Origin of the sequence: Spiroplasma endosymbiont of Phycita roborella (genome assembly GCF_964031195.1) — a bacterium.
Classification (GTDB): domain Bacteria; phylum Bacillota_I; class Bacilli_A; order Mycoplasmatales; family VBWQ01; genus Spiroplasma_E; species Spiroplasma_E ixodetis_A.
Genome location: NZ_CAXIQJ010000005.1, coordinates 1 through 115343 on the forward strand (window position 1 = coordinate 1; position 115343 = coordinate 115343).

Sequence of the window (115343 nt, forward strand, 5' to 3'; positions counted from 1 at the left end):
GAAATGCAAGAAACAACATTTACTAGTGAAAATGCAAGATTAATTAATGATGTTGTAGATAGAATATCACCAGTATATAGACCAACTACATATTATGACAGTTTATAAAGGAGGTGAGTAATTTATGAATAAAGAAAAATTAATTGAATATTATAATCACGAAATAAAAATACATAAAGAAAGGATGGAACAATTAAATAAAGAAATTTCTTTATTAGTAACTATTATAAGTAATTATCAGTCAATGGTTGAAAGAATTAATGGTGGTCAATTTGACGAATAATTAAAAAATAAATAATTGAAAGGAAAATATTGAAATGAAAGAATTATTGCATGAATTAATCATTATTGGAACAAGTGTAGGAACATTAATTTGCAGAGAATTAATTGTTTGATTTAAACGATTTATTACAACTCCAAAACATGTTCGAGCAAATAATAAAGTAATAAAACATCAAAAAAAATTAGCAAAATTAAATGAAAAAATTAATAAAGAAAATAAATAAAGGTGTAATGTAAATGTTAGAAAATGAAACTAATGTTCAAGAAACAACTGAACCTTTAACTGAAAATAATGATTTGCAAAAAGAACAAGAAACTAAGATTGTTGAATTAGAAAATAAGTTAAATAAACTTAATGAAGAAATTAAAGAAAAAGAAATGCTTAATATATTTAAAAAATATCAAGTTAAAAAAGAATTTTATGATTTTTTAAAATTTAAAACAAGTAATATAGAAAATTCAAAAGTAGAAGACACTATTAAAAAAATGATTAAAGAACAACCAGTATTTAAAGAACCAATTAATACAGGTGGTAAACAAGAAACAATATTAACAAATCAATCGAATTCAATAAAAAGTAGTTTATTGGATTATAAAAAGAAAAATAATTTATAACAGAAAGGAAAATAAAAATGGCAATTAATATTCAAACAAACTTAAATAATACAGAAAAACTAGTTGAAGCACCAGAATTTATTGAATTTTTCAAACAATCAAATAGTCCATGAGCAAACTTTTTTCCTATTGAAATAGTTAATTCTACTAAAATAGAATTTATTATTAAAGTTCCAAAAGACCCATCAATTAAAGTTATTGCATGAAATGATAAAAGTCAAAGAATAGATGTAACTTATGCACAAACTGATACTATTCCAAAAATAATTGAAAAATTATATGTTGCTGGTGAAACTATTGCAGCAATTGACTTAAATGCTGAAAATGGACAAAATTTATTAGAAAGTATGCAATATGAAGTCGCTAATGATTTAGCAGATAAATTAGCAACTGATGATATACAAGTAATTAGCGATAACGGAACTAAAGTAATAATTAGTGACACATCACCAACAGGGCATATACAGGCAATGTTATCTGCTTGAAATACTTTATTTCAATTAAGAAATAGTGCAAATTGTCGTTTCTTTATTACAAATAATCTTTATGATACTATTGTTTATTTGGCTAATAATAAAGGTTTAATTACAGATAACCAAATTGCTCAACAACTAAGATTAAATGGTAATGATTTATATATAAAAGGTGTATTATGTCAAATTGTAATGGATGATTATATGACATTTACTGATAGTGAAAATAAAAAACAAATTATACCTTTTATTTTAGCAACATCAAGAGCAATGAAAAGATATATGTTACAACAAACAATTGTTTATGTTCAAGAAATTGCTGATGGCAAACTTGGTAGAGCATATAAAGTTGGTGGTGAAGTACTAGGTCAATTAATTCCTTATATGTCAAAAAAAGAAACAACATCACGTTGAATGCTATGTGGAATTATTACTAAAACAGATTTAAGTAGTAAACTTACAATTTTAACAACTGATATTACTGCTAATACGAATAGAAAAAATCAATTACTAGATACAGCAATAAAAAATGCAAGAGAAATTACTGGTTTGAATCCAGCATTAGATTTAGTACATGCAAATATTAAATATTTTAGTGATGCACAAGGCAAAACTGATGTAAGTAATCAAAATCAAAAAGCAGGAGATTTATATGTAATTATTACTGCAGATATTAATGATGCAAATTATCAAGGTTCAACAAATCCTATAAAAATAACTCTTAAATAATAAGGACATTAATTATGCCTATTGGTACAGCAAATACAGCCACACTCTTAAAAATAAATAAACCCAAACATACTAGAATTAGTCAACAACAAGAACATAAAAGTTTATGATGAGAAATTTTAGAAATGATTGGTGTACAAGTTATAGCAGTAGCACTTGCTCCTTTTACTGGTGGTTTAAGTGAAGATTTAGCACTTGGATTAGGTGCAAGTGATTTAATTGCTAGTATTAGTGCTATTGGTGTAGAATTTTTAACTGATTTTACTATTAATCAAGTTTATGATTATTTAAAAGGAAATGTAACACCATTAAATACTTTTTTTAATATATTACCAGCATTTGCTGGACTTAATAAAATTAGTCGTGGTTATCGTACAACTAAATTTATTAAGTTAGCACAAAAAACTAAAACATTAGAACAAGTTGGTATTAAAGAAGCAAAAAACTTACAAGAAATTATTAGTCAAGTAAGTGGAAAAGAAATTTTAACAGATAAAATTATTGGTAATAAACGTTATTTAATGAAGTATAGTTTTACTCCTAATCGTGAAACAGTATTACGAGATTTAGGATATGTTGCTGAAAGACAATATAAGAATAATTTTCAAAAACTAGAAACAGAAAAATTAATGGAACACTTATTATTACAAAATACATTAATAAAATTAAGTCCACAATTAACTCCTAAATTTAAAATTAAAGATATTGAAAAAGCAAATAACTTTTTAAAAAAATTTAATACTGATTTAAAAGAAGTATTAAAAATGAATCAACATGATTGATTAAATTTAGTTCATACAATACATACAGAAAATAGATATGGAAAAACTTTAATTTTAGATTTACAAAAAATTCGTGCTAATGCTATTAAATTTAATTTTAAAAATAATGTTATTCATCAACTTGTTTTAAAAGCAAATCAAACTTTTAAATATTTTGATATTAGATTTTATTTAAAAAAAGGTTTAAATAAATTTTGAAAAGATACACCATATTTTGAAAAAATACGAGAAAGTATATATAAATTACAAGAAAAATTTGAAAAGTTAGAAAAACAAGTATTTGAAAAAATTCAGAAATTAAAAGAAAAAGCAACTGATTTATTTACTAGTGCAGAAAAAAGAGCAATTAAACATGCACAATTAATTCCATTAAATTCACCAGTATTTATGGGTTGTAAAATTCAACCTTTGTCATTAGATAAATGTGCAATTACTATTTATCATCGCAATCCTAAATATAAACCAATTACAGTTGTTGATAGTATTCTTAAAGCAAAAACTTTTGTTACTCAAATACATCCATTCCATTGATATCGTTGATATAGTGGTTGATACATTGGTTATGGAGTTAATCAAAATAAATGATTAAAAGCAATAGCATTTGCTCCACCAGTGGTGCAACAAGTAATTAGAGATAGTTTTAAAGTATATAGAGAAATATTTAGAACTATTAGAACTTATCATAAAGTAGTAAATGTTATTAATAATCCTATTGAAAATATTAACAAATCATTTAAAAATGTTGGTTTAAAATTTAGTGTTAATACTTTATTTGGTACTGGATTATTACATCATTTAGAAAAGTTTGCATATAGTCAAGTTGTAACAAAAAGTAAGAAAAAAATAAAAAAAGGTAAAAATAAAATACAAAAAGAAATTGAACATATAACACATAAAAAAACAAAAAAACATACTCATCATTATAAACAAGCATTTTTTAAGGAATGATAAATTATGATTAATAAACTTTGAACTGATGTCAGTCTTGAAAATTATAATAACTGATATCCATTAACTGGAAAAATTACAGAAACTCCACAACAATATATACAAACATGACCAAATATTAATGATTGATTTATAACTTTTGCTATTCGCGCGCAAAATGATATTAATGCTTATCTTGATTTTATTTTATCTAAATTTCCTTTTGATAGTTTTAAAGATGAATTAATTAAAGAAACATTAAGAGATATGGTTTATGTTATGGTTGAACATTGAGTATTTAATCGTACACCAATTGAATTTAATGTTGATGCTACTATTCAATTTAATAATGGTAATCAATTTAGTGCAAATAGTACTCCTACAATTAATGTTTGAGATTTAGCACCTAGTAGAATGAAAATATGAGCAAGATTAACAGAATTAAAACAAATATTTTCAAGTTATAATAATGATGAAATAGATGTTGAAAAAATTGACTTAAAAGCATTTTATACTAGAAATCAAGTTGATGAATTAATTAAAGAACAAAAAGAATTTACATTATTAAAACAAATTAAATTATATGATGATTTAGTTGATGATAATGAAAATGAAATATATAGAGGTCCTGTTAGTAAATTTGTTAATAAAGGTTATGTTGCAACTGGTTATGATAAAGAAACTGAAACAATGATTTTAGATTGACCAGATGAAATTGGAACATTACCACCAGAAGCATTACAAAATAATCCGCAAATTGGTGATTTTACTCATTCACCAACTTGTGATTTTTCTGCTAAACAACAAAAACGAATTACTACTAATGAAAATGAAATTACCAAATTAAATAGTGAATTAACTAAAACAAATGAAAACATTGATGATATCAAAAATAATTGATTTAATATTGAAACTAGTCCTTTATGAAAAAAAGTTGAAAATAATAATATAGAAATGTTGAAATGATATTTTATTAAAATCAGTTATCACTATTCAACAGAAAATAACTTTATGAAATTTTATAAAATAATTAAAATTTATTTAAATAATATTTTTCATGAATTTGAATTGTTAAATGTTGATTCCATGACTTATAAAGAACAAATACAAAATAAAAATATTTTAAATATTGGAACTATTTACTATGACAATAGAAATAAAAAATTTAGTGGTGGAGGTAATTCCTATCCTGAACGTGGAAAAATTAATTTAATTGGTGATATACAAGAAATATATCAATATCAAGGAATAGATACACCAACTGAATTTATAACAGAAGAAAGTACTGAACATGATTATTACACAAAACTAGAAACTAATAATTTATTAGATAAAAAGCAAAATATCAATGATGATGCTTTACAAACAGTTTCTAAACAAATCGTTCCTGCAATTAATGAAATCAATAATAAAATTCCTAATTTATCTGATTATTATAAAAAAGAAGAAGTAGATAAAAAATTAGAAGATGTAAAATCACAATTTCCTATTGCATTTCAAATAAATGCTATTAGTGCAGAAATTCCTAATTTAGAAACTACTGATAAAACTATTGCCGGTGCTATTAATGAATTAAAAGAAAAAATAAAAGATAAAAAATTTTCAAATGATTATTTTAAATATAAAACTGAAACAAATGAAATTGCATTAAATAATGAAGAAAATTCATTACTTTGTAAAGATTTATTAGAAAATAATGAATATAAATTATTAAAAACTCAAAATAAAAAATTATTACAAGCAATTAATGAAATATTAGAAAAACAACCACAACCCAGTCCAAGTGGTTCAAATTGAAAAGAAGTAGGTAAAGTCGTAGTAGATAAAAATAATATTACACATATAGAATATATATTTAAAGATAAAACACATTATAGAATATATTATAGTTTTGGTGATTATACTAGTAAAGAAAATAATAAAAATTATAGTTGACAAATAATTAATTTTTATTATCAATTAGATACAAATGTTTTAAAAAGTAGTTTATGAATATCAAATAATAATGTTAATGCGGATACTGAAATTAATATTTATAATAATAGAATAATGTGGGGTATGGGTAGAGATTATATTTTTAAAAAATTAGAAGAATTACAGGAATAATATTATGTTTTTTAAAATTATAAAAATTATTTTAGGTTTAATAGGAGTAATTTTATCATCAGCAACAGCAGGTTTAATTATATTTATTATTATAAAAATTGTATTAAAAATTAATCAAATATTTTAAAAAAAGGTGGTGAATATTATGTTAAGTCTATTTAAAAGAAAAGAAAAAAGTAATATTAGTGATAATCAAAATGAAAAAGTAAAATTTTTAACTAATAAAAATAAAAGTACTCATGCTTCAATTTTAAATTATTTTGGTTTTAATGATTTTAACCATGAAACTTATTTCACTGATTTTGTAGCAGAAAATAATGCTAATTTATATAATGCTCCATTAGATATTAATAATGAAACTATTAAACAATATTTAATTCAACAAGAATTTTACAGAAAAAATTGAAATTCAATTTTTAAATTAAGTAAATTAGGAATTAGTGCTTATTTAATTTATATTGCTAATGATGACTTATATTTTCAAGTAGTAGATATACAACAAAGAGTTTATGATATTACTGGTAAATTAATTGAATGTACTATTTTTTATGATAGTTATGAACAAAATGCACAAATGGTAAGATTATTTGAAGTTTATACATTAAATAATGAACAAATAACTATTAATCGTGCAATTTATAGTATTAGTGATAATAAAAAACAATTTCCATTAGATTTTAAATCATTCATTAATAACCCTAATTTAGCACAAGAACAAACACTAAATATTAACTATATACCAATAGCAATTATGAGAAATAAAGCAAATGAGCTAGCAGATTGTAATAAAGTAATGGATAAAATTAAAGCATTAGATGTTATTTATGAACAAATTGTTTTAGATACTATTTTAAACTCACCTAAATTTATATTTAGTCAAACTTATGGCAATGTTCAATCTTTAATAGAAGACGCAGTAAGAACATTAGTTACTAAAAATTACATATTTAAAAGCGGTGGAGATAATAATGAACAAAACGAAAATATCAATATGACAAATAGTAATTTTAAAGGTAAAAATTTAACTGATATATATGATTGAAATGTTAATGAAATATTTAAACGTTGTGGTATTCATATACCAAGTCAAAAGAAATCAGCACAACAATCAGTTCCCGAAAGTACAGCAGTAAATATTTCAACTATTAATTATATTGAACAAAAATTATGACAATTTAATATTGATATTCTTAAATTTATTCAAATATTAGTAAGTGTAGATAAAGATTTATTAAATAGTAAAACATTTAATATTAATGATGATCAAGAAATTAATAATTTAACAGTTAAATTAAAATTATTTAATCCCGAAAATAACCAATTAATAGGAGAGAACAATGGAAAACAACAACAAACCACAAACGAAATTTCCACAGAAACAAACTAAACTTAATCAAGCAGAAGTAGAAAATGATTATTTAATTGATAACATTCCTTATGACTTTACTAATATGATGCGTGCTACTAGTGACCCAGATATTAATAGAGCATATGATGAATTTAAAAAAAGAACGATATATATTTATGAAATTGAACGTTTATTTAAAAATAATGAAAATAATAGTTTAAAATTTTCAGCAAATACTATTAAAATAGGTTTTATTGATATTGATAAAGTATTAAAAACTACTGCTGTTGAAACATCTGATTTTACTATGCAATTAAATCAAAGAGCAAGTACTAATATTAATGATAATACAATTGAATATAGTATGACTGATATTAAAAATTTAATATTTCAAGAAATAAATTTATTAAATCAATTTAAGTTATATGCTGTATCTATTAATGAACCTTTAACTGAAAATAATATTGATAATTTATATATCATTAATAATTATTCACAACCTTATCAAAATCCAAAAACAAGAAGTACTAAAAGTATAACTATTATTAAAATTAAAGATTTTAAAACAAGAGATGGTTATCCAATTATTATTAAATTACAAAAACCATTAGATAAAGATACCAAAGTAACTGGTTTAAAAATTAAAGCACCTAGAAGCATGATTTTTGGCAATATAAAGGTACTTGGTGAAGTTGACAATATGGAAGTATACCCAAAGTTATTTGTTAAAGATAAGATAGCATTTCCGCTATTATCAATGCCTATTGAAACTCAACCAAAAGTTAGAATATTACAACAATGATTTAGTGAACAAATATTACCTTGAAACTTAGCAAAACAATTTATTGGAGAAGAAAAATCAGTTTTAGATTTAATTGCTATTGGTGGAGGGACTGAAACAAGAAAAGAAATTATTAATAATGCAAGAGTAACAAATGCTAAATTAGGTTATGATGTTTCTAAAAATTTAAAAGTATGACCATTATCAGATGAAATAGAATTAAAAGATAAAAAATTAGAGTCATGATTTTTAGTAGGTAACTATAATTTATTTATTTCTACAACAAATAAATTTTATGATGTAGAAATTGAAATAAATGATAAACCACCAATTGATAGTTTACAACAGTTATTATTAGATATGCTAAGTTACACATATAACTATAATAGAAATTTTGATGGCGCAGATTATGATGATAAAAATGAAATAGCAAAATTACGTAATAAATTCTTAGGTCAAAAACCTGATGAAGTTATTACTAATTTATTTAGAAAATGAGAACTTGATTATCCAAATTACATAAATTTGCAACAAGTTAAAATATTTAAACAAGTATTTATTATGTTATCAAAGTATATTTATTCAACATTATCAATAAATAAAGGTCTAAATGATGATAATAAAATTTTATTACCTTATTATTTTGAATTAAAATCAAATCCTATACATTCTAATAAGGATAATAGTTGAAAATATAAAGATGTAAAAGTAATACTAAAATCTGAATATTTTGATTTTACAGATATGAATAATATTAAATTAAAAAATAATGATATTAGTCAAAATGAATTATTTAAACTTGATGATAATCAATTTAATTGATTATCTATTACAAATGAATTAGAAAGCAATAATATTCCGTCATTAATTCCAGCAGATTGAACATTAGGAAATGGCGAATATGGAAAATACTTTACAAGAGTAATTATTAGTAACAATAAAATTGAGAATGCTTTAAATTTATATGGTTCAAATAAATCTCAATTATTTTCTAAATTAGAATTTTATGAAGAGATATTACAAATTGATAATAAAAATGAATTTGAATTGCAAATTAAAAATCCAATTAATAATTTAAATCGGATTGAAATTAGTGGAATATTTGGTGCTGGTAATTATTATTTAATTTTAATAACTGACAAACAAGAAATAAACTTAACTAATATTAATTTATTTGACAAATATAATGAAAATATTTCTTATATTAATTTAGAAATTTAAATGTTATTTATTAAAATAACCATATGGATAATTGCCATCTCATGGTATATCTATTCTTTCAATAGTATCTCCACCATTATAAAATTTTGTTTTTTTAGGATTATCAGCAAAGTATATTTTAAATTCACTTTTTATAGAAACTGAAATACCATGAATGTCAGACATTCATATTTTCTGAACACCCATTATAGGTTTTTTATATGAATTTAAATAATATTTAAGTCCACTAAGATTATGGGTAAGCACCCCCCCATGATTAATCCTATTGTTCCAGTTGTAGCACCAGTTAGTGCTAATGCTAATGTTATTTTACTTAAATTTGCTTTTATTCATGTTTTCATATTAAATTACTCCTTTTTTCCTTGATTTTACTTATAAATTGTACTATTTTTGATTATTTTTACAAGTACGTTTTTAAACGCAAAATAACGCCTAAATAAAAGGCGTTTATTTTGTGATACCTATACTATTAATGATATTGTAGTTGTTTATTATATGGCAAATGTGAAGATGCTTTTTTTCACAGTAGCATTATTTTTACCCCTAATTACATTTTTATATGGATACAATGCATAAAATAATCCATCATACGGGTCTTGATACATATTTTTATCAGGAATGTTAGTTTTGTTTTGGTCATAACGTAATTCTTCTAAACATTGAGTAGTCTTTGGTAAATCATCTTTATTTGCATAAAAGTTTCCATAACTCATAATGTTTCTCATTCAAACTACTCTATTAGTTAATCCTGCTTCTTGATTTAAATTTGAAGCATGTTTAATAGCAGTTTGTGTGATTAAAATAGTATTATGTTCATCTATTAATTTTTGATTTAATCAATCAATGGCAGTTCGTGCTTTATCATCATAAAAATAAATTGCTTGTTCAAAATTTTCAAAATTATCAATTAATCCTAAAATTTCATTAACATAAGCATTAATTTTTTCATTTTCATTTATAAAATCATTTGGAGTAACTACTAATTCACAAATAATATAAGCATCATAATAACCAGTATTATTATATTCTTTAAAACCCACTACTATAAATACAGTATGGTCTTTATGACCAGTTGCTCAATCCACACCAACTGAATAAAAATCAAATTTATACATATCTTTTTTTGAATTATAAAATTCTTTTAAATCATATCGTTGTCAGCACTTTACAGTTTTTTGAAATGGGAAAATTGTTACATCACTATCTAAAAATTCAAAACCATAAAAAACAGTATTAAATTCATCAGGATTACTTTTTTTCATTTCTAATAATGTTCTTTTTTGAATATCTGGTAATTTATTTCAAAATGGTTGAATAGTAAATCTTAAAACAAATAAACCTAAACCACTAAACATATCTTGATTTTCATAATAAATTTTGCCATTTTTTTTAAGATTTTCCATCACTTTATCATTTAATGGTAAAAATGGCGTACAGTATTTTAAATAAAATGGATGATATTTATCATAAGGATTACATGTAAAAGTAATAAAGAAACTTTTATAAAAATAGCGAGTAATTTTTTTTCCAAAATTAGGACTATATATATTTTTATCAATAAACGTTCAACTTCATTCTTTAATAGGTTCTTTTGATACTTTAATACGATTACTTCTAAACATAGAGTTTTGTAAACGTTCATATCGATATGTTAATTGCTTTTCTGTTAGTGTTTCTTTTTCTTCTGCCATAATAATTTCATCTGTTCTTGAACCTAAAAAACTTGAACCACCGGCTTCTTTTCCAAAAATCTTATTACCATTAGCATAACCAATAAAGTCAATTTGTTGATTATTAGGAAAAATAATACATCCACCATCCTTAGTTATTTTTCATTTAATACCATGTGGATTATTAGGTAATAAATTAATATTATATGTATCTAATAAAACTTGACAAACATTCATTAAAGCACCAATTGTAGTTTCACTATGAGTATTTTCATATCTTCTTACTTCTTGAACACTACTATCACTAAAATTACAACATATAAATAAATCAAATGCTAAACAATTTCAAGTTTTTCTTGTTCCACGTGCTGTTGGTACAAAACGATAAAAACAATTGGTAGTAAAATATTCTGCTCATTCATCACCAACAAATTCTTTAAAAATATCCCAACTAAAACCATAATTATTATCACTAAAATTAAGATTATATTTTTTATTTAATTGTACATAACTAGTGATAAAAGCCATATTTACTCCTTATTTTTAAAAAAAATTAAACTTAAATTATTAACAAATAAAATTTTGAAAGGAACATTAAAAATGTTTATATTACCATTTGTAAATCATTTTGATTGAGACAAACACAATTTTAATCAAGATGAATTAAATTTACAACAAACAGAAGAATTATTTAAAAAAATAGATGATTATTTATGAAATGCATGTGATAAATCTGTATATAAGTCATATAGATTTAGAAAAAGAAAATTAAAAACAAAAAAAGGTTTATTAACTTATAAACGACGTATTTGTACATATTATAACCCAAAAACACAAAAAATGGAATTTCTTTCATTGTTAGATAATTATCTTGGTGTTAAAAAATATAGTAAACTTGCACCTAATGTTATTAAACAAATTTTGAAATATTTTGCAGATGGTAAAAAGTATCATGATGTTTGTGATACTTTTATTGAAGGTTTAATAAGTAATAGTACAGTTTGTAGAACATATAAAAAGTTTCAATTACCAAAAGCCAATATCCTCAAAATACCATTACAACCATATCAAAATTTATATGTAAATATTGATGATGGACATAGAAAATTTAAGTTTAATGAAAAACATAATACTAAAAATTGTAAAAAATGTTCAATGAGATTATTAGTATTTTGTACTGGTAAAAAGAAGAATGGAAAATTAATTAATAAAAGAGCTGTATGTAAAATTAGAGTATCAAAAACAGAAATTGGTGCTGAAAAAACTGCCAAATTAATTGAAAAATATGGTAATTTATTTTTTGAAAATTTTGACCAAGCAAATTTAATAGTTTGTGGAGATAGTGCAAAATGAATTAGAAAAACTGCTACAATTTTAAATGCTAAATTTATTTTAGATAAATTCCATGCTTTTCATGTTTTATTTCTTGGCATAATGGCTGGAAGAAGAAAAAATAAAATTGCTAAATTACACTATCAAAATGCAATAAATTTATTTTCCAAAGGTCAATATTATGAATTAATTGATTTTTTACAATCATTGACTTTACAATATAAAAAATTAAAAGTTGGTTATTTTGTTAATGCAAAAGATGGCGTATTAAATCAAGCATTAGTTGAAAATATTGGTTGCTTTACTGAAACTAATATTAAACAAATTTTAAAGCATATGATTGGTGATAGAACTTATAACATTGATATGTATACCAAAATGGTTAATTTTAAATGTTATCAAATAAATACAGCAATACAATTATTATAAATTAACCATTTCAATTTAAAGATAACTAAAAATAAAATAAAACTTATTAAAGTAAAATTTAATAAGAATTTTTGAGTTATAAAAGTAAGTATTATTGTTGACTAATATTTTACAAGTGTTAAGATTAACATACAATTGCATATTGAAGTCTAAATTATTCTCGTCTAATCTTATAATTTAAAGACAAATTTGAATATTATTGACAACATCGGTACGCTCCCAAAAGATTAAATAATAATATTAATAAAACTAGTTTAAAAGAAATCAAAATAGAATTGGAAAAAATAACAAAAGAAATTGATCAAAAAAATGGTTGAGATATAGAAAAAGATAATAATTTTATTGATGAAATAAATAAAATAAGTTTATCAATCCAACATAAAACTAAAATTAATAATAAATTTATAGCAAAATAAAAATAGTTACCATTTTGGTAACTATTTTTCTAAATTAAAAAAGATGCTAAAATCAAAAACATAAACTTAATATAAGTTTAATACACTATTTATTTTAAAAAGGAAATATAAAATATGGATATAATGTTAGAGAATAACAATAACGAAAAAACAAAAGATGAATCTATTTTTGTGCCTTCTCCCGCTATTTTTGTAGAAATTTCATTTGAAAACATTAAAACTAAAAAACAAAAACATGCAGAAAGACAAAAACAATATTTAGAAAAAAATAAATCAAATCCTGAATTTATTAGAAAAAAAGAGAAGGAGAAAAAAGACGCAGAAAAAAATATATTGAAAAGAAAAAAAATAAAGAACTGCTTGATAAGCAAATTCAATTAATGATTAATGAAGTTAATAACTTTGCTAATTATGAAACAATACAGATAGAAGATATATTGCAAGAAAATCAAAAAATTCTGTCTTTAAATGATATTATTGATATTGAATCAGAATATTGAGTATCTACAGTTAACTGTGTAAATTATAATCCTTTTAATCTTTAAACAAAAAATCGTAAGTATTACTTACGATTTCTATTTTGTTTACGTTCATTTTCAGTCAAGAATTTTTTACGCATACGAATATTTTGTGGTGTTACTTCAACTAATTCATCGCTAGCAATAAATTCTAAAGATTCTTCTAAACTAAAAATAGTTGGTGGTGTTAATCTAACAGCTTCATCATTACCTGAACTTCTAGTATTTGTTAATTGTTTTGCTTTGCAAGGATTAACATCTAAATCTTTATCACGATTACTTAAACCAATAATCATTCCTTCATACACTTTAGTTTGTGGTTTAACAAATAAAGTACCACGTTCTTCTAAAGAATTTAAAGCATAAGGTAATGTTGTCCCTGTAATCATACTTACTAGAACGCCATTTCTATTATTATTAATTTCGCCTTTTAATGGTTCATATGTAAGGAAACTACGAACCATAACACCCGTTCCACGAGTAATATTAACGTATTGACGACCAAATCCAATTAATCCTCTTGTTGGAATATGAAAAATAATTTTATCACGAACATTATCAGAATCCATATTAGTCATAATACCTTTTCTTAGATTTAAATTATTAATAACAGTACTACTATATTCAGTAGGATGATTTAAAATAATTTCTTCGACTGGTTCAGTGGTGTGTCCTTTTTCATCTTTTTTAAATACTACTTCCGGTTTAGAAATACCTAATTCAAAGCCTTCGCGACGCATATTTTCAATTAAAACAGATAAATGTAATTCACCACGACCAAAAACTTTAAAACCATCAGCATTACTTCCGGATAATTGTTCTATTTTTAAACCAACATTAGTTTCTAATTCTCTTGTTAAACGTTCTTTAATTTTATTACTAGTTACTAGTTTACCTTCAGTTCCAGAAAATGGTGAATTATTGACAAGGAAATTCATTGACATTGTTGGAGCCTGTATTGTAATTGGTTCCATTGGCACAACATTATCTTTATCACAAATAGTATTACCAATTGTTATATTTTCAATACCCGCTATGCAAACAATATCACCAGCAACAGCGTTTTTAACAGCTACTCGTTTTAATCCTTGATAAACAAATAAATATTTTACTTTTGCTTTTCTTTTTAAATCATAATCATCAACAACAATTATTTCTTGTCCTTCAGAAATAGTACCTTGAAATAATCTACCAATTCCAATTCTGCCAATAAAACTATCATAATCTAATGAACTAATTTGCATTTGTAAAGGCTCATTATATTTTACTAATTTAGAAATTTTAGCATGTTTAATAATTGTTTCAAATAATGGTTCTAAATTTTCGCTTGGTTGATTCAATTCATATTGGGCAATACCTTGTTTAGTAATTCCATAAAGTGTTGGAAAGTCTAACTGTTCATCATTAGCATTTAATTCCATAAAAAGTTCTAATACTTCATCTTTTACTTCTTCAATTCTTTGGTCCTTTTTATCAATTTTGTTAATCATTAAAATTGGATTTAAGTTATGTTCTAGTGCTTTTTGCAATACAAAACGAGTTTGTGGCATTGGTCCTTCAACACTATCAACTAGTAAAATAACACAGTCTACTGTTTTCATAATTCTTTCAACTTCAGAGGAAAAGTCAGCATGACCAGGTGTATCAATAATATTAATTTTTGTATTACCATGCATGATTGAACAATTTTTAGAATAAATAGTAATTCCTCGTTGACGTTCTTGATCATTACTATCCATTATTTGTTCAACAATAACTTGGTTTTGATGAAAAATATTTGATTGCTTTAATAAAGCATCAACTAATGTTGACTTTCCAACATCGACGTGTGCTATCACTGCAATATTAATAATTTTTTGTTCAGCAGAAACTTTTTCTTGTTCAGACATTATTCATTCTCCGTTATTCTTAAATTTTGACATTATATAAATTATACGCAATATTTTTAAATTTAGTAAAATAATTAAAAAAATAATTTATTTAAAATGATTTTTTGACATATAATAATTATCTAAATCTTATGATTTGTGATTTTTTTTCATTTTCATCAGTTTTGTTTCTATATTTACTTTTATCATTATTATTTAAAAAATTATTTTGTTGTATTTGTTGGGTTAATAAATATGTTTGTATATCATTAAAATTATTTGTATATATAAAACTGCTACTAGGTTTTGATATTTTTATTTCAATAAATAAACTGTCTTTAGTGTGTGTTTCTAATGTATTAGTATAATGTTTTTTATTAATTAAAGATGTGTTAATTTTTGTTGTTAATTTTCATATTTGATTTTTATTTGGTAATGATAAATCTAATGGTTTTTCATTTTTTAATTGTTCTGAAAATTGATGAGATATTGTAAATAAATATTGTAATTCTTCATCTGTTATGTTTTCTTGATTTATTAATTCACCTACAAATAAATTTAATTCACTTAATATTTCAAATAATTGTTGAGGTTCTTTTTTATATTTATTAATAAAAAAACTAAATTTTTTTATTTGTGCTAAATATTTGTTTAAAATTTTATTTAATTTCTTTTTTATCTTTTTGTTTTTATTGAATTTTCTTTGAATTTTATTTCTATATTTTCTATTATTTTCTAATTCTAAAAAATATTTTTGTTGTTTATATAAATCATTATTGATACTTGCAATTGCATTAGTTATTTCAGAAATTTTAAATCTGTAATTAATTAAAGTACTAATTTTTAAATTTCTATTCATCAATTCAAGTAATTTTTGTTTTCTTTCATTCATATTTTTACCTCTTTCCATTTTTTTGATAGTCTGATCTCAAATTTCTTAATAATTATAATTTGTGTACAAGTACTAAAATCTCTATAATAACTAACTTATATCTATTTTTTAGATTTAATATCTATTTAATTTAAAATTTTTCTATAAACTTTTTTAAAAGTTTTACACACTTTAATAATAACACTTTATAGAAATTGATAAAATTATAATAAATATTTCATTTTTTTATAAAACTATATTTTTATTTATTATTTTTTAATATTTTTTAAAAAATAATAAATAAAAACTGATAAAATCAAATTACAAAGTTATTTTAGATATTTCGGAGGCAAAAATAATGGCAAATAAAGTATTAGTAATTCGTTCTTCTATGATTAAAAAAGAACTATCTTATTCTGAAAGTTTAGTATCTCGTTTTGTTAAATATTATCGTGAATTTCATCCAGAAGATTCAATAATTGAATTAGATTTAAATCAAATACCAATGGCAAGTATTACTATTACGCAAAAAAACTTTACTTCATATTTTAATGAAAAAGATTCTGATTATTATATTAATCAACTAAAAAATGTTAATAAAGTTATATATACAACACCAATGACAAATTTTAATGTTACTAGCATGACAAAAAATTATTTAGATCACATCTTAGTTGTTGGTAAAACTTTTGATTATAAATATACCAAACAAGGTGAAGCTAGAGGATTATTACCACATTTAAAAGTTCAAATTTTGGCGACACAAGGAGCACCATATGGCTGATATTTATGAGGTAATCATGCAACTTATTTAAAAGGAACATGAGAATTTGTAGGTGCTAAAGTAGTAGAACCAATTCTTATTTGTGGTACTAAGGTTCAAGAACTTCATCAAAATGACGCTAATTTACTTATTGGTTCTAAAATATTAGCAAAAGGTGGAGGTTTACCAGCATTAGGACCAGAAAAAACGATGGATAAATTTGAACAGTATATTAAAGAAGCAGCAAAAAAGTTTTAACTTTAAAAAATAAAAATTTTTAGTCAAAAAATATAATTTTTGTGAATTTACCTTCAAAAAGTAGTAAAGTAAAATTAACTTCATAGAAGGATGAAAAAATGAAAAAAATATTGACAGCATTAAGTGTTTTAACACTTGCATCGGTTGCAGGAAATTTAACTGTAACTGTTTTAAACACAAATTCACAAAAAAATGATGTTTTAAATAATAAAACTCAACAAGATACAATTTACATTGATAAAAATGGCAAACAAATAACAACTAATGAAAGAGATTTATCAAATATAAATAGTAAAGAAATTGTTCAAATTGGTTTTTATAAAAATGATCAGGGAGAAATTCAAGTTGTTAATATGCCAAGAACAATTGAAAAAGTACCTAATCAATTACCATCAGAAATTACATCTTTACAATTTATGTTTATATTTTGTGAAACATTTAATCAAGATTTATCATCTTGAGATACTTCAAATGTTACGAATATGAATTGAATGTTTCATGGTGCTATATCTTTTAATCAAAATATATCAAATTGAGATGTATCTAATGTTATGAAATACGAATGTTTTTCTTTTGAATCAGGAATTGATAACTCAAAAAAATTACCAAAGTTTAAAAAATTTTTAATAATTTAAAATACTAGTTAGTTTAAAAATAGTGCTAATTAGCACTATTTTTAAATTGATTTAAGATTTTTATAGTTTTTTATCCTAAATCTTCGTCCTTTATTAGAATTTCACGACTAGGATTTTGTTCAATTATTAATTGTTTGTAAATTGTATCACGATATTTTACACAACCATCAATAACATTATCTAAAGGATTTGGAGCAGTCCGCACTTCAAAAAGATCTCCTTCATATTTTTGACGCATTAGTTTTGTACCTTTTTCAGTTTTAACTTCAATATAATATTCTTTAGCTAATTCTTCTTCAATAAATTTATCAACTTTTTTAATATAAGCTCCACCACCACAAATTGTGATTCCCTTACCTTTTTTCTTTAAATCACTAATACTTCCAGCAGCCTTGTCACCAGCAGTTCTTAGTACTCTACGAATGGCTGGAATAATATGTTCTTTGAATTGAACTTGCATAACATTTGCACGAATTTCTTCTGGTGTAATTTCAATAGTTTTAGAAATTGACATTGTTTCTCCTGGCTGAGAATTTAATCTAGGTAATGAAAAACCCGAAATTGTGTATGGTTTTTCATCTTGATATTTCATAAGTGAACCAATATTTTTAATAACATCTTCAGCTTCTTTTATTCCAACTTTTAAGGCATGTTTTTTTATAATATATTCTTGAACTTTTTGTATTAAATAGTCACCAGCACAATGTGTTGTATATGAATATAATATTGAATTATTACTAATAATAGCAACATCAGTACTGCCACCACCAATATCAATGCACATAATTGCACTTCCAAAAATATCTTGCCCTGAACCTAAGGCTGCCATTTTTACTTCTTCTTGTACAAATCCACGGAGTGCTCCTAAACGATATACAATATTTTCTAAAGCTTCTTTTTGTACTGAATTAATTTCACTTGGTGTTGCCATCAACACAATCAAGTTACGATTTTTATCTAATTTTTCATCTTTTTTTATAGAATTGTTTTTACTTTGTTTTAAATCTTTAATTTCAAGTCTAAAATCTTGAAAAATTTTAGTAAGAATACGTTGTAAAGCATCTGGATCAGCAATATTACCATCACGAACTGGACGTTTAATAATAACGTTTTCATTTGTTTTGTCAGTTAAAGCCTTAGCCTCTTCACCGTAAAGAATTCTATTTTTTTCATAGTCTTCAGCTAAATAGGTTGGAGCATCATATCTAAGACCTATATTAATATGTCTAGCTTTAAAGTTTTCTGTTCCGATATCTAAAGCTAATCATTGATAATCAGTTATTGATTTAAGTTTGTTATTTTTCTGATTTAAATTTTCTTTTCTTGTTTTAAACATTTCTCTAATTTTCCCTTTCTTTAAATACTTAAATTTTATCTAAATTAATTTTACATGATTTTATAAATAAGTTATTTATATTAATTTATAAGGAAATATGGGATTAATGTTGATAATTTTTATTTATTATATTTTGTTTAAAAAACAGCAAAAACTTTGAAGTATTTAATATATCTAATTTTATAAATATTAAATTTAATTGAATAAATAGTTAAAAATATATTTTAATTATCTGAAAAAATCTCTGGTTTTTATTAAAAAAAGGAGATAAAATAATCATTGGAAAGGAAGGTAAAATTGAAAATAACTAATGATTTATTAAACAACTCACATATTATTTTTGAATCTAATATTAAAAATCAAATAGAAGCACTAACTAAAATTACTGATTTGGCATTTTCATTAGGTTATATTACTAATCGTGATGAATTACTAAAAGCATTTCTTGCTCGTGAGCAAGAATCATCAACGGGTTTTGAAGGTGGAATTGCAATTCCACACGCTAGAATTAAATCAATTAAAAAACCTGCAATTCTAATATTATGTAATAATAATGGTATTGACTGAAAAGCAATAGATGGACAATTAACAACTTTTATTATTGCTTTAATAATTCCTAAAACACAATCAGAAAATTTATATTTAGATATTTTAAGTACACTTGCAATCAAACTTGTAAATGAAGATTTTCGTAAAAAATTAAAAAATGCAACAAATTCACAAGAAATAATATCGCTTATTAATGATGAAACAGTTAAAAATAGTACTAAAAAAGAAATAAAAACAATGAAAAATAAGGAAACAAAAAAAATTGTTGGAGTTTCTTCTTGTACAACTGGAGTAGTTCATACTTACATGTGTAAAGAATTATTAGAAACCGCAGAAAAAGAACTAGGCTATCAAGTACAGGGTGGTTGTCAAATTTATGAAATAATTAATTATTATATTAGTAATGGAATGGCAACCCTTTTTAGGACTATTTTTTGGTAGACATTTTGGAATGGCAACCCTTTTTAGGACTATTTTTTGGTAGACATTTGTTTTTGATAACTAATTGGAGTTAGGTAGTTTAGAGTACTGTGAATTCTTATGTTGTTATATCAATTGATGTAATCAAATAATTCTAATTTTAATTGGATTAATGATGTAAAATTTTTATCATTAATAAATTCAATTTTGAAAGTTTTAAAAGTTGCTTCAGCAACAGCATTGTCATAAGGACATCCTTTTTTGCTTAAAGATCGAGTTATGTTGAAAGCTAATAAAAGTTTATCAATAGTTTTATTATTGAATTCATTACCACGATCAGTATGAAATATTTCAATATCTTTTAAACAGTGATTTGATTGCATAAATGCTTGATATACTAATGATGCATCTTTTTTAACTCCAACACTATGTCCAATAATTTCGCGGTTAAATAGGTCGATTAATAGGCAAATATAGTTTCATTTACCATTAACTTGAACATAAGTTAAATCACTAACAATAACTTCATTTTTAATTCTATTATTAAAGTTTCTATTAACAAGATTGGTTATTTGACTATCATTGACTTTATTATGATAATTTTTGAATGATAATTTAGTGTATTTTGATATTAAATTATGCTTATTCATAATTTCTTTAATTTTTCTGCGTGATAAATAAATTTCTTGGTTTGCTAGTATGACTTTTAATCTTCTAGTACCATAAACTTCTTTATTTTCTTTAAAAGCACTAATAACAGCTTGTTCATAAATATTATTTTGAATTTTATTTTTTTTCTTTAAATTAAAATAATATGTTGATTTAGAGAGTTTTAAAAAATGACACATTGTGCGAATTTTATATTTAGATTTATTATTTGCAATAATCTCTACTTTCTGCCTATTATTAGTGCTGCTTGCTTTAAAATATCAATTTCCATTCGTAACTGTTTTAATTCTTTATTTGCTTGAATTAATTGTTTTTCTAAATCTGAAAGATTATCTTTAGTTTTAAAACTACCTGAATTAGTAAATTGCTTAATTCAATTGTAAGTAGCTGCTCTTGTAACATTGTATTCTTTAACAAGGCAAGATACTGATTTGCCACTTTGATATAAAGCTACTATTTGTTTTTTAAATTCATCTGAATATGAGTTAATAGTGACCATAATTATAATTCCTTTCTTTTAACTAATTTGTTCACTTGTCTATGTAATTAGTGTCCAATAAAGTGTAACCCATCCACAATATCCTCAAATTACTAAATCTTGATATAAAAATTGAGATAATTTAATGGTTTTTATTAGTTATCCAGTAGAAATCAAAAGAGTGATTTATACTACAAATGCTATTGAATCTGTTAATAGTCAATTACGAAAAATCATCAGAAATAAAAAAGTTTTTCCTAATGATATGGCAGTTTTCAAAATATTTTACTTGGCAATTGAAAATATAACAAAAAAATGAACATTGCCTATTCAAAATTGAAATACAGCAATTGCTCATTTTATGATAAAATTTGAAGACAGAATTAATCTAAATTAGTAACTTTGTAAAACAAAGATACACAGATTATTAAAAAGCCTCTTTATTACTAAAAAAATAAATATAATTGTCCATTGTTCTTCATCCTTTACATAAAATTATTATTTTAAATACTAAATAAATAAATTTCCCTTAATTTAGTAAATCATTAAATATTTATAGATATCATCTCTAGTTATTTCAAAATTAGATTCTATTAATATTCTTTACTTATACTTTTGATATTTTTTCCTTTTAAATACTATTACTAATTACTTTACCATTGACATTAGAAAATATCTTATTTTCTGACATGTCTAAAATTATATCAATAATCTCGGGCGTTTTAGGTATCTCTGGTCTTTCAAACATATTAGTTTCAATGTTATTAATACCATTAGATAAATCTTTAACGTTAAATATATCTGCCTTGTGTACTATTTCTTGTTCTTCATTACTTTTAGTTACTGGCATTGGTACGATGTTAGAAAGCATTATCGTATCATCAACTTTTTGCTTTACTATAACTGTCGCATATTTTGTTTTAATATATTTTGAATTTTTGCAAATTTGAGTATCATATCACTCTATAGGACTTTGAGTATGTTCTCTCATTTTTTCTTTATTTTTTTGATATCATCTGTAATAATATTCTCGTTTTCTTGCTTTCACTTCTGACTTTTGATTATATTCTCGTTTTCTTGCTTTCACTTCGGGTCTTTGATAATATTCTCGTATTTTTTCTTTATTTTTTTGACATCATCTGTGATTATATTCTCGTATTTTTTCTTTATTTTTTTGGGACCATCTTTGATAAGATTCTCGTTTTCTCGCTTTCACTTCAGGCCTTTGAGCATACTCTCGTTTTCTTGCTTTCACTTCAGGCCTTTGAGAATATTTTAATTTTTTAGTTCCAACCTTAGGTTTTTGATTATGTTTCCGTATTCTTTCTTTGCTTAAATTTTTTTGATTAATTTGAATTATTTTAAAAATTTTTTCTATTTTTTTAATTAGTACTTTCTTATTTTTTTCCATTGTATACATAATATTTTCCTTTCAAAAAATAAAAAAACCTATTTACTTTAAAAAATAAAGCAATCGGTTAAAAACTTATATTTAGATTAAAACATATAATTTTTATTACAATGATAATACATTAATATTTCTAAAAATAAAAAACAATTTTCTTATAATTAATTTTGTTTTTTTAGTAGTGTTTTTTTTCTTTCTTAACTTCCTTTTTCTTTAATTTTTTATGTTTTTTCTTTTTCTTATTTCTTCTGAATCAATTTCAAAATGAACGCTTTTTCTTTACCGTTTTAATAATAGTAGGCTCAAATATTTTATTAGTATCACCAATTGAAAAATCATTACAAACAGAATTAATATTTTCATTAGAACTAATAAATAATAGTTCATCATTTAACATTAATATTTCATTTCTACTAGGAATAATAACTTTACCGTGACGTTTAATTGCAACTAAGTTAATTTTATAATTGCTAGGAATTTTTAAAGTTTCTAGTTTTTTATTTGTAAACTTAGTATTTTTAACAATTACATTAGCTATTGAGTACTTTTCATCAACTGTAGTTAAATCTATTCCTAATTTTCAAATAGCACGATATGCAGCTTTCTTACCGGCTTCTGTTTCAGATAAAATAATATTAGTAATACCAATTGCTTCTAAAATTAGTTGGTGAGTACTATCAACAGCTTTAGCAATAAGATTAAGTGATGATAATGTATTGTGTTCACGATGAATTGCTAAAACATGAACAGCAGTAACAATTGAAGCTGCTAAATCAGAACCAATAGCAATAATAATATTTTGCACTTTATGAATTCCAGCATCATTTAATGCATCACGATTAGTCGAATCTAAAATTAAAGTTTCAGAAGCTATTGATGAAACTAATTGACAACGGTCTTCTCTTTTATCAATAGCTAATGTAACTTTACCTAATTCTTCTAAAGTTTTAACAACTGAAATTCCGAATTTACCTAAACCAATGACACAAAAATCATTTTCTGATGAAGACATCTATATCCTTCTTCCTTAAATAATATTTACTTAAATATGTTATATTATACTAAATTATAAACTAATTCTTAAAATATTGGTATTTTACATTTAAAACTAATATTTAATAGAAATGACTATAGTATAGTATAATAATAAAAGAAAATGTTATTTTAGGAGTTTTTTGATGCTATCTAAGGTTAATTATCGTAGTGTAAAAAATATTTTTAAAATTATTTTTGTTGGTAAAACCCGTCCCCGACAAATGTTTAATTTATATTTTTTCACTTTATTAGTTGGAACAATACTTTTAATGACACCAATTGCCACAACAAAAGGACAATGAAACTTTTTGTCTGCCCTTTTTACTGCTAGTAGTGCGTTTTCTGACACTGGTTTAACAGTAAAAAGTACTGCTAATGATTTTACTTTCTTTGGTCAATTTATTATTTTAATTTTAATTAAATTTGGTGGTATTGGTTTAATTACAGTTAAACTAGCAATATTATCCTTATTTGTATTTAATCGACATACCAGTTTAAGAGAAAGATTACTAATGCAAGGTGAACGTGGTTCTAATAAATTAGGAACGACTATTGATGTATTAAAAATTGGTATTATTGTTATGACAATTACTGAATTTTTAGGAGCAATTGTTTTATTTTTATATTTTTATTTTGTGCCTATCTCAGGAATAGAATATGGTCTAAACAATAATACAGGTTACTATAATCACATACTATTAGCATTATGATCGGGAATTTTCCACTCAATTTCTGCTGTTAATAATGCTGGATTTGATATAGTTGGTATAACTTCATTAGAACCTTTTCAGAGTGATTATTTTGTGCAGTGAATTTTTATTATTGAATTTGTAATTGGTGGTATTGGTTTTCCTGTTTATTATGATTTATATCATTGAATTAAAAGTAAAACTCATGGTAAAAAATTTAGATTTAGTTTATTCACTAAACTAACATTAATAACATATTTTTTAGTTGCGATATTGGGTGTTAGTAGTGTTATGTTTATTGAATATTTTTCACGTAATGTCATAACTCCGTCAAGGCAAGAGCCCATTTTTAAAAATTTATCGACATCTGATGCAATTATGGCTGTTTTTTTTAATACAATGTCAACAAGAAATGCTGGATACTATACAGTTGACTTAAATAAATTTCACCTTGCCTCACAAATGATCCAATCATTAATGATGTGAATTGGTTCTTCACCAGCAAGTACTGCCGGAGGAATTAGAACGACAACTTTAGCAATTATTCTTTTAACAATTTTTAATATTGCACGTGGCCGTAATGATGTTTTTGTATTCAAGCGTAAAATTCCTAATCAAACTGTTCGTATGTCATTTATAGTCGGTACACTTGGTTTTATTTTAGTTTTTGTATCAGTAATGATTATCACAATTGAAAATGTTTTTTTAACAGATAATTCTGATATGACCTTTGCACAAGTAATTTTTGATGTTTCAAGTGCTTTTGGAACAACAGGACTTTCATTATTTGATAATTCCAAATTAGGTATTTTTAGTCAACTTAGTTTAATTTTTGTCATGTTTGTGGGACAATTAGGAGTATCAACTACTGTTCTTGCTTGAAGTGATCGTAAATCAAAACCAACGATAATTAGAGTTGAAGAAAACGTATTAATTGGATAAATTAAGAAACGGTGAACACATATGATAAAAATTTTAGATGGTAAAATAATTGCCCAGCAAATTAAAGCAAAAATTAAATCACAAGTAATAACTATTACTAATCGCAAACCTAAACTAGCAGTAATAATTATTGGTGAAGATTTAGCATCACAAATGTATGTACGAACTAAAATTAAAGCATGTCAAGAATGTGGTATTGATGGACAAGTATTTTCACTAACAACAACAGTAACACAAAAAGAAATAATTAATAAAATTGAACAATTAAATAGTGACAATAATATTGATGGAATTTTAGTACAATTACCACTACCAAAACATTTAGATACATTAGCAATTATTAATAGCATTACTATTAATAAAGATGTTGATGGTTTAACAAATATTAATGCCGGAAGATTATTACAAGGTGATAAAAAAGCAATGTTGCCTTGTACAGTAAAAGGTATTTTAAAATTACTAAATCACTATCAAATTCCCATTTCTAAACAAAATATTACTATCATTAACGATAGTAATATTGTTGGTAAACCATTGGCTTTATCATTAACTAATATGGGAGCAACTGTTAGCATTGTTCATAAATTAACCAAAGACTTAACTATTTATACTAAAGAAGCTGATATCATTTGTAGTGCTACTGGTGTCTATAATATTATTAATAGTAGTCAAGTTAAACGTGATGTTGTTATTATTGATGTAGCAATTAATTATCAAGGTAAAGAAAAAAAAGTTGTTGGTGATATTAATTTTGAAATAATGAAAAATACCGCTTCAGCAATTACTCCTGTGCCTGGTGGTGTTGGACCAATGACTATTGCCATGTTATTAGAAAATTTAATGATTTGCTATCAATTAAATAATAAATATAATTAAATTGGAAAATTAAATGTTAAAGAAAAATTGGATTAAAAAAAGATTAAATAATATTGAAAAAAATAATTTAGAATTATTAAAATTTAAGTTTTTAAAAGAAACTATTTCAACAAATAGTGTTTATTTTGATAGTCCTTTACATTTTTTAAAACCTGAAAATTATTCAGATTATCAAATACATAATGAAAATAATACTATTATTTTTAAAATAGAAGTTAATACACAAAAATTATATGATGATTGAATAAAAGGAATGAATAATTTTGCTTGAGATTATATTTTAAGTAAAAAATATATAAATATTAACACTGAATATAATTTAAAAACTAATGATTTTATTAATAAACTTAATCAAAACTTATTTCTTTTAAAAAATAATTTAATATCAAAAAATAATATTTATGTTGTAAGAGTTTGAACTTCAAAAATAGAAAAAAATAATTTCAATATTTCTTCCTTTGAAAAAGATTGAGAAGAATTTAGCGATGTTGGATATTGATGAACAGATAAAGACACTTTAAATAAAGAAGTTTCTTTAAATAAAAAATTACGTTTTACTTTTAGAAATTCATCAGACTCTTTAATAAAAGAACTATTATTTAAAGGAAACCATGAAATTACAATAAAATATGTTGAAACTGAAACTGAAATTACTACTAAAGGTTATGAATATAAAAATTCTAATTGATGAAAAAGAAATTGATCATCATTTATTTCAATATTTATTTCAATTTTAGCACTTTTATTTACAATCATATTTAACTTTTTAAATTAATATAAATCATTAAAGCACTAAATCAAAAATAAATCATATTGTATGTAAAAATTATAAAATTTGTTATAAAAATAATTAGAAACTAAATTATAAGTTTTAACTCATTGCTTTTATTTTAAAAGTAAATGAGTTTTTTTACATTTAAAAAGGAGTACAAAAATATGAAATATTTTAATCCAAATTATTGATTTAAATTATGATTATTAATCACGCCACTTTTTAATAATCAACTTCAAAATATTAATGCTAAAATAATTTATAATAAAGTGTAACCCATCCAAAGTTTCAATTACCAAAAGCCAATATCCTCAAAATACCATTACAACCATATCAAAATTTATATGTAAATATTGATGATGGACATAGAAAATTTAAGTTTAATGAAAAACATAATACTAAAAATTGTAAAAAATGTTCAATGAGATTATTAGTATTTTGTACTGGTAAAAAGAAGAATGGAAAATTAATTAATAAAAGAGCTGTATGTAAAATTAGAGTATCAAAAACAGAAATTGGTGCTGAAAAAACTGCCAAATTAATTGAAAAATATGGTAATTTATTTTTTGAAAATTTTGACCAAGCAAATTTAATAGTTTGTGGAGATAGTGCAAAATGAATTAGAAAAACTGCTACAATTTTAAATGCTAAATTTATTTTAGATAAATTCCATGCTTTTCATGTTTTATTTCTTGGCATAATGGCTGGAAGAAGAAAAAATAAAATTGCTAAATTACACTATCAAAATGCAATAAATTTATTTTCCAAAGGTCAATATTATGAATTAATTGATTTTTTACAATCATTGACTTTACAATATAAAAAATTAAAAGTTGGTTATTTTGTTAATGCAAAAGATGGCGTATTAAATCAAGCATTAGTTGAAAATATTGGTTGCTTTACTGAAACTAATATTAAACAAATTTTAAAGCATATGATTGGTGATAGAACTTATAACATTGATATGTATACCAAAATGGTTAATTTTAAATGTTATCAAATAAATACAGCAATACAATTATTATAAATTAACCATTTCAATTTAAAGATAACTAAAAATAAAATAAAACTTATTAAAGTAAAATTTAATAAGAATTTTTGAGTTATAAAAGTAAGTATTATTGTTGACTAATATTTTACAAGTGTTAAGATTAACATACAATTGCATATTGAAGTCTAAATTATTCTCGTCTAATCTTATAATTTAAAGACAAATTTGAATATTATTGACAACATCGGTACGCTCCCAAATAAAATAATAATAAATATTATCATATTAAAGTATGACTTAAAAATATTTAAATGAAACTTGCAAAAAAGTAATTATTTTAACACTGATTGATAAATTATTCAGATATTTTTGTTGAAGATAAATCATAAAATTTACCTTTAATAATATATACTATTGTTTCACAAATGTTAACTAAGTGATCACCTAGTCTTTCAATATATTTCAACTGTTGCATTGTTGATGTATATTGAGAGAGTTGATCATTATTTTTGTTTACTTTTAACATATTGACAATGTTTTTCATTGATTCACGAAAACGATTATCAATATCAATATCATATTCTGCTGCTTGATAAGCTTTATTAATATCATTTTCATTTATAGATTCACCAATTAAATCCATCATTTTAAATACTTTTTTCATTAATCCTGATAATTGAGATGTTAATTTAATTTCTGGTTTATATTTGACATTAAATTTGGATAAATTTTTAGCATAATTTGAAATACGTTCTAAATCACGAATAATATTCATATAGCCAATAATAGTACGTAAGTCAGTAGCAAAAGGATTTTGTTGAGCAATACTTCAAATTGCAGTAATTGTTAAACTTTCAGCGACTGTTCTAATTTCTTTATCGGTTTCAACAATTCTTTTTGACATGTCAAAATCTTGGGTTTCCATTGCTATTAAAGCGTCTTTATGTTCTTTTTTTACTTCTTTTAATAAAGTTAATAAGTTTTGTTTTAAATTTATGATATCTAAATCAAATCTACGGTTAATTATTTTCATTTTTTCCTCCTTTCTCTATAATTAATTATATATATTTTTAACCAAATCTGCCGGTAATATAATCTTCTGTTCTTTTATCTTTTGGTCGTGAAAATATTTTTTTAGTATTATTATATTCAATGACTTCTCCATTTAAGAAAAAGGCAGTTTTATCAGAAATTCGTGCTGCTTGTTGCATTGAATGTGTAACAACAATAATTGTAAAGTCTGATTTTAAATCATTCATTAAGTCTTCAATTTTAGATGCGGCAATCGGATCTAGAGCTGAAGTTGGTTCATCCATTAATAGTACTTTTGGTTTTAGGGCAATAGCACGAGCAATACATAAACGTTGTTGTTGTCCACCTGATAATGATAATGCTGAATCGAATAAGTGTTGAGCAACTTCATCTCATAAAGCCGCTTTTTTTAAAGCATCTTCGACAATTTGATTTAGAATCTTTTTATTTTTAATGCCTTGATTTTTTGGGCCATATGCCACATTTTCATAAATTGACATTGGAAAGGGATTAGGTTTTTGAAATACCATTCCAACTTTAGTTCGTAATGAAATAATATTTTTTTTATTTTCATAAATATCTTCATTATTAAATAATATTTGTCCATTAATTTTAACACCATCAATTAAATCATTCATTCTATTTAAAGTTCGTAGTAATGTTGATTTGCCACAACCACTTGGTCCAATAAAAGCGGTTACTTGATTACGACTTATTTCTAAATTTATATTAAATAAAGCCTGTTTTTTGCCATGATTATAGAAGAAATTTAAATTTTTAATAGTAAAAACATAATTACTTTTTGGAATATTTTCTATATTTGATAAATTATTTGATTTGTTATTTGGTTTTTTCTTAAATTTATCTTTCACTTTTAAAAAGTAAGGTTTAATTACATTTACTTTTCTTTTTTTATTGCTATTCGTTGATTCTTTCTTGCTTTCATTTTTTCTTTTAATAATTCAATTGAGCATTTTGTTTTCACCCCGATTCCTGTTGTTAAACTTTTTTCAAAATGTTTTGCTATAAAGTTTAAAATAAATATTAGTATAACTGTTATTAGTGCTGTTTGGTACATCATTCCTAATTTATTAGGGTCATTTGATTCTTTATTAACTAATAAAATATGGGTTGTTAAAGTTTGTCCTGAACTTAAGAAACCTTTATTGGGAAAAGCAACAGTGCTTCCTAATGTTAGATAAACTGGTGCTGATTCACCAATAATTCTACCCATTGATAAAATCATACTAGTAATAATGCCACCAATGGCAGCTGGAATAACTACTTTTCTTATTGTTTCAAATTTACTAGCACCTAGTGCTAATGATGCTTCGCGATATTCAATAGGTACTGATTTTAATGTATCTTCTACTGCTCTAATAATAAGTGGTAAAATAACAATTGTTAATGTTAAACTAGCAGCAATTGCTGAGAAACTTATTTGTAAGAAAGTAATAAAAAAAGTAAATCCAAACATACCAAAGATAATTGATGGCGTAGAAGCTAAGGTATTTAGCACAAAACGTAATATTGAAGCAAATCAACCATTTTTGGCATATTCGTGAAGATAAATTGCACCAATAATACCTAATGGCATAGCAATAGTAATTGTTGTTAATACCAATAAACATGTCATTGTGATAATTGATAAGTAACCTTCATCACCAGTTGTTGAAATTAAAGCTGCAAAATTAAAATTGAAAATGCTACTACCAGCATTACCACTAATGTTGAAGATACCATTAATAATAATATCACCAATAATTCAAATAATTAATCCCATAGTAATAAAACAAGCTAGCCCCATAAAGAATAATCGAAAATAGTCTTTAAAGTGTTTTCAGCCTTGATTTTTAATAGTTTTTTCACTAATAGTTAACATTAGTTGATTATCAGATAGATTTATTTTTTTTAAATTATAATTTCGTGGTTTTTTATGACCTTTTGCTTTTTTATCACTACGTTTATAAATTATTAAAACAATAAAGTTAATTATTGAAACTATAATAAATAAAAATAAACCAATTCCATATAATGCTGATATTTGTTGAGAACTAACTGCTTCTCCAATTTCTAGTCCAATTACTCCCGCTAAAGTAGAAATTGAACTAAATAAAAATGCAAGTGGACCATGTGCAAAATTTGGGGTTAGAGTACTATTACCAGCAATCATAACAACGGCCATTGTTTCACCGATGACTCTTCCAAATCCAAAAATTATTGCACCAATGATTTTGGTTTTTGCCGCTTTAAAAATGACTTTAAAACTAGTGTCAGTCCTGCTAATACCTAGTGCTAATGATGCATATAGATAAGATTTTGGTACTCGAGTAATAGCATTAACAGATAATGAAATAATTGTTGGTAATGCCATCATTGATAAAATAAAACTTGCTGTCATCATATTTTCTTTGGTTAGTGCTCCCATTTTTACAAAAATAGGGCCAATGGTCATTAAACCAAAAGCACCAAAAACAACTGAAGGAATACCAGATAATAATTCTACTAAAGTTAATGTTGTTTTTTTTAATTTTGGTGGTAAAAATTCACATATAAATAATGATGTTAGTAAACTTAAAGGAACAGCAAGTATCATTGAAAATAGTGCAACTCAAAAAGTGGCAACGATAAAGGCAATAATACCAAAACTATTAGCATTAGGTAATCATTTACTATTTCCTAACATTTTAAATCAATTTAGAAAACTCATATTACTAAATGTTTGACCGATAATAAAACCAATTAATAATGAAGCGGCAATTAGTGCTAATGAAGATATAGACAATACACAAATTTTAGCAATCAGATCATAAGTATGTTTTTTTTGTTCACTAATAAAAACATTTTTTGGATCATGATTTTTATTAAAATGATTAAAAGTTATTTTATGTCAAAACTTTTTAAAAGATTTGGATTTCATTTATTAATACTCCTTTATGGAAAATTGTTTAATCACTGATTTAAATCATAATTTAATTTGTCAGTTAATGCTACTGCTGATTGTGCGTACTGAGTTTCTGAAAAAGCAGGAACTACGTATTCGTTATGACCTGGATAGTCAGGAATAAACAAGAATTTTAGAAATTTAACTAAAGTATTAATTTGTTTAAAATTTTTATTTATTAAACCTGTAAATGGTCGTGATAACTGATAAGTACCATTTTTAATGGTGTCTAAACTTGGAGCAATATTTTCTCAATTAGCAATATGAATATTAGTGAATTGTTTATTCGAATCTAATTGTTTTTTATCTGAATATGAACTATAGCCAACACCACCACTAGACATATTAAACATTTGTGTACTTGAATTAACAGTTATTGCTTGTGGATAATATGCTTTTGAATCACCCAGAACTTTTTCATTAAAAACATCTCGTGTTCCTGAACCATTTTCTCTAGTATAAGCTAAAATTTTGAGGTCACAAGTTGGTTTGATTCAACCTTGATTTGGTTCTGAAGTATTTTGTGGAAATAAATCTCTTCAGAAAATAGGTGATTTCGATAAATACATTTTTTTTACTTTATCTTGTGTAAAATTTAGAAGTTTATTATTACCTAAGCAATCTTGTGGCAAATTATAAACTAAAATCATGCCATCTTTTGATAAAACAAAAGAAATTAAATTATTATTAGGAGTTGTATATTCTTTCGAAAGTCAGCCAATACCAAACATATTTTTATTAACTGGAATTACTGCTGCATCTGAACCTAAACTATTATAAGTAAAGTCTGCTTCTTTATGATTATCAGGATAGTCTTCCATTAATGTATGCATTAAAGGTGCTACTGAAGTTGAACCCCCCATAATAAAATAGGGTTTATGACTAACTAAAGTTACAATAAAAATACTAATCATTGTGATTAATCAAAATAATGACAAAATTCTTTTTTTTAGCATATAAATCCACCCAACTGAGAGTTTTCTTTATCATACACGTATTATAACAATATAATTGATAAAAACTAGAAAAATTATTTCATTTTTATAAAAAATGTAGGTTCTAGACTATATTATTAATATTTTTTATTAATTAAAAAATGGTATTAAGTTAACTTAATACCATTTTATTAAATATTTTTAATTTAATATAAAAAATAAAAGAAAAGTATTTCTTTCTTTTATTAGTATTCTTTATTTATATATTTCAAAAGATAAAATAACTTTATTTTTTATTATCTAAAGCATTATTTTTCTTTAAAGTTTTTAAAGTACGAGCACTAATCATTAAAGTTTTTCCACCAATTTTTACTGGTTGTAAGTTTGGATTTCATTTTCTTCTAGAAGAGTTCATCGCATGCGAACGGTTGTTACCAGCTAGTGGACCAATACCACTTAAATCACATTTTCTTGCCATAGTTATTTTCTCCTTATTAATGTTTTAACTAATAAATAATACCATATTTATTTATTTATTTTAAAAAAAATTAAAATTTATTTGTAAAAAATTGAATATTTACTAGGTCATTATTTTAATAAGAAAAATTTAAATTATATATTTTTTTTAAAAAAATAAAAAATATGTTATAAATAAACTATATTATACAAATTTTTAAGAAATCTTGGAGGAAAAAAATGAATTGTATTATTTATGCTGTGCAAATTGATGATGAAAAAAAGATTGGTTTACATGCACGACCAATAGCCAAAATTGCAGCTGCTATTATTAAGTATAAAAATATTGAGGTAGAAGTCATTAAATTACCTAATAATGCAGATATTACGAAGTCAGTAAAACTTACTGGTAATGAAACTAAAGTTAAAGCTAAGTCAGTTCTTAATTTTCTAGGTTTACAAGCAAAAAATTTTAGTAAAATTGCTTTTATTATTACAAAAATGGATGAAAAAGAAGAAGATAAAAAACTTGAAGAAGTTAAATCAGAAATTATTTCTTTATTAAAAGAAGAAAAATTAATAAAGTAAATGGTTTTAAAAAAAGTATTCAAAAGAATACTTTTTTTAAAACCATTTATCCTTATGATATAATTATTTACGTTCTTAAAATATTAAATTATATAAATGGAGGTATTTAATGAGCGAAATTAACAAAAATAAAGAAATAATAATTTCAGAACAAGGTTTAGAAAAGTTAAAAACTGAATTATATAAACGAATTAATGTTGAACGTGAATCAATAAAAGAACGATTAAAAGCAGCTAGGGCTGATGGCGATTTATCAGAAAATGCTGATTATACTAATGCGCGTGAAGAGCAAGGCAAAAATGAAGCACGCATTCAAGAACTTGAAACCATTATTACTAGTGCTGTTATTCTTGAAGAACAAAAACAACGTAAAAATAGTAATATCAAAGCAGTTCGTGTTGGTAGTTGAGTAACAATTGTAAAAATTAAAGATGGTAAAATTGTTTCTGAATCAGAAGAAAAATTTAAAATTGTTGGAAGTATTGAAAGTAATCCATTTGAAGGATTAATTTCTAATGAGTGCCCATTAGCAGTATCAATTATGAATTGTGTTGTTGGTGATATTGTTGATATTAAAGGTATTAAAGAAACATATAGAGTAAAAATTATAGAAGTAAAAAATCAATTATAAGTTTTGTTTTCTTTAGTATCTAAATTACTTTGTTGTTTGATTTTTTCAAAATTATTATCTGGGATTTTTAAGCAATTATTTAGTAATTCTTTTATGTTAGAATTTTCAATATTAAAGTTTTCACATATTTCTTTTAAAGAAAGTTTAGTTTCAAAGTATGTTTCATCATTTTTAATAGTTATACCTTCTTTAATAATTTTATTTTTTAAGTCATTAATTTCAGTTATATATGATGAATTTGGTAATTTTTTTTGATTAATTTCAAATTTTGGTAAATTAAAAGTTGCTGTTATTACTCATGGGATATCTATTTTTTAGATGCAACTGCATTATGGTAAGCATTTTTTAAAAATTCTTGTAATTCTTTAGAAAAAATGGTTGCTTTTGAACTATTGTAAATTGAGTGTTGAACATTAATTAGATCTTTTTGATTATAATCAATCATTATTTCTAAATTTAAACGTTTACTTTTTAATTTAAAAGTATTATTTTTTAATATTGTTTTTATAATTTCATATGATTTTGGCATATAAATATCCTTTCTTTTTTTTAACTTATTAAATAATTATTTAATACTAAATTAATTATATATTATGTTGGATTTTAATGTGGTAATAGGATTTTTAAATAACATTATAAGTTTAATTTAAAAAGATATTATTAAAATATTATTATTTTAGATGTCATTATTTAGTGATAATTTCCTATTAGTTATCGAGTGAAAATTTCTCAAAAAGTGAAGTTAAATATACTTGGTAATAAAAATGGAAAGAAGCATGACTATGAAAGAAAAATATAAATACAAAATTATAAATGACATTGTTATTAATAAATTATCTAAACATCAAGCCAAAAATAAACTTAACCTAACTATTAGAAGAATTAACCAATTAATTCAAATTTTTAATAAAGAAGGTAAAGTTGGTTTTATTCATAAATCTCGCAATAAAATTTCTAATAAGGCAACAAAAATAGAAATTAAAAATAAAATTATAAACTTATATAAAACAAAATATTATAATTTTAATTTTCAACATTTTCAGGAAAAATTAATTAATGAAGAAAACACTAAAATTGCATATAGTACAGTTTATAATCTATTAATTCAAGAAAAAATCACTTCACCAAAAAGACATAAGAATAAAAAAAATAACTTGCATCCCACAAGAAATCGTAGAACAAATTTTGGTGAATTAATTCAAATGGATGCAAGTAATCATCATTGATTTGGTAACGATAAACCAAAAGCATTTTTACATGCTGCAATTGATGATGCTACAGGAAATATTGTTGGACTATGATTTGATCACCAAGAGACATTAGATGGTTATTATAATGTTTTTTATCAAATTTTAACTAAATATGGCATACCAAAGATATTTTATACTGATAATAGAACAGTTTTTGGATATAAGAAAAAAATTGATTCAGGTAAAATAAACACAGAAAATGACACTTATACTCAATTTCAAAAATGCTGTAATGATTTAGGTGTTGAAGTAATTAGAACCTCAATTCCACAAGCTAAAGGCAGAATTGAACGATTATTTGGAACACTTCAAAGTCGCTTAATTAGTGAATTACGACTTAATAAAATTAAAAATTTAGAAGATGGTAATAAATTTCTTAAAACATATATAAACATTTTTAATAATCAGTTTGCTTTTCCTATTGATGATAATAAATCTGCTATGGTTAAAGCTCCTACACAAAATGAAATAAATGTTTATCTTTCAAGATTTTGTAAAAGAAAAACAGATAGTGGTTCAACTATAACATATTATGGTAAAAAATATTTTCCTTATAAAAATAACAAAGTTCAATATATACAACCTAGAACTGATGTAATTGTACTTAAATCATTTATTAATGAATTCTATCTTAGTTATAATAATAAAATATATGAACTAAAAGAAATAGCATTAAAACCAATTATTAAAGAAGATTTGATAAAAACTAAAAAAGTTTATATACCAAATAAAGACCATCCTTGAAGATATGGATATCAATAATTTTTAATTAAAAGTAAAAAAACATATTTTAGAAGAGATTTATTTTATTAATACTAAACCATATAAAATTTTAAAACATTTGTATATGAGCAAATTTGGTGTCTTAAAATCAATTTTAAAGATATAAAGATATTGCAAATGCAATATCTTCCCCTTTTACATCTGTGGTGAGCTTGGTTTATATCCACTTGTTAAAGGTTGATTTTCACTGTTTGCACTGCGTTTTCATTGTTCAAAAATTGAATCAAAATCATAATCTAAACTTGATTTTAATTTTAAATATTTTCCTACATTATCAACCCTTTTTTGTCCTTTTGATTCGATTTTATCTTCTAAATCATATATATTTAATTTTTCAATATATGGAATTATTTTATATTTCTTTTTTAAATTTTCATTTAATGTTTTTAGATATATTTCTAGTTTTTCTATTTCTTCTTTAAGATTTTTTTCAGTATTTATTATATTATCTAATTCTTTATTATCTTTAATTTTACCCTCTAATTTTTTTATTTCAGAATAATAAAATTCATAAACTGGTGAATTAGGTTTAACTTTAAACATTTTTTCTTTTCTCCTTTGAATAAATAATAAAAAAACTCATTTATTTTAAGATAAAATAATGAGTTAAAAACTTATATAATTTTTTGTATAAATTAATTATACAAAAAATTTTAAAAAATTAAAAAACTTTATTTCTATTTTTATCTAGAAAAGAATTTATTTGGAATTTATGTTTATTTAACAGTATAACTTTTCAAAATAATTTATTTTTTAAAAAATATTTTTGGGAAATTTTCACTCGATATTGACATATTATTATTTTAGAATAATAAGTTATTTGGTGTACGAGGAAAAGGAATAACATCTCTAATATTATTAATACCAGTAATAAACATTAAAAATCTTTCTAGACCTAAACCAAAACCAGCACTTGGTGCATATCCATATTTTCTTAAATCAAAATATCATTGTAGATCATTACCTTCAATTTTGAATTGAGTTTTATTTTTTAGTAATTGTTCATAATTATCTTCACGAACAGAACCACCAATTAATTCACCAATCCCTGGCACTAATAAATCCATAGCTGCCACTGTTTTTTGTTGTGGATGATTACTATCAATTGGATTAAGTTTCATGTAAAAAGCTTTGATGGTTTGTGGATAGTTAATAACAAAAGTTGGTTGTTTAGTTATTTCTTCACATAAATATCTTTCATGTTCTGATTGTAAATCAATTCCTCATTTAATTTCATTAAATTCAAATTTTTTTCCTTTTTTTTGTGCATTTAAAAGTAATTCAATGACTTCTGTATAAGTAATAACTTTAAAATCAGATTTAAAATCGGCAATTTTTTCTAATTTTTCAATTAGTGATTGTTCATTTTTAGTTTCTTGTTTTTGTTCTAAGAATTTTAATTCAGAATTACAATTATTTAGAACATCTCTAATAACAGTTTTTATTAGTTTTTGGGCTAGTATAATATTATCTTGTAGATTACTAAAGGTAAATTCTGGTTCTACCATTCAAAATTCTGCTGCGTGACGTGCACTATTAGATTTTTCAGCACGAAATGTTGGTCCAAATGTGTAAACTTTTTGTAAAGATTGAGCGTAGGCTTCAGCATTTAACTGACCACTAACAGTTAATGAGGCTTTTTTCCCAAAAAAATCCTTTTCATATTTATCATTAGTTATAGTAGTAACAATAAAATTTTCACCAGCACCTTCAGCATCATTAGCTGTAATAAGAGGACTATGTAGGTAAATAAATTGATTATCATGGAAAAATTTATGAATAGATCATGATACTTGATCACGAATTCTAAATAATGACAAGAAAGTATTAGTACGAACACGTAAGTGTGCGTGTTCACGAAGAAATTCATTTGTATGTTCTTTTTTTTGGATTGGATAATCATTAGCGCATATGTTGTAGACAGTAGCAGTAATTACTTTTAGTTCAAATGGTTGTTTTGCATTTGGTGTTAAAATTAAATTACCAGTAATAGTAACAGCACTACCAGTAGTAACATTAGTTAAATTGTTATTATTTTCTAAATTTGGATCATATACTACTTGTAAGTTATTAATTGAAGAACCATCGTTTAAATCTAAAAACCCAACTTTTTTACTATTTCGATTAGAACGAACCCAACCGTTAACAGTTACTTGTGTTGGTATTTTTTTAGTTTTATCGTTACTATTAATAAATAAATTATTAATTGTGTAAATCATTATTGTTCCTCCTATTTATTTTTATATAATAAATAAATTATATATTAACTATTATCTTAGTAGGGAATTATTTATGATTTTTTTCATTAATATTTGGGATAAATTTTATTTTTAGTTAGTATAAAATTTGAAATTCAATTTTAAGTTAATGTTATAATATTATTTATTAAGTAACACAATTCAATTAAGTAACACAATTCACCGCAAGATAATTTATTAATTATTTTGTTTTTTGTGTTATGATTAGTTTGTTATTAAAGTATATAAAATAAATTGTTATTTATAACAATTGAACTGGAGTTTTTATATATGCAAGAAAATTTTTATATTAAGAAAGTTTATTATGGTGCTTATGTTAAAAATATAGTTTTACCTATGAGTGCTATTTTAAATAATAAGCGTAATGAAGTTGGTATTAAAAATTTAGGTATTAATGATAAAAAGTTACGTAATTCTACTATTCGTACTAAAACAAAATTAATACATAAAGCGTATCATAATTTTTATAATTCAAAAGTTTTAAGTTTTGTTACTTTAACTTATGCCGATAATATGCAAGATATTAATAAAGCAAAACATGATATTGCTATATTCTTTAAACGTTTAAAACGTTGATGAAATGACCCTAAACGTGCTAAATATTTAGGTGAATTAAAATATATGTATGTTTATGAATATCAAAAACGCGGTGCTATTCATTTTCATATATTATTTAATAGAAAAATACATAAAAGTATGTTGCCACAATGATGACCATTTGGTTTTAATGATGTAAGAGTTGTTCAAAAAGGTACTAATGAAAATATAGTTAAGTATTTAAGTAAATATGTTGTAAAAGTACAAAATGATATAAAATCTCAAAATCAATATGATTTAGGTGTTCGTGCATATGCTTTTTCTCGTAATTGTTCTAATCCAAAAGTAGTTAAAGGTCAAAAAATAATGTTATATCAACGTTTAATTGATGCTTCTGTTAATGCATTACATACACAATTTTTTAAAAAGAAAATTGATAATTTAGGTCGTACTATACTTTTTGGTGGTAGTTTTGATACTACTGTTTTTGGTGACAATTTTAAAGATTATGATGAATATGTTTCAATTGATAGTATTAGGTTTAGAAATGCAATTAAGCGTGTACCTAGAGTTTTACATTAATTTTAAAATATATTGTTTATTTTTATTTAATATCTATAATTTATAATTATAAGTTATTTAAAAATAAAGGAGTTTTAAAATTTATGACGAAATATAAATTGTTAAGTCAATTGTATAGTTTGTTAGATGATTGTGTTGATATTATAAATAATATGGAAAAACATGAATGTCAAGCTATTAACTTAATGGTTGCACTTGAGGGAGAATTATCAATTTTAGTTGACAATATAAAAAATAAAAAAACAAATAAAATTGAATAAAATACTTGTATATATATATATATAATGGTTAATTAGATAATAGTGATTACTCCAGTTCTCATTATTATCTATTTTTATTGTATTTTAATTTTTTTCTGTTATATTATAATTAATAATGTTTATTACCCGCATTATTAATCTATTTATTATTAATAATAAATTGAACTGGAGAGGTTAATATGTATTTTTTATGTCAATTGACAAAAATTAGAAGCAATGAAGTAATTAAAGATGAAAAAAGTGGTAAGTCCAAAAATTATGATGTACTTACTTTTTCGTCGTTTTATGTTACTGATAAAGGTATTAAAATATCAACTGGTGAAAAATCTAAGGATAAATGAGTTTTACATGATAGTGAATTATTTACTAAACTTTCTAAAATGAATTTAAGTCTTGGTTCTTATTATGATGTTGAAATAACATGAGAAGCAAAAATTATTGACATACATAATTTAAAAACTAAATAGTTATTTATTATAGGGTAATTGTTAAATTATTATTTAAAGGATTTAAGTTATGTCAAAAATTAATAATTGTGCTTGTGAACAAAATTTTCATTTAGCAATGTATTTATGCAAACTTTGTGACCAAGTTATTTGTCCTAAAAAAGTTTTACAAAACTTATATAATAAAAAATATTACTGTCCAAATTGCATATTAGATATTGCTTTGGTTAAACAAAAAGAACCATTACAACAAAAAGAAAATTAAAAATTAAATAGGGAGCATATATATACTTTTTTGTGTACTTTGCTCCCATATTATACAAATTAGTATAAATATGCTCCTTATTAAATAAGTAAGGAGTTTTATTTATGCCTAATGTGTTAGAACAAACTAGTAATTATACTTTAACTAAAATTTTAAGAACTGGATTAAGTCCATTAAGTGCTATGGTAGGAGTTAGTGCTTATTATGGTCAATATTTAAAAGACCCAATTTTAGGAAGTATTAATTCTTTGTTATTTAGTAAAAAGTTAGGAATTGATATATGGAATATTAATCAAAGACTAACTACTAAAAATAAAGTGATTAATAGTTATAAAAAGATATTTTTAGGTTTAGGAACAATTGGTTTAATTAATTATGCTAAGTTTGTTCAGTATGTAAATAAGTCAGTTTCTTTATTAAGAAATGAACCTTGTTTTTGACCACCATGCCCTACTGAACCACCAATTCCTATTCCAATACCAACTCCTAATCCAGTAATTGATAAGCCTTTTGTAGATTGAGATACTTATATATCTTTAAATAGTTTTGGTATAGCAAATGTTATTAGTGGTTTAACTGAGTTAATCCCTAATAGATTTCAAAATATAAGAAAGATAGCAAATATGGGTACTGGTGGATGTTTGATTAGTAGTGGGGTTGCTATGGGTATAAACAATAATTTTAATAATTATTTTGCTATTCCTACAATTATTGCCGGAGCAAGTGAGATTATTAATACTTTATTATTACCGTTAGGAAATACACATAATAATACAGAGTTACAAGAAGTATTTACAGATGAAAGAGCAAGATTAATTAATGGCAGTGTTAATGATTATCAAAGTACAGATGACGGTATGGTTGATGTTGATTTAAATGATGATAGTATGTCGGAGATTAATTTAGATAGAGCAAGTTTAAATTGGGATTATTCTTATGCTTATACATTAGGTGGTGTTTAAAGTGAAAATATATATGTGATGAATTTTAAAATTTATGGCATTAACTGGATGTATTACATTTAGTATATTTTTAGGATTAATTCCTAGCATTATAGTTTTAGGAATTGTTGCAATTAAACCAGTATCTATTTTAATTGGTATTGTTGTAGGTTATATTGGTATTCCATGAAATAATATTAAAACTAAAATAACAAATTGAGTTTTTAAGAGAAAAGAAAATAAATTTAGTAAAAAGAATGATTTAAAAGTTGAAAGAAAAAGATATGAAAAACAAAAATTAGAAAGAAAATTTGAAAATTTAAATAATCAAATAAAAGATTTAAAACAAACATTAGAATTTCAAAATAAATTATTAGAAATTAATAATGAAAATTCAAAGATTAATGAACAAAATAAAACAATAAAAACGTTTATTTTATAAGGAGTGAATTAATTTTATGAAAAAAGATAAATGAAAAAATATGCCAAGACAAAAGTTGCATAAGAAAAAGGCAAAAAGAAATTTTGACCAAAGATTAAGTGAAAATTTGAATTATGATGATTTTTTATTAGGGAGTAAAAAATAATGGAAAATAAAGAAGTTATAAAACATAAAAAAAATTCTAAATTTGATTGAGTTAATATTATTCTTATTAGTGTTTTTACTAGTTGTGGTTTATGGTTATTTGTTGGTGGTATTCAGCAAATTATTGATAATGATATGAGTTTTATTCGTTGATTTTGGTTTTTTATTGGTGGTATTTCATTTTTTATGGGTATTTTATTTTCAATTTTAGATTTGATTAAATCAATTAAAAATAAGAAAAAGAATATTGAGAAAGGAAGTGATAAATAATGGATTTTAAAGAAATTATAAAATATGCGTTATATATTGGTGGGTTTTGTTTAATTCTTTGGTTTTGTAGAAATTGAATACGTAAAGGTATACAAAGATTTAAACATAAAAAACATATAAAAGATAATGATAGTGAACCCGATTGTATATTTTGTCGTAAAGATTTTGAAAAAAAGAAACGTAAATTAGAAATGGAAAAACAACAAAAAGAATTAGAGAAAGGAGGTGATTAATATGCCTGCTGGATTATCAGCATTATGGAATGGCAACCCTTTTTAGGACTATTTTTTGGTAGACATTTGTTTTTGATAACTAATTGGAGTTAGGTAGTTTAGAGTACTGTGAATTCTTATGTTGTTATATCAATTGATGTAATCAAATAATTCTAATTTTAATTGGATTAATGATGTAAAATTTTTATCATTAATAAATTCAATTTTGAAAGTTTTAAAAGTTGCTTCAGCAACAGCATTGTCATAAGGACATCCTTTTTTGCTTAAAGATCGAGTTATGTTGAAAGCTAATAAAAGCTTATCAATAGTTTTATTATTGAATTCATTACCGCGATCAGTATGAAATATTTCAATATCTTTTAAACAGTGATTTGATTGCATAAATGCTTGATATACTAATGATGCATCTTTTTTAACTCCAACACTATGTCCAATAATTTCGCGGTTAAATAGGTCGATTAATAGGCAAATATAGTTTCATTTACCATTAACTTGAACATAAGTTAAATCACTAACAATAACTTCATTTTTAATTCTATTATTAAAGTTTCTATTAACAAGATTGGTTATTTGACTATCATTGACTTTATTATGATAATTTTTGAATGATAATTTAGTGTATTTTGATATTAAATTATGCTTATTCATAATTTCTTTAATTTTTCTGCGTGATAAATAAATTTCTTGGTTTGCTAGTATGACTTTTAATCTTCTAGTACCATAAACTTCTTTATTTTCTTTAAAAGCACTAATAACAGCTTGTTCATAAATATTATTTTGAATTTTATTTTTTTTCTTTAAATTAAAATAATATGTTGATTTAGAGAGTTTTAAAAAATGACACATTGTGCGAATTTTATATTTAGATTTATTATTTGCAATAATCTCTACTTTCTGCCTATTATTAGTGCTGCTTGCTTTAAAATATCAATTTCCATTCGTAACTGTTTTAATTCTTTATTTGCTTGAATTAATTGTTTTTCTAAATCTGAAAGATTATCTTTAGTTTTAAAACTACCTGAATTAGTAAATTGCTTAATTCAATTGTAAGTAGCTGCTCTTGTAACATTGTATTCTTTAACAAGGCAAGATACTGATTTGCCACTTTGATATAAAGCTACTATTTGTTTTTTAAATTCATCTGAATATGAGTTAATAGTGACCATAATTATAATTCCTTTCTTTTAACTAATTTGTTCACTTGTCTATGTAATTAGTGTCCAATAAAGTGTAACCCATCCATTATTAAATATGATTGGTGGTGTTGGCCAACAATTATTAAATGCTTTTACTTATATTTTTGGTTGAGTATTTACTACTGGCGATGGTGGAACACTTACAAATTGACCAGTGTTAATTTCAATTGTATTTATGGTATTAGTGTTTATCAAACAATTTGTGGGACATATTATTCATGGAACACATTAGTAATTAGAAAGGAAGTAAGCAAATGGTAAAGTTATTTTTTAGTTTGGTTTTTGTTTTACCTTTATTAGGTAGACTTTTACCAGTTGTTAATACTTTGGTACAAACTATTTATATGCAGTATTTAAGTTCTTTTACTGGATTACATACTGTAACACTTTTTATTAAGTCGTTTTTTTATGATAGTTTATACACTTTACCTTTGCCTATTCTTGCTTTAATAAATGTTAGTTTTGTATTTTATTTAATTTTGGGATTATTTAGATTTACAAGACATTAGGATGTGAAATTATGTTTATACCTTTTATTACAACAGTTATGCAATTATTTGCTTCAATTTTTATGAAGTTTTTTAGTTTTCCACTTGGTGATTTAGGTTTTAATTTGGGTACGTTAATGATATTTTTAATTTTGCTTAGATTTGCATTTAGGGTTATTTTACCCGAATTAATGTTACCAGCATTAGATTTAGGACAGAATGTTAAAACTATGGGTCGTGCTTCTGTTAAATTTTATAAAGGTTCATCATGAGTTGGTAAACAACTTGCTGAAAGAAAACGTTTAGATAATAAGGCTAAGGGTATTGAGAATAAAAAAGGGAAGTTTGTAGGTAAATAGTTATGTCTAATTTTGTTCTTAGTATATTGCATTTTATTTTTATATTTTCTAGTAATGATATTGGTATATTTTTAAATCAAACTAATATTACTGATGAAGTTTATATTTTGTTTAATTTAACTTTTTGATTAGTATTAGGTGTATTTTTTAATTTTATTTATCGTAGTATTAAATTTATTTTTAGGTCATTATTTGGGTAGGTGTTAGTTATGAGTGTTTTAGAAATTTACAATAAAATACATCAATGTATTGTTGATTATTGAACTATGTTTATAGGTAATCCAGTTGACGATTTTACTACTATTTTATGAAATTTAGTAGTTTATGGAACACAGTTTTTTATTGGATTTGTTTTGTTTTATGGTTCATGGTGAATTTTAAAATGTTTATTTGGTAAATAATTATGTGATTTAAGTTTGCTAAATTATTTTTTGTTGTAAATACTTTTGTTCAAGCACCTACTTCTTTAATTGCTTCAAATGACGCTAATGTTGTTAATTATGATATTACAAAAGAAATGGTTAAACATGTTAAATATCATGATTTTGATGATTGAGCAACAATTCCATGAAATTCTGCTTATTTTGATGTTGACCAACCGGATTTAAAATTAGTAAGTGGTGAATTTATAGGAAATAATGAAGGTTTATATACATGTTATTATTATAGTGATACAGTTGGTGTTCCATCACAAATGATAGATATGGGAACTGGTGTTTATACTTTTAATAGAAAACAATTAGATGAATTTTCACGTATTATGTTTAATCATAATTATGTTGCAAAGAATAATACTAATAATTTAAACTTTGTTAATACTGGTAAAAGAATTATAAATTTTCAAACACAGTTAAATTTTGAAATTGATAAACCTTTAAGTTTTTATATTCAAGGTTTTATGTTTTATTTTGAATATGAATATTTTAAAACTTTTACTGCTAATTTTGTTTTTAGTTTTTTAGATAATGTTGGTGATACTAAGTATGTTTTTAAAGGTAAAGTTGATAATGATGTTTATCAGCAAGATTTATATAATTTTGTTACTATGCCTATTCGTGTTCCAAATTTAAGACATTTAACAGTATTTTTTGATGTTCATGGTGAATCAACTAAACCAACTTTTTCACCACAGTTAAATTTTGGTCAAATTAATATTTTTTCAAGTGAGAAAGTAACACCAGTACCGCCAAATAGTCCTTTTAACCCTGAGTATGAGCGTGTTAGTTGATATGATGTTTTTGGTCATTTACGTAATGCTTTTAGGTGAGTACTTTATGGTGTTGTTGGTAAGGTTTTACCCGTGGAACCATTAAGAGAATTTTTTACTAAACTTGATGGATTATTGAGACGTATTTTTGATGATACTATTAGTTCTGTTTTAAATGTTGATTTTACTAGTGGTTTAGAACAAGTTTTAACATTATGAGTATTTTTAAAAGCAGTTGGATTTTTAGTTGGTTAGGAGTTGAAATAATGCCTTGATATGGTTATTTACTTTTAGGAGTTTTATTATTAATAATAGTTTATCCGTTTTTAATAACTAGAAAAAATATAAAGATATTACAACGTGTAGGTAGTTATATTATTTCAGCACCACCACGTACTGGTAAATCTGCTCTTGCTTGTTGTTTAGCACAAAAACATAAGGGTAGGGTAGTAAGTCCTATTCCTATTAAAGTTCGTAATGAATATAGTTATCGCTGTTCTTATGATGATGTTTTTAAATTTAATCAATTAAATAGTAATTATGCTTTTAAAGAGTGTGATATGGTTGTTTTAGATGAGTTAGGTTTGAAAATTAATAGTAATGATTTGTCACCCGAATTTAAAGAAACACAAGAAAGTTTAGGAATGTTTTGTAAATTAATAGGTCATAATTTTAATGGAATTATGTATATGATTGAACAACACCCCGATAGAATACCAAAACAAGCACGTGAAAAAGTAGAATATATTGTTCAAGTTAAAAGAATGCGTATTTTGTTATTTTTAGTTAAATTTAAACTAAATATTTATACTAATGTTGATGATTATAATAAATGGATGGGTTACACTTTATTGGACACTAATTACATAGACAAGTGAACAAATTAGTTAAAAGAAAGGAATTATAATTATGGTCACTATTAACTCATATTCAGATGAATTTAAAAAACAAATAGTAGCTTTATATCAAAGTGGCAAATCAGTATCTTGCCTTGTTAAAGAATACAATGTTACAAGAGCAGCTACTTACAATTGAATTAAGCAATTTACTAATTCAGGTAGTTTTAAAACTAAAGATAATCTTTCAGATTTAGAAAAACAATTAATTCAAGCAAATAAAGAATTAAAACAGTTACGAATGGAAATTGATATTTTAAAGCAAGCAGCACTAATAATAGGCAGAAAGTAGAGATTATTGCAAATAATAAATCTAAATATAAAATTCGCACAATGTGTCATTTTTTAAAACTCTCTAAATCAACATATTATTTTAATTTAAAGAAAAAAAATAAAATTCAAAATAATATTTATGAACAAGCTGTTATTAGTGCTTTTAAAGAAAATAAAGAAGTTTATGGTACTAGAAGATTAAAAGTCATACTAGCAAACCAAGAAATTTATTTATCACGCAGAAAAATTAAAGAAATTATGAATAAGCATAATTTAATATCAAAATACACTAAATTATCATTCAAAAATTATCATAATAAAGTCAATGATAGTCAAATAACCAATCTTGTTAATAGAAACTTTAATAATAGAATTAAAAATGAAGTTATTGTTAGTGATTTAACTTATGTTCAAGTTAATGGTAAATGAAACTATATTTGCCTATTAATCGACCTATTTAACCGCGAAATTATTGGACATAGTGTTGGAGTTAAAAAAGATGCATCATTAGTATATCAAGCATTTATGCAATCAAATCACTGTTTAAAAGATATTGAAATATTTCATACTGATCGCGGTAATGAATTCAATAATAAAACTATTGATAAGCTTTTATTAGCTTTCAACATAACTCGATCTTTAAGCAAAAAAGGATGTCCTTATGACAATGCTGTTGCTGAAGCAACTTTTAAAACTTTCAAAATTGAATTTATTAATGATAAAAATTTTACATCATTAATCCAATTAAAATTAGAATTATTTGATTACATCAATTGATATAACAACATAAGAATTCACAGTACTCTAAACTACCTAACTCCAATTAGTTATCAAAAACAAATGTCTACCAAAAAATAGTCCTAAAAAGGGTTGCCATTCCACAATATTGATTTTTATTAATGAAAGAAAATAATCCTTTATTTGAAAATAAAAAGATATCATTTTTTAGTACTCTAACAGGTGGTTGTAAATTAGGTAAATCATCACTAGAAACTGTTAAGAATGAAATTTTAGAAGAGACAGGAATTAATATTAGCAGTTTAAAACTTGATTGTATTTATAGACTTGGTAGTTATTATGCTAATAAAACTTCAATAAAAATATGACATTTTTATGCTGTTGATTTATCTAGTTTGAATTTAGATTTAAAGTTAAGTTATTTTGGTAAAGGTGATGGTAGTATTGGTGAAAATAGTATTAATGGTATTTTTATTAATGAGAGTGAACTAGATAAAGTTAATGATTCACTTACATTGGCAATTTATGGAAAATTACGATTGAATAATACAATAGTGAACATAAATAAATAAATAAATTTAAAAGGAAGAAAATATGTTTAAAGATATAAAATTTAAATTTATAAAAAGAAAGAAAAATATAAAAGAATTTTTATTATCAATACCCAAAGATCTTAATAAAATTCCATTTTCTGCTAAAGTAGCTATTATTTGTTTGGGGATTTTTATGTTATGAAATACATTTTTTGATTTGAATCATTTTATTAATCCTAATTTATATCCTTCGGTCTGAACTATTGTAAATCGTCAAGCTTATCATCCTTGACAGCAAGTATTATTATTCTTAAATGGTATTGCTGCTTTTACTAATGTTATTTGTATAATTTTAATTTCGTTTGGTAAAATTTCTAATTTTTTTTGAGGTTTTTTTGCTGTTAGTATTTATGGTTGTATTGCTTTAGTTTGAGATTATGTTGGTGATATGCAGTTGAATTTATTTTTCTTTTTGCCTTTTCAATTTATTGGCTATAGTTTATGGAAATTTCATTTAGATTCACAACAAGAAATAATTTCTAAACGTTTAAATTTAAAAACAAGTATTGTTACTATTTACTTTGCAATTGTTTTATCAGTATTTTTTTATTTTGAAATTCCTGAATTTTCACGTGTAATTTTAGGGAAATATGATTTTGATGGTAATACTTTTCAACAAGTTTTACCACATATTCTAGATTCATTAACTAATTCTTTAAGTATTGTTGCGCAAATACTAATGTTATTACGTTTTCGTGAACAATGAATTTTTTGAATAATCGTTAATATTTTTCAAATAGCTATGTATTCGGGAGCTGCTCATAATCGTTTGGATGTAAATCTTTTATTAATGTGAATTGTTGCTCTTGGTAATTCATGCTTTGGTTTTTATCAATGATTTTTTGTAAGAAGTAAAGAAAAAGTGGTAGTTAAAAAAGAAACATATGAGCAGTAATAACTTTTAAATAAGAAAAATAATAATTTAGAAAATAAGTTATTATTTTGTATAATAGTTTGTAAAGTATAAAATAATTATCAAAGAAGGTTATTATGAAAAAAAATGTATATATATTAAAAAAATTAGATGACACTAATACTCTTGCCAAAATAATTGCTAAAATTGCTAAACCAAATTTAATTTTATTATTAAATGGTCCGCTTGGTAGTGGTAAAACGCAAATTACTAAATTAATTGGTAATTTACTTGGAGTTAAAAATATTATTAATTCACCAACTTTTATTATTTGAAATAAGTATCAAACTAAATATGAATGAAATTTAATTCATATGGATGCTTATCGTTTAATTAATCCTCATTTAGAAGAATATTATGAAATAATGATGAATAATTTTATGATAATTGAATGATCAGAAAGATTAAAAATTAATTTTAATAATTATTCATATATTGCTATAGATTTTAAAATTATTGATATTAATAGTAGACAAATAATTATTAATACTAATCTTCTTACAAAAGAGGAAGAAAAGTATTTATTTGACGCATTAAAAAAAATATAGAATTTTATTTATAAAAAAAGTAGGAAAAATCCTACTTTTTTTATACTTGTATATGAAAGTAATTAAGCATAATGCTATTAATAGTACTTTGACTAATTAAACCAAGTTTTTGATATTGTTTTAATACTTCTAAAGTATAGTTATTATCATCAACAGGATAATAATTATTTAAACCTCAAAGCAAACCAGCAAATAATACTAATGAACCAATAGCAATTGGACTAAAAGCATAATACACAGTTATTTTACGATTATGATATCCGATTAAAGAAGCAAATAATCATCCTATGACAAAAGCAATCATTCAATATAATAATGTCACTACTTGTTGATCAGTTATAAATCAAAATATTAACATTAATAAAATAGTTGTAAAGAAACGACTCATAATTGGAGTTTTAAATAATTTATAATTTCAAATGAAAGGTAACATTGCTCCTAATGAAATTACAGGAAAAACTCAAAATCCTGACATGATATTAATATTATCAACAACACTTTGTAAAATACCAGTTAGAATCATTGCACCAATTCAAATGAAAATTGCTTTTCATCATCCATAAAATCCTTCAACAAATCTGCCAACACGATAAAACATTCAAAGTAAAAATATTAAATTAATAGGAACTGAAGGATTTATATCATTACCAGCAAATGGATAAATTAATCACCTTCAATATTGATAAGCACCAAATATTAAGTTATGATAATTGGCACCAAAAAGCAAATGTTGTTTTTTATAATCTAATGCTAATCAATCATCTTGACTAAGATTTATAATTACTAGAAAAACAACAAGTGTAATAATAGGAATTATAAAAAGAAATCAGGTAACTGCCAAATTAGCATTAGTACATTTTTTTAATGTTTCGCTTAAGTAACGACGATTTTGAAAATTAACTTTTTTTCAATTATCACTTAAAGTTCCAGTACTATTATCTTCATTAGTCTCTTCATTATTTTCAGTTTCAGTTTCAAGTTGGGGTAAGTCTACCTTAATAAATTTAGTAATACTAGGATAAAATTTAGATAATTCTTGAACAATTTTATCACTAGTAGCAATAATAACATCAACTGCTGGTGACATTCGATTTTCGTTTTGGTTATCATCATTTAAGATAACCATTAAATAACGAATATCTTTAACACCTTCATCTGCTAATTGTTTATGTAAAATTTCATAAACTTCATCTTTGTTTTTTAAATGGTGAGGATTAAAATTATTTTCTTTAATAATTTTAATGATATGATAAGTATTACTATCTTTATTAGTTAGATATACTTCACCTTTAACATGTAGTTTTAATTCTTTAGGAACATTAAATGGTCGATAATCTTGATGACTAATAAAATAATCAACTAATTGTAAACCTAAAATATCTAGAATATTATCATCCATTATTTAACACTTTCCTTTCGTAATAATTGTAATTTATTTTCAAAAAAATCAGGTAAATTACATTCAAAAGTCATAACTTTTTTAGTTGTGGGATGAGTAAAAGTAATGACTTTAGCATGTAAGTATTGTCCAATATTAGCATTTTCCAATTTAAACTTGCTGTATAAAGGGTCATTTACAATTGGATGTTCAATTCACTCAAAATGAACACGAATTTGGTGTGTTCGACCAGTTTCTAATTGACATTGAACTAAAGTATAGTCTTTAAATCGCTCAATAACTGTAAAATGAGTAGTTGCTTTCTTACTATTTTGTTCATTGACCATCATTTTTAGACGATTATTATTGCTTCTAGCAATAGGTGCTTTAATGGTTCCTGATCTACCTTTAATTGTACCATGAACTAATGCAATATAAATTCGTTTAATTTCATGTTTTTGTAATTGTTCTGCTAAAATATGATGACTAATTTTATTTTTAGCTACTAATAATAATCCTGTCGTTTGTTTGTCAATACGATGAACAATGCCTGGACGTAAATTATTTTCTTCAATATTTTCAATTTTAGACTGGAATAATAATCCGTTAACTAAAGTATTATCTCAATTACCTGCTCCTGGGTGGACAACCAAATTATTAGGTTTGTTAATAACAAGAATTTCATTATCCTCATAAACTATTTCAAAATCAATTGCAGTTGTTTTTAAAGTGTTATCTTTCTCATTTTTAATAATAATATTTATTTCATCATTATTTTTTAATAATAAGTTAGCTGATGAAATAGTTTTATTATTAACTATTACTTGCCCATTAGTGATTAAATTTTGGATAAAATTTCGTGAATAATGATGTTCTGTTAATACCATTGCTAAATATTTGTCGATGCGGATATTTTTGTTTTCATGATATTTTAGTTTTATCATCTTTTGATTTTCTGTCATTGATGATTGTTGTAAATGTTCCATTGTTGACTTCATTATTGTGTTCTCCAAACTTTTCTTGATAGGCATTAATTATGGTTCCAATAATTATTTGTAGAATAATAATTGTGATACCAATGGTAATGAATATATCCGCAGTATTAAAAATAGTATATGGTGGGAATAGTTGTCATAATAAAAAGTCAATAACACCACCTTTGTGTAAAAATCTATCTGTTAAATTACCGATTGTTCCTGCAATAACAAAACTGAGACCTAGTGCTCTGTTAATAGATTTAGTAAATAATAGTCAGGTGCTACTAGCAATTGCTACTAGAAAAGCAAAAGTTATTAGAAAGATTCTTTGATTTTGAAAAAAACTAAAAGCAGAACCATAATTAATAATAAATTTTAAATTAATAAATCCGGGTATGAATTTATATTCTTCACCAGCTTTTATTCCATTTTGTACTGCTAATTTTATCATTTGATCAGTGATAATTAGAATAATAATTACGCAAAAACAAATTATTTTAGTTAATCATTTTCAATCACGTGTTTTTAAATGATTTTTAATTGCTAATCAAGAAAATTCCATAATTACTTCTTTCTAAACTAATATTAGTTATTTACATTATTAAGGATAACACTTCAAAACAACGATTACAAACATCTTCTTTTGTTTCATTAACAATTAATCAACAGCGAGGACATTTAGTACCATCTTTTGTTTTAACATTAATAGTTCAATCATTAACGTTGCTATTATTATAATTAATATTAACTTCACTAACAATTAATAATTGTGCTAATTCTTTTTCATCAATTGTTGATAAGATATTATGATTATCTTTAAAAATAATAGTTACTATTGTTTCTAGGGCTGTTTTAACAATTTTGTCTTTTTTAGCTTGTTCAATAACTTTATTAACTTCATTTTTAAAGTTAATAAAATATTCTCATTTTTCCATTAGTTTTGTTGGTTTGTTTAAATTTCATGGTTGTGGAAATTTTTTTAAATGAATAGAATCACTGCTTGTGTTTAAATCTTTTTTAGTTAAACTTTGGAATGCTTCTTCAGTAGTGTGTGGTAAAATAGGGGCTAATAAACCAATTAAAGTTTTTACTATTAAAAACATTGTTATTTGTACTTGTTTTCTTCTAATGTCTTTTTTGCTATTAACATATAAAATATCTTTAGTAAAATCACAATAAAAAGCAGACAAATCATTAGTAACAAAATTTAAAATTAAATGATAGATAGTATTAAATTGGTAAGTTTGATAATTTTCATTAATTTTAATCACTAATCCGTTTAATTTATTTAAAATATATTGATCAACTTCTGATAAACTATTAATAATTTCTTCTTCTGTTTTATTTTCAATAGTTTTGATATCTAAATCAAATAAATTACCTAGTAAGAAACGAAAAATATTTCTGATTTTACGATAGTTTTCACTAACTTGTTTTAAAATTTCAGTACCAATTCTTGTATCATCAGTAAAATCAACACTGGCTACTCATAATCGTAAAATATCAGCACCATTAGTATCACAAATTGATTTAACACTAATAACATTACCAATTGATTTTGACATTTTATTGCCTTTAGCATCAGTTACAAAACCATGTGCTAACAAGTTTTTATATGGACTACTATTATTAGTAATAGTTCCTGTTGTTAAACTTGAATTAAATCAACCACGAAATTGATCATTACCCTCCAAATATAAATCTGCTGGTCAAGGTAAATTATTATTTTTAATAACTGCTAAGTGGGAAACACCACTATCATATCAAACATCCATGATATCTTGTTCTTTATAAAAAATACCATTTGGGCTATCTTTATGTTGATATTTAGGTGGTAATAAATCTTTTGCTTCTTTTTCAAATCAAATATTTGAACCATGTTTAGCAAATAAATCAGCCACATGATTAATAAGGTTTATATCCATGATTGGTTCTTTTTTTTCAGTGTAAAAAATTGGAATTGGTAATCCTCAAGCACGTTGACGAGAAATGCATCAATCATAGCGATTATTTGTCATTAATAACATTCTTTTTTTTGCTCATTCAGGAACAAAATTTATTTTATTAATATTTTTAGTAAGTAATGGTTTGATTTTTTCAATAGCGATAAATCATTGTAAAGTAGCACGATAAATAACGGGTTTTTTAGTTCGTCAATCATGTGGATATTGATGTTTAAATCATTTCATACCAATTAATGTACCATTATTTTTTAAGCGCTCAACAATAATTTTATTAGTATCATCATAAAACTTATTGACTAATTGTTCATCATTGATTTCTGCTGTAAATTGACCTTGATCATTAATTGGACAAAGAATTTTGATATTATGTTTTAATCCTAAATCAAAATCTTCTTCACCAAACGCTGGAGCAGTATGAACAATTCCAGTTCCATCATTTATAGTAACATGAGAACCATGAACGATTGGGGTTTTTCTTTGATATAATGGATGTAATGCTGTTAATCCAATTAAATCTTTACCAGAAATTGTTTTAACAATTGTAAAATCGGTGATGTTGTTTGCTTTAGTAAAAGAATCAATCAATGGTTGTACAATAATATATTGTTGTTCATTAGTCTTAATAATACTATATGTAAATTCTTCATTTACTGCTAACATTTGATTGCTAGGAATGGTTCATGGTGTTGTTGTTCAAATTACTAGTGAGGTAGGTAAGTTAAATATTTTTTTTTCATCATTTAGTAAAAAGGCAACATAAATAGCAGCACTAGTTTTTGTTAAATATTCAACTTCAGCTTCAGCTAAGGCACTTTCACTTGATGGTGATCAATATACAGGATATAAATTACGATATACTAGTTTTTTTTCTACCATTTTAGCAAAAACTTTAATTTGTTCAGATTCATATTTTTTATCATAAGTAACATAATGATCTTCAAAATCTGTTAGTAATCCTAATGTTTTAAATTGATTAATTTGATTAGCAACTTGCAGTTCTGCATATTTTTGACATTGTTTTCTAAAATCTGATACTGCTATTGTTTTACGATTAATTCCTGAGTTAGTAACTGCTGTTTCAATAGGTAAACCATGCGTATCTCAACCTGCAATATAGGGTGCATAATAATTGCTACTATTATAATAGCGAACAATAATATCTTTTAAAATTTTATTTAATGCATGTCCTAAATGTAGATCACCGTTAGCATATGGAGGTCCATCATGAAGGATAAAAGTTTTCGTAGATTTTTTATTTTTGTTAATTAGTTGTTGATATATTTTTTGGTCTTGTCAATATTTTTGTAGTTGTGGTTCTTTTATAGTTAAATTAGCACGCATTTCAAAGTTAGTTTGAGGCATTAATAATGTATCTTTATAGTTTTTATTCATGTATATTATTCTCCTTTAAAATAACAAGTTTTATTTGTACTAATTATTCTTTTTTATTCTTAAATCATTATACTAGTAATTACTTGAAATTTGTATAATATTTATTTTATTTTAATAATAAGATTTTATAAAACTTAAAAGTTAAAAATATTACTTTTAGTGAGTATTATTTTATAATAAAGTATAAACTTATTAAAGTTTATAAAAAATATTTTTAAAATTTTAAAAAAGAGGTTAATGAATAATGTTAAAAATTTTTATTTCATATCATCATTTAAGAGAACAAAAAGCAAAGGATGAATTATCAGAATTAATTTTGCAGTGTTATGGAGAATATTTTGAAGTGAAAGACGTATCTGTAAAACTAGGTGATATTGATCCGCAATTGCCTCCTAAAAAGATATTTAAAACTATTAGAGAAGAGTATTTAAAAGATTCAGATATTACTGTAGTTATTTTAGGAAAACATACAAAATGTAGAAAACATATTGATTGAGAAATTGCATCTTCATTATCAATATATGGTAGTCTTCATCGAAGGGGAAAAAATGGTTTATTAATACTTTTAACTGATGATTTTATTAAAAAAGCAAAAAAAAATTGTGATTTTAATGATAATGATTACAAAACTTTAATTAATGAACAAAATTCTACTCCAAGAATTTATGAAAATGTAATAAATAACTATGCAATCGTTGAAAGTTTTTCAAATGTAGTTTCAAATCCTTTAAACTTTAAAAAATTACTTGATAAATGTCAAGATAAAGTTAAAACTGAAAAATTGAAAAAAAACTTTGATCTTTTCAAAGAAATAAATTTGTTTGAAGAAAATATAGAAGATTGTCCAAAAAAATCTAAAAAGAAACTAAATTGTTATCTCTCTTCACAAAAACAGAAATCACAAAAAAATTTATTTGAAGAAAATATAGAAGATTGTCCAAAAAAATCTAAAAATAAACTAAATTGTTATCTCTCTTCACAAAAACAGAAATCACAAAAAAATTTGTTTGAAGAAAATATAGAAGATTGTCCAAAAAAATCTAAAAAGAAACTAAATTGTTATTTCTCTTCACAAAAACAGAAATCACAAAAAAATTTATTTGAAGAAAATATAGAAGATTGTCCAAAAAAATCTAAAAATAAACTAAATTGTTATTTCTCTTCACAAAAACAGAAATCACAAAAAAATTTATTTGAAGACATTAAAACAAAAGTGAATAATATAGACTCTATTTCTGCAACTATTCAATATTTATTTGTTGATTTCTTTTTTTAAATCAAATTATTATCAAAAATATATAAAATTAAAAAGGTTTTATTTTTTTTTAGTAAATAAAACTAAAAAAACTTTATTTTAGTAGTATAATAAAAATACTTACTTAGTTAAGGGTAAGTAAATATTCATTGCGGTTGGCACCTAACAGTGAATAGGAGTTACCATTATTGGTAACTCTTTTATTTTAAATAATTATTATATACCTCAAAATTTAATAATATTTAAATTATTTATATAATATGAAAATAAAAAATATTGTAAAAATTTCTAAAATTTGGTAAAAGATAAGTGTAAAACTAAATATAGTTTTTAACCCATTGCTTTGTTTGTAAGTAAATGGGTTTTATTTTACTAAGAAGGTGTATAAAATGCGTGATAATGATAAAAGAAAATCAACAACATTTCAGCGAATAATGGAAAATAATCCAGAAAATATTTTTGCTCAAACCGATGGTTCTATAAAAAAAAGACATGGAGGTTTAGCAATAAAATCTTCTAGAAGTGAAAATAGTTTAAATGAAGCAAATAATGATAGTAATGTTTTAAATAAATATAAATATAATTGTCTTACAATTATAGAAGATCAAAAGATAAGTAAACTTAGAGAAGAAATTTTTAATTTTACAAAACAATTAGAAGATGTCAAAAGAACAAATGATGATTTAAATAAAAAATTAACTATTATTAGAGAAAATCTTTTTGAATTAGAAATTATTCAACTTAAACCTTTACTTGATGATTTAAAACGTAAAGAAAGAAAAATGGAAATAAATAAAACTAAGAAACAAAATACAACCGATAGTGAATTTAGAGAATATTTTGCGCTTAAAAAAACAATATCAGATAAAGAATTAGAAATTGAAGAACAAAGAAATATAAAAAAAGAATTGAATAATAATATTGAAAAAAATAATTCTAAAATTGAAGAATTAGAAAATACTATAAGCAATTTAAATAGTGAACTAGATAGTTATAGTGATGATTGGATGCCGTTATCATTAAAAGAAAATATTAATAGAAGAATAGAACTACAAAGAAAAATTGATGAAGAAAATTTAACTGAAGAGCAAAAACTAGAAATATTTTCTAATATTTCTAAGTTAAAAAAAGAAATAAAAAAAGAATGAAATATTAAAAGTCAAAATGTTCAAAAAATTTATGAAGAAATTTTTCCAATTGAAGATAAGATATTTTATATAACAACTTTAGTTTATAATGATGAATCAATTTTTGAAGAAATAATATATTTTGATAATAATGAAAAAAATGAGGTTGAAGTTTGAAAACAGACTAAAAAGTACCAGAGTATTGAAGAATATAAAAAAAGCACTTGTTTAATTGATAAAGAAAATGCAAATAATATTAGTACAATGCCAGTTAAAGAATTATTAAAAGAACAAATGGAATTAAAATCAAAGCCATCTAAAACGGAGTGAAAAGTTTGGGTTATTATTTTAGTCATTACTATTGTTATTGCTGTTCTTCCAAATTTGCTTGCTATGATTTTAGCTCCTTATTTGGCTGTTGCAGTAGTGGCAACAATTAAGATTGATATTGCTATTGCTTCAGTTTTTATTAGTGGAGGTTTTAAAGCAATTACATCAGTTTTTTCAACTGCATCAAAAAAAGTTGAATCATGAATTTATAATAAAATATTTAAAAATAATAAAGATAAAAAAGAAAAAGAAAAAAAAGAAGTTAAATCAGTATCTAAGGATTTAACAAGTGATAAATTAGAAACTAAGTTAGAAACACAATTTAATATATTAAAACAAGAACTGGATGGTAGAAAACTTAAAACTATAAATGAACTAATGAATGATAAAACAATAATAAATGTTGAAAATAATATAATTCCAGTTGAAAATCAGTTTGATGTAGATAAAGCAAATTCTATGGACAATATGCAACCTCCTACAAATGTAAGACAACGACATTACTCATTTTAAAATATAACGATAATTAGTTTAATTATTCTTACTTAATTAAGTAAGAATAATTTTTTATATATTTTTATATATATTTTTAATAAAAAATATATAATTTTATTGACTATTTAAAGGTAGAAAAAATATTCAAAAAGTGAAAGGAATAATAAATTATGCCATGAAAATCTATTGAGAATAATAAATTAAAACAAGAAGCACATGCTAAAAATGCTGATAAAATAAATAAAGCTTGAGGAGAAAAAAATGAATCTGAAAGAAGAGAAAGAGTTTGTAAAAATCTTGAGTTAGATAAATCAAAAATAAATAGTGAATCTTCTTCAAGTGAAAGCAAAAACTCTAGTAGTAAAAATAGTAACCAGTTATAAAAAAACAATTTTTTTAATCTTAATTAAGATATTGATGAAATTAGCATTTATGTTATTAAAAATAGTGTTTATAACTTAAAAGATATATAATAAAAAATTATTTATTTAATCTTTTGTAAATTTTTCTTGATTTTAATATATATATATCATATAATATACAAGCTAGAATAAGCCAAAGACAGCAACGGACTTTTGTCTTAATTATGTTGCTCAGGTAATTTCCATCATTATATATGCATGTGATTTACTGGGTTTTGTTCCGAGTTTTATTTACTACTTATTGCTAGTTATTTCAGAATAAAGGAGGTGTACTTATGCGCCCAGCAATGGTTGAAAAACAAAAAACTATTGATTTAATTGCTAAGCAAATTAATGATTCAAAAACAACAATTGTTGTACAATATCAAGGTATGAATGTTGAAGAAATTAGTTCTTTACGTAAGGAATTAAGAGCTAAAGGTGCAACATTCACTATTTATAAGAATAATTTAGTTGCTCGTGCTTTAAAAAAAGAATATTCATCGCTTGAAAGTAGTTTAGTTGGTCCAAATGGTTTTATCTTTGGATTTGAAAACGACTTAGAAACAGCTAAAATAGTTTCTAATTATGCTAAAATTAATAAATTATTAGTATTAAGAGGTGGCATTTTTGAAGGGAAAGTTATTGACCAAAGTGAGTTACAAAAAATAGCTTCATTACCATCAAAATTAGAATTAATTTCAATGTTAGCTTCTTGTTTACAAGCACCAGTTCGCAATTTGGCTTTAGCAATTAAAGCAGTAGCCCAACAAAAAGAAAACGCATAATTAACACTTATTAAATAAAAAAATATATGGAGGAAAAAATAATGGAAAATATTACAAATAAACAAATTATTGAACATGTTAAAACAATGACAGCAGTTCAATTAAAAGAATTAGTTGAATTAATTGAAACAACTTTTGGAGTAACTGCAGCAGTTGCTTCTGCACCAGCAGCAGCTAAAGAAGAAGCAACAAAACCATCAACAGTTTCTGTAATCTTAAAAGAAGTAGGAGACAAAAAAGTTGATGTTATTAAAGCAGTTAAGGCAATTGTTGGTGGAACAATGTCTTTAATGGATGCTAAAAAAATGGTTGATGCAGTAGCAACAGGACCACAAAAGATTTTAGAAAATATTGATACAGCAAAAGCAACAGAACACGAAGCAACGTTAAAAGCCGTTGGTGCTATTGTTGAAGTTAAGTAGTTCAAATATTAAAAATTTATATGAAAACCAGTTTTAATTAATACTGGTTTTCTGTTTGTTATTTAACTAAAAATTATCAACTTAAAACTTAATATTTTATCAAACTAATTAGTAATTTAATACTAATTAACTGAAATCAAATTATTTGATTTTAATAAATTTTTAAAATTGGAGATGAACCAATGTCATATACTACAAAACAATTTGGTCATTATGCTAAAAGACGTGACTATACTAAAGTATCAGGAAATTTAGATCTTCCTGATTTAATTTCAATTCAACGTGATACTTATAAATGATTTATTGATACAGGAATACAAGAAGTATTTAATGAAATATTTCCGGTAACTGATAATGATAATCGTATTATTTTATCATTGATTGATTGAGAATTTCGTAAACCAAGAAGAACATTAAAAGAAGCAAAAGATGAGTCAAAAACTTATGAAGCACCAATCTATACAAAATTATCTCTATCAATTCATGAAAATAATCGTCATTTAACTATTGCTGCTAAAGATAATATTTTAGATTATTTAATGCGTTGAATTAAAGACCAATTTGGTATTAAAAACATTAATGAACCAAAAGTTAGCGATAATATATATTATTTTGAAGAAAAAAATGTTCATGCTAATAGTGAATTTTCAACTATTGAAGTTACTATTAAAAGTAGAGAAGAAGATGTTTTAATTGTTGATTATACATTAACTCGTGAAGGAGATGTATTTTTAGGTGATTTTCCATTAATGACACAAAAAGGAACATTTATTATTAATGGAAGTGAAAAGGTTGTTGTTTCACAATTAGTTCGTTCACCAGGTGCATATTTTAAAATTGAAATTGATCCAAAAACCGGATTATATAAATTTTTAGGTGATTTAATTCCATCACGTGGAACTTGACTAGAATTTGAAACTGATTCTAAACGTAATAAATTAGTTCGTAATAAAAATGCAATTAAAGATATTATTCAAGTTAAAATTGAAAAATCACGTAAAATTGCAGTAACCACTTTACTTACTGCCTTAGGATTAACTAAAGATGATGTTATTAATATCATTGGTAAAGATGATGTTTTATTAAATACTTATGAATATGATGAACATCAAAATTGACCAGCAGCAGTACAAGAAATTTATAAAAAAATTAAAGCCGGAGAAACTGCCAGTGTTGATGGTGCTGCAAAATTTTTAACTGGATTATTATTTGATTCAAAAAAATATGATTTAACAAAAGCAGGAAGATATAAGCTAATTCAAAAATTAGCTATTACAGATCGTGTTTTAAATTACACTCTAGCTGAAGATATTAAAGATATTAGAGGTAATGTTGTTTTATCCAAAAAAACAGTAATTCGTAAATCACAATTAGAAATTCTAAAAACAGTATTAGAAGAAGGAGCATGTTTAGTACCTTTAAAAACATCAATCAGTGATAGTGAACCAAAACATTATGTGCAGTTAATTAAAGTTTATAATGATAAAGAAAGATTAAATGAAGTTATTAATGTTGTTGGAATTAATCCTAAATGTAAAGAAGTAATTATTACTATTGCTGATATTTTAGCAACTCTTTCTTATATTTTAAATTTTGTTCATGGTATTGGTAATGCTGATGATATTGATCACTTAGCAAATCGTCGTATTCGTACAATTGGTGAATTACTACAAAACCAATTTCGTATTGGAATGGGACGTATTGAAAAAAACGTTAAAGAAAAAATGTCAACTACTGATAGTGATAAAATGAAACCAGCAAATATTACAAATAATAAACCATTAACAGCTGTTATTGGTGAGTTTTTTAACTTATCACAATTATCACAATTTATGGATCAAACTAATCCATTAGCAGAATTGGCTAATAAAAGACGTTTAACTGCTTTAGGACCTGGTGGATTATCACGTGATCGTGCTAGTTTAGAAGTTCGTGATGTTCACTATTCTCACTATGGAAGAATTTGTCCGATTGAAACTCCTGAAGGACCTAATATTGGTTTAATCAATAATTTAGCCACTTATGCTCGTATTAATGAATACGGTTTTATTGAAACACCTTACCGTCAAGTAATTGCAGGTAAAATTACTAATGAAATTAAATATTTAACTGCTGGTGAAGAAAAGAATTATATCATTGCACAAGCTAATATTGAATTAGATACTAATAATGTTATTAAAAATAATAATGTTATTGCTCGTAGTAATGGTCAAAATATTATTGTTGGACCAAACGAAGTTGAATATATTGATGTTTCACCAAAACAAATTGTGTCAATAGCTACAAGTTGTATTCCCTTTTTAGAAAATGATGATGCTAACCGTGCTTTAATGGGAGCTAATATGCAACGTCAAGCAATTCCATTATTAAAACCCCAAACACCAATTGTTGGTACGGGTGTTGAGTATGCTGTTGCTCGTGACTCAGGATTAGCTATTGTTGCTAATTTACCGGGAGTTGTACAATATGTTGATTCTCATGAAATTATTATTAAATCAGAAAATGAAATAACAACTTATGAGTTAAGTCGTTTTGAACGTAGTAATCAAGGAACAGCAGTAACTCATGTGCCATTAGTAAAAGTTGGTGATAAAGTTGAAGTTAATCAAATTTTAGCAGATGGACCTTCGATGAAAGATGGCGAACTTGCATTAGGACAAAATGTAATTATTGCTTTCATGACTTGACATGGTTATAACTATGAAGATGCTATTATTATTAGTGAACGTTTAGTAAAAGATGATGTTTATACTTCAATGCATATTGAAGAATATAATTTAGAATGTCGAAAAACAAAACAAGGTAAAGAAGAAATTACACGTGAAATCCCTAATACTTCTGAACAATCAAGACGTTATCTTGATGATGAAGGAATTGTTTTAATTGGAACTGAAGTTAAAGAAGGAGATATTCTTGTTGGTAAGGTTACACCAAAAGGTCAAACACAATCAACTGCTGAAGAAAAATTATTAGCAGCTATTTTTGGTGAAAAATCACGTAATGTTAAAGATAATTCATTACGAGTACCTAATGGTGGTGCTGGAATTGTTCAAGGTATTAAACGTTATAAACGTGAAGATGGTTTTGACTTACCTTCAGAAGTAGAAGAAGTAGTTAAAGTATTTATTGTCCAAAAACGTAAAATCCGAGAAGGAGATAAAATGGCTGGAAGACACGGAAATAAAGGTGTTATTTCTAAAGTCTTACCAATTGAAGATATGCCTTTCCTAGAAGATGGAACACCGGTTGATATTATGTTAAATCCATTAGGAGTACCATCGCGGATGAATATTGGACAAATTCTTGAATTACACTTAGGAATGGCTGCTAAAACTTTAGGAATTAAAGTAGCAACCCCTGTTTTTGATGGTGCAAAAAATCAAGACTTGTTAGATATTATGAAAGAAGCAAAATATAATGATTTTGATAAATTAACATTATATGATGGTTTAACTGGTGAAAAGTTTGCCAAGAAAATTTCTGTTGGTGTTATGTATATGCTAAAACTATCACATATGGTAGATGATAAATTACATGCTCGTAATGTGGGTCCATATTCATTAATTACTCAACAACCATTAGGTGGTAAGGCACAAAATGGTGGACAAAGATTTGGAGAAATGGAAGTTTGAGCATTAGAAGCTTATGGTGCTGCTCATACTTTACAAGAAATCCTAACTATTAAATCTGATGATATTAAAGGTAGAATTAAAACTTATGAAGCGATTCTACGTAATAAACAGATTCCAACGCCAGGTATCCCTGAATCATTTAATGTTTTAACAAAAGAACTACAAGGTTTAGGAATAAATATTGTGTTAATTGACGAAAAAGGTCAAGAACAAAAAGTGGTAACTTACGATGAAGAAGTCGAAAGTTATCTTGAGGATTAGAAAAGGAGTAATAAATATATGCAAATGCAAAAAAATTCAAAACATTATACTGCCCTTAAAATTTCTCTTGCTTCTCCCGATCAAATTCGCTCATGATCACATGGAGAAATTACAAAGCCAGAAACAATTAATTATAAGTCATTAAAACCTGAAAAAGATGGATTATTTGATGCACGAATATTTGGACCAACTAAAAATTATGAATGTACTTGTGGTAAATATAAGAAAATAAAAAATAAAGGTAAAGTTTGTGAACGTTGTTTAGTAGAAATTACTGAAGCAATTGTTCGACGTGAACGTTTAGGACACATTGAGTTAGAAGAGCCAGTAACTCATATTTGAATGTTAAAGGCTTCTCCTTCAAGAATTGCGTTAGCATTAGATATGAAAGCTAAAGACTTAGAAGAAGTAGCATATTTTGTTTCTTATATTGTTTTAGACCCAGGGACCGCTAAAGGTTTAAAACAAAAAATGATTATGGATTTAGGTAATGCTAAATCTTCAACTGATACTCGTAATCGTTTACGTAAAGTATTTGCACAAATTTTAGAACAATTAGAACCTTCTTCTTTTGCTTATACTCGTGCTCAAATGTTAACTGATACTTTAGCAGATACTTCACGTCCATTTTCAATGGATGAATGTGCTCAATTTATTACTAAACATACTGGAACAAAATTTGGAATTGGTGCTTCAGCTATTGAGTATTTATTAAAAAATATTAATTTAGAAAAAGAATTTCTTGCCATTAAAAAACAATTGACAAACAAGAAATCACAAACTGATCGTAAAAAACTAGAACGTCGTTTAGATGTTATTGATTCATTTGCTAAATCAGGAAATAAACCAGAATGAATGGTATTACACGCTATTCCGGTGATTCCACCTGATATTCGTCCAATTATTCAGTTAGATGGTGGTCGTTTTACAACATCAGAAATTAATGATTTATATCGAAGAATTATTATTCGTAATGAACGCTTAAAAAAAGTAAAACAAATGGGAGCACCAATCTTAATTATTAATAATGAAAAAAGAATGTTGCAAGAATCAGTTGATGCTTTATTTGATAATGAACGTAAAGCACGTCCAGTAACAGGAAGAGATAAACGTCCATTAAAATCTTTAACTTCAACATTAAAAGGAAAACAAGGACGTTTCCGTCAAAACTTATTAGGTAAGCGTGTTGATTATTCAGGTCGAAGTGTTATTGCTGTTGGTCCGGAATTAAAAATGTATCAATGTGGTATTCCTCGTGATATGGCAATTATTTTGTTCAAACCTTTTGTTGTGCAAAGATTAGTTCATCAAGAATTAGCTTTAAATATTAAAATTGCTGAAAAATTAATTGAAATCCAAGATGAACGAATTTGAGATGTTTTAGAAGAAGTAATTAAAGATCGTCCTGTTTTATTAAACCGTGCCCCAACTTTACACCGTTTAGGAATTCAAGCATTTGAACCAATTCTAGTTAAAGGGAAAGCTATTCGTTTACATCCACTAGTAACTCCTGCTTTTAATGCTGACTTTGATGGTGACCAAATGGCTGTTCACGTGCCAATTACCCAAGAAGCAGTAGCTGAAGCAAGAAGTTTAATGTTAGGTTCAAAAAATATTTTAAGTCCTAAAGATGGTAAACCAATTGTTACGCCAACTCAAGATATGGTTCTTGGTAATTATTATTTAACTATTGAAAAATTAGATGAATTAGGTCAAGGTTCAATTTTTAAAGATGTTAATGAAGCAATTAAAGCTTATGATACAAAACAAGTTTCATTACATGCTATTATTGGAATTCGTGTTGCTAGTTTAGGTGCAAGTAAATTTGCTGCTACCGATCAAAACAAATTTTTAATTACTACTATTGGTAAGATTATTTTTAATCAAATGTTTTCAGAAAGAATGCCATTTATTAATCGCCCAAATATTATTAATTTAACTGAAACCCATAATGAAGATTTAGTTACAACTGATGTTGATTTTCGTGAATTTATTAAAAAAAGAGTTATTGTTGAACCATTTAAGAAAAAAGCTTTAGCAGATATTATTCATAAATATTTTAAAACTTTTGGAACTCAATTAACTGCACAAATGTTAGATAAAATGAAAAATCTTGGTTTTAAATTTTCAACAATTTCAGGAACAACAATTTCTGCAGGCGATGTTGTATCTTATTCAGGTAAAACAAGATTATTTAAAGAAGCAGATGAATATGTTAAAACAATTAACAAGTTTTATAAACAAGGTATGTTAACTAATCGTGAGCGTCATTACCATATTATTAATAAATGAAGTGCTATTAAAAATAATATTCAAGTTGAACTAGAAACAGTTTTAAGAAAAGATATTGAAAATCCAATCTTTATGATGTGAGATTCAGGTGCTAGAACTAATATTAGTAACTTTACTCAATTAGTAGGGATGCGTGGTTTAATGAATAATCCAAAAGGAGAAGTTATTGAATTACCAATTAAATCTTCATTCCGTGAAGGATTAAATGTTTCAGAGTTCTTTATTTCTACCCATGGTGCTCGTAAAGGAATGGCAGATATGGCGCTTAAAACTTCTGACTCAGGTTATTTAACAAGAAGACTAGTTGACGTTTCACAAGATATTATTGTTACTGAAGAAGATTGTAATACCGGTAATGGCTTTATAATTAGTGACGTTGTTGACCAAAAACGTAATAATATTATTGTGCCCTTACGTGACCGTTTATTTGGACGTTTTGTTCAAGGTGATGTTGTTGATAGTAACAATAATGTAATTGTTGCAAATAATGAATTAATTACTGAAAAATTAGTAGAAACAATATTAGAGGCAAAAATTACAAAAATAAATATTCGTTCAGTTTTAACTTGTGAAGCAAGTTATGGTGTTTGTCAAAAATGTTATGGTATTAATTTAACAACAGGTTCTATTGTTGCTATTGGTGAAGCAGTTGGAATTATTGCAGCGCAATCAATTGGTGAACCAGGAACTCAACTAACGATGAGAACTTTCCATACTGGAGGAGTTGCTGGTGGTAGTGATATTACCCAAGGATTACCAAGAATTAAAGAATTATTAGATATTACTAATCCCAAAGGTGCTGTTGCTATTATTAGTGAGTTTGATGGTAAAGTAACAGATATTCGTGAAGAGCAAGGAATTTATACAATTACTGTAAAGTCAAAACTTGACTATAAAGAATATAAAACTCAATATAATGCGCAGGTAAGAATTAAAATTGGTGATAATGTTAAGATTGGCCAAAAACTAACTGAAGGTGCAATTAATATTACACAATTACTAGAAGTAGCAGGAATCATTGAAGTTCAACAATATATTTTAAAAGAAGTACAACGTGTTTATCGTTTACAAGGAATTGAAATTTCTGATAAGTATATTGAAATTATTGTAAAACAAATGTTGAATCGTATTTTTGTAGTTGAAGGTAATGATTCACCATTATTGCCTGGAGCGATTGTTGATATCAAAGAATTTAAGAATGTTAATGCCAAAATTATTGTTGCTGGTAAAAAACCCGCTTTTGGTCATCCAATTATTTTAGGGATTAAAAAAGCACCATTAGAATCAGAATCATTCTTGGCTGCTGCTTCTTTCCAAGATACAACAAGAGTATTAACTAATGCTGTTATTAAGTCAAAACAAGATAATTTACGTGGTTTAAAGGAAAATGTTATTTTAGGAAACTTGATACCGGCCGGTACTGGTTTAATGCCAACTGAGAAGTTAATAGGTATGGGTAATTCTTCACTTGAAGAAGAATACTAAATTAAAATAAAAATAAAAAGTGAAAATTTTATTCTCACTTTTTAAATATTTATATTTTATTTTCTAATGTTTAATTTTACTAGTTGTATGTTTTAAAGATAGGATAAATATATTTCTGGACATTCTTGTGTATAATTAGTTTTACCAGAATTTATAAATTTTTTTGTTTTTTTAGTAAACTCTTGCATTGTTTTTTCTTCTTTTTCTTTTGCTTCACATTCTTCTGAATTACCTTTTTTATGGAGATGTATTCTTTTAAAATTTTCATCTTTCATTATACTTATTTTTTGTAGTTCACTACTAATTCCACTATCTTTACTATTATGTTTTAAAGATAATTTTCTTAAAAGATTACTTTTATTATCATCTTTAGTAAAGTTGGTTGTAGTTTCTTGTAGTAATTGATTATTAATTTCACTATCTTGAATTGAAGTTAATATTACATTATCTATTTTTTCCTCTAATTTAAAAGGTTCTACAATATTACTATCATCATCTTCGTTAAAACCACTATCTTGACTTGAAGTTAATTTTTCATTATTTATTTTTTCCTCTGATTTAGAAGGTACTACACTATCATTATCATCATTTTCTTTGTTAACACCATTATCTTTATTTGAAGATAATATTGCATTATCTATTTTTTCCTCTGATTCAGAAAGTATTTCAATATCACTATCTTCTTCTTTAAAACCATTATCTTTATTTGAAGATAATATTGCATTATCTATTTCTTTTTTTTCATTAAAAACAGTATCTTTAGTATTATCTTTTAAAACAGTTGGTTTTAAAAAACTAGGGCTGATAACATTTTGATAAAACATTTCTTCTTTTTTATGATTAGATTGAACTTTATCAAGTAAATTTTTAAGAATTATTATATCTGAAAAGATTTCATCATAAGTAGCAATAATTGCATGTTTATTTATTACGGTTTCATATATTCTTTGACCAGCATTTTCTTGGGTGATTAAAGAAGAATAATCACAAGTGTTATTAAAATTACAATTTATTTTTGCTTTTTTAATAAAATCAGCAGTTAAAAGTATTATAAAACTATTTATCTTCTTTCTTCTATTTAAACTTCCATATTTATTTAATGAAGCTTCAATTTCTCAGTCAATATGTTGTCTACATTTTGTATGTATTCCTAGAATAAGAATAGTAATAGTTGTATCTTTTAAATGATTTTGTCTAATAGTTTTAGCGATTTCATTATTTGATCATGTGGTATCAATATCCCCTATTTCTACAGACATGTCTTTTATATTTAAATAATTAGCATACTTTTTAATTAACTCTGCTAATTGGTCTTTTTCTTCTTGTTCTCTTAGATGATGATATGAAATAAAAATTTTTCTCACTGTTTAACTCCTTTTTTAACATTATTAAAAATTATGTTTTATAATTTTTTTGATTATAAAACATAAGTCTTAATAGGTAATTTTAAAGATATTGTTTTAAAAATTTAAATTTGTTTTTTTGTTTATAATTTAATAAAAATTTTATTAGTAAAAACATTAAAAGTAATATGAAAAAATAAGTAAAGCAATACTTGAAATATAAGCTATTCAATTAAATATTTTAGTTGTAGTCAATCTGCTTTTCCTTAGTTTTATCCATAAAATGTTAAACATAATACGACAAAAAAATATATAACTTTTATATTTATAATTTGGGGTATTAGTTTAAAAAAAATAAAAAAATTTAGTATTATAATTTTTTAATTAAATAGTTACTTGTTTTGTGTTAGTTATTAATTTTATTTTAGTTTCTTATTAATATTTATTGAAAATTATTATGATATTAATAATAATATTCCATTTTAATTATATACATATATAATTTAAAAAATCTATTAAAAAGCAACATAATATAAGAATTTTTTTAAAAAAATTATTTTTATAATGTTTCTTTTTTATGTATTTTATACTGATCTGTGTAGTTTAATAATTTTTTGATTTGTTCATTAGTTGCAGTTGAAAGTGAAAGTATTGAAATAAAATATAAGTATTTGTTTTATATTAAATCTTTTCTAACTTTATCAATTTGTTTTCAAAAATTTTCGATTTCTTCTTTGCTTAAATTTTCATCATTAATGATAAAATTACCATTAGTATCTATTTTTGTTAGTGATCTACTAGCAATTAAGATTGGTCTGATTTTTAAATTCATAATTTTTAAAATTACATCTGTTACTAAGTTATTTTTATCAGAAGTTAATAATATTTGTTTACTTTCATCAAAAGTATTAAAAATACTTTTGATTGCTTCAGAAACTCTTCCTTCGGATTTATTTACTAATATTGAACTTGTCAAAATTATAAAAAAATTTCAGGCAATTTTTGTTGGTTTTTTATTAACTCCACTTTCTGATTTTAGGAATTTTTTTTAAATAAATTTATATAAACATCTCTAATAAATATTTCTTTAAAATATTTTCTTAATTTTATTTTTAATTCTTTTTTCGTTTCTATGATTTGACTAAAATCATTTGAAGAAAGTATTCTTTTAACTTTGTTTTTTTGTTTATAATTTAATAAAAATTTTATTAGTAAAAACATTAAAAGTAATATAAAAGAAATAAGTAAGCTAGAACCAGAAATAACACCTATTCAACTAAATACTTGATTTTGACTCAATTTAATTTTCCTTTCAAATAACATGAAATATGATGTTGATATTTTATTTTAATTATACATAGACATAATAAAAATTAAATATTTATTAAGTGTATTTTACAAATTTTTGAATATGTATATAAAATAAATAATAAAATTAAAACTTAGATAAAAAAATATTTTGGGCGGTTGTCAAAGTTACGAAATAATTAATTATCATATTAGTAACTTATTTCCAAAAATGAATTATTTGCAAAATAATGAAAAATTAGACAAAATTACTCTCTTTAACCCTTAAATTTAAATTTATATTCGACGTATTTTAAAAAATATACATTTAAAAAATAAAAATTATTCTCAAAGTTATTAAGGAAAAGACAAGAAATAATCTTGTCTTTTTTTGTAATTGTAAAATTTTAAAATTTTTAATAAACCTCTTTAACGCTATTATCAACAAGTGTTAGGGAACTAAAAAAGTGAACTACAACACAGTTGTTAAAAATAGTAGCTAGCATGTGGACTTGCATGGATAAATAAAAAGTGGAGTGATACCTAATAAAATATACTAACCATTTAATGGTAATTCTTGGGGTGGGAGCGAATTGGAAACTAGTATATATAGACCTGTTGTAGGGACCTACTATATTAATTCTATTCTTTATTTAACCAACCTTGCCACTCACCAGTGAGCAAGTGTTGGTTTTATTTTTTATTTTTTTTGAAAAATTTTTTTGGGCGAGAAAATAAATTTCAAACTTGTAAAAAAAATTGAGGCATTCGGTTCAATTAAAATATTAATTTGTTAAACACAAATTAAATAAATATTGAATCGAATGCCTCAATGTTTTTTAAAATTTCACAATTTATTTTTGAGCCCAGAATTGCTGAAATGAATAAAACGAATAGTAGTATTATTAATAATCTAAAAATCAAAATATATGTTCTTTATGCTAGAAGCAACAGAACATATTAGGAAAGGATTATTATGCAAATAGAATTTAAAAAAGAACAAATTGTTAAAGATAAACCACAATCTATTCTTATTGATTATGTTGAATATAAATTATTACTTCCAAAATGAATGATTAAAAATAATTCTTTTATTGTTGATAACAGTTACACATATTGAGTTTTTAATTTAGAAAATATTAAAAGAGAATTAAGTGGTAATGAATTAATAAAATTATTAGAACCATATATTAAAGACCAAAAAATAACTGTTAATAAACCAACTGCTCCAAAAGAATATTATCTTAATGATATAAAACTTGAACCATTAAAATTTTATGAACAGCATAATAGTTGATTTATAGGTGAAATAACAGATAACAAAACTAAAATTACTAATCCTTGTTTTAAATATAACATTACGTGAGAAGAAAACAGAAAAGGTTTTAAAATAAATAATCCATATAAACATGATGATTTACCAATTAATTATCTAGTTACTTCTTATAAGGAAATTTCAACTCATAATGAAAAAATATTTTTGTTGAACATGTAAACAAAATAAATTAGATTATTTATTCTTTAATACTAATGATATAAAAACAAGAAAATTGGATGGGTTACACTTTATTGGACACTAATTACATAGACAAGTGAACAAATTAGTTAAAAGAAAGGAATTATAATTATGGTCACTATTAACTCATATTCAGATGAATTTAAAAAACAAATAGTAGCTTTATATCAAAGTGGCAAATCAGTATCTTGCCTTGTTAAAGAATACAATGTTACAAGAGCAGCTACTTACAATTGAATTAAGCAATTTACTAATTCAGGTAGTTTTAAAACTAAAGATAATCTTTCAGATTTAGAAAAACAATTAATTCAAGCAAATAAAGAATTAAAACAGTTACGAATGGAAATTGATATTTTAAAGCAAGCAGCACTAATAATAGGCAGAAAGTAGAGATTATTGCAAATAATAAATCTAAATATAAAATTCGCACAATGTGTCATTTTTTAAAACTCTCTAAATCAACATATTATTTTAATTTAAAGAAAAAAAATAAAATTCAAAATAATATTTATGAACAAGCTGTTATTAGTGCTTTTAAAGAAAATAAAGAAGTTTATGGTACTAGAAGATTAAAAGTCATACTAGCAAACCAAGAAATTTGTTTATCACGCAGAAAAATTAAAGAAATTATGAATAAGCATAATTTAATATCAAAATACACTAAATTATCATTCAAAAATTATCATAATAAAGTCAATGATAGTCAAATAACCAATCTTGTTAATAGAAACTTTAATAATAGAATTAAAAATGAAGTTATTGTTAGTGATTTAACTTATGTTCAAGTTAATGGTAAATGAAACTATATTTGCCTATTAATCGACCTATTTAACCGCGAAATTATTGGACATAGTGTTGGAGTTAAAAAAGATGCATCATTAGTATATCAAGCATTTATGCAATCAAATCACTGTTTAAAAGATATTGAAATATTTCATACTGATCGCGGTAATGAATTCAATAATAAAACTATTGATAAACTTTTATTAGCTTTCAACATAACTCGATCTTTAAGCAAAAAAGGATGTCCTTATGACAATGCTGTTGCTGAAGCAACTTTTAAAACTTTCAAAATTGAATTTATTAATGATAAAAATTTTACATCATTAATCCAATTAAAATTAGAATTATTTGATTACATCAATTGATATAACAACATAAGAATTCACAGTACTCTAAACTACCTAACTCCAATTAGTTATCAAAAACAAATGTCTACCAAAAAATAGTCCTAAAAAGGGTTGCCATTCCAATTTTTTTAATGAAACATTCAATACATTAACTGTTTTATGAACTAAAAATATGTATAAAGAAAAATTTCAATTAATTAAAGAAAAATTTATTGATAAAAAAATATTAGTTATTGTAGAAAATTTCTTTTTAAATTCAAAACAATTACTAACTAATCCATTATCAACGCCTAAAATCATTGGTGCATTAATGGTATTAGTTCAAGATGTTTTCAACTGAGATTATCTAGAAAACCAACCAAAAAATAAAAATAAAATAACAAATTATAAAGGAAATATAAAATTAACAAAACATGAACAAGATGCTTATAAGCATATTCAATATTATTTAAAAAATCATAAAAAAATATTAATTTTTGATAATTATTTAAGGAAATTATAAACATGAAAGATAAAGCAAATTATGTCAAATTAACAGTAAAACTAAGTAATACTATTGAAGCAAAATATTACGAAAAAGGTAATAAAGAATTATATTATAGTGTTAGAGGTCAATGAAATGGATTAAACTATGTTACTTTAATTTTTAACAACCCAAAATTTTATAGACGCTGTATTTTATTAAACAAAAACGATGAAATTATAGTAACTGGTCAAATTTTTAATACTTTAAATATTCCTAAAAATCATGCATTTTGTTCAATTAATGTTAAATGATTTAAAAAATGAAAAGAGTAAAAAATGATATTATGAAAAATTTTATTAATAGTACCAATATTAATAACAAGCATAACACTAATAATATTTTTAATATTTATTATTAAAGAATTAAAAAATGAATATAAAGTATTAAAAATATTAAGTGAAATTTCTAATCAAATTAAAACTAAGGAGAAATAATAATGAATAAAGAAGAGTTAGAACAATGAGTATTTAATGAAATAGGTAAAATTGAAAGTATTAAAGAAGATAAATTATTACATGAAAATTGTATTAATAAAGAAAAATTAGTATCTTTTTTATCTGAATTTTATAATAATTTTAATCAAGTTGAAGACAAATGATTTCAATCAAAAGCAGATACTTATGCAAATATATTAGAATATTTAGAAAGTAATGAATTTTATAATGATAATAAAAATTAAAAAGAATAATAAATGTGGTTATGGTAGAGTTTTTGCTCATAAATGTAATAACTTATGTAAACAAAAACAAAATAAAAGAGTTAGGAAAGAAAGGTTAAATTATGAATAAAGAAAAATTAATTAAATATTTAAAAACTTTATTTATGGAAACTGATAATTGAGAAAAACAAACAATTATTGCAACGAATTTAATAATACGTGAAGAACTGATTAAAAAAATAGAAAATGGAGAATTTGAATAATGATAATATTACCTACTTTGTTTGAAAATAAAGATGAAATTGAAATATTATCACCATTTCCAAAAGCAATTCATACAAGTAATTATATTAGAACAATTATTTTAAGACAATACCCAAATGTTAAATCAAAACACATAATTGTTTCTGACCCAGAAAGTAATGTTGCATTAATAGTTGGTGATAATGATGTTTATCAAGGTTGAATTAAAGTAACAGTTAAAAAATTAGAAATTAAAGGAGAATAAAAATGGAAACAAATAATTATACTTTAACTAAATTAATTAGAACTGGAATAAGTCCAATTTGTGCAATGATTGGTACAAGTGTAACCCATCCACAAAGATATTTGAGATATCATAAAAAAAGCAAATATTAGTCTTAGTTCTATTCATAGAGTTTTTAAAAATTTAGAAGTAATTGAAGAAAATCCAGTAAAAGTAAAATTAGAAAAAAATCAGCCTATTTTTGTAGCAATTGATGATGGTCACCGAAAATTTTGAAATTTTAAACGTAAAGGTACAAAACATTCTATGAGATTAATAGTAACATATACAGATAACATTAATCATAAAGTACAAAATAAAAGAGTAAAAGCAATTATAAGACCAACAAGAACAGCAATTGGTGTTAAAAAAACTGCTCAATTTGTTAAAGAACATTGTCAAAAATTTTATGAAAACATTGAACAAGCAAAAATTATTATTTGTGGTGATAGTGCAGGATGAATTAAAGAAGTTGCTGATTATTTAGGTGCACAGTTTGTTTTAGATAAATTCCATTTAATTAGAACATTATATCTTGGAATAATGGCTGGAAATAAAAGAAAATATTTAAAAGAATATAATCACTGTAAAAATTTAATTAATAATGGTCAATATGAACAATTAATTGATTATTTATATAAAGAATTAGATAATCATAAAAAATTAAAGAAACAGTATTTTAAAAATAATAAACAAGGTATTGAAAATCAAGGTGCAAAGTGAAATATTGGTTGTTATACTGAAACTAATATTTGACATGTTTTAAAAGAAATGCTTGGTAATAGAACATATAATATTTTAATTTATATTAAAATGGTTATTTTTAAATGTAATAAGATAAATACAAAAATACAATTATTATAAATTAAAATTTAACTTTTTTTAAAAATCAAAATAAAATAAAACTTATTAAAGTATCTTTAATAAGCATTTTTGTTGTGTATAAATATTAAATTTATTTTAGTAATTTTTAAAAATAATTATTTCTTGTCTAAAAAATAATAAGACTGTATAAATTTAATTTAAATTAAGTAACACAATTCACCGCAAGATAATTTATTAATTATTTTGTTTTTTGTGTTATGATTAGTTTGTTATTAAAGTATATAAAATAAATTGTTATTTATAACAATTGAACTGGAGTTTTTATATATGCAAGAAAATTTTTATATTAAGAAAGTTTATTATGGTGCTTATGTTAAAAATATAGTTTTACCTATGAGTGCTATTTTAAATAATAAGCGTAATGAAGTTGGTATTAAAAATTTAGGTATTAATGATAAAAAGTTACGTAATTCTACTATTCGTACTAAAACAAAATTAATACATAAAGCGTATCATAATTTTTATAATTCAAAAGTTTTAAGTTTTGTTACTTTAACTTATGCCGATAATATGCAAGATATTAATAAAGCAAAACATGATATTGCTATATTCTTTAAACGTTTAAAACGTTGATGAAATGACCCTAAACGTGCTAAATATTTAGGTGAATTAAAATATATGTATGTTTATGAATATCAAAAACGCGGTGCTATTCATTTTCATATATTATTTAATAGAAAAATACATAAAAGTATGTTGCCACAATGATGACCATTTGGTTTTAATGATGTAAGAGTTGTTCAAAAAGGTACTAATGAAAATATAGTTAAGTATTTAAGTAAATATGTTGTAAAAGTACAAAATGATATAAAATCTCAAAATCAATATGATTTAGGTGTTCGTGCATATGCTTTTTCTCGTAATTGTTCTAATCCAAAAGTAGTTAAAGGTCAAAAAATAATGTTATATCAACGTTTAATTGATGCTTCTGTTAATGCATTACATACACAATTTTTTAAAAAGAAAATTGATAATTTAGGTCGTACTATACTTTTTGGTGGTAGTTTTGATACTACTGTTTTTGGTGACAATTTTAAAGATTATGATGAATATGTTTCAATTGATAGTATTAGGTTTAGAAATGCAATTAAGCGTGTACCTAGAGTTTTACATTAATTTTAAAATATATTGTTTATTTTTATTTAATATCTATAATTTATAATTGGGCGGTTGTCAAAGTTACGAAATAATTAAGGGAGATTGTCAAAAATCCGGAATAAATTAAATCTATATAGTCTTATTATATTTCAGACAAGAAATAATTTGGATTTTTATGAAATTGTACATTCATCTTACTATTTTTTAAAAGATATTTCAACTAAAATACTTATTTTTAAAAATTACTAAAAAATTAAAAAATAAATTTAATATTTATACACAACAAAAATTCTTATTAAAACATATTTAATAAGTTTTATTTTATTTTGATTTTTTAAAAAAAGTAAAATTTTAACTTATAATAATTGTATCTCTGTATTTATTTTATTACATTTAAAAATAACCATTTTAATATAAATTGAAATATTATAAGTTCTATTACCAAGCATTTCTTTTAAAACGTGTCAAATATTAGTTTCAGTAAAGCAACCAATATTTCACTTTGCACTTTGATTTTCAATACCTTGTTTATTATTTTTAAAATATTTTTTCTTTAATTTTTTATGATTATCTAATTCTTTATATAAAAAATCAATTAATTGTTCATATTGACCATTATTAATTAAATTTTTACAGTGATTATATTCTTTTAAATATTTTCCTTTATTGCCAGCCATTATTCCAAGATATAATGTTCTAATTAAATGAAATTTATCTAAAACAAACTGGGCACCTAAATAATCAGCAATTTCTTTAATTCATCCTGCACTATCACCACAAATAATAATTTTTGCTTGTTCAATATTTTCATAAAATTTTTGACAATGTTCTTTAACAAATTCAGCAGTTTTTTTAACACCAATTGCTGTTCTTGTTGGTCTTATAATTGCTTTTACTCTTTTGTTTTGTACTTTATGATTAATATTATCTGTATATGTTACTATTAATCGCATAGAATGTTTTGTACCTTTACGTTTAAAATTTCAAAATTTTCGGTGACCATCATCAATAGCAACAAAAACAGGTTGATTTTTTTCTAATTTTACTTTTACTGGATTTGCTTCAATTACTTCTAAATTTTTAAAAACTCTATGAACAGTACTAACACTAATACCTGCTTTTTTACAAATAGCACAAATATCATGGTATCTTTTTCCATCAGCAAAATATTCAATAATAGTTTGTTCAATATCTTCACCAATTCTTTTATACTTAGGTAATTGTAGTCATTCATCAACTAAACAAATACGAACTAATTTTTGTAATTTTTCATCAAAATATTCATAAATTCTTCTTTTATAAGTTACTAATCCATACATTGTTTTTCTTGTTCGATATTGATAATCAACAATTTTATATTTCTTTTTATCTCTTGTATTTTTTATTCTTCAATCTCATTTTTCTCATTTTTTTGTTATATGTTCTAAAACTAATTTATCAATTTTTGCATTTTGTTCTCTAAAATTTCATTTATAATTAAAATTCAAATTTATTTCTCCTAACTATTTTAAAAAAATCTAAATTTATTGTAAATATATTTAAAAAATTAATTTACTTAATTATTATATAAATATATAAGTGTAATTTTAAATAAAATAAAAAATATTTTAAAAAATACTTTCATATTTAAAATATAATAAATAATTTCAATATCATTAATAGTATAGGTCTCATAAAATAAACGCCTTTAATTTAGGCGTTATTTTGCGTTTAAAAGAATACTTGTAAAAATAATCAAAAATAGTACAATTTATAAGTAAAATTAAGGAAAAAGGAGAATAAATTATGATTAACAAAGAAAAAGAAAAAGAATTTTGAAAAAAATATGAACAGCATATCAAAGATAATAAATGTCAGTTTGTAATGTCAAAATTTTGTAATAGACCTGCTAACAGAAATTGTATAATGTGTGATTATCCTGCTTGTGCCTATTGTTTTAGATTAAAGATGAATGATAGATATTCACGTTTTTGTTTTAATTGTTTAAAAGATACTTTTGAAGAAGAAGATATTGAAAAGTTCATGGATATGCTTTTAACAGACAACAATACAAAAAACTTACATTAATAGTAAAAAAAGGAGTAATTAAAATGCAAGATAGTAAAGAAATATTAAAAAATATACAAAATGAAGTTGAACAACAACAAGAAAAAATAAACTCTAAAATAAAAAAATGAATAAAAAGAAATTTCTATAAAATAACAACTATTATAGCATTAATTTTTGCATGTATTGCGTTAGGTTTTGCATGTAAAGATGGAAGACAAAAATTAAGTTTTTATTTAAAACCAGACCATACAGCAGTCTGGGGGGGGGCAACTATATGAGAACATAAAGATAAAAATGATAAAAATATGTTTTTTTTATATTTTTCCAATAATAAGGTTAGTGAAGAAGATATAAAATGAGACGGGATATATCCTAATGGTTATTTTAGAAATTAAATTTCAATATTAATATAAGATAATGTTTCATCATTAGAATTAAATAATGAAATATTATTAATATTAACTATTTGATTATTAGTTTCTAAAACTAAATCATAATTACCAATACTAAAAGTTCCTGAGATTTCTAGTTTATATAAATTAGAAATTTCTTTTTCTATGTTAAATTTTACTTCATTACTAAAATAATCTTTTTGTACAAAATTAAATCAATCTCAACTTGAAAAGTATTGTTTTTCACTATTAAATAATTTTAATAATCCTAAAACATTATTAGTTATACCTTTAACCATATATTTTCCATATTCACCATTACTTAAGCTCATATCTTGTGGTAACAATGATGGTATATTATTACTTTCTAATTCATTAGTTAAAGATAATCAATTAAATTGATTGTTACTTAGTTTAAATCATTCATTTTGGCTAATATTTTTATTTTTAACTTGAATATTATTAGGGTCAGTAAAATCAAAATATTCTGATTTTAAAACAACATAAACATTTTCAAAATTTCATCTATCATGTGTTGATTTTCTCGTTGGTTTAGATTTTAATTCAAAATAATAGGGTAATAATAGTTTATAATCATCATCTAAACCTTTATTTATTGATAAATAAGAAAGTATGTAATTTGATAACATCATTATAACTTGTTTAAAAACTTTAATTTTTGGATGATTAATAAAGTCAGGATTATCTATTTTTCATTGTTCAAATAAATTATTAATTACATCATGTGGTTTTTGATTTTCGAATTCATTTCTTAAAATTGTAATATCTGGTGCTTTATCTTTATCTAATTTTTCATCATATTTTGGGTCATAACCTTTAAAATTCGATTGATAATTATAAGTATAACCTAGCATATCCATTAATAGTTTTCCTAATGTTGTAAGTGGTTTAACCTTATCATAAGTTAATAATACACTATCAATATTATTAATTCTTCAATTTGCTTGTACTTTTCTACTTTGTGAAACTATTACACCAGTTGTTTTACTTGTTGCTACTCCAACTTTATCAAACCCACTATCAAAATCATAATATGATCATATATAATCACATTTATTTTCTTTGGAAAACACAAAATATTGTTCTTTTTGAATATTATCTATTTTTTGGTCTTCGTTTGTAGTTATAGTTTCAACATTTTTTAATTCAATTTTTTTAACATGTTTAAATTCTTGTGATGGTGGATTGGGTATAATTTCACCAATATCTAAATATTCCAAAATAGAATTTTGAGTAATAAAATTTTTAGCAATTTCTCATTGTAAAATTTGGTCACTAAATCATTGTTGTAAAATATTAACTTTTGGTTGAGTTTGAATTGGTAAAGCATATAATGGAAATAATTGGTTATCATCAGCAATTAATAAATTTGGTGATACTTTTAATCCATCAATTTCACCATTTACTTTTATATTACCAAATAACATTGTTTTAGGAAATTTTAAAGTTATACTTTTAACTTTGGTATCTTTATCTAATGGTTTTTGTAATTTAATAATAATTGGATAACCATCTCTTGTTTTAAAATCTTTAATTTTAATAATAGTTATACTTTTAGTACTTCTTGTTTTTGGATTTTGATAAGGTTGTGAATAGTTATTAATGATATATAAATTATCAATATTATTTTCAGTTAAAGTTTCATTTATACTAACTGCATATAATTTAAATTGATTTAATAAATTTATTTCTTGAAAAATTAAATTTTTAATATCAGTCATACTATATTCAATTGTATTGTCATTAATATTAGTACTTGCTCTTTGATTTAATTGCATAGTAAAATCAGATGTTTCAACAGCAGTAGTTTTTAATACTTTATCAATATCAATAAAACCTATTTTAATAGTATTTGCTGAAAATTTTAAAGTATTATTTTCATTATTTTTAAATAAACGTTCAATTTCATAAATATAAATTGTTCTTTTTTTAAATTCATCATATGCTCTATTAATATCAGGGTCACTAGTAGCACTCATCATATTAGTAAAGTCATAAGGAATATTATCAATTAAATAATCATTTTCTATTTCTGCTTGATTAAGTTTAGTTTGTTTCTGTGGAAACTTCGTTTGTGGTTTGTTGTTGTTTTCCATTGTTCTCTCCTATTAATTGGTTATTTTCGGGATTAAATAATTTTAATTTAACTGTTAAATTATTAATTTCTTGTTCATCATTAATATTAAAGGTTTTACTATTTAATAAGTCTTTATCTAAACGTACTAATATTTGAATAAATTTAAGAATATCAATATTAAATTGTCATAACTTTTGTTCAATATAATTAATAGTTGAAATATTTACAGCTGTACTTTCGGGTACTGATTGTTGTGCAGATTTCTTTTGACTTGGAATATGAATACCACAACGTTTAAATATTTCATTAACATTTCAATCGTATATATCAGTTAAATTTTTACCTTTAAAATTACTATTTGTCATATTAATATTTTCATTTTGTTCATTATTATCTCCACCACTTTTAAATATGTAGTTTTTAGTAACCAAAGTTCTTACTGCTTCTTCTAATGCTGATTGAACATTACCATAAGTTTGACTAAATATAAATTTAGGTGAATTTAAAATGGTATCTAAAACAATTTGTTCATAAATAACGTCTAATGCTTTAATTTTATCCATTACTTTATTACAATCTGCTAATTCATTTGCTTTATTTCGCATAATTGCTATTGGTATATAGTTAATATTTAGTGTTTGTTCTTGTGCTAAATTAGGGTTATTACTATATGTTCTGAAATCTAATGGAAATTGTTTTTTATTATCACTAATACTATAAATAGCACGATTAATAGTTACTTGTTCATTATTTAATGTATAAACTTCAAATAATCTTACAGTTTGTGCATTTTCTTGATAACTATCATAAAAAATAGTACATTGAATTAATTTACCAGTAATATCATAAACTCTTTGTTGTATATCTACTACTTGAAAATATAAGTCATCATTAGCAATAAAAATTAAATAACCACTAATTCCTAATTTACTTAATTTAAAAATAGAATTTCAATTTTTTCTATAAAACTCTTGTTTAATTAAATATTGTTTAATAGTTTCATTATTAATGTCTAATGGAGCATTATATAAATTAGCATTATTTTCTGCTACAAAATCAGTAAAATAAGTTTCATGATTAAAATCATTAAAACCAAAATAATTTAAAATAGAAGCATGAGTACTTTTATTTTTATTAGTTAAAAATTTTACTTTTTCATTTTGATTATCACTAATATTACTTTTATCTTTTCTAAAAAATCTACCTAACATAATATTCACCACCTTTCTTTAAAATATTTGATTAATTTTTAATACAATTTTTACAATAATAAATATAATTAAACCAGCAACAGCAGAAGATAATAAAACTCCAATTAAACCTAAAATAATTTTTATAATTTTAAAAAACATAATCTTATTCCTGTAATTCTTCTAATTTTCATGTATTACCTTTATAACTACCTTTAAGAGAGTAAATAGTAATAAATTTTGCACCATTGACTGATAAAACTAATACATTACTATTATTGTTAAAAACTTCTATTTCTACACCTGCTATTCTATTATCAGTTATAATAAATTCTTGAATAGCATAAACTGGATTATATATATTTCAAGAATAATAAACTCTATAATGTTTATTCTCTTGAAAATCATAAGTAATTTGTCAATTATCTCATTGATTTTTCTCTCTTGTTCCTACTTCTTTTCAATTTGAACCACTTGGACTTGGTGTTGGAGGAATATCTTTTAATTCAATATCTCAAATATTTTCTTCTATTTTATTAGTTACTAAACTTTTTGAATTAATTTTAAAAGATTTAAAATTTTTATTTAATTCATTAATAGCATCTATAATAGTTTTATAAAAAGTTTCTAATTGTGGTATATTTTTATTTTGTAAAATTCTTACAATACCATCTGCTTTTAAATGAATTTTATTACCTAATTCTTTTGTATTTGTTGTATTTGTTCCATAAAATTCATTTTCATCAAAAAGAGTATTTGCAAGATAAAAAGCATTAGTAAGTAAATCAATAATATTTTCTTTTTGTGCTTTATCTTTAAATATTTTATTTTCTAAATCATTAATTTTATCTTGTTTATTTTTTAAACTTTCATTAATTCATTTTTTAATAAATTTAGTTGGTGGTATTTCTCAATCACCAGTATATTGTCCTAATGGTGTACCAACATATTTAATAATTGTATAAGTAGTATCCTCTATAATAGTTTTTAATTTATCTTGTTTTTTATCAATATTACTTTTATTTTCATTAATAGCACCAACAACTGTTTTATTAGTAGTTTCTAAATTAGGAATTTCAGTACCAATAGTATTAATACCAAAAGCATATTTAAATTGGTCTTTATCAATTTTATCTTCTAATTTTTTATCTACTTCTTCTTTTTTATAATAATCTGATAAATCTGAACTTCCACCAATAGCACTAATTTTATTATCTTTATCAATAGTAATATTTTCACCAGCAATTAATTTATTTTGTTTTTTATCTAATAAATTATTAGTTTCTATTTTTGTATAATAATCACGTTCAGTACCTTCTTCTGCTATAAACTCAGTTGGTGTTCCTTTTCCTATATATCGATATAATGTAACAGAACCCGCTTGGTAATTAATATCATTAGAAACCACGGTAATATCATTTCATTCCTTAGTGAATAATAATTGTACTTTAACATTGTCCTTTATAATTAACTCATCTAACTTAATACTTGTTTGTGTTGTTCTGTTAATATCACCGCCTAAATTAAATATAGTTTTTTTATCACTATATATATAATTATCAGTAGGAGTACTAGGGGGTTGATAAATATAACCTCATATTGCTAAATATGTTTTACCAAATTCATTACTTGGAATAAAAGAAGATACTTTTTTTCATAATGGACTAGTTTCAATATTAAATCAATTATTTTTAACATCATTAATATTTTCATTTGCTTTAATTAATTCAGTATTTAATTTGTTAATTTCATTTTCATTAGTAGTAATTCGTTTTTGTTGTTTAGCAGAAAAATCACATGTTGGTGCATGAGTAAAATCACCAACTTGTGGATTATTTTGTAATGCTTCAGGTGGTAATGTTCCAATTTCATCAGGTCAATCTAAAATCATTGTTTCAGTTTCTTTATCATAATCTGTTGCAACATAACCTTTATTAATAAATTTACTAACAGGACCTCTATATATTTCATTATCATTATCATCAACTAAATCATCATATAATTTAATTTGTTTTAATAATGTAAATTCTTTTTGTTCTTTAATTAATTCATCAACTTGATTTCTAGTATAAAATGCTTTTAAGTCAATTTTTTCAACATCTATTTCATCATCATTATAACTTGAAAATATTTGTTTTAATTCTGTTAATCTTGCTCATATTTTCATTCTACTTGGTGCTAAATCTCAAACATTAATCGTAGGAGTACTATTTGCACTAAATTGATTACCATTATTAAATTGAATAGTAGCATCAACATTAAATTCAATTGGTGTACGATTAAATACTCAATGTTCAACCATAACATAAACCATATCTCTTAATGTTTCTTTAATTAATTCATCTTTAAAACTATCAAAAGGAAATTTAGATAAAATAAAATCAAGATAAGCATTAATATCGTTTTGCGCACGTATTCCAAACGTTATAAATCAATCATTAACATTAGGTCATGTTTGTATATATTGCTGTGGCGTTTTTGTAATTTTTCCAGTTAATGGATATCAGTTATTATAATTTTCAAGACTGACATCAGTTCAAAGTTTATTAATCATAATTTATCATTCCTTAAAAAATGCTTGTTTATAATGATGAGTATGTTTTTTTGTTTTTCTATGTGTTATATGTTCAATTTCTTTTTGTAGTTTATTTTTGCCTTTTTTTATTTTTTTCTTACTTTTTTCTATAACTTGACTATATGCGAACTTTTCTAAATGATGTAATAATCCTGTACCAAATAAAGTATTAACTGAAAACTTCAAACCAACATTTTTAAATGATTTATTAATATTTTCAATAGGATTATTAATAACATTAACTACTTTATGATAAGTCCTTACTATTCTAAATATTTCTCTATATACTTTAAAACTATCTTTAATTACTTGCTGAACAACTGGTGGAGCAAATGCTATTGCTTTTAATCATTTATTACGATTAACACCATAACCAATGTATCAACCACTATATCAACGATATCAATGGAATGGATGTATTTGAGTAACAAAATTTTTTGCTTTAAGAATACTATCAACAACTGTAATTGGTTTATATTTATGATTGCGATGATAAATAGTAATTGCACATTTATCTAATGACAAAGGTTGAATTTTACAACCCATAAATACTGGTGAATTTAATGGAATTAATTGTGCATGTTTAATTGCTCTTTTTTCTGCACTAGTAAATAAATCAGTTGCTTTTTCTTTTAATTTATTAATTTTTTCAAATGCTTGTTTTTCTAACTTTTCAAATTTTTCTTGTAATTTATATATACTTTCTCTTATTTTTTCAAAATATGGTGTATCTTTTCAAAATTTATTTAAACCTTTTTTTAAATAAAATCTAATATCAAAATATTTAAAACTTTGATTTGCTTTTAAAACAAGTTGATGAATAACATTATTTTTAAAATTAAATTTAATAGCATTAGCACGAATTTTTTGTAAATCTAAAATTAAAGTTTTTCCATATCTATTTTCTGAATGTATTGTATGAACTAAATTTAATCAATCATGTTGGTTCATAGATAGTACTTTTTTTAAATCAGTATTATATTTTTTTAAAAAGTTATTTGCTTTTTCAATATCTTTGATTTTAAATTTAGGAGTTAATTGTGGGCTTAATTTTATTAATGTATTTTGTAATAATAAATAATCTTTTAACTCTTGTGCTTCTAATTTTTGAAAATTATTCTTATATTGTCTTTCAGCAACATAACCTAAATCTCGTAATACTGTTTCACGATTAGGAGTAAAACTATAATTCATTAAATAACGTTTATTACCAATAATTTTATCTGTTAAAATTTCTTTTCCACTTACTTGACTAATAATTTCTTGTAAGTTTTTTGCTTCTTTAATACCAACTTGTTCTAATGTTTTAGTTTTTTGTGCTAACTTAATAAATTTAGTCGTACGATAACCACGACTAATTTTATTAAGTCCAGCAAATGCAGGTAATAAATTTAAGAAAGTATTTAATTTTGTTACATTTCCTTTTAAATAATCATAAACTTGATTAATAGTAAAATCAGTTGTAGCATAAATACCAAAATTAATAGTACTTGCAATAAAATCACTTGCACCTAATCCAAGTGCTACACTTTCACTTAATCCACCAGTAAAAGGAGCAAGTGCTACTGCTATAACTTGTACACCAATCATTTCTAAAATTTCTCATCAAAAACTTTTATTTTCTTGTTGGTTACTTGTTCTAGTATGTTTTAGTTTATTTATGTTTAAAAGTATTGCTGTACTAGTTGTACCAATTGGCATGATATTAATTTCCTTTATTTAAGAGTTATTTTAATTGGATTTGTTGAACCTTTATAATTTAAATCATTAACATTTGAAGAAATAACTATGTATAAGTCACCTGCTTTTTGTTTTTGATTACTTACATTAGTTTTTCCTTGTACATCACCAAAATATTTAATAGTTGGATTTGTTAAATTTGGATTTAATGATTTAAGTTCATTACTACTTTTTATTTCTGTATTTAATTCATTATTATTGTTATTAACATTTGCAGTAATATTTGTTGTTAAAACTGTAATTTTAGTTTTTAAATCAGTTTTTTCTGTTTTAATAACTCCACATAACATTCATCTTGATGTTGTTTCATTATTAGAAATATATGGTATTGCTTCTCCAACAACTTCACCAGCAACTTTATATGCTCTTCCTGCTTTATCATCTTTAATAAAATCTACATAAATAACTGTATTTTCTATCATGTATCTTTTCATTGCTCTTGGTGTTGCTAAAACAAAGGTCATTAATTGTTGTTCATTTTTATCATTAGTAAAAATCATATAGTCATCAAGAACGATTTCACATAATACCCCTTTTACATATAAATTATTTCCATTTAAACGTAATTGTTGTGCCAACTGATTATCGGTAATTAAACCTTTATTATCTGCTAAATAAACTAAACTATCATAAAGACCATTAGTAATAAAAAATTTACTATTTGCAATATTTCTAAATTGAAACAAAGTATTTCAAGCAGATAACATCGATTTTAAATAGCCTACTGGTGTTGTATCTTCAATATCGATTTTAGTAGCAAATTTTGCAATTGCTTGTGTATCATCAATTGCCAATTTATCTGCTAAATCATTTGCAACTTCATATTGCATACTATCTAATAAATTTTGTCCATTATTTGCTTTTAAATCTACATCTGCAATAATTTCTCCTGCAAGATATTTTTTAGTTATTTTTTTACTAATTTTATCTGTATCAACATATGGTAATTCATATCTTTTACTTTTATCATCCCAAGCAATAATTTTTACTTCCGGTTTTTTTGGTTTTTTAACAATAAACTCAATATTTACTGAGTCAACAATTTCAGTAGGAAAAAAGTTTGCCCATGGACTATTTGAAATTTTAAAAAACTCTATAAATTCTGGTGCTTCTACTAATCTCTCTGTATTGTCTAAATTTTGATTAAATGGTACTGACATTTTATTTCTTCCTTTCGTTTATAAATAATTTTTCTTTTTATAATTAATTAAAAAATTTTCTTTATCATTTGTTTTATTATTAATAATTATTTGTTTATTGCCACCTGTATTAATTGTTTGTTTAAATACTGGTTGTTCTTTAATCATTTTTTTAATAGTTTCTTCAATTTTTGAATTTTCTATATTACTTGTTGTAAATTTTAAATAATCATAAAATTCAGTTTTAACTTGATATTTTTTAAATATATTAATCATTTCTTTTTCTTTAATTTCTTGATTAAGTTTATTTAACTTATTTTCTGCTTCATTAACTTTATTTTCTATTTCTTGTGAAGAAGCATTATTTTCATTTAAAGGTTCAGTTGTTTGTTGAACATTATTTTCATTTTCTAACATTTAACATTCTCCTAATCTTATCCCAATAATCAATCTTTAACTAATTGTGGCATTTCACTTATTAGTTTTTTATAATCAATAATTGCTTGTTCTAATTTTTCTACATCTTCATATGTAAAATAGTCATTACTAATGCGTAATTCATAATCAGCATCAATGGTAAGTTCTAAATCATGATATTTATTATTAAATTCAATTTTTGTCATATTATTTTTCTCCTTTATTAATCTTTTCATTTAATTTTGCTAATTTTTTTTGATGTTTTATAATTTTGTTATTTGCTCTAACATGTTTTGGAGTTGTGATAAATCTTTTTAATAAAACAATAATTTCTCTGCAAATTAATGTTCCAACACTTGTTCCAATAATTATTAATTCATGTAAAAATTCTTTCATCTCAATATTTTCCTTTCAACTATTTATTATTTATTTTTGATTATTCATCAAATTCACCTTTATTAATTCTTTCAATCATACATTTTGCATCCATTAAAAGATTTGCAATTAAACGTTCATTCAGTCGTATATCTTCTAAATCTTTTTCATGTTGTTTTAATTTATCATTGTAATATTCAAGTATTTTTTCTTTATTCATAAATTATTCACCTCCTTTATAAACTCATGTGATTATAATCTCAATTTAATGAAGCATTATTGTGATTTAATGCTACTTCGCTCATATTATCACTACCGTATTGACTAGTTGTTTCACTATTAATTGTGAATCTATTATCATTTACTAATCTTGCAGTTTCATCATTAAATGATGTTTCTTGCATTTCTTCATTATGATGTGTAGTTTCCATAGGTAGTAAATTATGGATTATTTCACTTCCACCAGCAACAATAGTAGGAATTGCATAAGCATTATTAAAATCATTATTTATACCCATTGCTACACCACTTGATATTAAACATCCACCAGTAGCCATATTACAAATCTTTCTTATTGTTTCAAATTTATTAGGTATTAACTCAGTTAATCCACTAATAAGATTTGAAATACCATAAGCATTTAAACTAATATATGTATCTCAATCCATTAATGACTGATGTTCTTGTTTATTTAATAATAATCATGGAGGACCTTCTGTTGTAGTTGTAGTAGTTATTGGAGTTGGTGTTGTTGGAATAATAGGATTAATATTATTTTCTGTTCATTTACTATAATTTGCTAAACCAATTGTTCCTAAACCTAATAAGATTTTTTTACTACTATTAATTAATTTATTTTTAGTATTTGGTCTTTGATTTAAATTTCAAATATCTAAACCTAATTTTTTACCAAATAATAAACTATTAATTGAACCTAATACTGGATTTACAATCACTTGACCATAATAAGCACTTGTACCTATCATTGCACAAATTGGGCTTATACCGGTTCTAATTAATTTAGTTAAAGTATAATTTGATTGATTTTCTATATTTGGCATTTTAATCTCCTTTAATTTTCTAATTTTTTAATTGTTACTTTAATTCAACCTTGATAAACATCATTATCACCAACTATTAATGCAACATTACTTTCCGGGTCAGAAACAATTATGTGTTTTGATTTAACATTTGGATATTGTCTTAAAATAATTGCTCTAATATCATTACTTGTATGAATTGCTTTTGGAAATGGTGATAATATTTCAATTTCATCTTTATTTTCAAACAAAGTAGGTAATATAATCATTAATCAAAGTCTCCTTCATTAATATACATCTGAAGATTAAATAAAACACTTTCTTGTCCTATTTTAAATGAATCACTAGAATTAGATTCTTTATTTTCTTTTAGAGTTGTTATAATAAAATTAATTAATTTTTCTTTATTAATACAATTTTTATGTTTTGATTTATTAATTTCATCAACTTTAATTCTATGTTTTTTACAATATGTTCTACGATATTCATCAAATTGCTCATCTGTCATATTTTCACATTGTCTTTGTCTTTGTTCATTTTTAATTTCATCATAATGTGGTTCATGAATAAATTTTTCAAATGTTATTGTTTCAGTTCATGTACATCTATTCATTAGTTATTCTCCTTTTAAATCATCAATAAATATACTAGCTTCTCAACAATCTTCTTTAGCATCACCTTTAATTACTTGTTTACAATAAATATTTCAACCATTATCAATATATTCACCCACAACTCCATGTCCTTTAATTTTTGGTTCTAATTTTTTTGCTAATTTAAGAGCTTCTTTTTCAGTCATTATTTACTCTCCTTTGGATGTTGAAATTGAACAGCTTTACAATTATCACATCTAAATATTAATTCAATACTTACATTTTCATGTTCACATTTATTCATTAGTTATTCCTTTCATTTTTTAAATCATTTAACATTAATTGAACAAAATGCACGATTTTTAGGAATGTTTAAAGTATTAAAGATTTGACCAGTTACTATAATTTCATCATTTTTGTTTAATAAAATACATCGTTTATAAAATTTTGGGTTATTAAAAATTAAAGTAACATAGTTTAAACCATTTCATTGACCTCGAACACTATAATATAATTCTTTATTACCTTTTTCATGGTATTTTGCTTCAATAGTATTACTAAGTTTGACTGTTAATTTGACATAATTTGCTTTATCTTTCATGTTTATAATTTCCTTAAATAATTATCAAAAATTAATATTTTTTTATGATTTTTTAAATAATATTGAATATGCTTATAAGCATCTTGTTCATGTTTTGTTAATTTTATATTTCCTTTATATTCTGTTATTTTATTTTTATTTTTTGGTTCACTTTCTAAATAATCTCAGTTCATAACATCTTGTGCTAATACCATTAATGCACCAATAATTTTAGGAGTTACTAATGGATTAGTTAATAATTGTTTTGAATTTAAAAAGAAATTTTCGACAATAACTAATATTTTTTTATTATCAGAATGTTTTTTAATTAATAAAAAGTATTTTTTATACAAATTTTTACTTTCTAAAACTGTTTTAGTTTTAAATGTTTCATTAAAAACAATATTATTTGTTTCATTTGAATATATAACAATTCCATTATTACCTATTCCTGCTGGGTCAATTCCAATAATTAAGTCATATTGCATTATTAATCAAAGTCTCCATTTTTAATTTCATCTCTTAATTTAATAATAAATCCGAATGGAGTTAAACCTTGTGTATCACTAATATAAAAGGTTTCATAATCAAGTATTTTATTAATTAATTTTTCTTTATATTCATTAATTATTTCTTTTTTAAAATCTTCTCTTAATTTTTCTATATTATTTAAATGTTCTTTTGTTATTTCTTGATTACGTTTTTTATTATATTCATTAATTATTTCTTGGTCTTTATAAGAAAATGGTTTTTGTTTATTCATATTTAAACCTCCCACTTAACCTCTAACAACTGTTTTGATAATTTCCAAATCACAATTACTTCAGCAATATTTGCATTCTTCGATAAATTCTTTATGACCACAAACTAAATTATATTTTTTTAAATCATCAATCAGTTTAATTAGTCCTATTTTAAATTCAATATCATCACTGTCCGTTATATAAATCGTTCCTCTTTTAGTTAAATATTCTTTATCCATATTTATACCTCCTACTTAATCTAATATTTAAAATACAGTCATAACAAATTGCTTTACTATTTTTATCTCTTAAAAAGTTTTGTCTTGTTTTTATATCATCAGTATTAAAGAATAAATAATCTAATTTATGTTGTTTACATGTTCAACAAAAATACTTTTTCATTATGAGTTGAAATTTCTTTATAAGAAGTAACTATATAATTAATTGGTAAATCATCATGTTTGTATGGATTATTTATTTTAAAACCTTTTCTGTTTTCTTCTCACGTAATGTTATATTTAAAACAAGGATTAGTAATTTTAGTTTTGTTATCTGTTATTTCACCAATAAATCAACTATTATACTGTTCATAAAATGTTAATGGTTCTAGTTTTATATCATTAAGATAATATTCTTTTGGAGGCGTTGGTTTATTAACAGTTATTTTTTGGTCTTTAATATATGGTTCTAATAATTTTATTAATTCATTACCATTTAGTTCTCTTTTAATATTTTCTAAATTAAAAACTCAATATGTGTAACTGTTATCAACAATAAAAGAATTATTTTTAATCATTCATTTTGGAAGCGATAATTTATATTCAAAATAATCAATAAGAATAGATTGTGGTTTATCTTTAATAATTTGTTCTTTTTTAAACTCTATTTGCATAATTAATCACTTCTACATCAATCACAAACATATCCATATGGGTTTTTATAATCTAAATGTTCTTCAATATCATAATCATCTTCAAATTTTCTAATATCATGTTGTTCTGCTTCTAATTCTGTTTTAAAGCGATAAAGCATTTGGATTTTGTCATCTTCATATAATTCATTACATTCAACACATCTTTTTCTTCTTTTTTTAATTTTATTATCAATCTTTCTTAGTGCTTCATAATCAAGAATTTCTATTGCCATAATAATCCTTTACTAATATGTCCTGTTGCTTTCTAGCATAAAGGACATATATTTTGATTTTTAGTTTATTAATATTACTATTATTAGTTTTATTCATTTCAGAAATTCTGGGCTCGTAAATAATTTAAAAATTTTAAAAAAACGATGAGGCATTCGATTCAATATTTATTTAATTTATGTTTAATAAATTAATATTTTAATTGAACCGGCACCGCTCAATTTTTTTTACAAGTTTGAAATTTATTTTCTCGCCCAAAAAAATTTTTCAAAAAAAATAAAAAATAAAACCAACACTTGCTCACTGGGGAGTGGCAAGGTTGGTTAAATAAAGAATAGAATTAATACAATAGGTCCCTACAACAGGTCTATATATACTAGTTTCCAATTCGCTCCCACCCCAAGAATTACCATTAATGGTTAGTATAATTTATTAGGTATCACTCCACTTTTTATTTATTCATGCAAGTCCACATGCTAGCTACTATTTTTAACAACTGTGTTGTAGTTCACTTTTTTAATTCCTTAACACGTGTTGATAATAGCGTTAAAGACGGTTATTAAAAATTTTAAAATTTTACAATTACAAAAAAAGACAAGATTATTTCTTGTCTTTTTCCTTAATAAGTTTGAGAATAATTTTTTTTAAATGTATATTTTTAAAATACGTCGAATATAAATTTAAATTTAAGGGTTAAAGAGAGTAATTTTGTCTAATTTTTCATTACTTTTCAAATAATTCATTTTTGGAAATAAGTTACTAATATGATAATTAATTATTTCGTAAATTTGACAACCGCCCAATAATTAATTATCATATTAGTAACTTATTTCCGAAATTACCATTTAAAAATGATGATAGACAAATTAAATTCTCTTTTACCCTTAAATTTATATTCGACGTATTTTAAAAAATATAGATTTTATAAGATAAAATAAAAATTATTAACAAGGAAAAAGACAAGAAATAATCTTGTCTTTTTTTGTAATTGTAAAATTTTAAAATTTTTAATAACCGTCTTTAACGCTATTATCAACACGTGTTAAGGAATTAAAAAAGTGAACTACAACACAGTTGTTAAAAATAGTAGCTAGAACATGTGGACTTGCATGAATAAATAAAAAGTGGAGTGATACCTAATAAATTATACTAACCATTAATGGTAATTCTTGGGGTGGGAGCGAATTGGAAACTAGTATATATAGACCTGTTGTAGGGACCTATTGTATTAATTCTATTCTTTATTTAACCAACCTTGCCACTCCCCAGTGAGCAAGTGTTGGTTTTATTTTTTATTTTTTTTGAAAAATTTTTTTGGGCGAGAAAATAAATTTCAAACTTGTAAAAAAAATTGAGCGGTGCCGGTTCAATTAAAATATTAATTTATTAAACATAAATTAAATAAATATTGAATCGAATGCCTCAATGTTTTTTAAAATTTCATAATTTATTTTTGAGCCCAGAATTACTGCAATTAATAAAACGAATAGTAGTATTATTAATAATCTAAAAATCAAAATATATGTTCTTTATGCTAAAAGCAACAGAACATATTAGGAAAGGATTATTATGCAAATAGAATTTAAAAAAGAACAAATTGTAAAAGATAAACCACAATCTATTCTTATTGATTATGTTGAATATAAATTACAATGTCCAAAATGAATGGTTAAAAATAATAGTTTTATTGCTGATGATAAATATACATATTGAGTTTTTAATTTAGAAAATATTAAAAGAGAATTAAGTGGTAATGAATTAATAAAATTATTAGAACCATATATTAAAGACCAAAAAATAACTATTAATAAACCAATTGCTCCAAAAGAATATTATCTTAATGATATAAAACTTGAACCATTAAAATTTTATGAACAGCATAATAGTTGATTTATCGGTGAAATAACAGATAACAAAACTAAAATTACTAATCCTTGTTTTAAATATAATGTTACATGAGAAGAAAACAGAAAAGGTTTTAAAATAAATAATCCATATAAACATGATGATTTACCAATTAATTATTTAGTTACTTCTTATAAGGAAATTTCAACTCATAATGAAAAATTATTTTTGTTGAACATGTAAACAAAATAAATTAGATTATTTATTCTTTAATACTAATGATATTAAAACAAGAAAATATTTTTTAAGAGATAAAAATAGTAAAGCAATTTGTTATGACTGTATTTTAAATATTAGGTTAAGTAGGAGGTATAAATATGGATAAAGAATATTTAACTAAAAGAGGAACGATTTGCATACCAGACAGTGATGATATTGAATTTAAAATAGGACTAATTAAACTGATTGATGATTTAAAAAAAGATAATTTAGTTTGTGGTCATAAAGAATTTATTGAAGAATGTAAATATTGTTGATGTAATTGTGATTTAGAAATTATTAAAATAGTTATTAGAGGTTAACTTAATTAATGCAATATGACTTAATTATTGGTATTGACCCCGCTGGTATTGGTAATAATGGAATTGTTATATATTCAAATGAAACTAATAATATTATTTTTAATGAAACATTTAAAACTAAAACAGTTTTAGAAAGTAAAAGTTTGTATAAAAAATACTTTTTATTAATTAAAAAACATTCTGATAATAAAAAAATATTAGTTATTGTCGAAAATTTCTTTTTAAATTCAAAACAATTATTAACTAATCCATTAGCAACACCTAAAATTATTGGTGCATTAATGGTATTAGTTCAAGATGTTTTTAACTGAGATTATCTAGAAAACCACCCAAAAAATAAAAATAAAATAACAAATTATAAAGGAAATATAAAATTAACAAAACATGAACAAGATGCTTATAAACATATTCAATATTATTTAAAAAATCATAAAAAAATATTAATTTTTGATAATTATTTAAGGAAATTATAAACATGAAAGAAAAAGCAAATTATGTCAAATTAACAGTAAAACTAAGTAATACTATTGAAGCAAAATATTACGAAAAAGGTAATAAAGAATTATATTATAGTGTTAGAGGTCAATGAAATGGATTAAATTATGTTACTTTAATTTTTAATAAACCAAAATTTTATAAACGATGTATTTTATTAAACAAAAACGATGAAATTATAGTAACTGGTCAAATCTTTAATAATTGAAATATGAATATAAATCGTGCATTTTGTTCAATAAATGTTAAATGATTTAAAAAATGAAAAGAGTAAAAAATGATATTATGAAAAATTTTATTAATAGTACCAATATTAATAACAAGCATAACACTAATAATATTTTTAATATTTATTAGTAAAGAATTAAAAAATGAATATAAAGTATTAAAAATATTAAGTGAAATTGCTAATCAAATTGAAAATAAGGAGAAATAATATGAAATATGAAGATAAATGTTCTATGTGCAATAAAGTAAAAGAAAACTTTTTATCCAATACCTGTAATAGTTGTTGATTAGAATCAGTTAATAAATGAAATAGAAGAAGTTGAAGAAATTTAGGAGACATTGATAATGAATAAAGAAAATATACCATGTTGTTTTAGTGAAGTTAATGAACTTGGTAAACATATAACAAATTGTAATAATTTACCAACAAAATTAGATAAAGATAATGTTCAAGTAAGATATTTTTGTGATAAACATATGATAAAAGTTGAAAATATAAGAAGAAAAATTGCCCAAAAATATATTAATGAATATAAAGAAAAATTAATTTTAGATATCGATGAAATTATAAATGATAAAAATCCACATAGAACTTATACAGAATATGTCTTTTCTTTAAAAGAAAGAATTGAAAATGGAGAATTTGACTAATGATAATATTACCTACTTTGTTTGAAAATAAAGATGAAATTGAAATATTATCACCATTTCCCAAATCAATTCATACCAGTAATGATATTAGAACAATTATTTTAAGAGAATATCCAAATGTTAAATCAAAACACATAATTGTTTCTGATCCCGAAGGTAATGTTGCATTAATAGTTGGTGATAATGATGTTTATCAAGGTTGAATTAAAGTAACAGTTAAAAAATTAGAAATTAAAGGAGAATAAACAAATGCAGAAGGAAAAAATTAAAATTAGAAATTATGAATTTGAATTAAATTCTTATGTAGTAGATTATTTACTAGATATTATAAGAGAACTAATAAAAACAAATAAAGGAGAATAAAATGCCAAACGAAAATACACAATCAAATTATACTTTAACTAAATTAATTAGAACTGGTATAAGTCCAATTTGTGCAATGATTGGTACAAGTGCTTATTATGGTCAAGTAATTGTAAATCCAGTATTAGGTTCAATTAATAGTTTATTATTTGGTAAAAAATTAGGTTTAGATATTTGAAATTTAAATCAAAGACCAAATACTAAAACTAAACTAATTAATAGTAGTAAAAAAATATTACTGGGTTTAGGAATAATTGGATTAGCAAATTATAGTAAATGAACAGAAAATAATATTAATCCTATTATTCCAACAACACCAACTCCAATAACTACTACAACTACAACTGAGGGTCCTCCATGATTACTATTAGATAAACAAGAAAATCAGTCATTAATGGATTGAGATACATATATTAGTTTAAATGCTTATGGTATTTCAAATCTTATTAGTGGATTAACTGAGTTAATACCTAATAAATTTGAAACAATAAGAAAGATTTGTAATATGGCTACTGGTGGATGTTTAATATCAAGTGGTGTAGCAATGGGTATTAATAATGATTTTAATAATGCTTATGCAGTACCTACCATAATTGCTGGTGCAAGTGAAATAATCCATAATTTATTACCAATAGAGACAAATCATAGTAGAGAAATGCAAGAAACAACATTTACAAATGAAGTTTCAAGATTAATAAATGATAATAGATTTACTATTAATAGTGAAACAACTAGTCAATATGGTAGTGATAATCTAAGCGAAGTACCATTAAATACTGATAATGCTTCATTAAATTGAGATTACAATCACATGAGTTTATAAAGGAGGTGAAAAGTATGAATAAAGAAAAATTAATTCAATATTATGATGATAAATTAAAACAACATGAAAAAGATTTAGAAGACATACGACTGAATGAACGTTTAATTGCAAATATTTTAATGGATGCAAAATGTATGATTGAAAGAATTATTAAAGGTGAATTTGATGAATAATCAAAAATTAAAAAATAAATAGTTGAAAGGAAAATATTGAGATGAAAGAATTTTTACATGAATTAATAATTATTGGAACAAGTGTTGGAACATTAATTTGCAGAGAAATTATTGTTTTATTAAAAAGATTTATCACAACTCCAAAACATGTTAGAGCAAATAACAAAATTATAAAACATCAAAAAAAATTAGCAAAATTAAACGAAAAAATTAATAAAGGAGAAAAATAATATGACAAAAATTGAATTTAATGAAAAATATAGAAAACAAGATATCACTATTGATAGAGATTTTGATTTACATATTGATAATTGTTTTAAATTTTCTGATATCAATACATTAGAAAATGCTGTTAATGATTATAAAAAACTAATAAGTGAAATGCCACAATTAGTTAAAGATTGATTATTGGGATAAGATTAGGAGAATGTTAAATGTTAGAAAATGAAAATAATGTTCAACAAACAACTGAACCTTTAACTGAAAATAATGCTTCTTCACAAGAAATAGAAAATAAAGTTAATGAAGCAGAAAATAAGTTAAATAAACTTAATCAAGAAATTAAAGAAAAAGAAATGATTAATATATTTAAAAAATATCAAGTTAAAACTGAATTTTATGATTTTTTAAAATTTAAAACTAATAATTTAGAAAATTCAAAAATTGAAGAAACTATTAAAAAAATGATTAAAGAACAACCAGTATTTAAAGAAACAATTAATACAGGTGGCAAACCACAAACAATAATAACAAATCAACCAAATTCAATAAAAAATGCTTTATTGGATTATAAAAATAAAAATAAATTATAAGGAAGGAAAATAAAAAATGGTAGTACCATTCAAACAAAATTTAGATAATACCGAAAAATTAGTAGAAGCACCAGAATTTATAGAATTTTTTAAACAATCAAATAGTCCATGGGCAAGTTTTTTTCCTATCGAAATGGTTAATTCAACAAGAATTGAATTTATAGTTAAAAAACCAAAAGACCCAAAAGTTAAAGTTCTTCAATGAAATGATAAGAGTAAAAGAATAGATGTCGGATATGCTGATACAGATAAAATTATTAAAGAAATTACAGAAGAAGCTGTTGCTGGCGAAACAATTGCAGCAAAAGATTTATTAGCAGAAAATGGACAAAATTTATTACAAAGTATGCAATATGAAGTTGCTAATGATTTAGCAGATTATTTAGCTAATAACAATACTAATGTAATTGCAAAATATGCAATTAAATTTATGATTGAAAAATCAACAGAACCAAAATCACAAGCAATTAAATATGTAGAAGCAATGTTGGGGGCATGAAATACATTATTTCAATATAGAAATATTGCAAATTGTAGATTCTTTATTACTAATGCTCTTTATGATAGTATAGTTTACTTGGCAGATAATAAAGGTTTAATTACTGATAATGAAATTGCACAACAATTAAGATTAAATGGTAATGATTTATATATTAAAGGTGTATTATGTCAAATTGTAATGGATGACTATATGACTTTTAAAAATGATAAAAATGATGATGAAATTATGTCATTTGTTTTAGCAACGCCAAGAGCAATGAAAAGATATATGTTGCAAGATACAATTATTTATGTTCAAGAAGTGGCAGATGGTAAAGTTGGAAGAATGTATTTAGTTGGTGGAGAAGTTACAGGTCAAGCAATACCTTATATTTCTAATAATGAAACAACATCACGTTGAATGGCATGTGGAATTATTAATACTGATAAAACTGATTTAAAAACTAAAATTACAAGTTTAACAACTGATATTACTGCAAATGTTAATAACAATAATAGTGAATTAAATACACAAATAAAAAGTACTAATGAACTTAAATCATTAAATCCTAATTTAACAAATCCAACTATTAAATATTTTAGTGATGCACAAGGAAAAACTAATGTAAGTAATCAAAAACAAAAAGCAGGTGACTTATACATAACTATTAATGCTAATGTTAATGACTTAAATTATAAAGGAACAACAAATCTGATTAAAATAACTCTTAAATAAAGGAAATTAATATCATGCCAATCGGTACAACTAGTACAGCAATACTTTTAAACATAAATAAACCAAAACATACTAGAATAAGTAAACAACAAGAAAATAAAAGTTTTTGATGAGAAATTTTAGAAATGATTGGTGTACAAGTTATAGCATTAGCACTTGCTCCTTTTACTGGTGGATTAAGTGAAAGTGTAGCCCTTGGATTAGGTGCAAGTGATTTTATTGCAAGTACTATTAATTTTGGTATTTATGCTACAACTGATTTTACTATTAATCAAGTTTATGATTATTTAAAAGGAAATGTAACAAAATTAAATACTTTTTTAAATTTATTACCTGCATTTGCTGGACTTAATAAAATTAGTCGTGGTTATCGCACAACTAAATTTATTAAACTAGCACAAGAAACTAAAACATTAGAACAAGTTGGTATTAAAGAAGCAAAAAATTTACAAGAAATTATTAGTCAAGTAAGTGGAAAAGAAATTTTAACAGATAAAATTATTGGTAATAAACGTTATTTAATGAATTATAGTTTTACTCCTAATCGTGAAACAGTATTACGAGATTTAGGTTATGTTGCTGAAAGAGAATATAAAAATAATTTTCAAAAACTAGAAACAGAAAAATTAATGGAACACTTATTATTACAAAATACATTAATAAAATTAAGTCCACAATTAACTCCTAAATTTAAAATTAAAGATATTGAAAAAGCAAATAACTTTTTAAAAAAATTTAATACTGATTTAAAAGAAGTATTAAAAATTAATCAACATGATTGATTAAATTTAGTTCATACAATACATACAGAAAATAGATATGGAAAAACTTTAATTTTAGATTTACAAAAAATTCGTGCTAATGCTATTAAATTTAATTTTAAAAATAATGTTATTCATCAACTTGTTTTAAAAGCAAATCAAACTTTTAAATATTTTGATATTAGATTTTATTTAAAAAAAGGTTTAAATAAATTTTGAAAAGATACACCATATTTTGAAAAAATACGAGAAAGTATATATAAATTACAAGAAAAATTTGAAAAGTTAGAAAAACAAGTATTTGAAAAAATTCAGAAATTAAAAGAAAAAGCAACTGATTTATTTACTAGTGCAGAAAAAAGAGCAATTAAACACGCACAATTAATTCCATTAAATTCACCAGTATTTATGGGTTGTAAAATTCAACCTTTGTCATTAGATAAATGTGCAATTACTATTTATCATCGCAATCCTAAATATAAACCAATTACAGTTGTTGATAGTATTCTTAAAGCAAAAACTTTTGTTACTCAAATACATCCATTCCATTGATATCGTTGATATAGTGGTTGATACATTGGTTATGGAGTTAATCAAAATAAATGATTAAAAGCAATAGCATTTGCTCCACCAGTGGTGCAACAAGTAATTAGAGATAGTTTTAAAGTATATAGAGAAATATTTAGAACTATTAGAACTTATCATAAAGTAGTAAATGTTATTAATAATCCTATTGAAAATATTAACAAATCATTTAAAAATGTTGGTTTAAAATTTAGTGTTAATACTTTATTTGGTACTGGATTATTACATCATTTAGAAAAATTTGCATATAGTCAAGTTGCAGAAAAAGGTAAGAAAAAATTACAAAAAGAAATTATTCATATATCACATAGAAAAACTAAAACAAAAACTAAACATTATAAAAAAGCATTTTTTAAGGAATGATAAAATATGATTAATAAACTTTGAACTGATGTCAGTCTTGAAAATTATAATAACTGATATCCATTAACTGGAAAAATTACAGAAACGCCACAGCAATATATACAGACATGACCTAATGTTAATGATTGATTTATAACTTTTGCTATTCGCGCTCAAAATGATATTAATGCCTATCTTGATTTTATTTTATCTAAATTTCCTTTTGATAGTTTTAAAGATGAATTAATTAAAGAAACATTAAGAGATATGGTTTATGTTATGGTTGAACATTGAGTATTTAATCGTACACCAATTGAATTTAATGTTGATGCTACTATTCAATTTAATAATGGTAGTCAATTTAGTGCAAATAGTATTCCAACAATTAATGTTTGAGATTTAGCACCAACTAGAATGAAAATATGAGCAAGATTAACAGAATTAAAACAAGTATTTTTAAGTTATAATCAAGATGAAATAGATATTGAAAAAATTGACTTACAAGCATTTTATACTAGAAATCAAGTTGATGAATTAATTAAAGAACAAAAAGAATTTACATTATCAAAACAAATTAAATTATATGATGATTTAGTTGATGATAATGAAAATGAAATATATAGAGGTCCTGTTAGTAAATTTATTAATAAAGGTTATGTTGCAACTGATTATGATAAAGAAACTGAAACAATGATTTTAGATTGACCTGATGAAATTGGTACATTACCACCCGAAGCATTACAAAATAATCCACAAATTGGTGATTTTACTCATGCACCAACTTGTGATTTTTCTGCTAAACAACAAAAACGAATTACTACTAATGAAAATGAAATTACCAAATTAAATACTGAATTAATTAAAGCAAATGAAAATATTAATGATGTTAAAAATAATTGATTTAATATTGAAACTAGCCCTTTATGAAAAAAAGTTAAAAATGAAATTATTAAAACAGATACATGATATATTATTGATTGAACATATTATTTTATCGATAGTAAACAACTTATTATAAGTAATAATAAATTAACTAAATCTAATATAAGAATTACTAATGGTCAAATAGAACAAAAACAAATAATAATTGAAAATATTGATGTTAATATTGACAAAGTAACATTATTATATGATGTTGATTTAATAAAGTTTACTATTACTAATAGCACAAAAAAGTATAAACCAATAATTCATAATATATATCAATATCAAGGAACTGGGACACCAACTGAATTTATAGGAGAAGAAAATACTGAACGTGATTATTATACAAAACTAGAAACTAATAATTTATTAGATAAAAAGCAAAATAAATTAACTGCTGGTACTAATATAACTATTGATGAAAATAATAAAATTAGTGCTACTGGTGGTAAAGTAGATTTATCTGATTATTATAAAAAAGAAGAAATAGATAAAAAATTAGAAGATACAAAATCACAATTTCCTATTGCATTTCAAATAAATGCTATAAGTCAAGAAATTCCTAATTTAGAAACTACTAATAAAACAGTTGCTGGTGCTATTAGTGAAAATAAATCAAATATTGATAAAAAACAAGATAAAGAAGTATGAAAAATAATAGGTAAAAGTTTTGATAATCGTACATGAGAAAATTTTGCTCTTAGTTTTAATAAATATTATAGAGTATTTATAACATGAGATAAACCACCTTTTAATCAAACAAGTGTAAAACTAAAAATAGAATTTAAATCTAGTTCTACTCATATAGGTGGAGATTATATGCTTGTTAAAGCTAAAATTGATAATGAAGATGCTTCATTAATTATTAAATTAGGAACTGTTAATAGAAAAAGTCAATTAATTATTATTGGAGGAAATAAACAATATGGAAATATATTTTCATTAGAAGAATTACAAGATACTATTAAAATAGATATTACACCAAAATTAAAAATTAATTCAAGAAGTTTAGAAACTAATGAAATAGAAGAAAATAATTGAGATATTGAATTAAAAGATATTCCTCCAACACCAAGTCCAAGTAAAGATAATTGAAAAGAAGTAGGAACAAAAGTTAATATAAATCATATTAAATATACTTTTAAATCAAATACTAAATATAAAATTTATTATAATTTTGAAAACCAATTCAGTAGTAAAAAATTTGCTTTTATTTGTAAAGAATTTTTATATGGTGAATTAAATAAAGAGGTTCAAACTTTGGATTGAGATAATATTAATGGTAGAATAATGCTTTCTTTACAAATGCAGAATGATACAATTGCTATTGTTAGTGACCCTACAAGATTTGGCCAACTTTTAAAATTAGAAGAATTACAGGAATAATATTATGTTTTTAAAAATTATAAAAATTATTTTAGGTTTAATTGGAGTTTTATTATCTTCTGCTGTTGCTGGTTTAATTATATTTATTATAGTAAAAATTGTATTAAAAATTAATCAAATCTTTTAAAAAGGTGGTGAATATTATGTTAGGTAGATTTTTTAGAAAAGATAAAAGTAATATTAGTGATAATCAAAATGAAAAAGTAAAATTTTTAACTAATAAAAATAAAAGTACTCATGCTTCAATTTTAAATTATTTTGGTTTTAATGATTTTAATCATGAAACTTATTTTACTGATTTTGTAGCAGAAAATAATGCTAATTTATATAATGCTCCATTAGATATTAATAATAAAACTATTAAACAATATTTAATTAAACAAGAATTTTATAGAAAAAATTGAAACTCTATTTTTAAATTAAGCAAATTAGGAATTAGTGGTTATTTAATTTATATTGCTAATGATGACTTATATTTTCAAGTAGTAGATATACAACAAAGAGTTTATGATATTACTGGTAAATTAATTCAATGCACTATTTTTTATGATAGTTATGAACAAAATGCACAAATGGTAAGATTATTTGAAATTTATACATTAAATAATGAACAAGTCACAATTAACCGTGCAATTTATAGTGTTAATGATAGTAAAAAACAATTTCCATTATCTTTTAAAGAATATATTAATAATCCCAATTTAGAACAAGAACAAACATTAAATATTAATTATATTCCAATAGCAATTATGCGTAATAAAGCAAATGAGTTAGCAGATTGTAATAAAGTAATGGATAAAATTAAAGCATTAGATGTTATTTATGAACAAATTGTTTTAGATACTATTTTAAACTCACCAAAATTTATTTTTAGTCAAACTTATGGTAATGTTCAATCAACATTAGAAGAAGCTGTTAGAACATTAGTTACTAAAAACTACATATTTAAAAGTGGTGGAGATAATAATGAACAAAACGAAAATATCAATATGACAAATAGTAATTTTAAAGGTAAGAATTTAACTGATATATATGATTGAAATGTTAATGAAATATTTAAACGTTGTGGTATTCATATTCCAAGTCAAAAGAAATCAGCACAACAATCAGTTCCCGAAAGTACAGCAGTAAATATTTCAACTATTAATTATATTGAACAAAAATTATGACAATTTAATATTGATATTCTTAAATTTATTCAAATATTAGTGAAAATTGATAAAGATTTATTAAATAGTAAAACATTTAATATTAATGATGAACAAGAATTTAATAATTTAACAGTTAAATTAAAACTATTTAATCCCGAAAATAACCAATTAATAGGAGAGAACAATGGAAAACAAAAACAAACCACAAACGAAGTTTCCACAGAAACAAACTAAACTTAATCAAGCAGAAGTAGAAAATGATTATTTAATTGATAATATTCCTTATGATTTTACTAATATGATGAGTGCTAGTAGTGACCCAGATATTAATAGAGCATACGATGAATTTAAAAAAAGAACTTTATATATTTATGAAATTGAGCGTTTATTTAAAAATAATGAAAATAATAGTTTAAAATTTTCAGCAAATACTATTAAAATAGGTTTTATTGATATTGAAAAAGTATTAAAAACTACTGCTGTTGAAACATCAGACTTTACTATGCAATTAAATCAAAGAGCAAGTACTAATATTAATGATAATACAATTGAATATAGTATGACTGATATTAAAAATTTAATTTTTCAAGAAATAAATTTATTAAATCAATTTAAGTTATATGCAGTATCTATTAATGAACCATTAACTGAAAATAATATTGATAATTTATATATCATAAATAATTATTCACAACCTTATCAAAATCCAAAATCAAGAAGTACTAAAAGTATTACTATTATTAAAATTAAAGATTTTAAAACAAGAGATGGTTATCCTATAATTATTAAATTACAAAAACCATTAGATAAAGATACCAAAGTAACTGGTTTAAAAATTAAAGCTCCTAGAAGCATGATTTTTGGCAATATAAAGGTACTTGGTGAAGTTGATAATATGGAAGTATACCCAAAGTTATTTGTTAAAGATAAGATAGCATTTCCGTTATTATCAATGCCTATTGAAACTCAACCAAAAGTTAGAATATTACAACAATGATTTAGTGAACAAATATTACCTTGAAATTTAGCAAAACAATTTATTGGACAAGAAAAATCAGTTTTAGATTTAATTGTTATTGGTGGTGGTAAAGAAACTAGAAAAGAAATTTTTAATAATGCAAGAGTAACTAATGCTTGATTAGGATATGAAATGGGTACTGTTTGAGGAGGTAAATGACCATTAAAAAAAGAAAAAGAATTAAAAGATAAAGAAGTTTGAAATTTTCCTGGCGAAAGTCAATTTTATAGTTATGTTGCTACAAATGATAAGTTTAAAGATGTTGAACTAGAAATAAAAGATGCACCAACCATTGATAGTTTACAACAACTATTATTAGATATGCTAAGTTATACATATAATTACAATAGAAATTTTGAAGGTGCATCATTAGACCCAACTAAATCACCAAATAAAATGGACATGTTAAGAGGAAAATTTGAAAATCAAAAACCTGATGAAGTAATAACTAATTTATTTAAACAATGAAAATTAGATTATCCAAATTATATTAATTTAGAGCAAGTAAAAATATTTAAACAAATAATTATTATGTTATCTAATAATATTTATTCAAATATGTCAATTAATAAAGGTTTAAATGATGATAATAAAATTTTATTACCTTATTACTTTGAAATAAAATCAAATCCAATACATCCTACTAAAGATGATATTTGACAATTTAAAGATGCAAAAGTAGTATTAAAATCTACATATTTTGATTTTACAGATATTAATAATATTAAACTAAAAAATAATGATATTAGTCAAAACGAATTATTCAAATTAGATGATAACCAATTTAATTGATTATCTATTACAAATGAATTAGAAAGCAATAACATACCTTCATTAATTCCTGCGGATTGAACACTTGGTAATGGTGAATATGGTAAATATTTTACAAAAGTAATTATTTGTGATAATAAAATTGAAAATGCTTTAAATTTATATGGTTCAAATAAATTTCAATTATTTTCTAAATTAGAATTTTATGAAGAAATTTTGCAAATTGACAATGATAATCAGTTTGAATTACAAATTAAAAACTTGATTAATAACTTAAATCGGATTGAAATTAGTGGTATATTTGGTGCTGGTAATTATGATTTAGTTTTAATAACTGATAAACAAGAAATAAATTTAACTAATATTAATTTATTTGATAAATACAATGAAAATATTTCTTATATAAATTTAGAAATTTAATTTTTAAAATAATCTTCTCAATATTTACCATTTCATTTAATATCTACATCATGTTCTTTTTTATTTGAACAATATAAAGAATAATAAGAACCATTATACATATTAACTCATATTGGAGCATTACATAAAACTATTGTATGGTCTGGTTTTTCATAAGAGTATTTATAATTCATATTATGGGTAAGCATCCCCCCCATGATTAATCCTATTGTTCCAGTTGTAGCACCAGTTAGTGCTAATGCTAATGTTATTTTACTTAAATTTATTTTTATTCATGTTTTCATTTTATTTTCCTTTCTACAAGAATATTTATGGTTTTATTTTTTTACCTTTTGTAATATTAATTGGTTTAGATTTTTCTATTTTATTAGCAAAACTATTTATGACTTTTTTTGAAAAAACTGGTTCTTTTTTAGTATTTAATATTAATAATAATTCATTATTTTGATATATTTTTTCATTAAAATAATCTATTACAGATTCGTGGTATTTTATTTTAGAATCTATTTTTTTATTTCAATCAGTAAAATCAAAAGTTGTATTTTTAAAAGATATATCATTAAATTTTTCAATTTTTTTCTTTTCTAAAAAAGATATTTCTGTATAAGCATTTTCTATATTTTTCTTAAAATCTTTAATAGATTGTTTTATTTTCTGTTTTTCAAATTGACTCATCTTTAATTACTCTCTATTTCTTAATTTTATTTTTAAATTGTACTTATTTTTTAATATTTTTTCAAGTATGATTTTAAATATATAAAAAGATTGCAATTGCAATCTCTTATTTTTTATATTATTGGTGTTGTATATTCGCTTGTTGAAGGTTGAACTTGTAAATCTGTTGAATTTATTTCTGAAATATTTAAATTTGATTCCATTTTTTTATTTAGATTTAATTTTCCATAAATTGCTAAACTTAAGACATCATTACACATATCTAAAATAGTTTTATTAACAAATTTAGCAAAACTTTTTTCTTCTGCAATAGTACCATCACCACTTCCCTTATAAGTTGCATTTAAATCTAAATTCGTATCTGTTAAATCAATTCCATATAAATATCATTCTTTGGTGCTTATTTTGTTTGCATAATGTTTTCCTAAATAATAAATTTTTTCTTTTTTGTTACTAACATTAATGCCAGTTTCTTCCAACATTTCATTAATGACTGTTTGATAATGAGTTTTATTTTCAACTCCACCAGTTATAGTACTATATTCACCTATTTGCTTATTTTTAAATAATGGGTTGTATTCTTTATTTAATAAATAATGATATTCATTATCTTTTAAAACATAGGGCAAAATGGCAACTCCTTTATTATTATTTCAAGGTTCTTCAACACCACAATAAAAATCTTCTTTAATTATTTTTACAAAAGTAATTCCGTTATTTGTACATGTACCATTAAAAAATTCTAAATTTTCTAAACCACCATTAACATCTCTTTTTTTATATTTTTTATGACGATGTTTATGATTAAAAATTTCGGTGGGTTGTTTTAAATTAATTGGTAGTACTTGTAAATTAGTTAATGATTTTATTGGCATAGATTGTACTTTTTGTTTTTCAGTATGAAATAACGGAATACTTAATATTCATAATTTAAATAAATAACTTGGATTAAAATATTTCATTTTAATACCCCTTTCAAAATAAAATTAATAAAAATATATCTAAAATTATGTATTTATTTTAACATTTTTTTAATTTTGTAGAAAAATAGTGATATTGATAAAATTTAATTTTGATTAATATTTTTGGGGAAATTTTCATTCAATATTGACAGTATGCTTTTAAATGCAAAATAACGCCTAAATTAAAGGCTTTTATTTTGTAAGACCTATACTATTAATTGTATTACACTTGTTTATTATATTTTAAATATGAAAGTAGTTTTTTTAAATATTTTTAATTTTATTTAAAATTACACTTATATGTTTATATAATAATTAAGTAAATTAATTTTTTAAATATATTTACAATAAATTTAGATTTTTTTAAAATAGTTAGGAGAAGTAAATTTGAATTTTAATTATAAATGAAATTTTAGAGAACAAAGTGCAAAAATTGATAAATTAGTTTTAGAACATATAACAAAAAAATGAGAAAAATGAGATTGAAGAATAAAAAATACAAGAGATAAAAAGAAATATAAAATTGTTGATTATCAATATCGAACAAGAAAAATAATGTATGGATTAGTAACTTATAAAAGAAGAATTTATGAATATTTTGATGAAAAATTACAAAAATGAGTTCGTGTTTGTTTAGTTGATGAATGACTAGAATTACCTAAATATAAAAGAATTGGTGAAGATGTTGAACAAACTATTATTGAATATTTTGCTGATGGAAAAAGATATCATGATATTTGTGCTATTTGTAAAAAAGCAGGTATTAGTGTTAGTACTGTTCATAGAGTTTTTAAAAATTTAGAAGTAATTGAAGCAAATCCAGTAAAAGTAAAATTAGAAAAAAATCAACCTATTTTTGTAGCAATTGATGATGGTCATCGAAAATTTTGAAATTTTAAACGTAAGGGTATAAAACATTCTATGCGATTAATAGTAACATATACAGATAACATTAATCACAAAGTACAAAATAAAAGAGTAAAAGCAATTATTAGACCAACAAAAACAGCAATTGGAGTTAAAAAGACTGCTGAATTTATTAAAGAGCATTGTCAAAAATTTTATGAAAATATTGAGCAAGCCAAAATTATTATTTGTGGTGATAGTGCAGGATGAATTAAAGATGTAGCAGATTATTTAGGTGCACAGTTTGTTTTAGATAAATTCCATTTAATTAGAACATTATATCTTGGTATAATGGCTGGAAATAAAGGAAAATATTTAAAAGAATATAATCACTGTAAAAATTTAATTAATAATGGTCAATATGAAAAATTAATTGAATTTTTATATAAAGAATTAGATAATCATAAAAAATTAAAGAAAAAATATTTTAAAAATAATAAACAAGGTATTGAAAATCAAAGTGCAAAATGAAATATTGGTTGTTATACTGAAACAAATATTTGACATGTTTTAAAAGAAATGCTTGGTAATAGAACATATAATATTTTAATTTATATTAAAATGGTTATTTTTAAATGTAATAAGATAAATACAGAAATACAATTATTATAGATTAAAATTGAATTTTTTTTAAAAAAATCAAAATAAAATAAAACTTATTAAATGTGTTTTAATAAGAATTTTTGTTGTGTATAAATATTAAATTTATTTTTTAATTTTTTAATAATTTTTAAAAATAAGTATTTTAGTTGCAATTTATTTAAAAAAATTATATTATTTAAATACAATTTCATAAAAATCCAAATTATTTCTTGTCTAAATTATAATAAGACTATATGAATTAATTTATTCCGGATTTTTGATAATCTCCCTTTATAATTATAAGTTATTTAAAAATAAAGGAGTTTTAAAATTTATGACGAAATATAAATTGTTAAGTCAATTGTATAGTTTGTTAGATGATTGTGTTGATATTATAAATAATATGGAAAAACATGAATGTCAAGCTATTAACTTAATGGTTGCACTTGAGGGAGAATTATCAATTTTAGTTGACAATATAAAAAATAAAAAAACAAATAAAATTGAATAAAATACTTGTATATATATATATATATATATATAATGGTTAATTAGATAATAGTGATTACTCCAGTTCTCATTATTATCTATTTTTATTGTATTTTAATTTTTTTCTGTTATATTATAATTAATAATGTTTATTACCCGCATTATTAATCTATTTATTATTAAGGGAGCGTACCGAGGAGCGTACCGATGTTGTCAATAATATTCAAATTTGTCTTAAAATTATAAAGTTAGACGAGAATAATTTTGACTTCAATATGCAATTGTATGTTAATCTTAACACTTGAAAAATATTAGTCAACAATAATACTTACTTTTATAACTCAAAAATTCTTATTAAAGCATCTTTAATAAGTTTTTAATATGTTATAATGTAATAAAGTCCTTTAAGATAAACCGTATACCGTTATGATTACTAAGCGTATGTAAAGTACGTGGTCTCTTAGGCAAATCCCTTAATTAGGGATTTTTAGAGGCTTTTTAATAATCTGTGTATCTTTGTTTTACAAAGTTACTAATTTAGATTAATTCTGTCTTCAAATTTTATCATAAAATGAGCAATTGCTGTATTTCAATTTTGAATAGGCAATGTTCATTTTTTTGTTATATTTTCAATTGCCAAGTAAAATATTTTGAAAACTGCCATATCATTAGGAAAAACTTTTTTATTTCTGATGATTTTTCGTAATTGACTATTAACAGATTCAATAGCATTTGTAGTATAAATCACTCTTTTGATTTCTACTGGATAACTAATAAAAACCATTAAATTATCTCAATTTTTATATCAAGATTTAGTAATTTGAGTATATTGTTTATTTCATTTACTTTCAAACGATTCTAAAGCTTGCATTGCTTGTTCTTCACTACATGCACTATAAATTGGTTTTAAATCTGCAACTAGACCTTTTCGATGTTTGTATGAAACATATTTTAAACTATTTCTAATTTGATGAACAATGCATAATTGATGTTCTGTTTTAGGATAAACTGATTGTATTGCTTCTGACATGCCTGTTAAATTATCACTACAAGCAATAAGAATATCATTTAAGCCACGATTTTTCATTTCTGTGAAATTAGATAATCAAAACTTAGAACCTTCATTTTCACTAATTCATAATCCTAAAACATCTTTTTTGCCTTCTAAATCAACTCCTAATGCTATATAAACTGATTTGTTAATAATCCGTTTATCTTGTCGTACTTTAACTACTATACAATCAAAATAAACAATAGGATAAATACTTTCTAATGGTCGATTTTGTCATGCTTTAACATCATCAATAACATCATCAGTAATTTGACTAATAACACTTTCACTAATATCAGCACCATGATATAACTCTTGCAACTGCATTCTAATGTCAGATAATGTCATTCCTTTTGCATACAAGGAAAGAACTTGTTGATCAAAACCATCAAATCTTCTTTGCCTTTTAGGAACTATTACAGGAGTAAAATTACTATTGCGATCTCTTGGTACATCAATTTCAATTTTACCTTGTTGAGTTATTAATTTTTTTGAACTTGTACCATTACGAGCATTTTCAGTAGTACTATGTTGATTTTTTTCATATCCTAAATAATTTTGCATTTCAGAATTCAACATTTTTTCAACTAATCTTTTTGTTAATTCTTTATATAAACCGCCAGGTTTAAAAACTGTTGTTAAATCTTCAGTATTTTCTAGTAATAAATCTACTGCTTTTGATATTGGATCATTATTATTAAAGTTATCTTTTTTAGCCATCTGTAACTCACTCTTTCTAGTCATTTAATTATATTTACTAGAATTAATTAAACATAGTTATTTTTGTAAGTTACACAGATTACTAAACATTTCCGATTTTTATTTTAATTTATAATAACTGGATGGCAGTATTTATTTGATAGCATTTAAAATTAACCATTTTTGTATACATATCAATGTTATAAGTTCTATCACCAATCATATGCTTTAAAATTTGTTTAATATTAGTTTCAGTAAAGCAACCAATATTTTCAACTAATGCTTGGTTTAATACACCATCTTTTGCATTAATAAAATAACCAACTTTTAATTTTTTATATTGTAAAGTTAATGATTGTAAAAAATCAATTAATTCATAATATTCACCTTTGGCAAATAAATTTATTGCATTTTGATAGTGTAATTTAGCAATTTGATTTTTTCTTCTTCCAGCCATGATACCAAGAAATAAAACATGAAAAGCATGAAATTTATCTAAAATAAATTTGGCATTTAAAATTGTAGCAGTTTTTCTAATTCATTTTGCACTATCACCACAAACTATTAAATTTGCTTGGTCAAAGTTTTCAAAAAATAAATTACCATATTTTTCTATTAATTTTGCGGTTTTTTCAGCACCAATTTCTGTTTTTGAAACTCTTATTTTACAAACTGCTCTTTTATTAATTAATTTTCCATTTTTCTTTTTACCAGTACACATTACTATTAATCTCATCGAACATTTTTTACAATTTTTAGTATTGTGTTTTTCATTAAACTTAAATTTTCGATGACCATCATCAATATTTACATATAAATTTTGATTTGGTTGTAATGGTATTTTGGGAATATTTGCTTTTGGTAATTCAAATTTTTGATATCTTCTACAAACTGTACTATTACTTATTAAATCTTCAATAAAAGTATCACAAACATCACGATACTTTTTACCATCAGCAAAATATTTTAAAATTTGTTTAATAACATCTGGTGCTAATTTACTATACTTTTTAACACCAAGATATATATCTAATAATGAAACAAATTCCTTTTTTTGTGTTTTTGGGTTATAATATGTACAAATACGTCGTTTATAATTTAATAAACCTTTTTTTGTTTTTAATTTTCTTTTTCTAAATCTATATGATTTATATAAAGATTTATTACATGTATTTCATAAATAATCATCTATTTTTTTAAATAATTCTTCTGTTTGTTGTAAATTTAATTCATCTTGATTAAAATAGTGTTTGTCTCAATCAAAATGATTAGGGAATGGTAGTGTTAACATTTTTAATGTTCCTTTCTTTTAAATAATTTAATTTTAACTTATATATGTTAATAAGGAGTAAATATGGCTTTTATCACTAGTTATGCACAATTAAATAAAAAATATAATCTTAATTTTAGTGATAATAATTATGGTTTTAGTTGAGATATTTTTAAAAAATTTGTTGGTGATGAATGAGCCGAATATTTTACTACTAATTGTTTTTATCGTTTTATACCAACAGCACGTGGAACAAGAAAAACTTGAAATTGCTTAGCATTTGATTTATTTATATGTTGTAATTTTAGTGATAGTAGTGTTCAAGAAGTAAGAAGATATGAAAATACTCATAGTGAAACTACAATTGGTGCTTTAATGAATGTTTGTCAAGTTTTATTAGATACATATAATATTAATTTACTACCTAATAATCCACATGGAATTAAATGAAAAATTACTAAGGATGGTGGTTGTATTATTTTTCCTAATAATCAACAAATTGACTTTATTGGTTATGCTAATGG

132 protein-coding genes and 1 pseudogene (1 of these 133 running past the window's edge) are annotated in these 115343 nt (G+C 23.4%); 83 read left to right on the forward strand and 50 right to left on the reverse strand.

Features of this window, described 5'->3' with window-relative positions; translation table 4 throughout:
* Positions 1-124 precede the first annotated feature (124 nt).
* Genes AAHM95_RS05830 through AAHM95_RS05870 form a run of 9 tightly spaced genes read left to right on the forward strand, consistent with a single transcriptional unit; the run spans position 125 to position 9264 of the window.
* Complete coding sequence (locus AAHM95_RS05830; RefSeq protein WP_174480523.1) at positions 125-283, forward strand: hypothetical protein; 159 nt, start codon at positions 125-127, stop codon at positions 281-283.
* A 34-nt stretch (positions 284-317) separates the two neighbouring features.
* Positions 318-506, forward strand: coding sequence for a hypothetical protein (locus AAHM95_RS05835; RefSeq protein WP_338975562.1), 189 nt, complete (start codon positions 318-320; stop codon positions 504-506).
* A 13-nt stretch (positions 507-519) separates the two neighbouring features.
* Positions 520-897, forward strand: coding sequence for a hypothetical protein (locus AAHM95_RS05840; protein WP_338975557.1), 378 nt, complete (start codon positions 520-522; stop codon positions 895-897).
* Positions 898-914: 17 nt separating this feature from the next.
* Positions 915-2099: a hypothetical protein gene (locus tag AAHM95_RS05845; protein WP_342273892.1), complete on the forward strand. Its 1185-nt coding sequence runs from the start codon at positions 915-917 to the stop codon at positions 2097-2099.
* A 14-nt stretch (positions 2100-2113) separates the two neighbouring features.
* Positions 2114-3832, forward strand: coding sequence for a hypothetical protein (locus tag AAHM95_RS05850; protein ID WP_342273949.1), 1719 nt, complete (start codon positions 2114-2116; stop codon positions 3830-3832).
* A 3-nt stretch (positions 3833-3835) separates the two neighbouring features.
* Positions 3836-5914 (forward strand): hypothetical protein, encoded by a 2079-nt coding sequence (locus AAHM95_RS05855; protein ID WP_342273948.1) that lies wholly within the window; start codon positions 3836-3838, stop codon positions 5912-5914.
* Between the two features lie 4 nt (positions 5915-5918).
* Entirely contained in the window at positions 5919-6041 is a 123-nt protein-coding gene (locus AAHM95_RS05860; protein WP_338977759.1) for a hypothetical protein, read from the forward strand.
* Positions 6042-6059: 18 nt separating this feature from the next.
* On the forward strand, positions 6060-7301 hold the full coding sequence (locus AAHM95_RS05865) for a hypothetical protein (RefSeq protein ID WP_338975553.1): 1242 nt from the start codon (positions 6060-6062) through the stop codon (positions 7299-7301).
* A complete protein-coding gene (locus tag AAHM95_RS05870; RefSeq protein ID WP_342273791.1) occupies positions 7252-9264 on the forward strand; it encodes a hypothetical protein in 2013 nt (670 codons plus the stop codon). Before AAHM95_RS05865 ends, AAHM95_RS05870 begins: the two co-directional genes overlap by 50 nt.
* A gap of 3 nt (positions 9265-9267) precedes the next feature.
* Here the strand turns inward: AAHM95_RS05870 and AAHM95_RS05875 are convergent, their stop codons facing one another.
* The 3 genes from AAHM95_RS05875 to AAHM95_RS05885 all read right to left on the reverse strand — a co-directional run bounded on the left by AAHM95_RS05875 (position 9268) and on the right by AAHM95_RS05885 (position 11462).
* Complete coding sequence (locus tag AAHM95_RS05875) at positions 9268-9510, reverse strand: hypothetical protein (protein WP_281749131.1); 243 nt, start codon at positions 9508-9510, stop codon at positions 9268-9270.
* Positions 9471-9605: a hypothetical protein gene (locus tag AAHM95_RS05880; RefSeq protein ID WP_342273790.1), complete on the reverse strand. Its 135-nt coding sequence runs from the start codon at positions 9603-9605 to the stop codon at positions 9471-9473. The genes AAHM95_RS05875 and AAHM95_RS05880 overlap by 40 nt, the downstream gene beginning before the upstream one ends.
* A 150-nt stretch (positions 9606-9755) precedes the next feature.
* Positions 9756-11462 carry a hypothetical protein gene (locus tag AAHM95_RS05885; protein WP_342273789.1) on the reverse strand — a complete coding sequence of 569 codons (1707 nt, stop codon included), beginning with the start codon at positions 11460-11462 and terminating at the stop codon, positions 9756-9758.
* Positions 11463-11534: 72 nt separating this feature from the next.
* Between AAHM95_RS05885 and AAHM95_RS05890 the strand changes: the two genes are divergently transcribed.
* The 3 genes from AAHM95_RS05890 to AAHM95_RS05900 all read left to right on the forward strand — a co-directional run bounded on the left by AAHM95_RS05890 (position 11535) and on the right by AAHM95_RS05900 (position 13492).
* The gene (locus AAHM95_RS05890) at positions 11535-12695 is read left to right on the forward strand and encodes an Mbov_0401 family ICE element transposase-like protein (protein ID WP_338975594.1); all 1161 of its coding nucleotides are present in this window, start codon (positions 11535-11537) and stop codon (positions 12693-12695) included.
* Positions 12696-12970: 275 nt separating this feature from the next.
* Positions 12971-13111 (forward strand): hypothetical protein, encoded by a 141-nt coding sequence (locus tag AAHM95_RS05895; protein ID WP_342274382.1) that lies wholly within the window; start codon positions 12971-12973, stop codon positions 13109-13111.
* A gap of 114 nt (positions 13112-13225) precedes the next feature.
* Positions 13226-13492: a hypothetical protein gene (locus tag AAHM95_RS05900; RefSeq protein ID WP_342274383.1), complete on the forward strand. Its 267-nt coding sequence runs from the start codon at positions 13226-13228 to the stop codon at positions 13490-13492.
* A 181-nt stretch (positions 13493-13673) separates the two neighbouring features.
* Here AAHM95_RS05900 and typA read toward each other — a convergent pair whose 3' ends face one another.
* On the reverse strand, positions 13674-15518 hold the full coding sequence (gene typA / locus AAHM95_RS05905) for a translational GTPase TypA (RefSeq protein ID WP_338956865.1): 1845 nt from the start codon (positions 15516-15518) through the stop codon (positions 13674-13676).
* Positions 15519-15636: 118 nt separating this feature from the next.
* A complete protein-coding gene (locus AAHM95_RS05910; protein WP_342274384.1) occupies positions 15637-16389 on the reverse strand; it encodes a hypothetical protein in 753 nt (250 codons plus the stop codon).
* Between the two features lie 337 nt (positions 16390-16726).
* On the opposite strand from AAHM95_RS05910, the gene AAHM95_RS05915 reads away from it, so the two are divergent.
* On the forward strand, positions 16727-17389 hold the full coding sequence (locus tag AAHM95_RS05915) for an FMN-dependent NADH-azoreductase (RefSeq protein WP_342274385.1): 663 nt from the start codon (positions 16727-16729) through the stop codon (positions 17387-17389).
* Positions 17390-17487: 98 nt separating this feature from the next.
* Positions 17488-18024, forward strand: a complete 537-nt coding sequence (locus AAHM95_RS05920; protein WP_342274386.1) for a BspA family leucine-rich repeat surface protein — start codon at positions 17488-17490, stop codon at positions 18022-18024.
* Between the two features lie 70 nt (positions 18025-18094).
* On the opposite strand, the gene AAHM95_RS05925 is transcribed toward AAHM95_RS05920, so the two are convergent.
* Positions 18095-19360, reverse strand: a complete 1266-nt coding sequence (locus AAHM95_RS05925) for a rod shape-determining protein (RefSeq protein WP_342274387.1) — start codon at positions 19358-19360, stop codon at positions 18095-18097.
* Positions 19361-19639: 279 nt separating this feature from the next.
* Here AAHM95_RS05925 and AAHM95_RS05930 point away from each other — a divergent pair, with 279 nt between their 5' ends.
* Entirely contained in the window at positions 19640-20350 is a 711-nt protein-coding gene (locus AAHM95_RS05930; RefSeq protein WP_342274388.1) for a fructose PTS transporter subunit IIA, read from the forward strand.
* Between the two features lie 29 nt (positions 20351-20379).
* Here the strand turns inward: AAHM95_RS05930 and AAHM95_RS05935 are convergent.
* A protein-coding gene (locus AAHM95_RS05935) for an IS3 family transposase (protein WP_338975281.1) occupies positions 20380-21497 on the reverse strand; the annotation gives its coding sequence in 2 pieces (ribosomal slippage) (positions 20380-21227 and positions 21227-21497; 1119 coding nt in all).
* Positions 21498-21573: 76 nt separating this feature from the next.
* Between AAHM95_RS05935 and AAHM95_RS05940 the strand changes: the two are divergent.
* Positions 21574-21873 (forward strand): annotated as a pseudogene (locus AAHM95_RS05940) (transposase); the annotation flags it as partial.
* 234 nt (positions 21874-22107) lie between these two features.
* Here AAHM95_RS05940 and AAHM95_RS05945 read toward each other — a convergent pair.
* Both AAHM95_RS05945 and AAHM95_RS05950 read right to left on the reverse strand, forming a co-directional pair.
* Positions 22108-22887, reverse strand: coding sequence for a hypothetical protein (locus AAHM95_RS05945; protein ID WP_342274389.1), 780 nt, complete (start codon positions 22885-22887; stop codon positions 22108-22110).
* Positions 22888-23059: 172 nt separating this feature from the next.
* The gene (locus tag AAHM95_RS05950; RefSeq protein ID WP_338975034.1) at positions 23060-23896 is read right to left on the reverse strand and encodes a potassium channel family protein; all 837 of its coding nucleotides are present in this window, start codon (positions 23894-23896) and stop codon (positions 23060-23062) included.
* 166 nt (positions 23897-24062) lie between these two features.
* Here AAHM95_RS05950 and AAHM95_RS05955 point away from each other — a divergent pair, with 166 nt between their 5' ends.
* The 4 genes from AAHM95_RS05955 to AAHM95_RS05970 all read left to right on the forward strand — a co-directional run bounded on the left by AAHM95_RS05955 (position 24063) and on the right by AAHM95_RS05970 (position 28225).
* Positions 24063-25550 carry a TrkH family potassium uptake protein gene (locus tag AAHM95_RS05955; protein WP_342274390.1) on the forward strand — a complete coding sequence of 496 codons (1488 nt, stop codon included), beginning with the start codon at positions 24063-24065 and terminating at the stop codon, positions 25548-25550.
* A gap of 21 nt (positions 25551-25571) precedes the next feature.
* Positions 25572-26426, forward strand: coding sequence for a bifunctional 5,10-methylenetetrahydrofolate dehydrogenase/5,10-methenyltetrahydrofolate cyclohydrolase (locus tag AAHM95_RS05960; protein WP_338975032.1), 855 nt, complete (start codon positions 25572-25574; stop codon positions 26424-26426).
* A gap of 13 nt (positions 26427-26439) precedes the next feature.
* The gene (locus tag AAHM95_RS05965) at positions 26440-27201 is read left to right on the forward strand and encodes a hypothetical protein (RefSeq protein WP_338976044.1); all 762 of its coding nucleotides are present in this window, start codon (positions 26440-26442) and stop codon (positions 27199-27201) included.
* Between the two features lie 418 nt (positions 27202-27619).
* On the forward strand, positions 27620-28225 hold the full coding sequence (locus AAHM95_RS05970; protein WP_338975901.1) for a hypothetical protein: 606 nt from the start codon (positions 27620-27622) through the stop codon (positions 28223-28225).
* Between the two features lie 319 nt (positions 28226-28544).
* Here the strand turns inward: AAHM95_RS05970 and phoU are convergent, their stop codons facing one another.
* The 5 genes from phoU to rpmB form a co-directional block, all read right to left on the reverse strand.
* The gene (phoU, locus tag AAHM95_RS05975; protein ID WP_174480791.1) at positions 28545-29222 is read right to left on the reverse strand and encodes a phosphate signaling complex protein PhoU; all 678 of its coding nucleotides are present in this window, start codon (positions 29220-29222) and stop codon (positions 28545-28547) included.
* Between the two features lie 37 nt (positions 29223-29259).
* Entirely contained in the window at positions 29260-30195 is a 936-nt protein-coding gene (pstB, locus tag AAHM95_RS05980) for a phosphate ABC transporter ATP-binding protein PstB (RefSeq protein WP_342274391.1), read from the reverse strand.
* Positions 30120-32141, reverse strand: coding sequence for a phosphate ABC transporter permease PstA (gene pstA / locus AAHM95_RS05985; protein WP_342274392.1), 2022 nt, complete (start codon positions 32139-32141; stop codon positions 30120-30122). The genes pstB and pstA overlap by 76 nt, the downstream gene beginning before the upstream one ends.
* Positions 32142-32155: 14 nt before the next feature.
* Positions 32156-33121: a PstS family phosphate ABC transporter substrate-binding protein gene (locus AAHM95_RS05990; RefSeq protein ID WP_342274393.1), complete on the reverse strand. Its 966-nt coding sequence runs from the start codon at positions 33119-33121 to the stop codon at positions 32156-32158.
* A gap of 265 nt (positions 33122-33386) precedes the next feature.
* Complete coding sequence (gene rpmB / locus AAHM95_RS05995) at positions 33387-33578, reverse strand: 50S ribosomal protein L28 (RefSeq protein WP_342274394.1); 192 nt, start codon at positions 33576-33578, stop codon at positions 33387-33389.
* A 218-nt stretch (positions 33579-33796) separates the two neighbouring features.
* On the opposite strand from rpmB, the gene AAHM95_RS06000 reads away from it, so the two are divergent.
* Together AAHM95_RS06000 and greA are read left to right on the forward strand one after the other, a co-directional pair.
* Complete coding sequence (locus tag AAHM95_RS06000; RefSeq protein WP_342274395.1) at positions 33797-34144, forward strand: HPr family phosphocarrier protein; 348 nt, start codon at positions 33797-33799, stop codon at positions 34142-34144.
* A gap of 109 nt (positions 34145-34253) precedes the next feature.
* Positions 34254-34775: a transcription elongation factor GreA gene (greA, locus tag AAHM95_RS06005; protein ID WP_342274396.1), complete on the forward strand. Its 522-nt coding sequence runs from the start codon at positions 34254-34256 to the stop codon at positions 34773-34775.
* A 307-nt stretch (positions 34776-35082) separates the two neighbouring features.
* Here the strand turns inward: greA and AAHM95_RS06010 are convergent, their stop codons facing one another.
* Complete coding sequence (locus tag AAHM95_RS06010) at positions 35083-35304, reverse strand: hypothetical protein (RefSeq protein WP_342273388.1); 222 nt, start codon at positions 35302-35304, stop codon at positions 35083-35085.
* Between the two features lie 235 nt (positions 35305-35539).
* Between AAHM95_RS06010 and AAHM95_RS06015 the strand changes: the two genes are divergently transcribed.
* Positions 35540-36787, forward strand: a complete 1248-nt coding sequence (locus tag AAHM95_RS06015) for an ISNCY family transposase (protein WP_342273976.1) — start codon at positions 35540-35542, stop codon at positions 36785-36787.
* Positions 36788-36943: 156 nt separating this feature from the next.
* Here the strand turns inward: AAHM95_RS06015 and AAHM95_RS06020 are convergent, their stop codons facing one another.
* Positions 36944-37351 (reverse strand): hypothetical protein, encoded by a 408-nt coding sequence (locus tag AAHM95_RS06020; RefSeq protein ID WP_342273977.1) that lies wholly within the window; start codon positions 37349-37351, stop codon positions 36944-36946.
* 260 nt (positions 37352-37611) lie between these two features.
* Positions 37612-39027: an asparagine--tRNA ligase gene (gene asnS / locus AAHM95_RS06025; RefSeq protein WP_342274397.1), complete on the reverse strand. Its 1416-nt coding sequence runs from the start codon at positions 39025-39027 to the stop codon at positions 37612-37614.
* Between the two features lie 309 nt (positions 39028-39336).
* On the opposite strand from asnS, the gene AAHM95_RS06030 reads away from it, so the two are divergent.
* From AAHM95_RS06030 to AAHM95_RS06070, 9 genes are all read left to right on the forward strand, one after another.
* Positions 39337-40185 carry a rolling circle replication-associated protein gene (locus AAHM95_RS06030; protein ID WP_342274398.1) on the forward strand — a complete coding sequence of 283 codons (849 nt, stop codon included), beginning with the start codon at positions 39337-39339 and terminating at the stop codon, positions 40183-40185.
* An 83-nt stretch (positions 40186-40268) separates the two neighbouring features.
* Positions 40269-40445: a hypothetical protein gene (locus tag AAHM95_RS06035; protein ID WP_342274337.1), complete on the forward strand. Its 177-nt coding sequence runs from the start codon at positions 40269-40271 to the stop codon at positions 40443-40445.
* A 179-nt stretch (positions 40446-40624) separates the two neighbouring features.
* Complete coding sequence (locus tag AAHM95_RS06040; protein ID WP_342274399.1) at positions 40625-40912, forward strand: hypothetical protein; 288 nt, start codon at positions 40625-40627, stop codon at positions 40910-40912.
* Between the two features lie 49 nt (positions 40913-40961).
* Positions 40962-41156 carry a hypothetical protein gene (locus AAHM95_RS06045; RefSeq protein WP_342274335.1) on the forward strand — a complete coding sequence of 65 codons (195 nt, stop codon included), beginning with the start codon at positions 40962-40964 and terminating at the stop codon, positions 41154-41156.
* A gap of 104 nt (positions 41157-41260) precedes the next feature.
* Complete coding sequence (locus AAHM95_RS06050; RefSeq protein ID WP_342274334.1) at positions 41261-42118, forward strand: hypothetical protein; 858 nt, start codon at positions 41261-41263, stop codon at positions 42116-42118.
* A 1-nt stretch (position 42119) separates the two neighbouring features.
* Positions 42120-42539, forward strand: coding sequence for a hypothetical protein (locus AAHM95_RS06055; RefSeq protein WP_342274333.1), 420 nt, complete (start codon positions 42120-42122; stop codon positions 42537-42539).
* Between the two features lie 16 nt (positions 42540-42555).
* Positions 42556-42684: a hypothetical protein gene (locus AAHM95_RS06060; protein WP_342274400.1), complete on the forward strand. Its 129-nt coding sequence runs from the start codon at positions 42556-42558 to the stop codon at positions 42682-42684.
* Positions 42684-42953 carry a hypothetical protein gene (locus tag AAHM95_RS06065; RefSeq protein WP_342274331.1) on the forward strand — a complete coding sequence of 90 codons (270 nt, stop codon included), beginning with the start codon at positions 42684-42686 and terminating at the stop codon, positions 42951-42953. Before AAHM95_RS06060 ends, AAHM95_RS06065 begins: the two co-directional genes overlap by 1 nt.
* Entirely contained in the window at positions 42953-43186 is a 234-nt protein-coding gene (locus AAHM95_RS06070) for a hypothetical protein (protein ID WP_342274401.1), read from the forward strand. The genes AAHM95_RS06065 and AAHM95_RS06070 overlap by 1 nt, the downstream gene beginning before the upstream one ends.
* Before the next feature lie 48 nt (positions 43187-43234).
* Here the strand turns inward: AAHM95_RS06070 and AAHM95_RS06075 are convergent.
* Positions 43235-44352, reverse strand: a protein-coding gene (locus AAHM95_RS06075; RefSeq protein ID WP_338975281.1) for an IS3 family transposase whose coding sequence is annotated in 2 segments (ribosomal slippage) — positions 43235-44082 and positions 44082-44352 — 1119 coding nt in all. Because the reading frame shifts where the segments join, the coding sequence is not laid out codon by codon here.
* A gap of 85 nt (positions 44353-44437) precedes the next feature.
* Between AAHM95_RS06075 and AAHM95_RS06080 the strand changes: the two genes are divergently transcribed.
* The 9 genes from AAHM95_RS06080 (at position 44438) to tsaE (ending at position 50397) form a co-directional block, all read left to right on the forward strand.
* Positions 44438-44614, forward strand: a complete 177-nt coding sequence (locus AAHM95_RS06080; RefSeq protein WP_342274402.1) for a hypothetical protein — start codon at positions 44438-44440, stop codon at positions 44612-44614.
* 22 nt (positions 44615-44636) lie between these two features.
* Positions 44637-44891 carry a hypothetical protein gene (locus tag AAHM95_RS06085; protein WP_342274330.1) on the forward strand — a complete coding sequence of 85 codons (255 nt, stop codon included), beginning with the start codon at positions 44637-44639 and terminating at the stop codon, positions 44889-44891.
* 11 nt (positions 44892-44902) lie between these two features.
* A complete protein-coding gene (locus AAHM95_RS06090) occupies positions 44903-45229 on the forward strand; it encodes a hypothetical protein (protein ID WP_338960277.1) in 327 nt (108 codons plus the stop codon).
* 403 nt (positions 45230-45632) lie between these two features.
* Positions 45633-46691, forward strand: a complete 1059-nt coding sequence (locus AAHM95_RS06095; protein WP_342274329.1) for a hypothetical protein — start codon at positions 45633-45635, stop codon at positions 46689-46691.
* Positions 46692-46702: 11 nt separating this feature from the next.
* Positions 46703-47323, forward strand: a complete 621-nt coding sequence (locus tag AAHM95_RS06100) for a hypothetical protein (protein WP_342274403.1) — start codon at positions 46703-46705, stop codon at positions 47321-47323.
* A 22-nt stretch (positions 47324-47345) separates the two neighbouring features.
* Positions 47346-48463, forward strand: a protein-coding gene (locus AAHM95_RS06105; protein WP_338975281.1) for an IS3 family transposase whose coding sequence is annotated in 2 segments (ribosomal slippage) — positions 47346-47616 and positions 47616-48463 — 1119 coding nt in all. Because the reading frame shifts where the segments join, the coding sequence is not laid out codon by codon here.
* Positions 48464-48504: 41 nt separating this feature from the next.
* The gene (locus tag AAHM95_RS06110) at positions 48505-48915 is read left to right on the forward strand and encodes an NUDIX hydrolase (protein ID WP_342274404.1); all 411 of its coding nucleotides are present in this window, start codon (positions 48505-48507) and stop codon (positions 48913-48915) included.
* Positions 48916-48937: 22 nt separating this feature from the next.
* A complete protein-coding gene (pnuC, locus tag AAHM95_RS06115; RefSeq protein WP_281749328.1) occupies positions 48938-49831 on the forward strand; it encodes a nicotinamide riboside transporter PnuC in 894 nt (297 codons plus the stop codon).
* A gap of 95 nt (positions 49832-49926) precedes the next feature.
* Complete coding sequence (tsaE, locus tag AAHM95_RS06120) at positions 49927-50397, forward strand: tRNA (adenosine(37)-N6)-threonylcarbamoyltransferase complex ATPase subunit type 1 TsaE (protein ID WP_342274405.1); 471 nt, start codon at positions 49927-49929, stop codon at positions 50395-50397.
* 40 nt (positions 50398-50437) lie between these two features.
* Here the strand turns inward: tsaE and AAHM95_RS06125 are convergent, their stop codons facing one another.
* From AAHM95_RS06125 to ileS, 4 genes are read right to left on the reverse strand one after another with little or no spacing between them, the layout of a single operon-like run.
* Positions 50438-51796: a hypothetical protein gene (locus tag AAHM95_RS06125; protein ID WP_342274406.1), complete on the reverse strand. Its 1359-nt coding sequence runs from the start codon at positions 51794-51796 to the stop codon at positions 50438-50440.
* On the reverse strand, positions 51796-52719 hold the full coding sequence (locus AAHM95_RS06130) for an RluA family pseudouridine synthase (RefSeq protein ID WP_342274556.1): 924 nt from the start codon (positions 52717-52719) through the stop codon (positions 51796-51798). The genes AAHM95_RS06125 and AAHM95_RS06130 overlap by 1 nt, the downstream gene beginning before the upstream one ends.
* The gene (lspA, locus tag AAHM95_RS06135; protein ID WP_339043051.1) at positions 52607-53314 is read right to left on the reverse strand and encodes a signal peptidase II; all 708 of its coding nucleotides are present in this window, start codon (positions 53312-53314) and stop codon (positions 52607-52609) included. Before lspA ends, AAHM95_RS06130 begins: the two co-directional genes overlap by 113 nt.
* Before the next feature lie 31 nt (positions 53315-53345).
* Positions 53346-56108: an isoleucine--tRNA ligase gene (ileS, locus tag AAHM95_RS06140; protein ID WP_342274407.1), complete on the reverse strand. Its 2763-nt coding sequence runs from the start codon at positions 56106-56108 to the stop codon at positions 53346-53348.
* 244 nt (positions 56109-56352) lie between these two features.
* On the opposite strand from ileS, the gene AAHM95_RS06145 reads away from it, so the two are divergent.
* The 7 genes from AAHM95_RS06145 (at position 56353) to rpoC (ending at position 68596) form a co-directional block, all read left to right on the forward strand.
* Positions 56353-57384 carry a TIR domain-containing protein gene (locus AAHM95_RS06145; protein ID WP_342274408.1) on the forward strand — a complete coding sequence of 344 codons (1032 nt, stop codon included), beginning with the start codon at positions 56353-56355 and terminating at the stop codon, positions 57382-57384.
* Between the two features lie 368 nt (positions 57385-57752).
* On the forward strand, positions 57753-59333 hold the full coding sequence (locus AAHM95_RS06150) for a hypothetical protein (RefSeq protein WP_342274409.1): 1581 nt from the start codon (positions 57753-57755) through the stop codon (positions 59331-59333).
* Positions 59334-59485: 152 nt separating this feature from the next.
* A complete protein-coding gene (locus AAHM95_RS06155) occupies positions 59486-59698 on the forward strand; it encodes a hypothetical protein (RefSeq protein ID WP_252320294.1) in 213 nt (70 codons plus the stop codon).
* A 314-nt stretch (positions 59699-60012) separates the two neighbouring features.
* On the forward strand, positions 60013-60504 hold the full coding sequence (gene rplJ, locus AAHM95_RS06160) for a 50S ribosomal protein L10 (RefSeq protein ID WP_252320296.1): 492 nt from the start codon (positions 60013-60015) through the stop codon (positions 60502-60504).
* Positions 60505-60545: 41 nt separating this feature from the next.
* On the forward strand, positions 60546-60926 hold the full coding sequence (gene rplL / locus AAHM95_RS06165; protein WP_252320298.1) for a 50S ribosomal protein L7/L12: 381 nt from the start codon (positions 60546-60548) through the stop codon (positions 60924-60926).
* A gap of 182 nt (positions 60927-61108) precedes the next feature.
* Complete coding sequence (gene rpoB / locus AAHM95_RS06170) at positions 61109-64819, forward strand: DNA-directed RNA polymerase subunit beta (protein WP_342274410.1); 3711 nt, start codon at positions 61109-61111, stop codon at positions 64817-64819.
* 24 nt (positions 64820-64843) lie between these two features.
* Positions 64844-68596 (forward strand): DNA-directed RNA polymerase subunit beta', encoded by a 3753-nt coding sequence (rpoC, locus tag AAHM95_RS06175; protein WP_342274557.1) that lies wholly within the window; start codon positions 64844-64846, stop codon positions 68594-68596.
* Between the two features lie 92 nt (positions 68597-68688).
* On the opposite strand, the gene AAHM95_RS06180 is transcribed toward rpoC, so the two are convergent.
* Both AAHM95_RS06180 and AAHM95_RS06185 read right to left on the reverse strand, forming a co-directional pair.
* Positions 68689-69960, reverse strand: a complete 1272-nt coding sequence (locus tag AAHM95_RS06180; RefSeq protein ID WP_342274411.1) for a TIR domain-containing protein — start codon at positions 69958-69960, stop codon at positions 68689-68691.
* Positions 69961-70615: 655 nt separating this feature from the next.
* The gene (locus tag AAHM95_RS06185) at positions 70616-70915 is read right to left on the reverse strand and encodes a hypothetical protein (protein ID WP_342274412.1); all 300 of its coding nucleotides are present in this window, start codon (positions 70913-70915) and stop codon (positions 70616-70618) included.
* A gap of 1287 nt (positions 70916-72202) precedes the next feature.
* Here AAHM95_RS06185 and AAHM95_RS06190 point away from each other — a divergent pair.
* The 11 genes from AAHM95_RS06190 to AAHM95_RS06240 all read left to right on the forward strand — a co-directional run bounded on the left by AAHM95_RS06190 (position 72203) and on the right by AAHM95_RS06240 (position 77583).
* Positions 72203-72721, forward strand: coding sequence for a hypothetical protein (locus tag AAHM95_RS06190; RefSeq protein ID WP_342274413.1), 519 nt, complete (start codon positions 72203-72205; stop codon positions 72719-72721).
* A 132-nt stretch (positions 72722-72853) separates the two neighbouring features.
* Positions 72854-73971 (forward strand): IS3 family transposase gene (locus tag AAHM95_RS06195; protein ID WP_342274414.1). Its coding sequence is split into 2 segments (ribosomal slippage): positions 72854-73124 and positions 73124-73971, totalling 1119 coding nucleotides; the frame shifts between segments, so codons are not numbered across the junction.
* 73 nt (positions 73972-74044) lie between these two features.
* Entirely contained in the window at positions 74045-74374 is a 330-nt protein-coding gene (locus AAHM95_RS06200; protein WP_342274415.1) for a hypothetical protein, read from the forward strand.
* 2 nt (positions 74375-74376) lie between these two features.
* Entirely contained in the window at positions 74377-74670 is a 294-nt protein-coding gene (locus tag AAHM95_RS06205) for a hypothetical protein (RefSeq protein WP_342274416.1), read from the forward strand.
* 3 nt (positions 74671-74673) lie between these two features.
* Positions 74674-74832, forward strand: coding sequence for a hypothetical protein (locus AAHM95_RS06210; RefSeq protein ID WP_338975867.1), 159 nt, complete (start codon positions 74674-74676; stop codon positions 74830-74832).
* Between the two features lie 2 nt (positions 74833-74834).
* Positions 74835-75077 (forward strand): hypothetical protein, encoded by a 243-nt coding sequence (locus AAHM95_RS06215; RefSeq protein WP_338975868.1) that lies wholly within the window; start codon positions 74835-74837, stop codon positions 75075-75077.
* 101 nt (positions 75078-75178) lie between these two features.
* Positions 75179-75319 carry a hypothetical protein gene (locus tag AAHM95_RS06220; protein WP_281749441.1) on the forward strand — a complete coding sequence of 47 codons (141 nt, stop codon included), beginning with the start codon at positions 75179-75181 and terminating at the stop codon, positions 75317-75319.
* Entirely contained in the window at positions 75319-75564 is a 246-nt protein-coding gene (locus tag AAHM95_RS06225; protein ID WP_342274417.1) for a hypothetical protein, read from the forward strand. The genes AAHM95_RS06220 and AAHM95_RS06225 overlap by 1 nt, the downstream gene beginning before the upstream one ends.
* 2 nt (positions 75565-75566) lie before the next feature.
* Positions 75567-75695 (forward strand): hypothetical protein, encoded by a 129-nt coding sequence (locus AAHM95_RS06230; RefSeq protein WP_342274418.1) that lies wholly within the window; start codon positions 75567-75569, stop codon positions 75693-75695.
* Positions 75696-75849: 154 nt separating this feature from the next.
* Complete coding sequence (locus tag AAHM95_RS06235) at positions 75850-76446, forward strand: Mbov_0401 family ICE element transposase-like protein (protein WP_342274419.1); 597 nt, start codon at positions 75850-75852, stop codon at positions 76444-76446.
* A gap of 288 nt (positions 76447-76734) precedes the next feature.
* Positions 76735-77583, forward strand: a complete 849-nt coding sequence (locus AAHM95_RS06240) for a rolling circle replication-associated protein (RefSeq protein ID WP_342274398.1) — start codon at positions 76735-76737, stop codon at positions 77581-77583.
* A 338-nt stretch (positions 77584-77921) separates the two neighbouring features.
* On the opposite strand, the gene AAHM95_RS06245 is transcribed toward AAHM95_RS06240, so the two are convergent.
* The gene (locus tag AAHM95_RS06245; RefSeq protein WP_342274301.1) at positions 77922-79052 is read right to left on the reverse strand and encodes an Mbov_0401 family ICE element transposase-like protein; all 1131 of its coding nucleotides are present in this window, start codon (positions 79050-79052) and stop codon (positions 77922-77924) included.
* 298 nt (positions 79053-79350) lie between these two features.
* On the opposite strand from AAHM95_RS06245, the gene AAHM95_RS06250 reads away from it, so the two are divergent.
* Entirely contained in the window at positions 79351-79632 is a 282-nt protein-coding gene (locus tag AAHM95_RS06250) for a hypothetical protein (protein WP_281748185.1), read from the forward strand.
* Positions 79633-79655: 23 nt separating this feature from the next.
* Entirely contained in the window at positions 79656-80009 is a 354-nt protein-coding gene (locus AAHM95_RS06255; RefSeq protein WP_342274420.1) for a hypothetical protein, read from the forward strand.
* Here AAHM95_RS06255 and AAHM95_RS06260 read toward each other — a convergent pair.
* From AAHM95_RS06260 to AAHM95_RS06355, 20 genes are all read right to left on the reverse strand, one after another.
* Entirely contained in the window at positions 80006-82123 is a 2118-nt protein-coding gene (locus tag AAHM95_RS06260; RefSeq protein WP_342274299.1) for a hypothetical protein, read from the reverse strand. The two genes, AAHM95_RS06255 and AAHM95_RS06260, sit on opposite strands and share 4 nt — an antisense overlap.
* Entirely contained in the window at positions 82074-83315 is a 1242-nt protein-coding gene (locus tag AAHM95_RS06265; protein WP_342274298.1) for a hypothetical protein, read from the reverse strand. Before AAHM95_RS06265 ends, AAHM95_RS06260 begins: the two co-directional genes overlap by 50 nt.
* An 18-nt stretch (positions 83316-83333) precedes the next feature.
* Positions 83334-83456 carry a hypothetical protein gene (locus tag AAHM95_RS06270; RefSeq protein WP_255495889.1) on the reverse strand — a complete coding sequence of 41 codons (123 nt, stop codon included), beginning with the start codon at positions 83454-83456 and terminating at the stop codon, positions 83334-83336.
* A 4-nt stretch (positions 83457-83460) separates the two neighbouring features.
* Positions 83461-85848 carry a hypothetical protein gene (locus AAHM95_RS06275; protein WP_342274297.1) on the reverse strand — a complete coding sequence of 796 codons (2388 nt, stop codon included), beginning with the start codon at positions 85846-85848 and terminating at the stop codon, positions 83461-83463.
* Between the two features lie 3 nt (positions 85849-85851).
* Positions 85852-87570: a hypothetical protein gene (locus AAHM95_RS06280; RefSeq protein ID WP_342274296.1), complete on the reverse strand. Its 1719-nt coding sequence runs from the start codon at positions 87568-87570 to the stop codon at positions 85852-85854.
* Between the two features lie 14 nt (positions 87571-87584).
* Positions 87585-88769: a hypothetical protein gene (locus AAHM95_RS06285; protein ID WP_342274295.1), complete on the reverse strand. Its 1185-nt coding sequence runs from the start codon at positions 88767-88769 to the stop codon at positions 87585-87587.
* Positions 88770-88787: 18 nt separating this feature from the next.
* Positions 88788-89165, reverse strand: coding sequence for a hypothetical protein (locus AAHM95_RS06290; RefSeq protein ID WP_342274294.1), 378 nt, complete (start codon positions 89163-89165; stop codon positions 88788-88790).
* Between the two features lie 17 nt (positions 89166-89182).
* Positions 89183-89371 carry a hypothetical protein gene (locus AAHM95_RS06295; RefSeq protein ID WP_342274293.1) on the reverse strand — a complete coding sequence of 63 codons (189 nt, stop codon included), beginning with the start codon at positions 89369-89371 and terminating at the stop codon, positions 89183-89185.
* A 1-nt stretch (position 89372) separates the two neighbouring features.
* The gene (locus AAHM95_RS06300) at positions 89373-89561 is read right to left on the reverse strand and encodes a hypothetical protein (RefSeq protein ID WP_174481134.1); all 189 of its coding nucleotides are present in this window, start codon (positions 89559-89561) and stop codon (positions 89373-89375) included.
* Between the two features lie 40 nt (positions 89562-89601).
* Positions 89602-89760 (reverse strand): hypothetical protein, encoded by a 159-nt coding sequence (locus AAHM95_RS06305; RefSeq protein WP_339041839.1) that lies wholly within the window; start codon positions 89758-89760, stop codon positions 89602-89604.
* A 16-nt stretch (positions 89761-89776) separates the two neighbouring features.
* Entirely contained in the window at positions 89777-90601 is an 825-nt protein-coding gene (locus AAHM95_RS06310) for a hypothetical protein (RefSeq protein ID WP_342274292.1), read from the reverse strand.
* 11 nt (positions 90602-90612) lie between these two features.
* A complete protein-coding gene (locus AAHM95_RS06315) occupies positions 90613-90849 on the reverse strand; it encodes a hypothetical protein (protein ID WP_174480108.1) in 237 nt (78 codons plus the stop codon).
* Entirely contained in the window at positions 90849-91193 is a 345-nt protein-coding gene (locus AAHM95_RS06320; RefSeq protein WP_342274291.1) for a hypothetical protein, read from the reverse strand. Before AAHM95_RS06320 ends, AAHM95_RS06315 begins: the two co-directional genes overlap by 1 nt.
* A gap of 3 nt (positions 91194-91196) precedes the next feature.
* Entirely contained in the window at positions 91197-91379 is a 183-nt protein-coding gene (locus tag AAHM95_RS06325) for a hypothetical protein (protein WP_342274290.1), read from the reverse strand.
* 101 nt (positions 91380-91480) lie between these two features.
* The gene (locus AAHM95_RS06330; protein WP_342274289.1) at positions 91481-91774 is read right to left on the reverse strand and encodes a hypothetical protein; all 294 of its coding nucleotides are present in this window, start codon (positions 91772-91774) and stop codon (positions 91481-91483) included.
* A 2-nt stretch (positions 91775-91776) separates the two neighbouring features.
* Complete coding sequence (locus AAHM95_RS06335; protein ID WP_342274288.1) at positions 91777-92241, reverse strand: hypothetical protein; 465 nt, start codon at positions 92239-92241, stop codon at positions 91777-91779.
* A gap of 2 nt (positions 92242-92243) precedes the next feature.
* Positions 92244-92516 (reverse strand): hypothetical protein, encoded by a 273-nt coding sequence (locus AAHM95_RS06340; protein WP_342274287.1) that lies wholly within the window; start codon positions 92514-92516, stop codon positions 92244-92246.
* A 15-nt stretch (positions 92517-92531) separates the two neighbouring features.
* Entirely contained in the window at positions 92532-92735 is a 204-nt protein-coding gene (locus AAHM95_RS06345) for a hypothetical protein (protein WP_342274286.1), read from the reverse strand.
* Positions 92736-92869: 134 nt separating this feature from the next.
* Positions 92870-93388 carry a hypothetical protein gene (locus AAHM95_RS06350; RefSeq protein WP_342274285.1) on the reverse strand — a complete coding sequence of 173 codons (519 nt, stop codon included), beginning with the start codon at positions 93386-93388 and terminating at the stop codon, positions 92870-92872.
* 2 nt (positions 93389-93390) lie between these two features.
* The gene (locus tag AAHM95_RS06355) at positions 93391-93642 is read right to left on the reverse strand and encodes a hypothetical protein (protein ID WP_342274284.1); all 252 of its coding nucleotides are present in this window, start codon (positions 93640-93642) and stop codon (positions 93391-93393) included.
* Positions 93643-95209: 1567 nt separating this feature from the next.
* Between AAHM95_RS06355 and AAHM95_RS06360 the strand changes: the two genes are divergently transcribed.
* The 19 genes from AAHM95_RS06360 (at position 95210) to AAHM95_RS06450 (ending at position 108185) form a co-directional block, all read left to right on the forward strand.
* Positions 95210-95728: a hypothetical protein gene (locus AAHM95_RS06360; protein ID WP_342274421.1), complete on the forward strand. Its 519-nt coding sequence runs from the start codon at positions 95210-95212 to the stop codon at positions 95726-95728.
* A 134-nt stretch (positions 95729-95862) separates the two neighbouring features.
* Positions 95863-96066: a hypothetical protein gene (locus AAHM95_RS06365; RefSeq protein WP_342274422.1), complete on the forward strand. Its 204-nt coding sequence runs from the start codon at positions 95863-95865 to the stop codon at positions 96064-96066.
* Between the two features lie 8 nt (positions 96067-96074).
* The gene (locus AAHM95_RS06370) at positions 96075-96539 is read left to right on the forward strand and encodes a hypothetical protein (RefSeq protein ID WP_342274423.1); all 465 of its coding nucleotides are present in this window, start codon (positions 96075-96077) and stop codon (positions 96537-96539) included.
* Between the two features lie 2 nt (positions 96540-96541).
* A complete protein-coding gene (locus AAHM95_RS06375; protein WP_342274424.1) occupies positions 96542-96835 on the forward strand; it encodes a hypothetical protein in 294 nt (97 codons plus the stop codon).
* Positions 96836-96838: 3 nt separating this feature from the next.
* The gene (locus AAHM95_RS06380) at positions 96839-96997 is read left to right on the forward strand and encodes a hypothetical protein (RefSeq protein WP_174480528.1); all 159 of its coding nucleotides are present in this window, start codon (positions 96839-96841) and stop codon (positions 96995-96997) included.
* Position 96998: 1 nt separating this feature from the next.
* Positions 96999-97142, forward strand: a complete 144-nt coding sequence (locus tag AAHM95_RS06385; protein ID WP_174480527.1) for a hypothetical protein — start codon at positions 96999-97001, stop codon at positions 97140-97142.
* On the forward strand, positions 97135-97440 hold the full coding sequence (locus tag AAHM95_RS06390) for a hypothetical protein (RefSeq protein ID WP_174480526.1): 306 nt from the start codon (positions 97135-97137) through the stop codon (positions 97438-97440). The genes AAHM95_RS06385 and AAHM95_RS06390 overlap by 8 nt, the downstream gene beginning before the upstream one ends.
* Positions 97440-97685 carry a hypothetical protein gene (locus AAHM95_RS06395; protein ID WP_338979212.1) on the forward strand — a complete coding sequence of 82 codons (246 nt, stop codon included), beginning with the start codon at positions 97440-97442 and terminating at the stop codon, positions 97683-97685. The genes AAHM95_RS06390 and AAHM95_RS06395 overlap by 1 nt, the downstream gene beginning before the upstream one ends.
* Before the next feature lie 119 nt (positions 97686-97804).
* A complete protein-coding gene (locus tag AAHM95_RS06400) occupies positions 97805-98626 on the forward strand; it encodes a hypothetical protein (RefSeq protein WP_342274425.1) in 822 nt (273 codons plus the stop codon).
* Between the two features lie 14 nt (positions 98627-98640).
* Positions 98641-98799, forward strand: coding sequence for a hypothetical protein (locus AAHM95_RS06405; protein WP_342274426.1), 159 nt, complete (start codon positions 98641-98643; stop codon positions 98797-98799).
* Between the two features lie 41 nt (positions 98800-98840).
* A complete protein-coding gene (locus AAHM95_RS06410; RefSeq protein ID WP_174481134.1) occupies positions 98841-99029 on the forward strand; it encodes a hypothetical protein in 189 nt (62 codons plus the stop codon).
* A gap of 1 nt (position 99030) precedes the next feature.
* Positions 99031-99216: a hypothetical protein gene (locus AAHM95_RS06415; protein ID WP_342274427.1), complete on the forward strand. Its 186-nt coding sequence runs from the start codon at positions 99031-99033 to the stop codon at positions 99214-99216.
* A gap of 17 nt (positions 99217-99233) precedes the next feature.
* Complete coding sequence (locus tag AAHM95_RS06420; RefSeq protein ID WP_342274428.1) at positions 99234-99611, forward strand: hypothetical protein; 378 nt, start codon at positions 99234-99236, stop codon at positions 99609-99611.
* 16 nt (positions 99612-99627) lie between these two features.
* Positions 99628-100827 carry a hypothetical protein gene (locus AAHM95_RS06425; protein ID WP_342274429.1) on the forward strand — a complete coding sequence of 400 codons (1200 nt, stop codon included), beginning with the start codon at positions 99628-99630 and terminating at the stop codon, positions 100825-100827.
* A gap of 14 nt (positions 100828-100841) precedes the next feature.
* On the forward strand, positions 100842-102539 hold the full coding sequence (locus AAHM95_RS06430) for a hypothetical protein (RefSeq protein WP_342274430.1): 1698 nt from the start codon (positions 100842-100844) through the stop codon (positions 102537-102539).
* 3 nt (positions 102540-102542) lie between these two features.
* Positions 102543-104825 (forward strand): hypothetical protein, encoded by a 2283-nt coding sequence (locus tag AAHM95_RS06435; protein ID WP_342274431.1) that lies wholly within the window; start codon positions 102543-102545, stop codon positions 104823-104825.
* A gap of 4 nt (positions 104826-104829) precedes the next feature.
* Positions 104830-104952, forward strand: a complete 123-nt coding sequence (locus AAHM95_RS06440) for a hypothetical protein (RefSeq protein ID WP_342274432.1) — start codon at positions 104830-104832, stop codon at positions 104950-104952.
* A 16-nt stretch (positions 104953-104968) separates the two neighbouring features.
* Positions 104969-106210 (forward strand): hypothetical protein, encoded by a 1242-nt coding sequence (locus AAHM95_RS06445; protein ID WP_342274433.1) that lies wholly within the window; start codon positions 104969-104971, stop codon positions 106208-106210.
* On the forward strand, positions 106161-108185 hold the full coding sequence (locus AAHM95_RS06450) for a hypothetical protein (protein WP_342274434.1): 2025 nt from the start codon (positions 106161-106163) through the stop codon (positions 108183-108185). The genes AAHM95_RS06445 and AAHM95_RS06450 overlap by 50 nt, the downstream gene beginning before the upstream one ends.
* On the opposite strand, the gene AAHM95_RS06455 is transcribed toward AAHM95_RS06450, so the two are convergent.
* From AAHM95_RS06455 to AAHM95_RS06465, 3 genes are all read right to left on the reverse strand, one after another.
* Positions 108182-108469, reverse strand: coding sequence for a hypothetical protein (locus tag AAHM95_RS06455; RefSeq protein WP_342274435.1), 288 nt, complete (start codon positions 108467-108469; stop codon positions 108182-108184). The genes AAHM95_RS06450 and AAHM95_RS06455 overlap by 4 nt on opposite strands.
* A gap of 25 nt (positions 108470-108494) precedes the next feature.
* Complete coding sequence (locus tag AAHM95_RS06460) at positions 108495-108860, reverse strand: hypothetical protein (RefSeq protein ID WP_342274436.1); 366 nt, start codon at positions 108858-108860, stop codon at positions 108495-108497.
* A 113-nt stretch (positions 108861-108973) separates the two neighbouring features.
* Positions 108974-109822, reverse strand: a complete 849-nt coding sequence (locus AAHM95_RS06465) for an NUDIX hydrolase (protein WP_342274437.1) — start codon at positions 109820-109822, stop codon at positions 108974-108976.
* A gap of 387 nt (positions 109823-110209) precedes the next feature.
* Between AAHM95_RS06465 and AAHM95_RS06470 the strand changes: the two genes are divergently transcribed.
* Positions 110210-111340, forward strand: coding sequence for an Mbov_0401 family ICE element transposase-like protein (locus AAHM95_RS06470; protein ID WP_342274438.1), 1131 nt, complete (start codon positions 110210-110212; stop codon positions 111338-111340).
* A gap of 304 nt (positions 111341-111644) precedes the next feature.
* Positions 111645-111821 (forward strand): hypothetical protein, encoded by a 177-nt coding sequence (locus AAHM95_RS06475; RefSeq protein ID WP_342274337.1) that lies wholly within the window; start codon positions 111645-111647, stop codon positions 111819-111821.
* A gap of 510 nt (positions 111822-112331) precedes the next feature.
* Here AAHM95_RS06475 and AAHM95_RS06480 read toward each other — a convergent pair.
* Positions 112332-113570 (reverse strand): IS256 family transposase, encoded by a 1239-nt coding sequence (locus tag AAHM95_RS06480; RefSeq protein ID WP_342273945.1) that lies wholly within the window; start codon positions 113568-113570, stop codon positions 112332-112334.
* A 109-nt stretch (positions 113571-113679) separates the two neighbouring features.
* On the reverse strand, positions 113680-114840 hold the full coding sequence (locus AAHM95_RS06485) for an Mbov_0401 family ICE element transposase-like protein (RefSeq protein ID WP_342273757.1): 1161 nt from the start codon (positions 114838-114840) through the stop codon (positions 113680-113682).
* Between the two features lie 63 nt (positions 114841-114903).
* Here AAHM95_RS06485 and AAHM95_RS06490 point away from each other — a divergent pair, with 63 nt between their 5' ends.
* A protein-coding gene (locus tag AAHM95_RS06490; RefSeq protein WP_342273756.1) for a hypothetical protein crosses the window boundary here: on the forward strand, positions 114904-115343 show its 5' portion. The gene runs 1267 nt beyond the window's last position; the window shows 440 of its 1707 coding nt (coding positions 1-440); it begins with the start codon at positions 114904-114906; the stop codon falls past the right edge of the window.